The organism is Martinezella lusitana (genome assembly GCF_014207095.1).
In the GTDB taxonomy this organism is placed as follows: Bacteria; Pseudomonadota; Alphaproteobacteria; order Rhizobiales; family Rhizobiaceae; genus Rhizobium; species Rhizobium lusitanum_B.
In genome coordinates this window covers 57,672-150,805 of sequence record NZ_JACHBG010000014.1, presented here as the reverse complement: position 1 = coordinate 150,805, position 93,134 = coordinate 57,672, and the positions used below count along the sequence as shown (strand labels likewise).

At 58.3% G+C, this 93,134-nt stretch carries 92 protein-coding genes, 2 tRNA genes and 1 pseudogene (1 of these 95 only partly in view); 67 read left to right on the top strand and 28 right to left on the bottom strand.

Features of this window, described 5'->3' with window-relative positions:
* Window positions 1-827 precede the first annotated feature (827 nt).
* Complete coding sequence (locus tag GGD46_RS23700) at window positions 828-1,133, top strand: ETC complex I subunit (protein ID WP_184708573.1); 306 nt, start codon at window positions 828-830, stop codon at window positions 1,131-1,133.
* A gap of 90 nt (window positions 1,134-1,223) precedes the next feature.
* Window positions 1,224-1,300, top strand: a tRNA-Arg gene (locus tag GGD46_RS23695).
* 61 nt (window positions 1,301-1,361) lie between these two features.
* On the opposite strand, the gene GGD46_RS23690 is transcribed toward GGD46_RS23695, so the two are convergent.
* Complete coding sequence (locus GGD46_RS23690; protein ID WP_184708571.1) at window positions 1,362-1,568, bottom strand: hypothetical protein; 207 nt, start codon at window positions 1,566-1,568, stop codon at window positions 1,362-1,364.
* A gap of 394 nt (window positions 1,569-1,962) precedes the next feature.
* On the opposite strand from GGD46_RS23690, the gene GGD46_RS23685 reads away from it, so the two are divergent.
* From GGD46_RS23685 to GGD46_RS23655, 7 genes and pseudogenes are all read left to right on the top strand, one after another.
* Complete coding sequence (locus GGD46_RS23685; protein WP_184708569.1) at window positions 1,963-2,916, top strand: lysylphosphatidylglycerol synthase transmembrane domain-containing protein; 954 nt, start codon at window positions 1,963-1,965, stop codon at window positions 2,914-2,916.
* Window positions 2,856-4,196 carry a UDP-4-amino-4,6-dideoxy-N-acetyl-beta-L-altrosamine transaminase gene (gene pseC, locus GGD46_RS23680; protein ID WP_210325690.1) on the top strand — a complete coding sequence of 447 codons (1,341 nt, stop codon included), beginning with the start codon at window positions 2,856-2,858 and terminating at the stop codon, window positions 4,194-4,196. Before GGD46_RS23685 ends, pseC begins: the two co-directional genes overlap by 61 nt.
* Window positions 4,168-4,647 (top strand): GNAT family N-acetyltransferase, encoded by a 480-nt coding sequence (locus tag GGD46_RS23675; RefSeq protein WP_184708567.1) that lies wholly within the window; start codon window positions 4,168-4,170, stop codon window positions 4,645-4,647. Before pseC ends, GGD46_RS23675 begins: the two co-directional genes overlap by 29 nt.
* A 353-nt stretch (window positions 4,648-5,000) precedes the next feature.
* Window positions 5,001-5,204, top strand: a pseudogene (locus GGD46_RS34540) (acyltransferase); the annotation flags it as partial.
* Window positions 5,205-5,206: 2 nt separating this feature from the next.
* Window positions 5,207-5,929 carry a glycosyltransferase family 2 protein gene (locus GGD46_RS23665; RefSeq protein WP_184708564.1) on the top strand — a complete coding sequence of 241 codons (723 nt, stop codon included), beginning with the start codon at window positions 5,207-5,209 and terminating at the stop codon, window positions 5,927-5,929.
* The gene (locus GGD46_RS23660; protein ID WP_184708562.1) at window positions 5,926-6,303 is read left to right on the top strand and encodes a DUF2304 domain-containing protein; all 378 of its coding nucleotides are present in this window, start codon (window positions 5,926-5,928) and stop codon (window positions 6,301-6,303) included. Before GGD46_RS23665 ends, GGD46_RS23660 begins: the two co-directional genes overlap by 4 nt.
* A 144-nt stretch (window positions 6,304-6,447) precedes the next feature.
* Window positions 6,448-8,268, top strand: coding sequence for a hypothetical protein (locus GGD46_RS23655; protein ID WP_184708560.1), 1,821 nt, complete (start codon window positions 6,448-6,450; stop codon window positions 8,266-8,268).
* Between the two features lie 413 nt (window positions 8,269-8,681).
* On the opposite strand, the gene GGD46_RS23650 is transcribed toward GGD46_RS23655, so the two are convergent.
* Entirely contained in the window at window positions 8,682-8,843 is a 162-nt protein-coding gene (locus tag GGD46_RS23650; protein WP_184708558.1) for a hypothetical protein, read from the bottom strand.
* A gap of 92 nt (window positions 8,844-8,935) precedes the next feature.
* Window positions 8,936-9,547, bottom strand: a complete 612-nt coding sequence (locus GGD46_RS23645) for a LysE family translocator (protein ID WP_184708556.1) — start codon at window positions 9,545-9,547, stop codon at window positions 8,936-8,938.
* A 104-nt stretch (window positions 9,548-9,651) separates the two neighbouring features.
* Between GGD46_RS23645 and GGD46_RS23640 the strand changes: the two genes are divergently transcribed.
* Window positions 9,652-10,119, top strand: a complete 468-nt coding sequence (locus tag GGD46_RS23640; protein ID WP_210325689.1) for an Lrp/AsnC family transcriptional regulator — start codon at window positions 9,652-9,654, stop codon at window positions 10,117-10,119.
* An 84-nt stretch (window positions 10,120-10,203) separates the two neighbouring features.
* Here the strand turns inward: GGD46_RS23640 and GGD46_RS23635 are convergent, their stop codons facing one another.
* The 4 genes from GGD46_RS23635 to GGD46_RS23620 form a co-directional block, all read right to left on the bottom strand.
* Entirely contained in the window at window positions 10,204-10,977 is a 774-nt protein-coding gene (locus tag GGD46_RS23635) for an amino acid ABC transporter ATP-binding protein (RefSeq protein WP_184708553.1), read from the bottom strand.
* Window positions 10,978-10,997: 20 nt separating this feature from the next.
* Window positions 10,998-12,152, bottom strand: coding sequence for an amino acid ABC transporter permease (locus tag GGD46_RS23630; RefSeq protein WP_184708551.1), 1,155 nt, complete (start codon window positions 12,150-12,152; stop codon window positions 10,998-11,000).
* Window position 12,153: 1 nt separating this feature from the next.
* Complete coding sequence (locus tag GGD46_RS23625; RefSeq protein WP_184708549.1) at window positions 12,154-13,344, bottom strand: amino acid ABC transporter permease; 1,191 nt, start codon at window positions 13,342-13,344, stop codon at window positions 12,154-12,156.
* Between the two features lie 97 nt (window positions 13,345-13,441).
* Window positions 13,442-14,467 carry an amino acid ABC transporter substrate-binding protein gene (locus tag GGD46_RS23620; RefSeq protein ID WP_184708547.1) on the bottom strand — a complete coding sequence of 342 codons (1,026 nt, stop codon included), beginning with the start codon at window positions 14,465-14,467 and terminating at the stop codon, window positions 13,442-13,444.
* A 373-nt stretch (window positions 14,468-14,840) separates the two neighbouring features.
* On the opposite strand from GGD46_RS23620, the gene GGD46_RS23615 reads away from it, so the two are divergent.
* The gene (locus GGD46_RS23615) at window positions 14,841-16,031 is read left to right on the top strand and encodes a cystathionine beta-lyase (RefSeq protein ID WP_184708545.1); all 1,191 of its coding nucleotides are present in this window, start codon (window positions 14,841-14,843) and stop codon (window positions 16,029-16,031) included.
* An 84-nt stretch (window positions 16,032-16,115) separates the two neighbouring features.
* Here the strand turns inward: GGD46_RS23615 and GGD46_RS23610 are convergent, their stop codons facing one another.
* Window positions 16,116-17,288, bottom strand: a complete 1,173-nt coding sequence (locus GGD46_RS23610; protein ID WP_184708543.1) for an FAD-dependent monooxygenase — start codon at window positions 17,286-17,288, stop codon at window positions 16,116-16,118.
* Window positions 17,289-17,317: 29 nt separating this feature from the next.
* Window positions 17,318-17,563 carry a zinc-finger domain-containing protein gene (locus GGD46_RS23605; RefSeq protein WP_184708541.1) on the bottom strand — a complete coding sequence of 82 codons (246 nt, stop codon included), beginning with the start codon at window positions 17,561-17,563 and terminating at the stop codon, window positions 17,318-17,320.
* Window positions 17,564-17,765: 202 nt separating this feature from the next.
* Between GGD46_RS23605 and GGD46_RS23600 the strand changes: the two genes are divergently transcribed.
* Window positions 17,766-18,551 (top strand): alpha/beta fold hydrolase, encoded by a 786-nt coding sequence (locus GGD46_RS23600; RefSeq protein ID WP_184708539.1) that lies wholly within the window; start codon window positions 17,766-17,768, stop codon window positions 18,549-18,551.
* 21 nt (window positions 18,552-18,572) lie between these two features.
* On the opposite strand, the gene GGD46_RS23595 is transcribed toward GGD46_RS23600, so the two are convergent.
* The gene (locus GGD46_RS23595) at window positions 18,573-19,373 is read right to left on the bottom strand and encodes an enoyl-CoA hydratase-related protein (protein WP_184708537.1); all 801 of its coding nucleotides are present in this window, start codon (window positions 19,371-19,373) and stop codon (window positions 18,573-18,575) included.
* Window positions 19,374-19,449: 76 nt separating this feature from the next.
* On the opposite strand from GGD46_RS23595, the gene cysE reads away from it, so the two are divergent.
* The 5 genes from cysE to clpA all read left to right on the top strand — a co-directional run bounded on the left by cysE (window position 19,450) and on the right by clpA (window position 24,566).
* Window positions 19,450-20,313 (top strand): serine O-acetyltransferase, encoded by an 864-nt coding sequence (gene cysE / locus GGD46_RS23590; RefSeq protein ID WP_184708535.1) that lies wholly within the window; start codon window positions 19,450-19,452, stop codon window positions 20,311-20,313.
* Window positions 20,314-20,440: 127 nt separating this feature from the next.
* Window positions 20,441-20,644, top strand: a complete 204-nt coding sequence (locus GGD46_RS23585; RefSeq protein WP_168806070.1) for a DUF3126 family protein — start codon at window positions 20,441-20,443, stop codon at window positions 20,642-20,644.
* Between the two features lie 376 nt (window positions 20,645-21,020).
* Complete coding sequence (locus GGD46_RS23580; protein WP_184708533.1) at window positions 21,021-21,386, top strand: phasin family protein; 366 nt, start codon at window positions 21,021-21,023, stop codon at window positions 21,384-21,386.
* A 287-nt stretch (window positions 21,387-21,673) separates the two neighbouring features.
* Entirely contained in the window at window positions 21,674-22,027 is a 354-nt protein-coding gene (gene clpS, locus GGD46_RS23575) for an ATP-dependent Clp protease adapter ClpS (protein ID WP_184708531.1), read from the top strand.
* Between the two features lie 10 nt (window positions 22,028-22,037).
* On the top strand, window positions 22,038-24,566 hold the full coding sequence (gene clpA / locus GGD46_RS23570; protein WP_184708529.1) for an ATP-dependent Clp protease ATP-binding subunit ClpA: 2,529 nt from the start codon (window positions 22,038-22,040) through the stop codon (window positions 24,564-24,566).
* 108 nt (window positions 24,567-24,674) lie between these two features.
* Here clpA and GGD46_RS23565 read toward each other — a convergent pair whose 3' ends face one another.
* From GGD46_RS23565 to GGD46_RS23550, 4 genes are all read right to left on the bottom strand, one after another.
* Window positions 24,675-25,106: an HIT family protein gene (locus GGD46_RS23565; RefSeq protein WP_184708527.1), complete on the bottom strand. Its 432-nt coding sequence runs from the start codon at window positions 25,104-25,106 to the stop codon at window positions 24,675-24,677.
* A 42-nt stretch (window positions 25,107-25,148) separates the two neighbouring features.
* Window positions 25,149-26,336: a GNAT family N-acetyltransferase gene (locus GGD46_RS23560; RefSeq protein WP_184708525.1), complete on the bottom strand. Its 1,188-nt coding sequence runs from the start codon at window positions 26,334-26,336 to the stop codon at window positions 25,149-25,151.
* Between the two features lie 219 nt (window positions 26,337-26,555).
* Complete coding sequence (locus GGD46_RS23555; RefSeq protein WP_184708523.1) at window positions 26,556-27,275, bottom strand: glycerophosphodiester phosphodiesterase; 720 nt, start codon at window positions 27,273-27,275, stop codon at window positions 26,556-26,558.
* Complete coding sequence (locus GGD46_RS23550) at window positions 27,275-27,742, bottom strand: RidA family protein (RefSeq protein ID WP_184708522.1); 468 nt, start codon at window positions 27,740-27,742, stop codon at window positions 27,275-27,277. Before GGD46_RS23550 ends, GGD46_RS23555 begins: the two co-directional genes overlap by 1 nt.
* A gap of 135 nt (window positions 27,743-27,877) precedes the next feature.
* Between GGD46_RS23550 and GGD46_RS23545 the strand changes: the two genes are divergently transcribed.
* The 18 genes from GGD46_RS23545 to lpxB all read left to right on the top strand — a co-directional run bounded on the left by GGD46_RS23545 (window position 27,878) and on the right by lpxB (window position 47,511).
* A complete protein-coding gene (locus tag GGD46_RS23545) occupies window positions 27,878-28,705 on the top strand; it encodes a cell envelope integrity EipB family protein (RefSeq protein ID WP_184708520.1) in 828 nt (275 codons plus the stop codon).
* Between the two features lie 206 nt (window positions 28,706-28,911).
* Window positions 28,912-29,991, top strand: coding sequence for a toxic anion resistance protein (locus tag GGD46_RS23540; protein ID WP_184708518.1), 1,080 nt, complete (start codon window positions 28,912-28,914; stop codon window positions 29,989-29,991).
* Window positions 29,992-29,996: 5 nt separating this feature from the next.
* Entirely contained in the window at window positions 29,997-31,571 is a 1,575-nt protein-coding gene (locus GGD46_RS23535) for a VWA domain-containing protein (RefSeq protein ID WP_184708516.1), read from the top strand.
* A gap of 7 nt (window positions 31,572-31,578) precedes the next feature.
* Window positions 31,579-32,196: a 5-bromo-4-chloroindolyl phosphate hydrolysis family protein gene (locus GGD46_RS23530; protein ID WP_184708514.1), complete on the top strand. Its 618-nt coding sequence runs from the start codon at window positions 31,579-31,581 to the stop codon at window positions 32,194-32,196.
* Entirely contained in the window at window positions 32,196-33,302 is a 1,107-nt protein-coding gene (locus GGD46_RS23525) for a substrate-binding domain-containing protein (RefSeq protein ID WP_184708512.1), read from the top strand. Before GGD46_RS23530 ends, GGD46_RS23525 begins: the two co-directional genes overlap by 1 nt.
* A gap of 188 nt (window positions 33,303-33,490) precedes the next feature.
* Window positions 33,491-34,258, top strand: coding sequence for a 30S ribosomal protein S2 (gene rpsB, locus GGD46_RS23520; RefSeq protein ID WP_184708509.1), 768 nt, complete (start codon window positions 33,491-33,493; stop codon window positions 34,256-34,258).
* Between the two features lie 376 nt (window positions 34,259-34,634).
* The gene (gene tsf, locus GGD46_RS23515) at window positions 34,635-35,561 is read left to right on the top strand and encodes a translation elongation factor Ts (RefSeq protein ID WP_184708507.1); all 927 of its coding nucleotides are present in this window, start codon (window positions 34,635-34,637) and stop codon (window positions 35,559-35,561) included.
* A gap of 136 nt (window positions 35,562-35,697) precedes the next feature.
* The gene (gene pyrH / locus GGD46_RS23510; RefSeq protein ID WP_184708505.1) at window positions 35,698-36,417 is read left to right on the top strand and encodes a UMP kinase; all 720 of its coding nucleotides are present in this window, start codon (window positions 35,698-35,700) and stop codon (window positions 36,415-36,417) included.
* A 55-nt stretch (window positions 36,418-36,472) separates the two neighbouring features.
* Entirely contained in the window at window positions 36,473-37,033 is a 561-nt protein-coding gene (gene frr / locus GGD46_RS23505) for a ribosome recycling factor (RefSeq protein WP_184708503.1), read from the top strand.
* A gap of 106 nt (window positions 37,034-37,139) precedes the next feature.
* Complete coding sequence (locus tag GGD46_RS23500; protein WP_184708501.1) at window positions 37,140-37,886, top strand: isoprenyl transferase; 747 nt, start codon at window positions 37,140-37,142, stop codon at window positions 37,884-37,886.
* A complete protein-coding gene (locus GGD46_RS23495; protein ID WP_184708498.1) occupies window positions 37,886-38,719 on the top strand; it encodes a phosphatidate cytidylyltransferase in 834 nt (277 codons plus the stop codon). Before GGD46_RS23500 ends, GGD46_RS23495 begins: the two co-directional genes overlap by 1 nt.
* A 121-nt stretch (window positions 38,720-38,840) precedes the next feature.
* Window positions 38,841-40,514 (top strand): RIP metalloprotease RseP, encoded by a 1,674-nt coding sequence (gene rseP, locus GGD46_RS34535; protein WP_184708496.1) that lies wholly within the window; start codon window positions 38,841-38,843, stop codon window positions 40,512-40,514.
* Between the two features lie 202 nt (window positions 40,515-40,716).
* The gene (gene bamA / locus GGD46_RS23485) at window positions 40,717-43,050 is read left to right on the top strand and encodes an outer membrane protein assembly factor BamA (RefSeq protein WP_184708494.1); all 2,334 of its coding nucleotides are present in this window, start codon (window positions 40,717-40,719) and stop codon (window positions 43,048-43,050) included.
* A 51-nt stretch (window positions 43,051-43,101) separates the two neighbouring features.
* Window positions 43,102-44,169, top strand: a complete 1,068-nt coding sequence (lpxD, locus tag GGD46_RS23480) for a UDP-3-O-(3-hydroxymyristoyl)glucosamine N-acyltransferase (RefSeq protein WP_184708492.1) — start codon at window positions 43,102-43,104, stop codon at window positions 44,167-44,169.
* Entirely contained in the window at window positions 44,162-44,635 is a 474-nt protein-coding gene (gene fabZ, locus GGD46_RS23475; protein WP_184708490.1) for a 3-hydroxyacyl-ACP dehydratase FabZ, read from the top strand. The genes lpxD and fabZ overlap by 8 nt, the downstream gene beginning before the upstream one ends.
* A complete protein-coding gene (lpxA, locus tag GGD46_RS23470; protein ID WP_184708488.1) occupies window positions 44,632-45,450 on the top strand; it encodes an acyl-ACP--UDP-N-acetylglucosamine O-acyltransferase in 819 nt (272 codons plus the stop codon). Before fabZ ends, lpxA begins: the two co-directional genes overlap by 4 nt.
* 1 nt (window position 45,451) lies before the next feature.
* Window positions 45,452-46,333: an LpxI family protein gene (locus GGD46_RS23465; protein WP_184708485.1), complete on the top strand. Its 882-nt coding sequence runs from the start codon at window positions 45,452-45,454 to the stop codon at window positions 46,331-46,333.
* On the top strand, window positions 46,330-47,511 hold the full coding sequence (lpxB, locus tag GGD46_RS23460) for a lipid-A-disaccharide synthase (protein WP_184708483.1): 1,182 nt from the start codon (window positions 46,330-46,332) through the stop codon (window positions 47,509-47,511). The genes GGD46_RS23465 and lpxB overlap by 4 nt, the downstream gene beginning before the upstream one ends.
* 28 nt (window positions 47,512-47,539) lie before the next feature.
* Here lpxB and gltA read toward each other — a convergent pair whose 3' ends face one another.
* Window positions 47,540-48,829 carry a citrate synthase gene (gene gltA / locus GGD46_RS23455; protein WP_092845187.1) on the bottom strand — a complete coding sequence of 430 codons (1,290 nt, stop codon included), beginning with the start codon at window positions 48,827-48,829 and terminating at the stop codon, window positions 47,540-47,542.
* Window positions 48,830-49,110: 281 nt separating this feature from the next.
* Between gltA and GGD46_RS23450 the strand changes: the two genes are divergently transcribed.
* Window positions 49,111-51,570 (top strand): ComEC/Rec2 family competence protein, encoded by a 2,460-nt coding sequence (locus GGD46_RS23450; protein ID WP_184708481.1) that lies wholly within the window; start codon window positions 49,111-49,113, stop codon window positions 51,568-51,570.
* Here GGD46_RS23450 and lexA read toward each other — a convergent pair.
* A complete protein-coding gene (gene lexA, locus GGD46_RS23445) occupies window positions 51,551-52,273 on the bottom strand; it encodes a transcriptional repressor LexA (RefSeq protein WP_184708479.1) in 723 nt (240 codons plus the stop codon). The two genes, GGD46_RS23450 and lexA, sit on opposite strands and share 20 nt — an antisense overlap.
* A gap of 418 nt (window positions 52,274-52,691) precedes the next feature.
* Here lexA and GGD46_RS23440 point away from each other — a divergent pair, with 418 nt between their 5' ends.
* The 14 genes from GGD46_RS23440 to GGD46_RS23375 all read left to right on the top strand — a co-directional run bounded on the left by GGD46_RS23440 (window position 52,692) and on the right by GGD46_RS23375 (window position 65,383).
* A complete protein-coding gene (locus tag GGD46_RS23440) occupies window positions 52,692-53,579 on the top strand; it encodes a VOC family protein (RefSeq protein ID WP_184708477.1) in 888 nt (295 codons plus the stop codon).
* Complete coding sequence (kdsA, locus tag GGD46_RS23435; RefSeq protein WP_184708475.1) at window positions 53,576-54,415, top strand: 3-deoxy-8-phosphooctulonate synthase; 840 nt, start codon at window positions 53,576-53,578, stop codon at window positions 54,413-54,415. Before GGD46_RS23440 ends, kdsA begins: the two co-directional genes overlap by 4 nt.
* 148 nt (window positions 54,416-54,563) lie before the next feature.
* Entirely contained in the window at window positions 54,564-55,838 is a 1,275-nt protein-coding gene (gene eno, locus GGD46_RS23430; protein WP_184708473.1) for a phosphopyruvate hydratase, read from the top strand.
* Window positions 55,839-56,072: 234 nt separating this feature from the next.
* The gene (locus GGD46_RS23425) at window positions 56,073-56,384 is read left to right on the top strand and encodes an FtsB family cell division protein (protein ID WP_184708471.1); all 312 of its coding nucleotides are present in this window, start codon (window positions 56,073-56,075) and stop codon (window positions 56,382-56,384) included.
* Between the two features lie 157 nt (window positions 56,385-56,541).
* Entirely contained in the window at window positions 56,542-57,585 is a 1,044-nt protein-coding gene (gene pdhA / locus GGD46_RS23420) for a pyruvate dehydrogenase (acetyl-transferring) E1 component subunit alpha (RefSeq protein ID WP_184708469.1), read from the top strand.
* A 16-nt stretch (window positions 57,586-57,601) separates the two neighbouring features.
* Window positions 57,602-58,984 (top strand): pyruvate dehydrogenase complex E1 component subunit beta, encoded by a 1,383-nt coding sequence (locus tag GGD46_RS23415; RefSeq protein ID WP_184708468.1) that lies wholly within the window; start codon window positions 57,602-57,604, stop codon window positions 58,982-58,984.
* Between the two features lie 15 nt (window positions 58,985-58,999).
* Window positions 59,000-60,358 carry a pyruvate dehydrogenase complex dihydrolipoamide acetyltransferase gene (locus GGD46_RS23410; RefSeq protein ID WP_184708466.1) on the top strand — a complete coding sequence of 453 codons (1,359 nt, stop codon included), beginning with the start codon at window positions 59,000-59,002 and terminating at the stop codon, window positions 60,356-60,358.
* 24 nt (window positions 60,359-60,382) lie between these two features.
* On the top strand, window positions 60,383-61,024 hold the full coding sequence (locus tag GGD46_RS23405; RefSeq protein ID WP_184708464.1) for an SGNH/GDSL hydrolase family protein: 642 nt from the start codon (window positions 60,383-60,385) through the stop codon (window positions 61,022-61,024).
* Between the two features lie 52 nt (window positions 61,025-61,076).
* Entirely contained in the window at window positions 61,077-62,540 is a 1,464-nt protein-coding gene (gene lpdA, locus GGD46_RS23400) for a dihydrolipoyl dehydrogenase (protein WP_184708462.1), read from the top strand.
* 55 nt (window positions 62,541-62,595) lie between these two features.
* The gene (locus GGD46_RS23395) at window positions 62,596-62,850 is read left to right on the top strand and encodes a GlsB/YeaQ/YmgE family stress response membrane protein (protein WP_184708460.1); all 255 of its coding nucleotides are present in this window, start codon (window positions 62,596-62,598) and stop codon (window positions 62,848-62,850) included.
* A 70-nt stretch (window positions 62,851-62,920) separates the two neighbouring features.
* On the top strand, window positions 62,921-63,169 hold the full coding sequence (locus GGD46_RS23390) for a GlsB/YeaQ/YmgE family stress response membrane protein (protein WP_184708458.1): 249 nt from the start codon (window positions 62,921-62,923) through the stop codon (window positions 63,167-63,169).
* A gap of 35 nt (window positions 63,170-63,204) precedes the next feature.
* Window positions 63,205-64,176, top strand: a complete 972-nt coding sequence (lipA, locus tag GGD46_RS23385) for a lipoyl synthase (RefSeq protein WP_184708456.1) — start codon at window positions 63,205-63,207, stop codon at window positions 64,174-64,176.
* Window positions 64,177-64,333: 157 nt separating this feature from the next.
* Window positions 64,334-64,927, top strand: coding sequence for an AAA family ATPase (locus GGD46_RS23380; RefSeq protein WP_184708454.1), 594 nt, complete (start codon window positions 64,334-64,336; stop codon window positions 64,925-64,927).
* A gap of 9 nt (window positions 64,928-64,936) precedes the next feature.
* Entirely contained in the window at window positions 64,937-65,383 is a 447-nt protein-coding gene (locus tag GGD46_RS23375; protein ID WP_184708452.1) for a type II toxin-antitoxin system RatA family toxin, read from the top strand.
* Window positions 65,384-65,395: 12 nt separating this feature from the next.
* On the opposite strand, the gene GGD46_RS23370 is transcribed toward GGD46_RS23375, so the two are convergent.
* Window positions 65,396-65,893 carry a CinA family protein gene (locus GGD46_RS23370; protein WP_184708450.1) on the bottom strand — a complete coding sequence of 166 codons (498 nt, stop codon included), beginning with the start codon at window positions 65,891-65,893 and terminating at the stop codon, window positions 65,396-65,398.
* A gap of 8 nt (window positions 65,894-65,901) precedes the next feature.
* On the bottom strand, window positions 65,902-67,110 hold the full coding sequence (locus tag GGD46_RS23365; protein WP_184708448.1) for a bifunctional 2-C-methyl-D-erythritol 4-phosphate cytidylyltransferase/2-C-methyl-D-erythritol 2,4-cyclodiphosphate synthase: 1,209 nt from the start codon (window positions 67,108-67,110) through the stop codon (window positions 65,902-65,904).
* Window positions 67,111-67,335: 225 nt separating this feature from the next.
* Here GGD46_RS23365 and dusB point away from each other — a divergent pair, with 225 nt between their 5' ends.
* The 8 genes from dusB (at window position 67,336) to hflX (ending at window position 77,552) form a co-directional block, all read left to right on the top strand.
* On the top strand, window positions 67,336-68,361 hold the full coding sequence (dusB, locus tag GGD46_RS23360) for a tRNA dihydrouridine synthase DusB (RefSeq protein ID WP_184708446.1): 1,026 nt from the start codon (window positions 67,336-67,338) through the stop codon (window positions 68,359-68,361).
* Window positions 68,358-69,515 (top strand): two-component system sensor histidine kinase NtrB, encoded by a 1,158-nt coding sequence (locus GGD46_RS23355; protein ID WP_184708444.1) that lies wholly within the window; start codon window positions 68,358-68,360, stop codon window positions 69,513-69,515. Before dusB ends, GGD46_RS23355 begins: the two co-directional genes overlap by 4 nt.
* Window positions 69,512-70,963 (top strand): nitrogen regulation protein NR(I), encoded by a 1,452-nt coding sequence (gene ntrC / locus GGD46_RS23350; RefSeq protein WP_184708442.1) that lies wholly within the window; start codon window positions 69,512-69,514, stop codon window positions 70,961-70,963. Before GGD46_RS23355 ends, ntrC begins: the two co-directional genes overlap by 4 nt.
* Before the next feature lie 283 nt (window positions 70,964-71,246).
* A complete protein-coding gene (locus GGD46_RS23345) occupies window positions 71,247-73,520 on the top strand; it encodes a PAS domain-containing sensor histidine kinase (RefSeq protein WP_184708440.1) in 2,274 nt (757 codons plus the stop codon).
* A complete protein-coding gene (locus tag GGD46_RS23340) occupies window positions 73,510-74,874 on the top strand; it encodes a sigma-54 dependent transcriptional regulator (protein ID WP_184708438.1) in 1,365 nt (454 codons plus the stop codon). The genes GGD46_RS23345 and GGD46_RS23340 overlap by 11 nt, the downstream gene beginning before the upstream one ends.
* A gap of 49 nt (window positions 74,875-74,923) precedes the next feature.
* On the top strand, window positions 74,924-75,787 hold the full coding sequence (locus GGD46_RS23335) for a D-amino-acid transaminase (protein ID WP_184708436.1): 864 nt from the start codon (window positions 74,924-74,926) through the stop codon (window positions 75,785-75,787).
* Window positions 75,788-75,896: 109 nt separating this feature from the next.
* On the top strand, window positions 75,897-76,139 hold the full coding sequence (gene hfq, locus GGD46_RS23330; RefSeq protein ID WP_003539403.1) for an RNA chaperone Hfq: 243 nt from the start codon (window positions 75,897-75,899) through the stop codon (window positions 76,137-76,139).
* Between the two features lie 78 nt (window positions 76,140-76,217).
* Window positions 76,218-77,552, top strand: a complete 1,335-nt coding sequence (gene hflX, locus GGD46_RS23325) for a GTPase HflX (RefSeq protein WP_184708435.1) — start codon at window positions 76,218-76,220, stop codon at window positions 77,550-77,552.
* Between the two features lie 6 nt (window positions 77,553-77,558).
* On the opposite strand, the gene mazG is transcribed toward hflX, so the two are convergent.
* Window positions 77,559-78,407 carry a nucleoside triphosphate pyrophosphohydrolase gene (gene mazG, locus GGD46_RS23320; protein ID WP_184708433.1) on the bottom strand — a complete coding sequence of 283 codons (849 nt, stop codon included), beginning with the start codon at window positions 78,405-78,407 and terminating at the stop codon, window positions 77,559-77,561.
* A gap of 22 nt (window positions 78,408-78,429) precedes the next feature.
* Window positions 78,430-79,017 carry a deaminase gene (locus GGD46_RS23315; protein ID WP_184708431.1) on the bottom strand — a complete coding sequence of 196 codons (588 nt, stop codon included), beginning with the start codon at window positions 79,015-79,017 and terminating at the stop codon, window positions 78,430-78,432.
* A 287-nt stretch (window positions 79,018-79,304) separates the two neighbouring features.
* Between GGD46_RS23315 and cysG the strand changes: the two genes are divergently transcribed.
* The 5 genes from cysG (at window position 79,305) to GGD46_RS23290 (ending at window position 84,321) form a co-directional block, all read left to right on the top strand.
* A complete protein-coding gene (cysG, locus tag GGD46_RS23310) occupies window positions 79,305-80,747 on the top strand; it encodes a siroheme synthase CysG (protein WP_409527708.1) in 1,443 nt (480 codons plus the stop codon).
* Window positions 80,748-80,750: 3 nt separating this feature from the next.
* A complete protein-coding gene (locus tag GGD46_RS23305; protein ID WP_184708427.1) occupies window positions 80,751-81,065 on the top strand; it encodes a DUF2849 domain-containing protein in 315 nt (104 codons plus the stop codon).
* Between the two features lie 17 nt (window positions 81,066-81,082).
* Window positions 81,083-82,759, top strand: coding sequence for a nitrite/sulfite reductase (locus tag GGD46_RS23300; RefSeq protein WP_184708425.1), 1,677 nt, complete (start codon window positions 81,083-81,085; stop codon window positions 82,757-82,759).
* Window positions 82,760-82,771: 12 nt separating this feature from the next.
* Entirely contained in the window at window positions 82,772-83,284 is a 513-nt protein-coding gene (locus GGD46_RS23295) for a DUF934 domain-containing protein (protein ID WP_184708423.1), read from the top strand.
* 224 nt (window positions 83,285-83,508) lie between these two features.
* A complete protein-coding gene (locus GGD46_RS23290) occupies window positions 83,509-84,321 on the top strand; it encodes a ferredoxin--NADP reductase (protein ID WP_184708421.1) in 813 nt (270 codons plus the stop codon).
* A 53-nt stretch (window positions 84,322-84,374) separates the two neighbouring features.
* On the opposite strand, the gene GGD46_RS23285 is transcribed toward GGD46_RS23290, so the two are convergent.
* The 3 genes from GGD46_RS23285 to GGD46_RS23275 form a co-directional block, all read right to left on the bottom strand.
* The gene (locus tag GGD46_RS23285) at window positions 84,375-84,989 is read right to left on the bottom strand and encodes a GntR family transcriptional regulator (RefSeq protein ID WP_184708419.1); all 615 of its coding nucleotides are present in this window, start codon (window positions 84,987-84,989) and stop codon (window positions 84,375-84,377) included.
* Between the two features lie 196 nt (window positions 84,990-85,185).
* Complete coding sequence (locus tag GGD46_RS23280) at window positions 85,186-85,377, bottom strand: hypothetical protein (protein WP_184708417.1); 192 nt, start codon at window positions 85,375-85,377, stop codon at window positions 85,186-85,188.
* Window positions 85,378-85,539: 162 nt separating this feature from the next.
* A complete protein-coding gene (locus GGD46_RS23275; RefSeq protein WP_184708414.1) occupies window positions 85,540-85,797 on the bottom strand; it encodes a GlsB/YeaQ/YmgE family stress response membrane protein in 258 nt (85 codons plus the stop codon).
* A gap of 375 nt (window positions 85,798-86,172) precedes the next feature.
* Here GGD46_RS23275 and GGD46_RS23270 point away from each other — a divergent pair.
* Window positions 86,173-86,248 (top strand) — tRNA-Lys (locus tag GGD46_RS23270).
* A 268-nt stretch (window positions 86,249-86,516) separates the two neighbouring features.
* On the opposite strand, the gene GGD46_RS23265 is transcribed toward GGD46_RS23270, so the two are convergent.
* The 3 genes from GGD46_RS23265 to GGD46_RS23255 all read right to left on the bottom strand — a co-directional run bounded on the left by GGD46_RS23265 (window position 86,517) and on the right by GGD46_RS23255 (window position 88,865).
* The gene (locus tag GGD46_RS23265; protein WP_246806453.1) at window positions 86,517-86,864 is read right to left on the bottom strand and encodes a phage tail protein; all 348 of its coding nucleotides are present in this window, start codon (window positions 86,862-86,864) and stop codon (window positions 86,517-86,519) included.
* A gap of 169 nt (window positions 86,865-87,033) precedes the next feature.
* Complete coding sequence (locus GGD46_RS23260; RefSeq protein ID WP_184708412.1) at window positions 87,034-87,771, bottom strand: class I SAM-dependent methyltransferase; 738 nt, start codon at window positions 87,769-87,771, stop codon at window positions 87,034-87,036.
* A 488-nt stretch (window positions 87,772-88,259) separates the two neighbouring features.
* Window positions 88,260-88,865, bottom strand: coding sequence for a hypothetical protein (locus GGD46_RS23255; RefSeq protein WP_184708410.1), 606 nt, complete (start codon window positions 88,863-88,865; stop codon window positions 88,260-88,262).
* 567 nt (window positions 88,866-89,432) lie between these two features.
* Between GGD46_RS23255 and GGD46_RS23250 the strand changes: the two genes are divergently transcribed.
* Together GGD46_RS23250 and GGD46_RS23245 are read left to right on the top strand one after the other, a co-directional pair.
* Entirely contained in the window at window positions 89,433-89,912 is a 480-nt protein-coding gene (locus GGD46_RS23250) for a hypothetical protein (RefSeq protein WP_246806452.1), read from the top strand.
* A gap of 462 nt (window positions 89,913-90,374) precedes the next feature.
* A complete protein-coding gene (locus GGD46_RS23245) occupies window positions 90,375-90,575 on the top strand; it encodes a hypothetical protein (protein WP_184708406.1) in 201 nt (66 codons plus the stop codon).
* 534 nt (window positions 90,576-91,109) lie between these two features.
* Here the strand turns inward: GGD46_RS23245 and GGD46_RS23240 are convergent.
* Window positions 91,110-91,406 carry a PsiF family protein gene (locus GGD46_RS23240; protein ID WP_184708404.1) on the bottom strand — a complete coding sequence of 99 codons (297 nt, stop codon included), beginning with the start codon at window positions 91,404-91,406 and terminating at the stop codon, window positions 91,110-91,112.
* Between the two features lie 271 nt (window positions 91,407-91,677).
* Here GGD46_RS23240 and GGD46_RS23235 point away from each other — a divergent pair, with 271 nt between their 5' ends.
* Complete coding sequence (locus tag GGD46_RS23235; protein ID WP_184708402.1) at window positions 91,678-92,427, top strand: cytochrome c biogenesis CcdA family protein; 750 nt, start codon at window positions 91,678-91,680, stop codon at window positions 92,425-92,427.
* A 72-nt stretch (window positions 92,428-92,499) separates the two neighbouring features.
* On the opposite strand, the gene GGD46_RS23230 is transcribed toward GGD46_RS23235, so the two are convergent.
* Window positions 92,500-93,134, bottom strand: partial view of a UbiH/UbiF family hydroxylase gene (locus tag GGD46_RS23230; RefSeq protein WP_184708400.1) — the 3' portion only. It continues 568 nt past the right edge of the window; only the last 635 of its 1,203 coding nucleotides appear in the window; its start codon lies beyond the right edge, outside the window — the gene reads right to left on this strand; it ends in the stop codon at window positions 92,500-92,502.

Genomic DNA, 93,134 nt, shown 5'->3' with positions numbered 1-93,134 from the left:
TTGATGCTGGCCTCCATTCCAGCATCAATGATCAATCACAAATCTGCTGATTTGGGAATCCCGCAACGATTCCGATAAGAAATGATCCGCTCTAGGAAGCCAGGGTTGTCTAGGTCCAGTTGAAAATGCGGCTATGATGCCGCGTCATACATCATAGGTTGCCGCCGGCCATGGACGTCCTGGGTGTATCGTGCCGAACTCAGATCACGCGGAATTATACGTATCGCCCGGCCAGTCTTATCGAAATCTGAAAGCGATAGAGGAAGGGCAACTCGTTGCGGCGATCAGTGGAAAAGCTGCAGCGCCATAAGGCCTATAGTCGTCAATGCCGACGATACGGTCAGAGCAATCAGCAACGAAGTCGACATCATATCGCTCCCAAGGGATCCCGCTGAAAACACGGGACGTTGTTTGGCGAGACGTTGTCTATCGGAACCGACGCGTTCTGTCGCGTGACACAAGGCGTGACACGGCGATACCGCACCGATATCCCCAGGCAGTGCATCAGACATCAGAATCGCTTAGCTGCGCATAGCTTGGCGAGAGATCGGGCGCGATTGCCTTGGCAAACACAGAGAAATGGTCAGGTTCCATGGACGTACAATCGCTAGTTCCCAGCGTGCTTCGGGCTTTGGCCTTGCATATCGCCCACGTTTTGAGGTGCCTCAGCAGGCGTGAATTTGCGCCGCTTTTAACGGTCTTTTTGCTTGAAACTAAAGGGATTCGCGGCTAATCAAACGACATACATGCTCGGCCCTGAGGGGGCGTTGCAAGACAAGTGAAGCACAAGGCGGGTCGCTCCCGCTTCATTCGGAGGCGCTGCAGCGATGCCTGCCAAGATCTACCGCCCAGCAAAGACCGCCATGCAATCGGGCAAGGCCAAAACCAATATATGGGTTCTGGAATTCGATCAGGAAACCCCGCGCAAGATCGATCCGATCATGGGTTACACCTCGTCGGCCGATACGCGCCAGCAGTTGAAGCTGACGTTCGATACGCAGCAGCAGGCCGAAGACTATGCCAAGCGCGAAGGCATCGACTATCGCGTCATTGCGCCGAAGGACCCGATCCGGCAGGTGGTGTCCTATACCGACAATTTCCGCTTCAACCGCATCCAGCCCTGGACTCACTGAAGGCAGGAACTTATTGAACGCTGCCCATTGAGTTGGGCGGCAGTTTCAGGCATGTGTTGGCCGCCGCGCGCAAGGCGCGGCAGGCTTCACGGCCCCTTAGCTCAGCTGGATAGAGCACTTGCCTTCTAAGCATGTGGTCGCAGGTTCGAATCCTGCAGGGGTCGCCAATCACATATTTAACCCATTGAAATTGCTATAGGTGCGACCGGGCGGGGTCAAAGATATGACCTACATTCTGTCCGACTGACGTTCCGAAGCACCCCTTGCGAGCCTCTTCTTGTCGGCTTCCTTGGGATAAACTTCCAGCTTATAGAGCAGCCGTGACCAGCCGAACATCGCCGTCAGCTCGTGCGCCGCCACGCCTTCGCCGGCTGCGATCGCCGCCGCCTTGCGCAGCCTGTGCGCCCTGCAGCGGCGTGTAACCCTGAGCGACAAGAAGTACTATCACGTCATCGCGGGGAAGTCGGGAAGCAACATCTTCATCCGAGTGGTTGGACAAGAGACCGAGAAAACGATCGCTGTCAGTGGGGCTATGACTTCTTTAGGAAGCAGCAATGTCATACTGGGACAGGGCTGGGATGCCGGCGCGTAGGCCTAAAGACTGCACGGAAGTTTGGACGAGCTCGTGTTCTAAAGTTCTGCGTTGTCGGATGCGAGAGCTGACGCGCGCTGCGCCAATGGCGCTTGGCTGGCGAACGCTAACAAGGAAGCTGAACTGCCTTGATGCTTCGTAGTGCAGTTTACGAACCGCGTTTGTAGGGTGGCCACGCCTCGTGTAAGACGTGGTCGCCGTGATCCAGATGGCAAGATGCAGTTAGGAGAAGAGAATATGATGAAAGCCACTTCACGGCAGCACATCTCTGTCGTTGCGGGAATTGCAATCTCGCTGGTTTTCGTTTGCTATTCTTTGGCCAATCTTGACTGGAAGATATTTTCGGCCTCAATCGTTGCCGTCGACCTTCAATGGCTGGTGGTCTTTATCCTAACGCTTTTGCTGACGATGGTGTTACGGGCTTGGCGCTGGCACGTTATCACCGGCCTTTCGCGCCGCGATTGGTTTGCCGTGTGGCGCGCGTCTTGTATTGGCTACGGCGGCACGGCCATCTTTCCCGCTCGTGCCGGCGAGATTATGCGCGTGATCCACCTCCAGCGAACGGCCAAGGCATCTACCGGCCTTGCTATCGGAAGTTCTATTGTCGACCGCCTCATTGATGCGGTGGCTCTATGTGTCCTTGTTGGTCTTGGACTTGCAATCTTTGTTTCGAATCTAGCCGTCGAGCGCCACTTCTTTGTGATGGCGGTGGTGCTCTTCGTCGCTATTGCGTTGACAGTCGCGTTTTTGCTCGGAGGCGCTCGATCGAGCGCGCTGATCGGACGCTTCAACAGGGGCGGGGCGATCGGCTCTCGTTTAGCGCAGTGGCTAGGCCAGGCCTTCTCTGAACTGCAGAGCCTTCGCGATTGGCGCATCCTTGGCGCAATAGTAGGGCTTCAGGTGGTAATCAGCTCGCTCGACGTCCTGGCCTGTTGGATACTGTTGTGGGCATTTGGCTGGGCTCTGCCAGTAGCAGCAGCTCTCGTAACTTTGATCTGCCTCGCCATGGTTTCAGCGCTGCCCTCTACGCCGGGCTACCTCGGGGTCTACCAGGTGGCTGCGATGGCCGCACTTCACGAGTTTGGCCTTGCTCGATCGGAAGCGTTGGCGTATGGGACGCTGTTACAAGCTTGCAATTTTGGTTTGTTTCTCGCGGCGGGGAGCTGGGCATATTTGACGACGAGGCGTTAACCCTCGATAAGCTTGAAACAATCAATCCCGTAACGGCCATCGCGATGAAGCAAATGGACACGTCTAATAAATCCCAACTTGAGAACCAGCTTGCAATTGAGGGTGGCGTTCCAGTTCGCAGAACATTGTTGCCATATGGAAAACAGCTAATAGATGACGAGGACAGGAAAGCTGTCGACTCTGTTCTCAGGGGCGACTGGCTGACCACTGGGCCGCACGTCAAGGCGTTCGAAGACGCTATCACAGACTTCACCGGTGCTAAACATGGCGTAGCGGTTTCGACGGGAACGGCTGCGCTTCACGCGGCGTTGCATTCTGTAGATATTGCACCAGGTGATGAGGTAATTGTGCCGGCGATTTCGTTTGTGGCGACCTCAAATTGCGTGCTCTACATGGGCGCGAAGCCGGTGTTCGCTGACCTTCAAAAAGAAGCTCTGAATATCAGCCCAGAGGAAATCCAAAAGAAAATCACCCCGAGAACCAGGGCTATCGTTGCCGTAGACTTCGCAGGCCATCCCTGTGACCACGACGCAATTCGCGCGATTGCGAAGCAGCATAGCTTAACGGTTGTCTCTGATGCCGCCCATTCTCTTGGCGCGACCTATAAGGGTCGAAACGTAGGGGTGCTGCAGGATCTCACAGCATTGAGCTTTCATCCCGTCAAGCACATAACCACTGGCGAAGGTGGGATGGTCTTGAGCGATGATATTGAGATAGACAAGCGGCTCCGCTCCTTCCGACATCATGGGATCGACCTTGATTTTCACAAGAGGAACCATGGTCAAACCTGGCAGTACGATGTTGTAACGCTTGGCTTCAATTACAGGATCCCGGACATAAACTGCGCGTTGGGCACCGCCCAAATGCAGAAGCTTCCAGGTTGGTTGAAGCGCAGGAGAGAAATCGCGGCCGCTTACGCAAAGGCTCTCAGCGACCTTGACACAATTGACGTCCCTACAGAGCAGAGCGGTTGTGAATCAGCCTGGCACCTTTATGTTGTCAGACTGAATCTGGATAGGCTCACCGTCGGAAGGAAAGAGTTTTTTGCCGCGCTCCGAGCCGAGAACATCGGTGTAAATGTTCACTATATTCCTATCCCATGGATGAGCTACTATCACTCTCTAGGTTATCGCCCTGGCGATTGGCCAGTTGCTGAAGCTGAATACGAAAGAATGATCAGCCTTCCAATTTTTCCCGCGATGACGGACCAAGACGTTGATGACGTCGTCGCTGCCGTGAAGAAAGTATCCAATGCCTACCGATCGCGAACAAATCCCTGATATGGATATTCGCCTTGTCGAGGCTCAGGATAGTGAAGAAATCCTCCGATGGCGCAACGACGCCGTTACCAGAGCAATGTCGTTGGATTCTGAGATTGTTGATGCGGAGCAACATGAAAAATGGTTCGCGCGGCTCCTAAACGATCAGCGAAGAATTGCCCTTGTTGGCACAGCGGGCGGAAAGGCTATAGGTTGGGTTCGATTTGACCCACTCGCCGGCCAGAACGAGTTTCTGGTAAGTATTTCTGTAGCGCCTGAATCGCGCTCGAAGGGAATGGGCTCACAGCTACTCGGCCTGGCACTCCGGCATCTACGTGGCTCGTGCCGCGAACCTATTGTTTATGCAAAGGTGAAAGATTCCAATGTGAGCAGCCTCAAGGTCTTTCAAAAGCACGGCTTCCAAAATTCTGAAGAAGTAGACTTGCTGCATACGCTGATTTTGTCGAACTAGAATCGTGGGCGGGGATCACAGGTATGACGGAGGAGATTGGCGGAGAACCGATCGCCAAGTATTTTAAGAGCGGTTCCTTCATTCTGAAGGGTCTTCTCAGTTACCTCGCGTATGTAACGATCTTTCCACCGTCGCTGGCGGCTCGCATTCATAAGTGGCGAGGGGTCAAATTTGACGATCACAAGACGGTGTACATCGCGCCAAACGTGCTGATCGACAGCACGTTCCCCGAGAATGTGCTCATACGCAATCACGTCTACATCACTCGCGGGGCGAAGATTATCGCTCACACCACCTTCACGAGGCCTACCCAGGCAATCACCGGTGTGGAATACATCTTAGGCAACGTCACACTCGATGAAGGGTGCTACATTGGCGTGAATGCGGTTGTGTTACCGTCAGTTACCGTTGGAAAATGTGCGATTGTCGGTGCCGGCGCGGTTGTAACTAAAGACGTCCCCCCTTATGCAATTGTCGGCGGGAGTCCAGCGCGTCAAATCGGCGATGTTAGGCATCTGAAAGAAAAGACCAACACATCGAACGCAGGCTCAAAGTAGCAATGAATAACGTCTTGGCGGCGCCGAAAGTCCTGATTATCGTACCGGCCTTCAACGAAGAGAAGAACTTGCCTTCGCTTCTTGAACGTTTGCTCAAGCTAGGCAGGACAATAGTTGTTGTGAACGACTGTTCGAGTGACGCGACAGTTGATTGCGCGCGGAGCATGGGGGTGGCGGTGTTGGACCTTCCCGCAAACCTCGGCATTGGAGGAGCGGTCCAGACCGGTTTCAAATACGCTGTCGCGAACGACTTCGACATTGCGGTGCAGATAGACGGGGATGGTCAGCACGATCCTGCTTGGATTGATACGGTTATAGCGCCATTGGTTGACGGTAGGGCTGACTGTGTCATTGGCTCGCGCTACATGCCCGAGGCGCCGGATCGAGACTACCGTACTCCAATGGCGCGACGAGTAGGAATGCGTTTTTCGACAGCTATTCTCGAGTTTGCAACCGGGCTAAGGGTTCATGATACGACATCAGGATTCCGGGCTCTCAATCGGTCCGCTTTTGAGTTTTTTTCGCAATCGTATCCCGTTGACCATCCTGAAGCTGAAGCTCTGTTAGTGCTGCACCGCAACGGATTTCGTATACAGGAGGTGCCGATAAAAATGCTTGGGCGGATTCATGGAAGTTCGTTGTTCAATCTTACCAGATCTGCCCTCTACCCGTTGAGGGTGGTCGTCGGATTTGTAGGCATCATCTTTGCGGGTAAAGCTAAATGAGCAGTCATACCAGCCCTGCAATCCTCGGCTTTGCGCTTCTTCTCCTTGTGTTCGCCTATACGATCCATTTGGTCCGGTCCGGACGAATCTCTGCGCATTTGGCCGTCACCTGGATTGCCACGGAACTTCTGCTGATGCTGGTGATGGGTATCGGCAGCCTTCGTTCGTTCACGAGGACGGTGTTAGGGGACGAGGGCGCGCCCTACAGCCTTATCTTGTTAGGCGCCCTTTGGGTCATATTCTTGATGCTCGAAAGCCTGACGCGCATTTCGCTTTTAACGAACAAACTCAAAAACTTGACGCAAGAACATGCGCTGCTGAAGGAGCGTGTAGAACGCATCGAACGTTCGAGCAGCCAGGAGAGCAATGCCTAGTCGTTTTTCTGGCTTTGATATTTCAACGATCTTGTTGGTCTTGTGGTTAGTCGCTTGCGCGGTTTTCTTTGTCATTGATTATGAATTCCCGACTATCCTTCAGCCACTTTTCACTCGCCAGATACTGCCGAGTGAGGACGTGATATGACAGCTGTTTTCATCACTGCCGTTTATGCGCTCGCGTGTCTGGGGGCGGGAGCGCTCTGCATTCGCTTCTTTCTAGATAAGCATGATAGTGGCAGTGTCTGCTTACGGTTCGGGGTGGGGTCTACCATCTTGTCAACCTGGTGGATCCCGTTAGCTTTAGTTGGAATGCTCACCCCCGTAATTGTTTGGGCGACAATTTTGCCGCTTGGGTTGTATGCCGTTGTCGACCAAAGACGTTCGCGGCTGTCCTTCGAGGGAAAGTTTGATCCGAGATCGATCCCCTTCTGGGGTTCCGTTGCGGTCATTTGCGGGGTGATGCTGTGGTACGGCGTCCTGGCATTCTACCGCCCGCCGTTTGGTGATGCTGATGCGTTCTACATGACGTATCCGAAGATCATTGCGGAAACCGGGCGTCTCTCAGCGATGGGTTTCACCTACCATGACTTCTCGGCAGTTGGGCTGTCAGGGGAACTGCACTTTGCAGCCCTCATGGTAATCGCAACGCCGGGTGCCGCGAAGTTGTTCGCATGGGGTGCGGGGCTTGGCATAATATTCGTTTCGACGGAAATAACGGGAAGGTTAGGTGGGCAGCGCTTCGCAAAGCTTATCGTTGCAGCGGCGCTGGTAACTTCGACAACGGTTACGGACTACCTTTCGGACGGCAAAACGGAGTTGTTCGCGACATTAAGCGCCCTGATTGTCATAGGCTTGATTCTAAGATGGCCAATTGCAACCCTTCGCGAAAGGGGAGTGCTGTTTCTCGGGATCATGGCCGGAGTTATGGCATACAGCAAGTTCTCGTTCATAATCTGCATGCTCCCGACGGTGTTCGCGCTCGCATATTTCACTCCATACGGTTTCGTTAGAGGAAGGCGTCTAGCGCAATTCGCTACTGAGTTGCTGGTTGCTGGCTTGGGATTTGGAATCGGCCTTCTGCCGCACCTGATCAAAAACTGGGTGCTGTTTGGAAATGCCGCGGCTCCCTTTCTTGGCATGAAAAAGAATTGGGCCGATCAAGCGCAGTGGTTCTCATCAATCGACACAGCTTGGATTGTTAGCACATTTCCCTTTTCTTTGGTGTTCGGACAGTATCCGCTGATGGGTGGCTCGCTCTCGTTGATTTGGCTGATGTGCTTGCCATTCATCGGGTTCGCCTGTTTGCGGCCCGGGGCACTGAAGACGCCTGCGGTCCAGGTAAGTCTTTGCGCGCTATTTGGCTTGGTGTGTTGGTTGTTGGTAAAGCCCTCGATTTTTGCACCAAGATATTTCCTTCCGAATCTTGTGCTGCTTATGCCGCTCCCCTGCATCGGGGTAGAGCGCTATATGAGATGGTCGGGGCGAAGTCGGGCTGTCCTCGGGCTGTTCGGGGTCTTGGCTGGAGCGGTCGTCCTGACATCGGTGTCAAAGCCCCCGGCGGGAGTTTGGAGCGCGAAGCCGTCGAACCTGTATTATTACGTGACGAACGGTCAGCCAAAGTGTGGACTATCCATCTCTGACTACTGCTCAATATTTGACAAACTGAACGCTGAAATACCCCCGCAGAAACGATTGTTCGTGTTGGGCTTCTACACCTATTGGCTCAGCGCGGATCTGCTGGGTCGCCTCAACACGGATGATGAATATCAAAATATGAAGCTGCTGCCACCAAACGTATGGCAAAGTTTGGCGGACCGAGGCTTCGCGGCTGTCGCCGTTCAAACAGCTAGCCACGGTCGGTATCTAGCTTTCCTTCGCCAATCTCCGGTTCCAGAAGGTCTTGAAGTGGTCGAAGAGTTCCCCGAATCCAATATGCCCGTGTTTTTCATCCGACCAAAATGATGACCGGCTATCCGAAACTCAGGATTTTTGAAAAATATCCAGGCTCGCTGAACCGTGAGGCATTCGCTGAGTAGCGGCACATTTCCGTCGACAAGAAAACGCTGCCATTGCTCGCGACCAGCCTCCTCCGCCAGTTCGCTGACCTTCTCAAAAGGAATTTCTGCCAACACATGGTTCCTATAAACCATGGATAGAGTTTTGTATTCCGGGCAGCTATGAAGCTGAAGTTGAATATTCCACGGCGTTGCGAAGCGCATTCCGTTCGCCAAAAACTGGAAGTCATTTTTGTAGCGAAATCAATGGAAATGGCTCCGCTCCGTTGTGAAGCGATATATTTCTATATCTCATATTGTGCAGCTGCGTGATTGCGGCACCGGGGATATCCGCCGGGGATGCGCAAACCGGCTGCGGCCTCAATGGGCCGCTGCTGGCCAGCCGCCCACGGCTGCTGGTCTCGTCGCGTCCAGCGCCATCTGGAAAAGATCGTAGCCGAACATCGACCCGCTTAGTTTGATGACGATGATGGCGGCGCTCAGAAGAGCAAGTCCGCCGATAATCCTGTCGCTTCTCTTCACAGCCCGCTTCCCCTAACGCTTTGTGAATGCCCCATATTTCGCGATTATCGGGGCAGTATATCGCGTTTTGCGTGAAGTGCTACATCGCTCGTTCAAGCCGCCAGTCGCCCCGCAGCGATTAGCAGGAGACCGCCGGCGATGCCTTCGATCCAGCGACGGCGGCGGTCGCTCACGACTGTTCGGGAGCTGAATGATGTGAGAACGAGGCTGAGACAGGCATAGAACACACCGCAGAGCCCGATGAAAACGGCAGAGAGCAGGGCTGCCTGCAACGCTATGTTTCCAGCGTGGCTGATAAACTGCGGCAGGATGGCGAAATAGATCATCATCCCCTTCGGATTGAGAACGGCTGTGAGAAAACCGCGCCGGAGCGCATCCGCGGCGGCCACCGCTCGTGCCGGAGCTGATGTACCGGCCTTCATCGAGGAAATGAGCAGGCGAGCGGCGAGATAGGCAAGATAGGCGATACCGAGCCAGCGCAGGAGCATGAACAGGCCCGGCGAGGCGGCAATAATTGCGGCGACCCCGAGCGCGGCAAGCGTGGAATGGACGAGGTAGCCGGTACAGATTCCAGCCGTCGAGCGCAGCCCGGCGCCAGCGCCGCCGGACATTGCCTGAGATGCTACGAACAACATATCGGGCCCCGGCGTACAAATGAGTGGCAGGACGGTGCTCGCGAAAAGAAGGATATTGGTGTTTTCCATAAATGAAAGCTTAGAGCCAAGCAGGCGCAATCGGCTTGCGTAGATGCCAATTTCATGAGGATAATTGGCATTGCAATTCAATCCTTGAGCTATTTTGGTAGAGGATGCCAATGAGACTGGACGAGATCGACAAGCGCATCCTGCGCGCGCTGCAGCGGGACGGGCGGATGCAAAATGTGGAACTCGCCAAGGAGGTAGGGCTTTCGCCATCGCCTTGTCTGCGGCGCGTGAAGCTTCTTGAAGATGCCGGCGTCATCGATCGCTATGTGGCCGTAGTAAATCCCGTCAAAGCCGGTTTGCCGCTTTCATTGTTTGCTCGCGTCTGGCTGACGGCCCAGGATGCCGAGACCATCGATCATTTCATCGCCGCGATGAGGAAGCTGCCTGAAGTTATGGAGTGCTACATCATGCTGGGAGAAAGCGATGCGCTGTTGCGCGTCGCCGTTTCCGATCTTGATGACTACAGGCAGTTCCAGTCCACGCATCTGACGAAGGTGAACGGCATCCAGAACGTCAAGACGGACGTGCCGAGCCAGGTTGTCAAGCAGACCTACACTCTGCCCTTGCGTTGAACTTCTTCGGCTGTCGTGCCATACGAAAACCCGCCGGTTGCAGTGCCGCCGGCGGGTTTTCACTACGATATTGTTGCTGTCAGCCTAGTGCAGGATCTGGCTGAGGAAGAGCTTGGTGCGCTCATGCTGCGGATTGTCGAAGAATTCTTTCGGAGAGTTCTGTTCGACGATCTGGCCCTGGTCCATGAAGATGACGCGGTTGGCGACTTGACGGGCAAAGCCCATTTCGTGGGTCACGCACAGCATGGTCATGCCTTCCTCGGCAAGACCGACCATCGTATCGAGCACTTCCTTGATCATTTCCGGGTCGAGCGCCGAGGTCGGCTCATCGAACAGCATGATCTTCGGGTTCATGCAGAGCGAGCGGGCGATCGCCACACGCTGCTGCTGACCGCCGGAAAGTTGGCCTGGATATTTCTTCGCCTGCTCCGGAATCTTGACGCGGGTTAGGAAGTGCATGGCGATCTCTTCCGCCTGCTTCTTCGGCATCTTGCGCACCCAGATCGGCGCCAGCGTGCAGTTTTCCAGGATGGTCAGGTGCGGAAACAGATTGAAGTGCTGGAACACCATGCCGACTTCGCGGCGCACTTCATCGATCTTCTTCAGATCATTCGTCAGTTCCGTGCCATCGACGATGATCTGACCCTTCTGATGCTCTTCCAGACGGTTGATGCAGCGGATCATCGTCGACTTGCCGGAACCGGAAGGGCCAGCAATGACGATGCGCTCTCCGCGCATGACCTTCAGGTTGATGTCGCGCAACACATGAAAGTCGCCGTACCACTTGTTCATGTTGACGATGTCGACCGCGACTTCCGTCTCGGAGATGGTCAGTTTTTTGGGTTGGGCTTCAGCCATATTTGTAGTTCCCTCAGTTTTTATCGCTTGTGGCCGGTATCGAGATGGCGCTCCACGAAACCTGAATAGCGCGACATTGCGAAACAGAACAGCCAAAATGTGAAACCGGCGAAAATTAGGCCGGTGACTGGCGTCACCGCGCTTGCCCAATTCGCATCCGAGAAGTTTTGCCGGACGATGCCGAGCAGGTCGAACATGCCGATGATCGCAACCAGCGACGTGTCCTTGAACATGCCGATATAGGTGTTGACGATGCCGGGAATGACCAGCTTGATGGCCTGCGGCAACACGATCAGCCGCATCTTCTGCCAGTAGCCGAGGCCGAGTGAATCGGCTCCTTCGAACTGGCCCTTCGGCACGGCCTGCAGGCCGCCGCGGATGACTTCGGCCATATAGGCCGAGGTGAAGATCGAGACGCCCACCACGGCGCGCAGCAGCTTATCCACAGTCCAGCCCTGCGGCATGAAGAGCGGCAGCATGTAGCTGGCCATGAACAGCACGGTGATCAACGGCACGCCGCGGATGATCTCGATGAAGATCACGCACAACATACGCACGACGGGCATCTTAGAGCGACGCCCGAGTGCGAGCAGGATGCCGAACGGGAAGGAGACCGCGATCGCCACGAAGGCAATGACCAGAGTCACCAGCAGGCCACCCCATCTTTCCGTTTCAACTGTCTCAAGGCCAAAGCCGCCATGAAGCAGGAAGAATGAAATAACCGGCAGCACGAAGAATGCGATGATCGCGTTCAATCCCTTTCGGGGAGCCGACGGTATGAGCAACGGCGCGAAGCCGATGATCATCAGGATCGCGACGAGTATCGGCCGCCAGCGTTCGTCCGGCGGGTAGAGGCCGAACATGAAGACGAGGAATTTCGCGCGGACGAAGGCCCAGCAGGCGGCATTCCAGCCGTCCGGCTGCGTGCCGCCCTGGACGGTCGTGGCGCAGAAGGTGCGGTCGGTTCCGTTCCAGACTGCGTGCACGAACAGCCAGTCGACCAAATGCGGGATTGCCCAGGCGAGCAGGGCTACGGCGAGGACCGTCAAAACGACGTCCTTCGGCGTGGCGAAGAGATTCTTCTTGGCCCAGTGCCAAGGCCCTTTTTCGCTGGCGGGTGCCGGCTGTGCCGACAAGAGCGATTTGCTGACGAAGCTCTGATTTGCACCGGACATCTTATCTCTCCACCAGAGCCATTTTGGCGTTGAACCAGTTCATGAACAGCGATGTTATGATGCTCAGGACGAGATAGATGACCATCCAGATGATGACGACTTCGACGGCACGGCCGGACTGATTGAGGATCACGCCTCCGACCGCGACGATATCGGCGTAACCGATGGCGATGGCGAGCGAAGAGTTCTTGATCAGGTTGAGATACTGGCTCGTCAGCGGCGGAATGATGATGCGCATAGCCTGCGGGATGACGATCAGCCTCGTGATGGCCGATGCCCGAAGACCCAGCGCGCCAGCAGCTTCCGACTGGCCCTTGGGCACGCCGCGAATGCCGGCGCGCACGATCTCGGCAATGTAAGTCGCTGTATAGAGGGAAAGCGCCAGCAGGAGAGCTATAAATTCCGGCCCGACGACCGCCCCGCCCGTCAGATTGAACTTGCCGGCGATCGGATAGTCGAAGGAAAGGGGCATGCCGGTTGCGAAGAAAGTCAGCAATGGCAGGCCGATCAATATGCCGACCGCCGCCCAGATCGTGTGGAATTGCTGTCCCGTCACCGCCTGACGCTTGTGCGCCCAGCGCGCCACGAAGAACGCCGCGCCAATGGCGATCAGCAGGGCAATGCCAACGGCCCACATGCCTTGGCCGAAGATTGGTTTCGGGAAAGCCAGGCCGCGATTGCTGAGAAAGCTGGAGAATGGCAGATGCACGGCATCGCGCGCCTGCGGCAGCAGCACCAGAACGCCGCTATACCAGAAGAAGATGACCAGCAGCGGCGGAATGTTGCGAAAGATCTCGACATAGGTCTGGGAAAGCTTGGCGATCAGCCAGTTGCTGGAAAGCCTGCCGATGCCGATGAGGAAGCCGACGATGGTCGCAGCAAAGATACCGACGACCGATATCAGGAGCGTGTTGAGCAAGCCGACGATCAGTGCATCGATATTGGTGGAATCGCTGGAGTAGGGGATCAGGGCCTGTCCCAGGTTGAAACCGGCGCGTCCTTCGAGAAAGCCAAATCCGAAGCTGCGGTTCAACGCATGCAGGTTGTCGACCGTGTTCGTCACGACGAACCAGCAAAGGCCGGCGAGGACGACGATCGTCAGAGCCTGATAGAATGCCCCTCTGACTCTGGGATCGTAGAATACAGATGCGGATGATCGCTCGCCGCTAGGCGAATTTGCTGTAATTGCCATGCAAAATTTTTCCCCAATGTGCCTGTTTCAGGCTTGTTTTCTTTAGGGGAGAAAGGCGGCGTTCCGCCTCTCTCTAGAAGTTGGCCTTGTCTAAGGCTTAGCGCACCGGAGGTGCGTACTGGATGCCACCCTTGTTCCACAAAGCGTTGAGGCCGCGGGCGATCTTCAGCGGGCTGCCTGCGCCGATGTTGCGGTCGAAGACTTCGCCGTAGTTACCGACGCCCTTGATGATATTGTAGGCCCAGTCGTTGGTCAGGCCGAGATCGGTGCCGATCGTGGAGCCCTGCTCGGCGCCGAGGAAGCGCTTGATGTCCGGGTTTGCAGAGTTCTTCATCTCGTCGACGTTCTTCTGCGTGATGCCGAATTCCTCGGCATTGACGAGCGCATAGGCCGTCCAGCTGACGATGTTGAACCACTGATCGTCGCCCTGACGAACGGCCGGGCCAAGCGGCTCCTTGGAGATGATTTCGGGCAGAACGACGTTATCGTCCGGGTTCTTCAAGGTCAGGCGGAGCGCATAGAGACCCGACTGGTCCGTCGTGTAGACGTCGCAACGGCCGGAATCATAGGCCGTGTTGACTTCCTCAAGCTTGTCGAAAACAACCGGATTGTACTGCAGGTTGTTGGTCTTGAAGTAGTCGGCGAGGTTGAGTTCGGTCGTCGTGCCAGACTGGACGCAGATGGCAGCACCGGAAAGCTCGAGCGCTGACTTCACGTTCAGTTCCTTGCGAACCATGAAGCCCTGGCCGTCATAATAGGTGACCGGACGGAACTTGAGACCGAGCGCGGTATCGCGGTTGATGGTCCAGGTGGTGTTGCGAGAAAGCACGTCGATTTCGCCCGACTGCAGCGCGGTAAAGCGGTCCTTGGCGCTGAGAGGAGTGAACTTCACCTTGGTCGGATCGCCGAAGACGGCCGAAGCGACTGCGCGGCAGAAGTCGATGTCGAAGCCGGCCCAATTGCCGGATGCATCGGGCTGCGCAAAGCCGAGAAGGCCCGTATTCGCGCCGCATTGAATGAAGCCCTTGGCCTTGACGTCGCTCAGCGTCGAAGCCGAGGCACCAGAAACGGAGTAAGCCAATGCTGCGGCTCCGAGAAATGCGGAGAGAGCAAACTTGTTCATCTTTCCCAACCTTTGTTCTATTGTTTTATAGTTAAAGCGTATCGCTCCCGAAGCGGGTTCTTGCCGAACCTCATTTCCTCACTCTCCAGGGGCGAGTGGTCCTATCACAGTCGCAAATGGATTGGCGGTCAAGAGAGCGCTCGGATTATTGGCCGTTTATTCGGAGATTTCGCCTTTTGGGGCTGAGAAACGGGCATTTGGCGTCAAAATGAGCACTGTTTTGCCAAAAATCTGCACGAAACCGAGGATTCGCGCACTGCTTTCGTTATTTTAGCCTTGTAATAATATGCTATGTCGACAGGATCGGGGTTGACCCAACTGGACTTGCTCGCCACAAATCCAGCTTCCTACAGCGCCAAAGGCATATCCGGACATGAAAGACAAAGACACACTCCTGCAGACCGCCGGCATCAACACGCGTTTGTCCCATATCGGCAATTCGCCATTCGACTTCCACGGCTTCGTCAACCCGCCCGTGGTGCATGCCTCGACGGTGCTGTTTCCCAATGCCCGCGTGATGGAGACGCACGACCAGAAATATACCTACGGCACCCGCGGCACGCCGACGACCGACGCGTTGTGCGAGGCGATGGATGCGCTGGAAGGTTCGGCCGGAACGATCATCGTGCCCTCAGGCCTTGCCGCGGTCACCGTACCGTTTCTTGCCTATCTGTCTGCTGGCGATCACGCCCTGATCGTCGATTCGGTCTATGGTCCCACGCGTTTCTTCTGCGATACCATGCTGAAGCGCCTCGGCATCGAGGTCGACTACTATGATCCGTTGGTCGGCGCCGGTATCGAACAATTGTTCAAGCCGAACACCAGGCTGGTTCATACCGAGGCACCGGGTTCCAACACCTTCGAAATGCAGGATATTCCGGCGATTTCGGCCGCCGCTCATCAGCATGGTTGCGTGGTGACGATGGATAATACCTGGGCAACGCCACTCTATTTCAAGCCGCTTGATCACGGTGTCGACGTTTCCATTCATGCGGTGACGAAGTATCCGGCAGGCCATTCGGATATCGTCATGGGAACCGTATCCGCCAATGCGGCCCACTGGGAGCGCTTGCTCGACGCGCACGGCCAGCTTGGTATTTGTGGTGCCCCGGACGATGCCTATCAAGTGCTGCGCGGGCTGCGTACCATGGGCGTGCGTCTCGACCGCCATCAGGAGAGCGCGCTTGAGATCGCGCGCTGGCTTGAGGGCAGGGAAGAAGTCGCACGGGTTCTGCACCCGGCGCTGCCGAGTTTTCCGAGCCACGAGATCTGGAAGCGTGACTTCAAGGGCTCCAGCGGCATCTTCTCCTTCGTGCTGGCGGTCGACAACCCCGAGAAGTTCAAGCTCAAGGCACATGCCTTCCTCGATGCGTTGCGGATCTTCGGTCTCGGCTATTCGTGGGGTGGCTTTGAAAGCCTTGCACTGCAGGTGAACCTCAACGACCGGCGTGTCACCAAGGTGCCGACCGAAGGACCGGTCATCCGCCTGCAGATCGGCCTTGAGGATGTGGCAGATATCAAGGCTGACATCGAAAAGGGCTTTGCGGCGGTCAGGGAGGCTTGATCAGCCGATAGGGCAATTCCAGCGAAAGTGTATCGCGCTTTCGCGCCCGGAATTGCCTGAAAGCAAACAGCCGGAGCATTTCTGTCAAACCGGAGATGCTCCAGCGCGATATGAGTAAATCCAGTCCATATCCGCCGCAAGACTTTGCGGCGGCCGCAGGGAGAGGACGAGGTCGCGCGCCAGGCGGATAGGCCCGCGGGCATGGTAGGCGAATTGATTGAAGGCGGCGCGCTGGCGCAGTCGGGCAATGCGCGGCGTACGATGCTTCTCGAAGAGATTGAGTGCCTCCGCCGGTGAGCGCGTCGCCAGCATGCCGGCGAGCTCGAAGGCGTCCTCGATCGCCATGGCCGCACCCTGGGCCGCAAACGGCATCATCGCGTGCGCGGCGTCGCCGATGAGCACCGTGTCGCTGCCATTATGCCAACGGCCAGCCTTCATCTCGTAAAGCGGCCAGAAGGTAGCCTGTTCCCTCGCTTCCAGCATTCGCAGGATTTCACTGTTCCAACCGGAAAAGCCGCGAAGCATCTGCTCACGCTGCGCCTTATTGCCGGAGGTGCTCCAATCGCGGCTCGAACCGCTGCCGGAAACGATGGCGACGATGTTGAAGGCGGCATTTTCCCGGATCGGATAACAGACGAGATGGCTGGACGAACCCAGAAATGCCGTCACGCTCGACTTGTTTAGCAGGGAGGGAGCTGTCGCTTCGGCAACCGAGAAGCGCCAGGCAATATTGCCGGAGAAGAGCGGCGCGGGTGCGCCGGGCACCATCGCATGCGTCTTGGACCACACGCCGTCTGCACCGATGATGAGATCGAGCTCGCTGCCTGCGATCTCCTCCAATGCTCGCTTGTCCTTGATGTCGATGCGCCGACCGAGATGCAACGTGCAGAGCGCGTTGGCGGTAACCGCATCCAGCAGCGCCTTCTGCAAGGTCGCGCGATGTGCGGTGCCATAAGGCGCACCCCAGCGCTCCAAGGCAAATTTCCCACAAGGGACGGATGCGACGGGGCGCAGCGACGAACCGGAGACGAGCCGAACTTCGTCCGGCTCGAGCCAAACCGATCTTAGCGCATCGAGTACGCCGAGTGTGTCGAGGATACGGGAAGCATTCGGGGAAATCTGCAGGCCGGCGCCGACTTCGGTCAGCGCCTCTGCCTGTTCGAAAATTTCGGAACGGATGCCGTGCCTTGCCAGCGCCAGCGCCGCCGTCAATCCGGCTATTCCGGCGCCGATGATTGCGGCTGTCTTGATCGGCATTTCGCTATGTCCGATCGAAGGCTACGGGTTTACGCCGCCTTGAAATGAAAGACGCAGCCGGGCGGATTGGTCTGGTCTGCCTTCAGCGACGGATTGTAGCGATAGAGCGTCGAGCAGTAGGAGCAAACCTTCTCGGTTTCGTCGCCGAGATCGATGAAGATATGCGGGTGGTCGTAGGGGACCGAGGCACCGGTGCACATGAATTCCTTCACGCCGATCTCGATGACACGGTGTCCGCCGTCGTTCTGGAAGTGGGGAATATTGTGACCGGCCATGATGATCTCCAAATGCGTCTTGCCTTGAGCGGCATGAATGTTGCGCCAGACTTGGTAGCCCCTCTTTATAATCCTTCTTCTCGATTGTGTAGTGCGAAAGTCCGGCTCGGCGCAGAGTTTTTCGCTGATGCGGGGTTCACCTGATATCGTCGATAAAATATGGTCCCGCATCAGGAAAACCCCTGTTTGCAAAGATAATGCCATGAATTTGAATGCTCCTTCGATGTCCCATTTCGTCAGGGGCAGATTGAAGCTCGCCTTTTTCGACGAAGGTGATCCGAACGGTCCGCCCGTGTTGCTGATTCACGGCTTTGCTTCCACGGCCATTGCAAACTGGGTGCATCCGGGTTGGCTGAAGGCGCTCGGCGATGCCGGATATCGCGTGATCGCGATCGATAATCGTGGCCATGGTGTAAGCGACAAGCTCTATGACGCCGACGTCTACCATCCTTGGATCATGGCCGAAGACGCGGTTGCGCTGCTCGACCATTTGGGTATCTCAGAGGCTCATGTCATGGGTTATTCCATGGGCGCTCGTGTCGCGACCTTCATGGCGATAGCACATCCCGATCGCGTCCGTTCACTTGTGCTCGGCGGTCTTGGAATAGGTATGGTCGAAGGTGTTGGCGATTGGGATCCGATCGCGGAGGCGCTCGTCGCTGCGTCGCTCGATGACGTCACCCATCAGCGCGGGCGCATGTTCCGCGCCTTTGCGGAACAGACCAGGAGCGACCGTCAGGCGCTTGCCGCCTGCATACAGGGGTCGCGCGATCTGGCGACAAAGGAGGATGTGGCGAAGATCGAAGCGCCGACCCTGATCGCCGTCGGCACCAAGGATGACATCGCCGGTTCGGCGCAGGCGCTAGCCGATCTGATGCAACATGCCGAGGTCGTCGATATACCGAACCGCGATCACATGCTTGCCGTCGGCGACAAGGTCTTCAAAACAGCGGTTCTCGAATTCTACAAGCGGATCGAACACCGGTAAGGCCGGACTCGATCGGTCAAGTCACTTGCCGGTGAAGTGTGGCTTCCGGCGCGCGGCAAAGGCGGCGCGTCCCTCGGCATAATCCTCACTGTCGAAGGTTTCCGCGCCGATTATCTCCGCCTCGCGCAGCAGGTCTCCATTCTGTTCGAGGGCGGCGCGGACCGCGAGTTTCGAAGCATGCAGCGAAATCGGCGCATTGGCGGCGATCGCATGGGCGAGGGCAGAGATTTCGCTCTCGAAGGAAGCGGACTCAATCTCCTCCAGCAGAAATCCGGCCATCGCCATTTTCTCGCTGGACATCGGCGCGCCCGTAAACAGCGCGACCTTGGCCATCTGGGTGCCGAGCGCGTTGACAATGTCCTGTACGGCATCGGCCGGATAGGCGATGCCGAGGCGAGCTGCCGGAATGGAGAAACGCGCTCCTTGCTCGGCGATCCGCAGGTCGCAGGCCGCGGCGAGTCCGAAGCCGCCGCCGTAGCAGATGCCGCGAATTGCTGCGATGGTCGGAACCCGGCAATGGCGGATGGCCTCGAAAGCCTGGCTGTTCAGCGCTTCGTAGGCGACGGCAGTCTTTGAGTTCTTGCGTACGCTATCGAATTCGCTGATGTCGGCGCCGGCGGAAAAATCGGCGCCGATGCCGCACAGAACGATCACATGGGCCTCTGCCTTGTCGGTCAACATGCGCACGGCCTGAGGAATGGCGCGCCACATGGCGGCGGTTAAGGCATTCTTCCTGGCGGGATTGTTGATCGTGATCGTGCCTATGGCATCGCCACTGGTGACACGCAGGAGACCGCCGGCAAAATCATGTTCCAAATTCATGCGCACTCGATCCATTTGTCTTGTGTGGCATTTAATCTATATAATGCATTCCTGACAGCAAATCGGGAGACCGCCAATGGTCGCAGTAACGGATATTCGCCCCTTGGAGGGCATGAGCGCGGTTAAGATTGTGGATCCCATATGGGATAGCATGCGCGAGGAAGCTCGCACCGCCGCCGAGCGCGATCCGCTTCTGGCGGCCTTCCTCTATTCGACGATCATCAATCACCGTTCGCTGGAAGAATGCGTCATCTACCGCATTTGCGAGCGCCTCGATCATCCGGACATGCAGGCGATCCTTCTGCGGCAGACGTTCGAGGAAATGCTGGCCGATTGGCCAGAATGGGGATCGATCCTGCGGGTCGACATCCAGGCGGTCTATGATCGCGACCCGGCCTGCCTGCGTTTCCTTGAAGCGGTGCTCTATTTCAAGGGTTTCCACGCGCTGCAGACGCACCGTCTCGCGCACTGGCTTTATAATCGCGGTCGCCGCGATTTCGCTCTTTATCTGCAGAGCCGCTCCTCCAGCGTCTTCCAGACGGACATCAACCCGGCGGCGCGTATCGGCAAGGGCATCTTCCTCGATCACGCGACCGGCCTCGTCGTTGGCGAAACGGCCGTGATCGGCGACAACGTATCCATCCTGCACGGCGTCACCCTTGGCGGCACCGGCAAAGAAGGTAGCGACCGTCACCCGAAGATCGCCCATGGCGTCCTGATCGGCGCGGGCGCCAAGATTCTCGGCAATATCCAGATCGGCCATTGCTCGCGCATTGCCGCCGGCTCCGTCGTGCTGAAGGAAGTTCCGCCGAAGACCACGGTTGCCGGCGTGCCGGCCAAGGTCGTCGGAGAAGCTGGGTGTTCGGAACCCTCGCGCTCCATGGACCAGCTTCTGACCGAACAGTTGGTCGTTGATCAGATCATGGGTGCTGGAATCTAGCGGAAATTTAGCCTGATTTACGGAAACGTGCGGCGCTTCAAAAGGTGTATGGCGCGGTTCCGGTCTTTACACTGCCGCTTTTCCTATGCAAGAAGCGGCCAACCAGAGATCCTCACGGAGAAGCATTGTGAAGCCCGAAGAAATCAAGAAACTCGACGCCTATTTCAAGCGCACGTTCAACCCGCAGATGGTCGTGAAGGCCCGCCCGCGCAAGAACGACTCGGCCGAAGTTTACCTTGATGAAGAGTTCCTGGGTGTCGTGTATATCGACGACGAAGATGGCGATCGTTCCTACAATTTCTCGATGGCCATCCTGGACGTCGATCTGTAAATCGCCTGAGCGATTCTCTATTTCAGTCGAATTTATGAGCCGTATTTCATCGAAATACGGCTCTTTTCTTTGATCTCTGCAGGGAATGCAGCGATTGACGGCCCCAAATGCCGGCAAGGCTGGCGTTTGGCCTATTCATGATTTTCCGAGGGTCTGGCGATATTTCTGCCAAAGCCTCTGGTTGCAGGGGCAATGATATATATTAGGAAAATCAAAATGGTGCAGTGCAAACGTCGGCGTTGACACGGCTCTGTTACCGAATATGCAATCACTGATAGATTTTGCGACGCACAAGACTACTTGACTAATTGTGCGTCGCATTTAAGTTTCCTGCCTGTAAACCGGCCGTCGGCCGACCAACAAGGGACGGAGACAGATGTTCAATTTCGACGAAGCAAATAAGAAGGGCAAGGAAGCCATCGACACGGCGCTGAAGAGCTACTCCGATGTCAGCAAGGGTTTCCAGGCGATTGCCGCTGAAACTGCTGAATATTCGAAGAAGTCGTTCCAGGATGGTGTCACGCATTTCGAAACGCTCGCCGGCGTCAAAAGCTTTGAGGCTGCTTTCGAACTCCAGAGCACCTATGTGAAGTCCGCCTATGAAAATTTCGTAGCCGAAGCCACCAAGCTTGGCGAAATGTATGCCGATCTGGCCAAGAATGCCTTCAAGCCCTACGAGGCGCCGGTCGCTGCAGCGACGAAGGCCGCCAGCAAGGCTACAGCAACGGCAACCGCTGCTTGATCCCCAGCTGAAAGCTGAAGTTTCCGGAAAGACCGGCTGCGCAACGCGTAGCCGGTCTTTTTGTTTTCGCATATCGAACCGGCGCCGAATTTATGCCGCGACTTTTTCGGCCCGAGTCCGCTTTGTCAGCGAATTGTGATTGCAGTGTCCGGTAAGGGGCTTAAAATTACGCCAATATGAACTACCTTAGTGGTTCGGATATCTGGCCCGACCAAGTGAATGAACCAACCCCCCAGTGCCAAGTCGGAATGCGATAGCTTCTGCCGGATGATTTGAGGAAGAATGAAATGATCGCTCAGCCGATCCGGATGCAAAACAACAGCGAAAGGAACGGGGACAACGGAAATCGCGGGACCTCGGTGATTACGCGCACCAAGCCCAAAACCAAGAAACCCAACCTATACCGTGTGCTGCTTCTGAACGACGACTATACGCCCATGGACTTCGTGATCCATATCCTGGAGCGTTTCTTTCAAAAGGATCTCGAAAGTGCCACCCGCATCATGCTGCATGTCCACAACCATGGCGTCGGAGAATGCGGGATATATACATATGAAGTAGCAGAAACGAAGGTGAGCCAGGTGATGGATTTTGCCCGGGAACACCAGCATCCGCTGCAATGTGTTATGGAAAAGAAGTGAGGATCTGAACGTGCCAACATTTTCGCCTAGTCTTGAGAAGGCGCTGCACCAGGCACTGACTTACGCGAACGAGCGGCATCACGAGTATGCCACGCTGGAACATCTGCTTTTGGCGCTGGTAGACGATGCCGACGCCGCGGCTGTCATGGGCGCGTGCAATGTTGATCTCGACGCGCTCCGTAAGACTCTGACTGAATACGTCGATAATGAACTGTCCAACCTGATCACGGGCTATGACGAGGACTCCAAGCCGACCTCCGGCTTCCAGCGCGTCATTCAGCGCGCCGTGATCCATGTGCAGTCGTCCGGTCGCGAGGAAGTGACGGGCGCCAACGTTCTCGTCGCGATTTTCGCCGAACGGGAAAGCCATGCTGCATTCTTCCTGCAGGAACAGGAAATGACCCGCTACGACGCGGTCAACTACATCTCGCACGGCATCGGCAAGCGCCCGGGTTCCTCCCAGACCCGCACGCCGCGCGGTGCCGAGGAAAGCGAATCCGAAAGCAAGCCCACCGCCCGCGGTGAGCAGGAGGAAGGCAACGGCAAGAAGCAGCAGGATGCGCTGAAGGCCTATTGCGTCAACCTCAACGAGAAGGCCAAGAACGGCAAGATCGACCCGCTGATCGGCCGTCATTCGGAAGTCAATCGTACCATCCAGGTGCTTTGCCGCCGCTCGAAGAACAACCCGCTCTACGTCGGTGATCCCGGCGTGGGCAAGACGGCGATTGCCGAAGGCCTTGCCAAGCGCATCGTCGAGGGCAAGGTTCCGGAAGCTCTGGCCGACGCCACGATCTTTTCGCTCGATATGGGCACGCTGCTTGCCGGCACCCGCTATCGCGGCGATTTCGAAGAACGCCTGAAGCAGGTCGTCAAGGAACTCGAAGAGTATCCGGGAGCCGTGCTGTTCATCGACGAGATCCACACCGTCATCGGTGCGGGCGCGACTTCCGGTGGGGCGATGGATGCATCGAACCTGCTGAAGCCGGCCCTTTCCTCGGGTGCGATCCGTTGCATCGGCTCGACCACCTATAAGGAATATCGTCAGTTCTTCGAGAAGGACCGGGCGCTCGTTCGTCGTTTCCAGAAGATCGACGTCAACGAGCCGAGCATCGAGGATGCCATCGAAATCATGAAGGGCCTGAAGCCCTATTTCGAAGAGTATCACCACCTGCGCTACTCGAACGACGCCATCAAGTCGGCTGTAGAGTTGTCGGCCCGCTATATCTCCGACCGCAAGCTGCCGGATAAGGCGATCGACGTCATCGATGAAACCGGTGCTGCGCAAATGCTGCTGCCGCCGTCGAAGCGTCGCAAGCTGATAACCGAGCGCGAAATCGAAGTGACGATCGCTACCATGGCCCGTATTCCGCCGAAGACGGTTTCCAAGGATGACGAGATGGTTCTTGCCAACCTCGAACAGGAACTGCGTTCCGTCGTCTATGGGCAGGATACGGCGATCGAAGCTCTATCGACCTCGATCAAGCTGGCCCGTGCCGGTCTGCGCGAACCGAACAAGCCGATTGGCTGCTACGTCTTTTCCGGCCCCACGGGCGTCGGCAAGACTGAGGTCGCCAAGCAGTTGGCATCGTCGCTCGGCGTCGAACTGCTGCGCTTCGACATGTCGGAATATATGGAACGTCACACGGTTTCCCGTTTGCTCGGAGCTCCTCCCGGCTATGTCGGTTTCGACCAGGGCGGCCTCCTGACCGATGGCGTCGACCAGCATCCGCATAGCGTGGTCCTGCTCGACGAAATCGAGAAGGCGCATCCGGATATCTTCAATATCCTGCTGCAGGTCATGGACCACGGCGCGCTGACCGACCATAACGGCAAGAAGATCGACTTCCGCAACGTCATCCTGATCATGACGACCAATGCGGGTGCCTCGGAAATGGCCAAGGCCGCCATCGGCTTCGGCTCGTCCAAGCGTACGGGTGAGGACGAAGAGGCTCTGAACCGGATGTTCACCCCGGAATTCCGCAACCGTCTGGATGCGGTCATTCCGTTCGCCGCGCTGCCGACGACCGTTATCCACAAGGTCGTGCAGAAGTTCATCATGCAGCTGGAGGCTCAGCTTTCCGAACGGAACGTTACCTTCGACCTGCACGAGGACGCCATCGCCTGGCTGTCCGAGAAGGGTTACGACGACAAGATGGGCGCCCGACCACTGGCGCGCGTCATCCAGGAAAACATCAAGAAGCCGCTGGCCAACGAAATCCTCTTCGGCAAGCTGAAGAAAGGCGGCGTGGTCAACGTCACGGTCGGCAAGAAGGAAGACGGTTCGACCGGCATCGTGCTCGACGCGACCGCCGACACCGCGCCTATCCGGCCGAAGCCGGAAGCGGAAGTCGGCGAACCGCATGTCGAGGTGGAAGAGGTTGATGGCGATACCGCCGTCAAGACCAGAAGCCGCGTCAGCAAAGCCGGTGCAGCTGCCGATGCCCGTCGTTCGGCCAAGGCCGCTGCGGAAAGCGCAGAACCGCCGGAAAAATCGCCTCGCAAGGGCGGCGGCGCTGTGCCGAAGGTTCCGCGCAAGTAACTGACGGATCCGGCATGAAAAACGAAAGGCTGCATTGGAAACAATGCAGCCTTTTCATTTTGTTACAGAGTATTTCTGATGTGCTGCATCAAAAAACACAGACGTATGTCAGCCGCCGAGTGCTTCGATGATCTTTTTTGCGTTTTCCGCCAATACCGCGCCGTCTTCCATCTTGCCCGAATGCGGCTTCAGCGCCACGCCTTCGAGGCGCGGGATAACATGGAAATGCAGGTGGAACACGGTCTGGCCCGCAGACGGCTCATTGAACTGGGCGATATAGACGCCGTCGGCGTCGAAGGCTTTCTGAACGGCGACAGCGATCTTCTGCACAACCGTGATTGCCTGCTGCAACGCGGCAGGATCGGCGTCGAAAATGTTGCGCGAGGGCGCCTTCGGCACGACAAGCGTGTGGCCGGGCGACTGCGGCATCACATCCATGAAGGCGACAGTGTGCTCGTCTTCGTAGACGCGGTAGGAAGGGATATCGCCCCTCAGGATCTTCGCGAAGATATTGTTGTCGTCATAGGCGGGGCTGGTCATCCAGTGTCTCCTCGTCTTGCGTTTACGGTTATCTCAAACGGCCTAGATATCCTGCCGCTCACCTTTGCGGAAGGGGCTGTGTTCCGTCAGGATTTCGCTCATTTCCTCTACCTGTTCCCGCTCGTGCTTCAGGTAGTCAGCAACAGCGCGGCGCAGGCCCTGATGTCCAATATAATGCGCGGAATGCGTGACTACCGGCAGGTAGCCGCGTGCAAGCTTGTGCTCGCCCTGAGCGCCGGCTTCCACGCGCTTCAATTTCTTGGCGAGCGCAAAATCGATAGCCTGATGATAGCAGACCTCGAAATGCAGGAAGGGATGGTCCTCGATGCAGCCCCAGTGCCGGCCATAAAGTGTCTCATCGCCGATGAAATTGATGGCGCCAGCGATATAGCGACCCTCGCGTTTCGCCATGACGAGCAGCACATCGTCGGGCATGCGCTCGCCGATCAGTGAGTAGAATTTTCGGGTCAGGTAAGGCCGGCCCCATTTGCGGCTGCCCGTATCCATATAGAAGGCGAAAAACTGATCCCAAATGTTTTCGGTGAGGTCGCTGCCGGTCAGCCAGTCGATGCTGATACCGCCTTCGAGTGCTGCGCGGCGCTCCTTTTTCAGCGCCTTGCGCTTGCGCGAGGCAAGCGTTTCCAGGAAGGAGTTATGGTCCGCATAGCCTTCATTGATGAAATGGAACTGCTGGTCGGTGCGATGCAGATAGCCATCGTCCTCGAATACCGCAGCTTCGTCTTCGGGCAGGAAGGTGATGTGGGCGGAGGAAACACCAAGCTGCCGTGTGACTTCCTTGAGGCTCTCGGCAAGCGCCGGCTGGATTGCCTCGCGGTCCTGCCCCTCGGCAACGAGCAGCCGCGGCCCCGTGGCGGGCGTGAAAGGTATCGAACATTGCAGTTTCGGATAGTAGCGGCCGCCGGCACGCTCGAAGGCATCGGCCCAACCATGGTCAAAGACATATTCGCCCTGACTGTGGCTCTTCAGATATCCAACGACGGCACCGATCAGTTCGCCGCCATCCGTTTCCAGCAGCAGATGGTTGCCGAGCCAGCCCGCCTTGTCGGTCGCAGAGCCGGACTCCTCGAGTGACGAGAGGAAGGCGTGCGAGATGAACGGATTGTATGGCAGAACGCTGCCGGTTCTGGATGCTCCGGCGAGCTTGGACCAGCTTTCCGGGGCGATGTTCTTGAAGGATCGTTCGACTCGAATGGATAATTCGTCTGTCATCAAATTCTTGCGCTAACGAGGAGGGCGGGCTCTTGCCGCTGCGCCATGCGTCCGATGGGATGAGTGGCGCAGCGGCAATCTAGAGCAATTCCAGCAAAAGTGCGTAGTGGTTTTGCGTCCGGAATTGCGCTCAAACAAGAGAACAGCGCATTTCCAGAATTCCGTTTGAAACGGAAATGCGCTGGTTTGCGCGAAACCTCTCCTTCGATCGAACTCGATTTATGAGGTAGCGCGCGGATCAAAACCTTCGAAGGTCATCTGGTCTGCATTGGCGAATGTGTGCTTGCGGGCCGCTTCGTCGCGCACGGTCCAGGTTATGACCGGAATGCCGCGCTGGCGCTGCGCCGTGATGAAGGGGTTCGGCAGGTGGCCAAAGAAGTATGATATGAAGTCTAGCCCAAGATGCATGGCTTCGTCATGCTGAAAAAACGTCTCTGGCTTGTTTCCTTCAGCCGTGAGGCCGACAGGGTAAGGCGATTCCAGAGCCTTGAGGTCCTTGAGCAGCCATTGGTCGAAACTCATCAGCGCCACATGTCCCTTATAACCTTCGAGGACTTCGAGCACGGATTCGGCAAAGCCTTCATCATCGCCTTCGCGGCCCTTGAGTTCCAGCACGAGCGGCACCTTGCCGTCACAGAGCTGCAAAAGCTGCTTCAAGGTCGGGATCTTGTCCTTGGTGCCGCCGATCGAGAGCAGCCCGAGCTCGGCCGAGGTGCGCTCGCGTACCTCGCCGGGCAGGTTGCAGACGCGCTGCAGATCATCGTCATGGAAAACGACCGGAACGCCGTCCGAGGCATAGTGCAGGTCGCACTCGATGGCAAAGCCCGCCTCGATGGCTCGGCTGAAGGCCGAAAGCGTGTTCTCCCAGACTTCCTTGTTCATGTCATGATAGCCGCGATGGGCGACGGGGCGCTCGGTCAGCCAGGCAAGCTTGCTCATTATGCGATTTCCAGAATGGCATCGATTTCAACGGCGGCATTGAGCGGCAGGGCTGCCATGCCGACGGCGGCGCGGGCATGCTTTCCGGCTTCGCCGAGTACATTTGCCAGAAGATTCGAGGCGCCGTTGATCACAAGATGTTGTTCGACGAAATCGGGCGTCGACGCGACGAAGCCGTTGAGCTTGATCAGGCGCTTGATGCGGCCGAGGTCACCGCCAAGCGCTGCTTTTGCCTGGGCGAGAATGTTGATGGCGCAGAGTTCGGCTGCGCGCTGGCCGCCTGCAACATCGACATCCTTGCCGAGATGGCCCGTCACGCCGATCTTGCCGTTTTCCATCGGCAATTGGCCGGACAGATAGAGAAGATTGCCGCTGATGACATAGGGAACATAGTTGGCGGCCGGTGCTGCGGCCTGCGGCAAAGTGATACCAAGTTCCGTCAGACGAGCCTCTATGGCAGCGGACATTTTCATCTCCCGTTTTGTTGTAAAAACTTCAAAAATCCGGCATCAAGACTAAATTCCGTCAATCGGAACAGGCAGCCTCGTTTCAGCCGAAAGCGTTCTTATAACATCGCGTGCGAGTCCAACAGGAGATAATGAATGTTCCGCTCGAGTATTGCTGCCACCGTTGTTTCGGGGCTGGGCATTCTGTCACTGGGAACCACCGCGGCGCATGCGGCCGGCCCAAGCGGCTTGATCGCTCACCGGGCCGTCTATGATCTGGAGCTGAAGGATGCCTCCGATCGCTCCGGCATCGCCGGCATGTTTGGCCGTATGGTTTATGAGTTCGACGGTTCCGATTGCACCGGCTTTACCACCAATTTCCGTTTCGTGACGAAGATCGATACCGGCGACTCCACGCGCGTCAGCGATCAACAGACCACGACCTTCGAAGATCTCGGCAAGCGAATCTTTCGCTTCGAAACCAAATCCTACACGGATAGCCAACTCGACAAGGATGTGCGGGGCGCCGCCGTCGAGGACCAGAAGGGTATAAAGGTCGATCTCACCCAGCCGCATAGCAAGCAGGTCGAAGTGATCGAGAGCCGCTTTCCGACGGAGCACATGCTCGACATCATTCACAATGCCAAGCTCGGCAAGAACTTCTTCGAGGCACAGGTCTTCGATGGCTCCGATGACGGCGACAAGCCGTTGCTCGCCACCACCGTCGTCGGCAAGGAGCAGACGCCTGCAAAGGATGATCCCGACGCCGAAAAGGCCGGCGCTTTCGCCAGCAAGACCTTCTGGCCCGTAACTGTCGCTTATTTCAACGAGAAGTCCACCGGCGACGCCATGCCGGTCTATCGCATGTCGTTCAAGTTGTACGAGAACGGCATAACCCGCGATCTTACCATGGACTACGGCGATTTCGTCCTGACCGGCAAGCTCACCAAGCTTGAGGTTCTCGACACCAAGGCGTGCCAATAGCCCACGATAACGCTCCTGACGCGAAATCGTCGTCATAAAACTGTGATCCAAGTTTCACTATTGTGTGGAACGGTCGGCAAGCGGAGGTGAGTCTATTTCACCTCGCGTCGACTTGGAATTGTAGTGGGGCGCGCGGGGGAATGATCGTCTGGGGCGATCGAAAGTTTTGCGGTCGGCTCCGTTTTATGGACGAGAAAGCGTGACCCATGAGCAATGCCGATATCCCAGCCACGTCTCACGAGACGCTGCCCGTTGTTGCCGCCGACCCGGCGGAAATCGCTCGCATCGGCGATAGCATCGACCTGACCGATCGGGCCGGCATCTCCGTCTACGGCGATCGCGCGCAGCAGTCCGTTTCAGATTATTCCGACCGCATCTTGCGCGAGGTCCGTAACCGCGATCTCGGCGAAGTCGGCAAGCTGCTGACCGATATCATCGTCAAATCCAAGAATCTCGATCCGGCCTCGTTGAAGGACGAGGGCTTCCTGTCGCGGATGTTTTCCTCGTTCAGAGCACGGCTGGAGCGTTTCAAGGAGCAGTTCGAGGATGTCGCCGGCCAGATCGATCGCATCGGGCTGGAGCTTGATCGACATAAGGACGTTTTGCGCCGTGATATCGCGCTTCTCGATGACCTGCACGAAGAAACCAAGCAGTCCATCCTGCAGCTCGACGCCTATGTGCAGGCGGGCAAGGCGTTCGCCGAGCGTTTCCGCGCGACCGAACTCCCGCGCCTGAAGAGTGCCGCCGAAGCGGCCACCGCCAATCCAGGCGGCGGCATGCTGGAGGCGCAGATCTATCAGGACAGCCTGCAGGCGCTCGATCGGCTGGAAAAGCGCGTTTTCTACCTGCAGCAGGCGCGTCAGCTCGGCATCCAGCAATTGCCGCAGATCCGTATCGTGCAGGCCGGTGACGAAACCCTGATCGAAAACCTGCAGGCGACTGCGGCGCTGACGGTGCCGGCCTGGAAGCAGAAGATGGTGATCCTGCTCGGCCTGACCCAGCAGAAATCGGCGCTCGAATTGCAGAAGACCATTACCGACGCCACCAACGACATGATCCGCGAGGCCTCAAGGATGCTGAAGGATCAGGCGATTGCCATAGAACAGCAATCGCAGCGCGGTATCGTCGACATCGATACGCTCGCTGCGGCCAATCGCGATCTGATCGACACGATCGGCGGCGTTCTGAAGGTGCAGGAGGATGGCCGCGCCAAGCGCGCCGAGGCCGAGCAGCGGATGCAGAAAATGACCATCGAGCTGAAGAAAGCAATGATCGAGGCCCGGTAATCGGCATGGCAATCCGTACACTTGTTACCGGCCTGACACTTGTGGCAGCTCTCGCGCTGAGCGGCTGCGACGTCGGCGGCCAAGGCCCGAAATTCTCGATCGTCTCCGGCTCGGAGAACACGGTCCTTCAGCCGATCGTCGAGGAATTTTGCAAGCAGAAGAACGCGTCTTGCACTTTCTCCTACGAAGGTACACTGGATATCGGCCTCGCTCTCCAGAGTGAGAAAGGTGTCGAGCAGGATGCCGTCTGGCCCGCATCGAGCGTCTGGGTCGACATGTTCGACGCCAAGCGCCGGGTGAAATCACTCACCTCGGTCGCGCAGATGCCGGTCATTCTCGGTGTGCGCAAATCCAAGGCCGATGCGCTCGGTTGGACCGGCAAACCGGTTTACATGAAGGACATTCTGGCGGCGGTGAAGAACGGCTCGCTGAAGTTTCTCATGACCTCGGCCACCCAATCCAATTCCGGTGCGAGCGCCTATCTCGGCATGTTGTCGAGCGCGCTTGGCAATAAGCCTGTGATCGAGCCGGGCGATCTCGACAAGTCCGACGTTCAGAGCACCGTGCGTTCGCTCCTCGGCGGCGTGGAGCGTTCTTCTGGCTCGTCGGGCTGGCTGGCCGACCTCTATACGGATTCGGCGAAAAAAGGCGTCCTCTATGACGCCATGTGGAACTATGAGGCGGTGCTGAAGGAAACCAACGACAAGCTCGTGGGCGTGGGTAAGGAACCGCTCTATGCGATCTATCCGGCCGACGGTGTCGTGGTGGCGGACTCGCCCATCGGCTTCGTCGATCACGGGCGAGGGCCGAAGGTCGAGACCTTCTTCAACCAGCTCACCGAATATCTCCGCTCCGCGCCGACGCAGAAGCGCATCGCCGATACGGGCCGCCGAATCCCGCTTGCCGACGTCTCCGCCAAGCCGGATCCTTCCTGGAATTTCGATCCGACCCGGTTGGTCACCGCCGTTCGTATGCCGGAGCCAACCGTTATCCGCCAGGCGCTCGATCTCTATCAGGTGGCATTGCGCAAACCGTCGCTGACGGCCCTTTGCCTGGATTTTTCCGGATCGATGGAGGGGCAGGGCGAGGGGCAGTTGCAGGCGGCAATGCGGTTCCTGTTCAATCCGGATGAAACCGGCAAGGTGCTGGCGCAATGGACGCCCGCCGATCGCATCATGGTTATTCCCTTCGATGCCAATGTGCGCGCGACCTACGAAGGTTCGGGAAACCCAGCCCAGCAGAAGATGCTTGTCGACCGGGTTTCCCGCCAGCGAGCAGGCGGCGGCACGGACATGTATGCCTGTGCTAGCCGGGCGCTCGACTGGATTAAAAGCGCGCAGAACTTGCCGTCCTATCTGCCCGCCATCGTCATCATGACTGACGGCAAGTCAGATGATGCCAATCGCGATTTCATGAGCCGTTGGGCATCGGTAAATCCGCACGTGCCGGTGTTCGGCATCACCTTCGGCGATGCTGACAAGCGGCAGCTGGACGCCCTCGCGCAAGAGACCTCGGGACGCGTATTCGATGGACGTGGCGATCTGGTCAGCGCATTCCGGGCGGTGCGCGGTTACAACTAGGACAATAATGCGGAACTGGTTTGGCAATGACGGGAATTGGATCGTGGCGGGGCTTGCCGCCGCGGCTGTGGTTCCTGCGCTGAGCTTCCTGGCCGGTATGCCGGTCTGGATCGCCGCCATCATCGGCTTCCTGGTTTTCGTCGGCCTCATCTTCGTTCTGGCGCCAAAGCGCATGTTCGAAGGTCTGGATGCGAAGGCGATCGGCAGGGGACGTCTGGATTTCGCCCGTGATCTGCTGAGCGCGGCGGCACCGGCCGCGCAAAGACTGGAGGCTTCGGCCAGCCAGATCTCCAGCAAGGAGACGGCAAAACGGGTGCGTCATCTGGCGGAGATTGCCACCGATGTGTTTGCCAAGGTGGAGGTCAATCCTGAAAGCGCCGGCACGGTCCGGCGTTTCCTCAGCTATTACCTGCCGCGTGCCGCCGAGGTAGCGGAAGGGTTTGCTGCGATCGAGGCGAAGCGCCAGCCGGACACCGCTCGCCTCCGGGAGGTCGAGCTGGTTCTGACCAAACTTGAAGATGCATTTGTGCACTATTCCGACAGCCTGGTCGACGACAGGCTCGATACGCTTGATACCGAGTTGCGCCTTATACAGGCATCGCTCAAAGAGGATATAGGACGCTGATGGCCATTTCCCGCCGCGCCTTCGGAGTAGGGCTTCTTGCTGCCGGCGTTGCCGGAACCGGCGGCTATTTCGCCGTCAAGGATCGACCGGAACTGCAGGGACTGCTTGGCAACCGCACCAAGCTGTTCGGCTTCATCGGCGGCGAGAAGGAAGCATTCCTCGCCGATAAGGATGTGATTTCGGCGCTGCACAGCCACGGGCTTGAGATCAACAGCCGTGTCGCCGGTTCTGTCGAAATGGTGCGCGAGCAGGCGCTTCTCTCGCAGACGCCGTCGTTTCTGTGGCCTTCATCCTCGATCATGGTCGATATCGCCCGGCAGAACGGCATCAAGATCCGCAACGACCGCGTTATTCTGAACACACCCGTTGTCGTCTATTCTTGGCAGCCCGTCGTCGATGGGTTGACCAAGGCCGGGCTTGTCACGACGACATCGCAGGGGCAGCACCAGCTCGATCTGAAGGCGCTGCTGGATGCGGTGCTGTCCGGTGCGAGCTGGTCGAAGCTCGGCGTCGGAGCACTATATGGGCAATCGAGGATCGTTTCCACCGATCCCAATCGTTCCAATTCAGGCTTCATGTTTGCCGGTCTGGTGCTAAGCCTTCTGAGCGGCAATGTCGCGAGTGCCGCCAGTCTTTTCCAGTTCGGCGACAAGGCGCAGGCCATTTTCCGCAACATGGGCTTCAAGGCGTCGTCATCGGGCAAGCTCTTCGAGCAATATCTCGCGGGCGGTATCGGTGGCGAGCCGATGATTGTCGGCTATGAGAATCAGTTGGTGGAATGGATTCTCGCCGATCCGCAGCGATGGAAGAGAATCCAGGCTAGTAATGGAGCGAAGCCCGTCGTGCTTTATCCGCATCCGACGGTCTATTCCTCCCATCCGCTCATTGCCATCGATGAACAGGTCGACCGGATGATCGACGCGCTGATCAGCCCGCGATTGCAGGAGCTCGCCTGGACCAAGCACGGCTTTCGCGGACCGCTGGGAGCCGTAACCGGCGACGCGGACAGCGCGATTGCCGGCTTGCTGCCGGCGGAAATCGATGCTGTCTTGCCTATGCCCGATGCCAATGTCATGCTGGCGCTACTCGATAAACTGGCTACCTGAGGGCAGGGTACGGTTATTTTTCGCTGCCAAAGCCTTGCATTCCACGCGAATCGAATGTAAGGGCACCCGCATTCCACACGTAAGGCATGGGATTGTCCGGGAGAAATCCGGATCGTTCCGCCCGGTGGCATCCTCGAAGAGGGTGCTGTTCGCCTTGCGGAGGTTCAACCGGTAAAGGAGACAAAGGCATGGCATTGCCTGATTTTTCTATGCGCCAGCTTCTGGAAGCTGGTGTTCACTTCGGTCACCAGACGCACCGCTGGAACCCGAAGATGAAGCCTTACATTTTCGGCGATCGTAACAACATCCACATCATCGACCTCGCTCAGACGGTTCCGATGCTGAACCGTGCACTGCAGGTTGTCAGCGACACCGTTGCTCGTGGCGGTCGCGTTCTGTTCGTCGGTACCAAGCGTCAGGCGTCTGAACTGATCGCCGACAGCGCCAAGCGCTCGGCTCAGTACTACGTCAACGCCCGCTGGCTCGGCGGCATGATGACCAACTGGAAGACGATCTCCAACTCGATCCAGCGTCTGCGCAAGCTCGACGAAATCCTCTCCGGCGAAGCCCAGGGCTTCACCAAGAAGGAGCGTCTGAACCTCGAGCGCGAACGCGAAAAGCTCGATAAGGCCCTCGGCGGTATCAAGGACATGGGCGGCACGCCGGACCTGATGTTCATCATCGACACCAACAAGGAAAAGATCGCGATCGACGAAGCCAAGCGCCTCGGCATCCCGGTCGTCGCCATCATCGACTCGAACTGCGATCCGGACCTGATCGACTATCCGATCCCGGGCAACGACGACGCCTCGCGCGCCATCGCTCTTTACTGCGACCTGATCTCGCGCGCTGCCATCGACGGCATCGCTCGCCAGCAGGGTGCATCCGGCCGTGATCTCGGCGCTTCCGAGGAAGCCCCGATCGAGCCGACCCTGGCGGACGGCACCGAAGCCTGATCGCGCCTGGAGGCGGGCAATAGACTGCCCGCCCAAGCGCAATGACATCCGGGATAAGGCCGTTTGCGACTTAAATAAGTTCGAGCGGCCTTATCGCGTTTTGGATAACGCCTTGCCTCTTGCATAATTCCTTAAATCGGAAACGATTTGAGGGAGAAATTATGCAGTAGATTTAAAGTGTTGCAGCGACCTTTGCGCGTCACTTGTGACACGCGGCGCTGTAGGCGGTAAATCCAGGCTTGTTCCAATCGAGAATTCCACAGTATGACGCTGCTTCATAACGCTGTCATACTTAAGGGTACATTTCGTCCCTCAAATCGGTGCGCTTCGGTCGCAAACCGCATGCCGCACCATATGAACCCACAAGAGGAAGCTTATGACCGAGATTACGGCTGCACTGGTGAAGGAACTGCGCGAAAAGTCTGGCGCAGGCATGATGGACTGCAAGAAGGCGCTGACCGAAACCAACGGCGATATCGAAGCAGCGATCGACTGGCTGCGCGCCAAGGGCATCTCCAAGGCCGACAAGAAGTCCGGCCGCACTGCCGCTGAAGGCCTGGTCGCCATTGCTGGCGCCGGTCACAAGGCCGTTGTCGTCGAGCTCAATTCCGAAACCGACTTCGTTGCCCGTAACGATGCCTTCCAGGACCTCGCTCGCGGCGTCGCCGAAGTAGCTCTGTCCACTGACGGCACGGTCGAGGCCATCTCGGCTGCGACCTACCCGGCATCCGGCAAGCCGGTCGCCGACACCATCAAGGACGCGATCGCAACCATCGGCGAAAACATGACGCTTCGTCGTGCGGCCAAGCTCGAAGTCGAGCACGGCGTTGTCGCGACCTACATCCACAATGCTGCCGGCGACGGCATCGGCAAGCTCGGCGTTCTGGTCGCCCTGAAGTCGGTCGGCGACAAGGCCGTTCTGACCTCGATCGGCCGCCAGGTTGCCATGCACATTGCTGCTACCAACCCGCTGGCGATCCGCGCCGAAGAAGTCGATGCTGCAGTCGCCGAGCGCGAGCGCAACGTCTTCATCGAGCAGTCCCGCGAATCCGGCAAGCCGGAAGCCATCATCGAAAAGATGGTTGAAGGCCGCATGCGCAAGTTCTTCGAAGAAGTCGCTCTTCTTTCGCAGGCTTTCGTCATCAATCCGGACCTGACGGTTGCTGCTGCCATCAAGGAAGCTGAAAAGACTGCTGGCGCCCCGATCGAAGTCGTCGGCATGGCCCGTCTGCTCCTCGGCGAAGGCGTCGAAAAGGAAGAAACCGACTTCGCCGCCGAAGTTGCTGCTGTCGCCAAGGGCTGATTAGCAAAAAGAAGACATATCCCGGTTTGGTGAAACCATATCAGGGAAAACATCAGGGCATCGCGTGACAACGCGGTGCCCTTCGTGTATCCGGCATTCACAATCATTCCCCCGGTGATCACTTCAAGGAGCTACCATGTCCCAGCCGATCTACAAGCGCGTGTTGCTCAAGGCCTCCGGTGAAGCTCTGATGGGCAGTCAGGGTTTTGGTATCGACGTCACCGTTGCGGACCGGATTGCGTCCGATATCGCCGAAGCACGCGCCATGGGGGTCGAGGTCGGTGTCGTGGTTGGCGGCGGCAATATTTTCCGCGGCGTTGCGGTGGCCTCGAAGGGCGGCGACCGTGTGACAGGCGACCATATGGGAATGCTCGGCACCGTCATCAATGCGCTGGCGCTGGCAACCTCGCTGCGCAAGCTCGACATCGAGACGGTGGTGCTTTCGGCCATTTCCATGCCTGAGATCTGCGAGAGCTTTTCGCAGCGCGCCACGCTCTATCACCTTTCGCTCGGCCGCGTAGTGATCTTCGCCGGCGGCACCGGCAACCCATTCTTCACCACCGATTCGGCCGCTGCATTGCGCGCTGCCGAAATGGGCGCGCAGGCCATCTTCAAGGGTACGCAGGTTGACGGCATCTACTCGGCCGATCCGAAGAAATTCCCCGCTGCGGAGCGTTTCGACCATCTGACCCATAGTCAGGTGCTTGAGAAGGGGCTGGCAGTCATGGACGTCGCCGCCGTTGCGCTTGCGCGGGAAAACTCAATTCCGATCATCGTCTTCTCCATCCACGAGAAGGGCGAGTTCGCCGAAATCTTGACCGGCGGCGGCCGCAAGACCATCGTATCAGACAACTGACATTCCTGTGGCGCCGGGTAAACCCGGTGCCGCCTTGTTACAGGGGAGCATAGACATGAGTGAAGCCACCGATCTCAAGGAACTGAAGCGTCGCATGGACGGCGCCATTGCGGCATTCAAGAGCGACATCGCCTCGTTGCGCACCGGGCGCGCATCCGCCAATATTCTGGATCCGGTCACGATCGAAGCCTATGGCTCGCGCATGCCGCTGAACCAGGTTGCCAACATCACCGTGCCGGAACCCCGCATGCTGACCGTATCGGTCTGGGACAAGTCGATGGTCGGCGCCGTCGAGCGCTCCATCCGCGAGTCCAATCTCGGTCTCAACCCCATCGTCGACGGCCAGAACCTGCGTATTCCGTTGCCGGAACTCAACGAAGAGCGCCGCCGTTCGCTGGTGAAAGTTGCCCATGAATATGCCGAGAAGGCAAAGGTCGCGATTCGTCACGTGCGCCGCGACGGCATGGATGGCCTCAAGAAGGCTGAAAAGGATGGCGTAATCGGCCAGGACGAGAGCCGCTCACTATCCGAGCGTGTGCAGAAGATGACGGATGAGACGATTTCCGAGATCGACCGCTTGCTAGCCGATAAAGAAAAGGAAATCATGCACGTCTGATCGTAGTCTGGGACGCGTCGCTTTCTGTCTGAAAACATTTGAAAGCGGCGAGAGCGCCCTAGATTACGAGGCCAGAGCATCTTCTGCCGAACGAAACCGGATCCAAATGTCAGCTCCTACGTTCTCTGTCGTACCCGAACACGTTGCCATCATCATGGACGGCAACGGGCGTTGGGCCAACGCGCGCGGCCTGCCGCGCACCATGGGCCACCGCAAGGGCGTGGAGGCGGTTCGGGAAACGGTGCGGGCAGCCGGTGATATCGGCATCAAATATCTGACGCTTTTTGCCTTTTCTTCTGAGAATTGGCGTCGCCCGGAGACCGAGGTGAGCGATCTCCTCGGCCTGCTGAAGGCATTCATCCGGCGGGACCTCGCCGAGCTTCATCGCCAGAATGTGCGGATCCGCGTCATCGGCGATCGCAGCAATCTGCGCGGCGATATCCTGCCACTGCTGCTCGAAGCCGAGGAGACCACCAGGAACAATACGGCTCTGACGCTGGTCATCGCTTTCAATTACGGCTCGCGCGACGAAATTGTGCGTGCCTTTGCGAGCCTGGCGAGGGATGTGGAGGCGGGACGGCTTCGCCCGCAGGACATCAGTCCGGAACTGGTCGACGCACGCCTGGATACGGCCGGAATTCCCGATCCGGACCTGATTATCCGCACGAGCGGCGAGGAGCGCCTGTCGAACTTCCTGCTTTGGCAGGCCGCCTATTCGGAATTCATGTTCATGCCGGAATTCTGGCCTGATTTCAGCCGTGACCTCTTCTTTGCAGCGCTGGAGAAATATGCCGCGCGCGACCGGCGCTTTGGCGGTCTTTCCGCCAAGCCGGCGGCGGCCGTGGGGTCCTGATGAGCCGCGAACTGAGGCTGCGCATCATCTCCGGCATCATCCTTGCCGCGATCGTTCTTGCCGCCACATGGCATGGCGGCCTCAGTTTCCGGCTTCTGGCTGCGGCAATCAGCCTGCTTGTCTACTATGAATGGTCGACCATATCGGATCTGCACGGAAGCGATCCGAAGGGAAATGCGCTTGGCTGGGTCGGTTTGGTCCTGATCGCCGGTGCGACGGTGACGGGCGAATCGGTCTACTCCATGGAGGTTCTGGTCGCCTTTGTCGTCGTCTCGGCGATCATGGTCGCCCTTCGGCAAAAGAGCTGGTGGCTGCCCAGTGGCATACTCTATTCCGGCCTGACCGCGATCGCCCTTGCCGAGATACGTGACGAGGATCTTCGCGGTTTCATATTGATGCTGTTCATCTTCGCGACCGTTTGGGCAACCGATATCTTCGCCTATTTCGTCGGTCGCGCGATCGGCGGCCCGAAGCTTGCGCCACGCATATCGCCGGGCAAGACCTGGTCGGGCGCGATCGGCGGCGCCGTTGCGGCCGTCATCGCCGGAACCGCGATCGTCTGGAGCTATTTTTCTGCCGATGACCTGCGGATTCCCATGCTTGCGCTGGTGCTGTCCGTTTGCAGTCAGGTCGGCGACCTGTTCGAGTCCTTCATGAAGCGTCGCTTCAATGTAAAAGATTCGAGTCACCTTATTCCCGGGCATGGCGGCGTCATGGATCGGGTCGATGGACTAATTTTTGCTTGTTTTGCAGCGTTTTTGTTGGCTATCGTTATATCGCTGACAATGAGCGGCGAGACCTTGTCATTGGGCGGCGTTCTGCTCGGGGTCTGATACCAAAGCAATTCCAGGGAAAGTGCGCAGCGGTTTTCCGTACGGAATTGCGAAAACAAAAAGATGGAGCAGTTCAGGTTTCAGTGAAACCGAACGGCTCTCACACGAACAGGATCGTTGCATGGGTAGCGCGGCAGGCTTCATCGGTTTTTTGACAAACAACGTCATCACGTTTGTTTTTGTCCTGTCGCTGCTCGTTTTCGTGCACGAAATGGGCCACTATCTCGTTGGCCGCTGGTCCGGCATTCGCATCATGGCCTTCTCGATCGGCTTCGGCCCGGAGATTGCCGGCTTCACTGACAAGCACGGTACACGCTGGAAGCTTTCGCTCATTCCGCTCGGCGGCTATGTGCGCTTCTTCGGCGACGAAGATGCCTCCAGCAAGGTCGACGTCGATCAGCTCTCGGCCATGACCGAAGAGGAGCGCGCGCAATCCTTTGCCGGTGCCAAGCTCTGGAAAAGAGCGGCGACCGTTGCCGCGGGGCCGATTGCGAATTTCATTCTCGCCATTGCGATCTTCGCCGTCCTCTTCAGTGTTTATGGCCGCACGGCAGCCGATCCCGTCGTTGCCATGGTGACGCGCGACGGCGCGGCCGCGGAAGCCGGCATAAAGCCCGGCGATCGGCTTGTGGCTATCGACGGCGTCAACGTGACCACTTTCGACGAGGTGCAGCGCTACGTCAGTCTGCGCCCGGGGCGCACGATCGCTCTGACGGTCGAGCGCGATGGCCAGAAGCGCGATTTCCAGATCGTGCCGAAACTGGTCGAAGACGCAGATCAATTCGGCAACAAGATGGAGATGGGCCGCATCGGCATCGCGCTCATCGATCCTGTGGTGACGGTAGTCGAGCCCGCCGGGCCGGCAGCAAAGGCAGGCATACTGGCTGGGGATCGGCTGATTGCCATCGATGGCAACAATGTTGCCACCTATTACGACATTGGCCGCTACGTCAGCGATCGTCCTGGCAAGAACGTTGTGCTGACGATGCAGCGCAATGGCCAGATGCGCGATTTCCCGGTTGTTCCCAAGACCGTGACGGACACCGATGCCTCCGGCAACAAGAGGGATGTTGGCAGCATCGGCATCGGGCCGATCGATCCGCTGATCGGGTCGATAGTATCCGATAGCCCCGCCGCATCCGTCGGACTGGAACTCGGCGATCGCATTCTTTCCGTGGATGGACGCGCGGTCGGATCCGTCGGCGAAGTGCAGCGCTACGCGGCGGCTCATGCCGACAAGCCCGTTTCGCTGTCCGTCGAACGCAATGGCCAGACACGCGACGTCTCGGTGACGCCGAAGGTGTCCGAAGAGCTCGATGCGTTCGGTGCGCCGGCGAAGATCGCCAGCATCGGCATCACGGACGGCCAGAAGCCGCCCAAGCTGCGTTATCAGTCCTATGGGCCGCTCCAGGCGATCGGCGAGGGCGTCAGGCAGACCGTCAACATCGTCTCGGGTACTTTTGAATATCTCGGCAACGTCATCGGCGGCTATATGAAGGCCGATCAGCTGGGTGGCCCCATCAGGGTTGCGCAAATGTCCGGTCAAATGGCAACCCTGGGCTTCTCCGCGGTGTTGCAATTTGCCGCCATACTTTCTGTTTCAATAGGGTTATTAAATTTGATGCCCGTGCCGGTACTTGATGGCGGGCACTTGATGTTCTATGCGATTGAAGCCGTAAGGGGAAAACCTTTGGGTGCACGGGCTCAGGATATCGCCTTCCGGATTGGATTTGCGATGGTGCTCTCACTCATGGTGTTTGCGACATGGAACGATATTAGTTCCCGGCTAGGCTAGAGGGGCAAAGCGAGAGGGAAAATTACGATTTATTTACGATGTTTCAAAGCTGTAGTGGCGAATGGGTCACGCTTTGAAATGAAGTAAACGGAAATTAACTTGCTCCCTTGCTTGTATGTCAAAAGCGGGTAAAACGACACACGTGGCCGGAATCGGGTTCGCTCGGGGCTGGGGACGACTGAAAAAAAGGTAAGAAGTGAAAATGAAGGCTGGTTCAAGATTATTGAACGCAGTGTCGGCGGTAGCGCTGTCTGCTGGTGTTGTTGCGTCGGGCGCTGGTGTTGTCACCCTTGCCTCTGCCTCAGTCGCGGAAGCCGCTGTGATTCAGCGGGTCGATGTTCGTGGTGCGGAACGCATCGGAGCGACGGCTGTCCGTGATAATATCACGATCAAGCCTGGCAAGAGCTTCTCTCCGGGCGACATTGATGCATCGGTGAAGCAGCTGTATGCCACCGGATATTTCTCTGATGTTCACGTCAGCGTTTCGGGCAGCACCCTGATCGTTTCGGTCAAGGAAAACCAGCTCATCAACGCTGTGGTCTTCAACGGCAACCGCAAGATCAAGGACGACAAGCTGCAAGGCATCGTCCAGACACATGCTGCCGGTCCCTATAACGAAGCAACCGTTCAGGCCGACATCAAGACCATCAAGGACGCTTACGCCTCCATCGGTCGTAACGATGTCCAGGTGACGACGCAGACCGCGCAGGTCGCGCAGGGCCGCCTCAACGTGGCCTTCGTCATCAATGAAGGTGATCGCACCAAGATCGACAAGATCAACTTCTCTGGCAACCAGGCTTACAGCAGCGGCCGTCTTGCATCGGTCATCAGCACGAAGAAGAGCAACTTCCTCTCCTTCCTGACCCGTAAGGACGTCTACAGCCCTGAGCGTCAGCAGGCCGACCAGGATACGCTGCGTCAGTTCTACTACAATCATGGTTATGCCGACTTCCGCGTCGTCAGCGCCGATGCGACGCTGAACGAGCAGAACAACGAATACACGCTGAACTTCAACGTCGACGAAGGTCCGCGCTATACCTACGGCGATATCAACGTCGTTTCGACGGTTGAGGGTATCAATGCCGACGAACTGAAGGGTCTTGTCGTAACCCAGAAGGGGTCCGTCTATAGCGCCAAGGACATTCAGACCTCGATCGAGAACATTTCCAAGCGCGTGGCCTCCGCCGGCTATCCGTTTGCCCGCATTACGCCGCGCGGTAATCGCGATCTGACGGGTCACACGATCGGTATCGAATATCTCGTCGACCAGGGCGAGCGCGCCTATGTCGAACGCATCGAAATCCGCGGCAACACCCGTACGCGCGATTACGTCATCCGTCGCGAGTTCGACCTCAACGAAGGCGATGCGTTCAATCAGGAAATGATCTCGCGCGCCAAGCGTCGCCTGGATGCTCTCGGCTACTTCACGAAGGTCGATATTTCGACCGCACAGGGCAGTGCTCCGGATCGCGTTGTCGTGATCGTCAATGTCGAAGACCAGCCGACCGGCTCGTTCGGTATCGGCGCCGGTTACGCTGTTGGTAATAACGGCGGTCTGCTGCTAGAGGCTTCGGTCGAAGAAAAGAACTTCCTTGGTCGCGGTCAGTACATCCGTCTCGCCGCAGGCGCCGGTACAGAAGGCAATCGTACCTACAACATCTCGTTCACCGAGCCTTACTTCCTCGGTTATCGTCTGGCTGCAGGTTTTGACGTCTTCAAGAACCAGACTTCGAGCGACGATTTCTACGACTACTCGGAAGAGGGCTTCTCGCTGCGCGTCACCGCGCCGATCACCGAGAACTTGGCGACGACCCTGCGTTACAACTACAAGCGCCTGACATACGATGGCACGAACGATTGGCAGAACAATCTTTCGGCTCCGTATCTGAACCTTGTCAACGACGGTCCGTGGACCCAGTCGACTGTGTCGCAGACCTTTACCTACAACACGTTGGACGATCAGAATCTGCCGCGTGAAGGTATTATCGCCAAGTTCACGCATGAATTTGCAGGCCTCGGCGGCGATTCGAACTTCTACAAGCTGAGCGGCAAGGCTCGTTACTATCAGATGATCAGCGACGAAGCCGATATCATCGGTTCGTTCACGGTTGGTGCCGGTTACGTCATGCCGACCGATGGCAAGCTGAACGTCTTCGACCAGTTCACCCTCGGTGGTCGCGAAATCCGCGGTTTCGAGAATGCTGGTATCGGTCCGCGCTCGTCGCACGGCGATCCGCTCGGTGGTACGACCTACTTCACCGCTTCGGCTGAAGCGAGCATGCCGATGCCGGGCGTCCCGCAGGATATCGGTCTGCGCATCGCGGCTTTCGCCGATGCTGGTACGCTCTACGGCAATAAGACGAACCTCTTTGGCGATACGCTGAACAACGACAGTTCGCTTCGTGCATCGCTCGGTGCTGGTCTTATCTGGTCTTCGCCGTTTGGTGTCATCCGTGTCGACTACGCGGTGCCTGTCGCCAAGGAAAGCTACGACAAGGTTCAGAATTTCCGGTTTGGCATCGCCAACCAGTTCTGATATCGGCAGTCCAGAACTGCGGGCTTGAACACCGTTCTGGAGCTGGTGCTTATGGAACATACTGGTTTTTTCCCGCCCCATGGTGGTGTCAACTTGAAACAGTTGGCTGAGCATCTTGGGGCGGAACTTGATGATACGGCCTCTGCGGAGGTCGTCATCAGGTCCATCGCTCCTGTCTACCGGGCAGGTGAAGGCGATATATGCTATATTCTTTCCCGGAAGAATCGTGTCGAACTTGAGACGTGCAAGGCTTCGGCGATTATTTGCCTGCCTGCACTGAGGTCTTTCGTTCCGGACCATATCCCGGTTATTTTGTCCCGGAAGCCGCACACGGATTTCGCGCTTGTCGGTGCTTTGTTGCATCCGCAGGCTATGCGACCGATCACGTTTACATCGAGCTCTGGAACGATTTCACCGGCTGCGGTCATTGATCCTACGGTAAAGCTCGAGGCGAATGTAGGCGTTGAGCCTGGCGCGGTCATCGGTGCTGGAGCTGAAATCGGCGAGGGGACCTATATCGGCGCCAATGCGCTTATCGGACCTGGCGTGAAGATTGGTCGCAATTGCAGCATCGGCGGCGGCGCGAGCGTGCTCTGCGCCTATCTCGGCAACGGCGTCATCATCCACAACGGCACGCGCATCGGCCAGGACGGCTTCGGCTATGCGCCGGGGCCGCGCGGCATGATCAAGATCGTGCAGATCGGCCGTGTCATCATTCAGGACAATGTCGAGATCGGCGCCAATACGACGATCGACCGCGGCACGATGGATGACACCGTGATCGGCGAGGGCACCAAGATCGACAACCAGGTGCAGATCGGACATAACGTCCGCATAGGCCGCCATTGTGCTATCGTGAGCCAAGTCGGTATCGCCGGCAGCACGGTGATCGGCGATGGCGTGCAGATCGGTGGACAGGCGGGTCTGAATGGCCACATCCACATCGGCGACGGCGTGCAGATCGGCGCCAAGAGCGGCGTTATGAATAGTATTCCGGCCGGCGAGCGCTATGCTGGTCTTCCAGCGCGGCCGCTTTGGGATTTTCTAAGAGAATCGGCGGAGATCGCGAAGCGGTCAGGAGCCAGGGACAAGAAGGACGGGAGTTCGGAGCATGACTGAGGAAGCCAAGACGTCGCTATCGTCGGCCGATGTTCTGGAAATAATGAAGTTGTTGCCGCATCGCTATCCTTTCCTGATGGTCGACAAGATCATCGAGATCGATAGCGACAATTCCGCAATCGGCATCAAGAACGTAACGGCAAACGAGCCGCAGTTTACCGGACACTTCCCGGAGACGCCGATCATGCCGGGCGTGCTGCTGATTGAAGGCATGGCTCAGACGGCCGGTGCGATCTGCGCAAAGAAGGACGGAATCGGCGGAAACCTCGTCTACTTCATGACGATCGATAATGCCCGTTTCCGCAAGCCGGTTGTTCCCGGTGATCGTGTCGAGTTTCATGTGGTCAAGCTGAAGCAACGCGGAACGATCTGGAAATTCCACTGCGATGCCAAGGTCGATGGTAACCTGGTAGCCGAAGCGGATATCGGGGCCATGATCGTGCGGAAGGATCAGAAAGAGGCATGAGCAGCAGCATCGCAAAAAGCGCGCGCATCCATAAGCTCGCGGTCGTTGAGGATGGTGCGGTCATCGGCGAGAATGTCATCGTCGGGCCTTTCTGCCACGTCGGCCCCAAGGTCGTGCTGCATGACAATGTTCACCTGCTGACGAATGCCGTTGTGAGCGGCCGCACGACGATCGGCAAGGGAACGAAAATATTTCCGATGGCCGTTGTCGGCGGTGATCCGCAGAGCGTTCACCATGGCGGCGAAGAGACGACGCTGGATGTCGGTGAAAACTGCACCATCCGCGAAGGCGTGACGATGAATACGGGCACGGCCGATTTCGGCGGCAAGACGATCGTCGGCAACAACAATCTGTTCCTGGCGAATTCGCATGTGGCGCATGATTGCCGCGTCGGCAACAATGTCATCATGTCGAACAACGTCATGCTCGCGGGACATGTGGTCGTTGAGGACCGCGCTATTCTGGGCGGCGGCTGCGCGGTGCATCAGTTTACCCGCATCGGCCGGCAGGCATTCGTCGGCGGGCTTTCTGCTGCCAGCTACGATGTCATTCCATACGGTATGCTCAACGGAAATCCGGGCGTGCTTTCAGGTCTCAATATCGTCGGCATGACGCGCGCCGGCATCGATCGTGCGGTCATCCATCGTGTTCGGCGCGCCTATAAGAGCATCTTCGAAGGCGAAGGCTCTATCCGGGACAATGCCGCGGCTATCCGTGAGGAATATGCCGACTGCAAGGAAGTGGTCGAGATCCTCGATTTCATCGCAGCCGATAGCGATCGGGCATTGTCGTCCCCCAATCGCGGTAAGAGCTGACGTGGTTTCGGCCGGCCAAGACGGCAAGGGCAGGCTGGCGATTATCGCGGGCAGTGGTTTTTTGCCTGTTTATGTCGCCGACGCTGCCCGGCAGGCTGGCGAAGATCCCGTTGTTATCGCACTGACCAATGAGGCGGACCGCGACTGGTCCAGCTTCGATCACGCCAATCTCGGTGTTGGAAATTTTGCCGGCCTTGAAGCGATGTTCCGCCGCTATGGCGTCGATCGCGTCGTCATGTCCGGCGGCGTGGCGCGGCGACCTGCCTGGCGGGAAGTGCATCCGACTTGGCGCGTCATCAGGGAATTACCCTCGACGATACGAACCCTCCTGTCCGGCGGCGATAATGCCGTCCTGCAGATGGTCATTCGCCTCATCGAAGCTGGCGGCGTTCGCGTCGTCGGGGCGCATGAAATTGCGCCAGATCTCCTGGCTTCCACCGGGCCTCTCGGTCGGCTTTCGCCCTCGGATGAGGATCTTCGCGATATCGCACAGGGCGCCAAGGCTGCCGATGCGCTCGGCCTTCTCGATGTCGGGCAGGGTGCGGTCAGCGTTGGCGGTCGCGTCGTTGCGCTAGAGGGCGCCGAAGGCACCGACAAGATGATCGAGCGTGTCGCCGAGCTACGCGCCGAAGGTCGCATATCGACGCGTCGCCGCGGCGTGCTGGTCAAACTGTGCAAGCCGCAGCAGGATGTTCGCGCGGACTTGCCGTCGATCGGCGTTTCAACTGTGCACAATGCGAAGAAGGCCGGGCTGGCCGGCGTTGCAGTAGAGGCAGGCAGAGCTTTGGTTCTCGACCGTGAAGCAGTGATCGCGGCGGCCGACGAGGCCGGCATTTTCGTCTGCGGTATCGATCGAGGCTTGAGCGCGGAGGGCTTCTTTTGAGTGCTGCGCCTTTGAAACTTGCGGTCGTGGCTGGCGAGGTTTCCGGCGACCTGCTCGGCGGCGATCTCGTCGCGGCGTTGAAGCGCCGATATGATGGGCCGGTAGAGCTAATCGGTGTCGGCGGCGAGGCGCTGGAGGCCCAAGGCCTTCGGTCGCTGTTTGATTATTCCGAGCTTTCGATCATGGGCTTTATCCAGGTGATCAAGCGGCTGCCGAAGCTGCTGGCGCGCATCCGCCAGACGGCCGACGCCATTATTACCGCCAGACCCGATGCGCTTCTGATCATCGACAGCCCCGATTTTACCCATCGCGTCGCCAAGCGCGTGCGCAAGGCACTGCCCGATCTGCCTGTTATCAATTACGTCTGCCCCAGCGTCTGGGCGTGGAAGGAATACCGCGCGCAAAAGATGCTCGCCTATGTCGATCACGTACTCGCCGTGCTGCCGTTCGAGCCCGAGGCGATGCAGCGGCTGGGTGGCCCAGCGACGACCTATGTCGGCCATCGTCTGACTGTCGACGCGGATCTGCTCGAGACGCGCCGACTGCGCGCGCTGCGCGATCCTGGTGCCGGCGACAATACGAAGACCGTGCTTCTATTGCCCGGTTCGCGTGGCTCGGAAATCCGTCAGCTTGTGCCGGTTTTTGAGCAGGCTACCGAAGAACTTAGTCGGCGAAACGATAATGTCCGCTTTTTGTTGCCGACCGTGCCGAAGCAGGAAGCTCTGGTGCGCTCACTGCTTGAAAACTGGCGTATCAAGCCGGACATCGTCGTCGGCCAGAAAGCAAAATGGGAGGCTTTCGCGCAGGCAGATGCCGCCATGGCCGCGTCAGGCACAGTAATTCTGGAGCTGGGTCTCGCCGGCGTTCCGGTCGTTTCGACTTACAAGACGGAGTGGCTCGCCAAATTCGTGATGTCGCGCATCAAGATATGGACAGCAGCTCTTCCGAATATTATTGCCGACTATGCCGTGTTGCCCGAACTCATCAATGACGTTCTGCGGCCGGGCATGCTTGCGCGCTACATGGAGCGCCTGTCGAAAGATACTCCGGAGCGTGCGGCTATGCTTGCCGGCTATGACCTTGTCTGGCAGCGAATGCAGACGGAAGAACCACCCGGTGACAAGGCGGCGGCGATCGTTCTCGAAGTTCTGTCCAACAAAAAAGCCGGTCATTTCTGACCGGCTTTTTTGGTGTCATTTCCGAAGCTTAGCGCTTGGAAACCGGTACGTACTCGCGCAGCGGAGCGCCGGTGTAGAGCTGGCGCGGACGGCCGATGCGCTGATGCGGATCTTCGATCATTTCGTTCCACTGAGCGATCCAGCCGACGGTGCGGGCGAGAGCGAACAGAACGGTGAACATGGTCGTGGGGAAGCCGAGAGCCTTCAGCGTGATGCCGGAGTAGAAGTCGACGTTCGGATAGAGCTTCTTCTCGATGAAATATTCGTCCGTCAGGGCGATGCGCTCGAGCTCGATCGCGATATCGAGCAACGGATCGTCCTTGATGCCGAGTTCGCCGAGAACTTCGTGCGCCGTCTTCTGCATGATCTTGGCGCGCGGATCGTAGTTCTTGTAGACGCGGTGACCGAAGCCCATCAGACGGAACGGATCGTTCTTATCCTTGGCGCGCGCGATGTATTCCGGAATGCGGTCAACCGAGCCGATTTCGCTCAGCATGTTCAGCGCGGCTTCGTTGGCGCCGCCGTGAGCCGGGCCCCAGAGGCAGGCAATGCCTGCTGCGATACAGGCGAACGGATTGGCGCCCGAAGAGCCGGCGAGGCGAACCGTCGAGGTCGATGCATTCTGCTCGTGGTCGGCATGCAGGATGAAGATGCGGTCCATGGCGCGGGCAAGCACCGGATTGACCACATATTCTTCGCAAGGAACGGCAAAGCACATGCGCAGGAAGTTCGATGCGTAGTCGAGATCGTTCTTCGGATAAACGAAGGGCTGGCCGATATGGTACTTATAAGCCATGGCGGCGAGCGTTGGCATCTTGGCGATCATGCGCAGACTTGCGACCATACGCTGATGCGGATCGGTGATGTCGGTCGAGTCGTGATAGAAGGCCGACAGAGCGCCGACGCAGCCGCACATGACGGCCATCGGATGCGCGTCGCGGCGGAAACCGGTGAAGAAGCGCGACATCTGCTCATGCACCATCGTATGGTGCACGACACGATAGTCGAAGTCCTTCTTCTGGGCTGCCGTCGGCAGTTCGCCGTAGAGGAGCAGGTAGCAGACTTCCAGGAAATCGCCGTGTTCGGCCAGCTGGTCGATCGGATAGCCGCGGTGCAGCAGGACGCCTTCGTCGCCATCAATATAGGTGATGCTGGACTCGCACGACGCGGTCGAGGTGAAGCCAGGATCGTAGGTGAACGTGGAGGTGTTCTTATAAAGGGCACCAATATCAATGACACTTGGGCCGATGGTTCCGGTCTTGACCGGCAAGTCCACCGTCTTTTCGCCCCAAGTTAGTTTCGCGCTTTGTTCCGTCATGCTGATCCTCCAAGATTTGGCGGGATTGACGCCATAAAAAGCGCCAAAAGGTTAAGCGACTACCGACTAGCTATATGATCCAGAGCCTAATGCCAAGTTATCCGAGTGCCGATTTGTGCATCGCAGTATCAACTTTTGGGCACTGCACTAAATGCGTTGGTCATAGCGTGTGACGCGCGAGGCTCTTTTTCGTCGCAATCATGCGGATTTTGGTTGAAATCATCTGGTGGTGACGGCAAAAATCGCGCGGAAGCTGTGGTTTTGCGTGGGGCAGGCGGCGAATGCCTAATTTGGAGGCACCGGAGCAGCAGGAGGATGGCCGGGACCTTGCTCTGCCTTCGCTGGATCGTCATGCCGTCGCCTCAATCACCTTGCGTATCAAAACCGGGCAACGGGAGCGTACGCAAGATCAGGTATCGCTGATCGCGCGATTTTATCTCGCCCTTGGTCGCATGCGAGTCGCGATCGGCCGACTGATTGAAGAGGAGGCGGTCCACGGTCGCGCTATCCTGCTTGCGCCGATCTATATGGGCGTCGGCGCGATCTTTTGGTTCACCTTTGACAGCGATCCTCCGTTGCAAACTGTTCTGGCAGCGCTTCTTCTGCTGACGTGCGGATTTGTGTTCAAAAGGGAGGCGGGCCGGCTGCTTCGGCACCTGCTGTTCGCCGGCATGCTCACAAGCCTCGGCATGGCCCTTGCGCACTGGGAAAGCTGGCGGGCTTCGACCATCATGCTCGACTCGGCCGTGACGACGACCGTGACCGGTCGGATCGAGAGGCGCGAGACCTATGACAATGGACGTTGGCGGTACGTCGTTAAAGTAGAAACAACCGAGAAGCCTTCCATTCACAGGCCGCCGGAGCGAGTGACCATCTTCGTGCGCAAACAGGCCGAACCCTTCAATCTGGGCGACCGCATTCAGGTGAGGGCGAGACTGACGCCGCCCGCCGGCCCCGCATTGCTGCGTCTCAACGATTTCGCCTTCAGTGCCTATTTCAACGGTATTGGCGCGAATGGCTTTGCCTATGGCCCGCCGATACTTTTATCTCTGAGTGGTGACAATTCGGAGGCGTCGTGGCTGGCCAAGGCGGACATCTGGCTCGCCGGTCTTCGCAACAGCATTGGGGACAGGATCCGAAGGACTTTGCCCGGCGATACCGGAGCCTTTGCGGCGGCACTTGTCACCGATGAGAGACGAGCGATTTCGGACGACACTACCGAAGCACTCCGAGTAGCCGGGCTCACCCATATCATCGCCATTTCCGGCCTGAACATGGCTTTGTCGGCGGGTATCTTCTATGTCGGGCTGCGCTATTTATTCAGCCTTTTTTCGGGTCTTGCCCAGGCTTACCCAACCAAGAAGATCGCTGCCTTCGGCGCGCTTCTGACAGTGACCGCCTATTACCTCATTTCCGGCTTCGGCGTATCGGCGGAGCGGGCCTTCATCATGATGGCGATCATGCTGGTCGCGGTTCTGTTCGATCGACCGTCGCTCAGTCTGCGAAACGTGGCGCTCTCGGCAATCGTCATCCTCATCCTTTCGCCGTCGCAGGTGCTTGGGCCTAGCTTTCAGATGTCCTATGCAGCAACGCTCGCGCTGGTATCGGGCTATACGCTTTGGAAACGGCGGCCGCATCGCGAAAATATGCTTTCGCGCTTTAGGTTCCTCGGTCCATTGCTATTCGTTGCACGCTTCTTCAGTGGGATATTATCGACTTCATTCATCGGCGGCGCATCGACGGCAATCTTCTCGATAGAGCATTTTCACCGTTTGGCGACATATGGCCTTCCCGCCAATCTCGCCGCCATGCCGATCGTTTCTTTCATCGTGATGCCATTCGGCATGGCTGCGATGTTGATGATGCCTTTTGGTCTCGACGGGCCATTCTGGAAAGTCACCGGAGAGGGACTAGAGCTCGTCATTCTGGTCGCCAAGACGGTCGCCGGCTGGGGCGGCGATATTACGTTTGGACGTCAGCCGCCGTGGCTGATGCCGACCTTCATTGCCGGCTTTCTGATGATGAGCGTTTTGCGCACCAAGCTGCGCCATCTCGGACTGTTGCTCGCGCTTGCAACGATTGGGGCAGCGGCTTTGGGTTCGGGCGTATCCAAGCCCGATCTCATGATTTCCGAGGATGGTGTCCTGGTCGCACTAAGGCAGGACAATATATTGGCGACCAACCGGGAAAGGCCGCAGGCTTTCATTTTCGAGCAATGGCAAAAGGCACTCGTCGCATTCGAACATCAGCCTCCCACCATGCTTGTTGCCGACAGCAGCCTGCCTAAGATCAGCAAGGCCGAGCGTCGCCGTCGATTGAACGACGACGAACAGAAGGCGGTCCGCGGGGCAATGGAGGATGCTCTTGATCGAACCATGCAGGGGAGTTTCGCCTGCCAGAAAGGTGCGTGGTGCGTGGCGATGCTTGAAAATGGCGCCGTGTTGGTAACGATCGAAAATGCCGCCTATCTTCCGCCCGCCTGCGATACGGCGAATATCGTCGTCACATCAATACGTCTGCGCCTCGATCATTGTCGCTCCGGCGCAACGCTTTATACAGGCGCGACATTAAGGCGGACCGGCTCGATCGAAATGGATCTGAGCGGCGACAAGCCCACTGTCCTTACAGCATTCGAAGATCCGCAACGGCCATGGACGCGGCATCGAACCTATGATTGGCGCACGGGGACATTTGGCGCGCCAATCGCGCCGGTGTCACCTGTCAGTGATAACGCCGAATGAGCCCGACAAGCTTGCCCTGAACCTTGACGCGATCCGGTCCGAAAATACGGGTCTCATAGGCAGGGTTGGCAGCCTCGAGAGCGATCGATGCGCCCTTGCGGCGGAAGCGCTTCAGCGTTGCTTCTTCGTCGTCGACAAGCGCAACGACGATATCGCCCGGGTTTGCTGTCGTCGAATTGCGAATGATGACTGTATCGCCGTCGAAAATGCCGGCGTCGATCATCGAGTCGCCTCGCACCTCCAAGGCATAATGATCACCAGCGCCGAGCATATCTGCGGGGACGGTTATGTCATGCGTATTGTTCTGAATGGCCGAGATCGGAACGCCGGCAGCGATGCGGCCCATCACGGGTACGGACACAGAGCTGCTGTGATCTTCATGGGCCACTTTCGGCGGAGGCGGGGGCGCGACCGGCTGGGGCTTGCCGAGGCTGCCCTCGATAACGCTTGGCGAAAAGCCGCGACGCGGCTGCAGGCTCGGATTATAGGCATCCGGTAGCTTGATGACCTCAAGCGCCCTGGCGCGGTTCGGCAGGCGACGGATAAAGCCGCGCTCCTCCAATGCCGTGATGAGGCGGTGAATGCCGGACTTGGAGGCCAGATCCAGCGCATCCTTCATCTCGTCAAAGGATGGCGGAACGCCGGACTCCTTCATCCGCTCGTGAATGAAGAGAAGCAGTTCCTGTTGCTTGCGCGTCAACATCGTCTTGGAACCCCAGAATCAAGAAAAGGTCGTGAAACAAATCCAGAACGGACACTATATGTTCCATATGTGTTCCGCAAGCACTTAAATTTCGTTAAAAGCTTGCTCGGACAATTAAATAATTATCATCCGCGAATGGACGGGCTGTAAAAGTCAGCGTGCTGAAATAGATATAACATTATGAAAAATATTGGGAATTCCTCCTTTCCAGACCTAGGATGACACCGAATTTTTCCGTCTGCGTTCTGGTTCAGCGATCTCGAAATCGAGCCAGTTGAGCCGGCTACAGGGGAGAATCAGCAATCACGTTTGCGCGATCATATTGCGTGCCAGGAGCTGTCGTCGCGCGCTTCGCTTTCATCTTGAAATACGCGATGGATGGGCGCAAATCTACCGCCGCTGGGAAAGAGGAGGAGCCATGACTTCGTTGCCGCATCCATTGGATCATCTCGTGCTGCCGACGATCAACATCGCCCTGGCGCGCGAGCGGCTCGGCAAGCTCGGCTTTACGGTTGCTCCCGATGCGCGCCATCCTTTCGGCACCGAAAATGCCTGCGTCTTCTTCTCCGACAAGACCTATCTTGAACCTTTGGGTGTAGCCTCGCAAGAACAGTGCGAGGCGAGCCTTATAGAAGGCAATGTCTTCGTGGCGCGCGACCAGGCCTATCGCTTTCGCGTCGGAGAAGACGGATTCTCTGCCGTGGTTTTCGGAACGAATGATGCCGTAGCGGATGATGAGCGCTTCAAAGCCGCCGCGATCTCGGCCGGCCCGATGCTGGATTTCTCACGGCCGATGAAAATGCCTGACGGAACGGAAACCGTGGCCGGGTTTCGTCTGGCCTTTGCGGCCGATCTGCGTTCGCCCGATTTGTTCGCATTCAGCTGCCAGCGCATCAATCCGCTGCCCGCCGATCGCGGTGTGCTTGAGCGCCATGCAAACGGTGTCAGCGGCATTGCGCGGGTAGCGATCTCGGCAACGCGGCCGGCCGCCTTCCGCAGCTTTTTCGAAGAGGTCGTCGCCGGACCAAAGGTATCGGAGCATTCCTTCGGACTGACGATAAGATCTGCCAATGCCGATATCGAGCTTCTGACCCCGGAGGGCATGGAAGCCTTTTACGATTTGCGGGTCGGCAACGAAGATCCGGGTCTGCGAGCGCGGGCAATCCTTTTCAAAACACGCGATCTTTCCGTGACATCGTCGCATTTCGCTGCTAACGGCGTCACATATACGCGTAAGAACAATCGTATTTTGGCGCGGCTGGCGCCTGAACATGGCGCAGTGTTCGCCTTCGAGGAGATAGCATGAGCACGAATTCCGAAGTGGTTGTCGGCGAGGGAGCCTCCAAGGTTCTGTTTTCCAACACTGCCAAGCTCTCCCTGATTGCCGGTCCTTGCCAGATGGAAAGTCGCGAACATGCCTTCATGGTCGCCGGCGTTTTGAAGGAGCTCTGCGACAAGCTCGGCATCGGCCTCGTATACAAATCCTCTTACGACAAGGCGAACCGTACTTCGCTGTCGGGCAAGCGCGGTATCGGTCTTGAGAAGTCGATGGAAGTCTTTGCTGATCTGAAGAAGGAATATGGCTTTCCTGTTCTGACCGATATCCACACGGAAGAGCAATGCGCTGTAGTTGCCAAGACGGTCGATATCCTGCAGATCCCGGCCTTCCTGTCGCGCCAGACCGATCTTCTGGTCGCCGCCGCCCAGACCGGCCGCGTCGTCAACGTCAAGAAGGGCCAGTTCCTGGCGCCATGGGACATGAAGAACGTGCTTGCCAAGCTCAATGACAGCGGCAATCAGAACATTCTGCTTTGCGAGCGCGGCGCCTCCTTCGGCTACAACACGCTCGTCTCCGACATGCGCTCGCTGCCGATCATGGCGGCGATGGGTGCGCCCGTCATCTTTGATGCCACCCATTCGGTGCAGCAGCCCGGCGGGCAGGGTGGCTCGAGCGGGGGCGATCGCCGATTCGTTGAGACGCTGGCGCGTGCGGCTGTGGCTGTTGGCGTCGCCGGCGTTTTCGTCGAGACGCATGAGGATCCGGACAACGCGCCGTCAGACGGCCCAAACATGGTCTATCTGAAGGATATGCCGCGGCTTCTCGAGAAGCTGCTGGCGTTTGACGCTATCGCTAAGGCTTGAAAAACACAGGCATTCAACAGGCTGACATGAATTTGCGCTAGGCGGCCTGTAGGAGTGTCAAATCAAGGCGTGGTTCCGCATTGAAATTTCCGCGCCTTCGATTATGACGATTTAAATCGATTTATAAACCAGCGAGCAGGAAGCTATCATGACCGCAATCACCGACATTATCGCCCGCGAGATTCTCGACAGCCGTGGCAATCCGACTGTCGAAGTCGATGTCTACCTCGAAGATGGCAGCATGGGCCGCGCGGCTGTTCCGTCGGGCGCGTCGACCGGCGCACATGAAGCCGTCGAGCTTCGCGATGGCGGCAAGCGCTACCATGGCAAGGGTGTTGAAAAGGCCGTCGAAGCCGTCAACTCGGAAATCTTCGATGCGATCGGCGGCATGGATGCCGAAAACCAGATCCAGCTCGACAACATCATGATCGAGCTCGACGGCACGCCGAACAAGTCGCGCCTCGGCGCCAACGCCATCCTCGGTGTTTCGCTTGCTGTCGCCAAGGCTGCTGCCCAGAGCGCCAACCTGCCGCTCTATCGTTATGTTGGCGGCGCTCACGCCCGCCTGCTGCCGGTTCCGATGATGAACATCATCAACGGCGGCGCCCATGCTGACAACCCGATCGACTTCCAGGAGTTCATGATCCTGCCGGTTGGCGCAGAATCCATCCGCGACGCCGTTCGCATCGGTTCGGAAATCTTCCATGTCCTCAAGAAGGAATTGGCAGCGCAGGGCCACAACACGAACGTCGGCGATGAAGGCGGTTTCGCGCCGGGCCTTTCCAGCGCTCCGGCCGCGCTCGATTTCATCATGAAGTCGATCGAAAAGGCTGGCTACAAGCCTGGTGAAGAAGTTGCTCTCGGCCTCGACTGCGCTTCGACCGAATTCTTCAAGGACGGCAAGTACGTGCTCGAAGGCGAAGGCCGCACGCTGGAATCCGGTGCTATGGCAGAGTACCTCGCTCAACTCGCAGCTCAGTATCCGATCATTTCCATCGAAGACGGCATGGCTGAAGACGATTGGGAGGGCTGGAAGACGCTCACCGACCTGATCGGCAAGAAGACACAGCTCGTCGGCGACGATCTGTTCGTCACCAACTCTGCTCGCCTGCGCGACGGTATCCGCATGGGCGTTGCCAACTCGATCCTGGTCAAGGTCAACCAGATCGGCTCGCTCACGGAGACCCTCGACGCCGTCGAAACCGCACACAAGGCCAACTACACGGCCGTCATGTCGCACCGTTCGGGCGAAACGGAAGATTCCACCATCGCCGATCTCGCCGTTGCCACCAACTGCGGCCAGATCAAGACCGGCTCGCTGTCGCGCTCCGACCGTCTCGCCAAGTACAACCAGCTTATCCGCATCGAGGAAGCGCTTGGCCCGCAGGCAAAATACGCCGGTCGCTCCATCCTGCGCGGCTGATGCCTGATCCGCGGTATCCTCACGGATCCGCAACTCGCACGATGTGCTGAAATCGAACCGCGCCCCAGGGCGCGGTTTTTTGTTGGCCGGCGTAGTTAGAGTCAACGGACGGTTAATCTCTGCCGGTTAATTTAGCGCTAGGTGTTTGATTTGATGTGATCTTGTCTACGGCCGCAATGTTCGCGGCGTTGACCCTGATGAGATCGCCTAACGGTAAGAGCGTTTCGAGCGAGTATGTGGACAAAGTATCATAAGAAGAGAAAGTTCGGCCGTTTCATTCTGCCCGCCATTACGATCGCTTTTGTGAGTTACTTCGGTTATCATTGCGTTCACGGCGATTATGGCCTGAAGGCAACCGAGGTTTTCGAACAGCGTCGCATCGACCGTAGCAAGGAATTGGCGGATCTCGTCGCCAAGCGCGAGCACCTCGAAAAGGAGGTCGCTCTGCTGAGCGATGGCTCCCTGGATAAGGATATGCTCGACCAGTATGCACGCTATCAGTTGACGTATTCCAAGGCGAACGAGATCGTCATTTTCAATAAATAGCCACAATTAACCGGATTTCGGTTAATTGGATTTTTGTGAGCTATATCAATAACTTGCAAAGAATATGAGCCATGCAATTATGGCATTGCTGTAGCGGATAATCTTGCCTATGTTACGCCTCGACAAGAAACGAGGCTACTCACACAGGGAGGGTTGAATGGCGCCGCGAAAAAACGCGTCCGTTTCCAGCCGTAAAACAGCATCAAGATCCGCCAAGGAAACCAATGGCGGTCCGATCGCAGATTTCGATCGTGATGCGGAGCTCAACGCTTATCGTGAGATGCTCTTGATCCGCCGCTTCGAGGAGAAGGCCGGCCAGCTTTACGGCATGGGCTTCATCGGCGGCTTCTGTCATCTTTACATCGGTCAGGAAGCTGTCGTCGTCGGCATGCAGATGGCTTTGAAGGATGGCGACCAGGTCATCACCGGCTATCGTGATCACGGCCATATGCTGGCAACCGGCATGAGCGCACGTGGCGTCATGGCCGAGTTGACTGGGCGCCAGGGCGGCTATTCCCGAGGGAAGGGCGGCTCCATGCACATGTTCTCCAAGGAAAAGAATTTCTACGGCGGCCACGGCATCGTCGGTGCCCAGGTCTCGCTCGGCACCGGTCTCGGCTTTGCCAACTGGTATCGCGGCAATGACAATGTCAGCGTCGCCTATTTTGGTGATGGCGCTGCCAACCAGGGCCAGGTCTACGAAAGCTTCAACATGGCGCAGCTCTGGAAGCTGCCGGTGATTTTCGTCATCGAAAACAACCGCTACGCCATGGGCACCTCGACCGCCCGCGCAACGGCACAGGCCGATTTCTCCAAGCGCGGTGCTTCCTTCGGCATTCCCGGCATCCAGGTCGACGGCATGGACGTTCGCGCGGTCAAGGCTGCGGCTGACGAAGCCGTTGCGCATTGCCGCTCCGGTAAGGGCCCGATCATCCTAGAAATGCTGACCTACCGTTATCGCGGTCACTCGATGTCCGATCCGGCGAAGTATCGCTCCAAGGACGAAGTGCAGAAGATGCGCTCCGAGCATGACCCGATCGAGCAGGTTCGCGCTCGCCTTCTCGAAAAGGGCTGGGCGACCGAGGACGATCTGAAGGATATCGACAAGGACGTCCGTGACATCGTCGCAGACAGCGCCGATTTCGCCCAGAACGATCCGGAGCCGGATGCATCCGAGCTCTACACCGACATTCTGCTCTAAATCGGGGAGGGACACTATGCCCATCGACATTCTCATGCCCGCCCTTTCTCCGACGATGGAAGAGGGTACACTTTCGAAATGGCTCAAGAAGGAAGGCGACAAGGTCGTTTCCGGTGACGTCATTGCCGAAATCGAAACCGACAAGGCTACCATGGAAGTGGAAGCCGTCGACGAAGGCATCATCGGCAAGCTGCTGGTCGACGCCGGCACCGAAGGCGTCAAAGTCAACGCCAAGATCGCCATCCTGCTGCAGGACGGTGAATCGGCTGATGCGATTTCGTCGACGAAGGCAGCTCCTGCCGCTGAGCCGGTAAAGACCGAAGCTCCCGCCGCCGCTCCGGCTCCGGCAGCTGCGCCGGTTCCGGCCCAGCCGAAGGTCGCCGCTGCCGCCGATCCGGAAATTCCGGCCGGCACCGAAATGGTGTCGATGACGGTGCGTGAAGCGCTGCGCGACGCGATGGCCGAAGAAATGCGCGCCAACCCGGACGTTTTCGTCATGGGTGAAGAAGTGGCCGAGTACCAGGGCGCCTACAAGGTTACCCAGGGCCTGCTGCAGGAATTCGGCGCTCGCCGCGTCATCGACACCCCGATCACCGAGCATGGTTTTGCCGGTATCGGCGTCGGCGCTGCGATGGCCGGCCTTCGCCCGATCGTCGAGTTCATGACCTTCAACTTCGCCATGCAGGCGATCGACCAGATCATCAACTCCGCCGCCAAGACGCTCTACATGTCCGGTGGCCAGATGGGCGCTCCGATCGTCTTCCGCGGTCCGAACGGTGCGGCAGCGCGCGTCGGCGCCCAGCACAGCCAGGACTACGCATCCTGGTACAGCCATATTCCGGGCCTCAAGGTCGTCATGCCCTACACGGCAGCCGACGCCAAGGGTCTGCTCAAGGCTGCGATCCGCGATCCGAACCCGGTCATCTTCCTTGAGAATGAAATTCTCTATGGTCAGCACTTCGACGTGCCGAAGCTGGATAACTTCGTTCTGCCGATCGGCAAGGCCCGCATCCACCGTCCGGGCAAGGACGTCACGGTCGTCTCCTTCGGCATCGGCATGACCTATGCCACGAAGGCCGTCGCCGAGCTGGAAGCCCAGGGCATCGATGTCGAACTCATCGACCTGCGCACCATCCGTCCGATGGATCTTCCGACGATCATCGAATCGGTCAAGAAGACCGGTCGCCTGGTCACCGTCGAGGAAGGCTATCCGCAGTCCTCCGTCGGCACGGAAATTGCCACACGCGTCATGCAGCAGGCCTTCGACTATCTCGATGCGCCGATCCTGACGATCGCTGGCAAGGACGTACCCATGCCATACGCCGCCAACCTCGAAAAGCTGGCGCTCCCGAGCGTCGCTGAAGTGGTCGATGCGGTGAAGGCCGTTTGCTACAAGTAAGGGGAGGGCTCATCGATGCCTATCAACATCACTATGCCTGCCCTCTCGCCGACCATGGAAGAGGGTAACCTCGCCAAGTGGCTCGTCAAGGAAGGCGACAAGATCAAGTCCGGCGACGTGATCGCCGAGATCGAGACTGACAAGGCAACGATGGAAGTCGAGGCTGTCGATGAAGGCACCGTCGCCAAGATCGTCGTTCCAGCCGGCACCGAAGGTGTGAAGGTCAATGCCCTGATCGCCGTGATCGCCGCCGACGGTGAAGATGTCGCTGCTGCAGCCTCCGGCGCTGGTGCCGCTGCTGCTCCGGCTGCCAAGGAAGCACCGAAGGCAGAAGCGGCCCCTGCGGCCGCTCCCGCTGCGGCGCCTGCTCCGGCAAGCGTTTCGGCTCCTGCCGCACCCGCCTCGGCTCCTGCTGCAAGCGACGGTCATCGCACTTTCGCGTCGCCGCTCGCACGCCGTCTGGCCAAGGAAGCCGGCATCGATGTGACGGCTGTTTCCGGCACGGGCCCGCATGGCCGCGTCATCAAGAAGGACGTTGAAGCTGCTGTTTCCGGCGGCGGCGCCAAGGCTGCTCCGGCAGCAGCACCGGCTGCTCAGCCCGCCGCCGCTGCTGCTCCGGCCGCACCGAAGGGCATGTCCGACGATGCCGTCCTCAAGCTGTTCGAGCAGGGTTCTTACGAGCTCGTGCCGCATGACGGCATGCGCAAGACGATCGCCAAGCGCCTGCAGGAATCCAAGCAGACGATCCCGCACTTCTACGTCTCGGTCGATTGCGAACTCGATGCACTGCTGGCGCTCCGCACGCAGCTCAACGATTCCGCGCCGAAGTCGAAGGACGGCGTTCCGGCCTACAAGCTCTCTGTCAACGACATGGTCATCAAGGCCCTGGCGCTGGCACTGCGCGATGTTCCGGATGCCAACGTCTCCTGGACCGACAGCAACATGGTCAAGCACAAGCATGCCGATGTCGGCGTTGCCGTCTCCATTCCGGGCGGCCTGATCACGCCGATCATCCGCAGCGCCGAGCAGAAGACGCTCTCCACCATCTCCAACGAGATGAAGGACTACGGCAAGCGCGCCAAGGAGCGCAAGCTGAAGCCCGAGGAGTATCAGGGCGGTACGACTGCCGTGTCGAACATGGGCATGATGGGCGTCAAGAACTTCGCCGCCGTCGTCAATCCGCCGCATGCGACCATTCTGGCCGTCGGCGCCGGCGAACAGCGTGTCATCGTCAAGAAGGGCGAAATGGTGATTGCCAACGTGATGACCGTCACTCTGTCGACCGACCATCGCGCTGTCGACGGTGCGCTCGGCGCCGAGCTTCTGGCAGCCTTCAAGGGCTACATCGAAAATCCGATGGGGATGCTCGTCTGAGCCTTGGCAATACGGAGGGCATGAATGACCAAGACTGTTCTGTGTTACGGCGACTCGCTGACATGGGGCTACAGCGCCGAGACGGTCGGCCGTCATGTCTATGAAGATCGGTGGCCGAGCGTGCTGCAAAAGGCGCTCGGCCACCAGGTACGCGTGATCCCGGAAGGATTGAACGGCCGCACGACCGCTTTCGACGATCATCTCGCCGACTGCGATCGCAACGGCGCGAGGATTTTGCCGACGATCCTGCAGAGCCACAATCCCCTCGATCTCGTGATCATCCTGCTCGGCACGAATGACATGAAGCCGGTTGTTGCCGGCTCGGCATTCGCTGCTCTGCAGGGCATCAGCCGGCTGGTTCAGCTTGTGCGCAACCACGCCTGGGGGTTCGACTACGAGGGGCCGGATATCCTCATCGTCGCCCCGCCGGCGATCTCCGAGACCGCCAATGCCGCTTTCGCGGCGAGCTATCTCGGCGCAGTCAAGGAATCGAGCAAGCTGCCGACGCTCTATAGCGATCTGGCCGACGAATTGGGCTGCGGCTTCTTCGATGCCAACACGGTCGCCGTTACCACGCCGCTCGACGGCGTCCATCTCGATGCGGAAAACACCCGGGCGCTCGGTCGCGGCCTCGAGCCGATCGTGCGGATGATGCTCGGTCTCTGATACAGTTAAGGCGCCGGCTTCGATCCGCCGCCACCAATAAGGCAGGAAACATATGGCTGAGAATTACGACGTCATTATCATCGGCTCCGGTCCCGGCGGTTATGTCGCCGCCGTGCGCGCCGGCCAGCTTGGCCTGAAGACCGCGATCGTCGAGCGCGAGCACCTGGGCGGCATCTGCCTCAACTGGGGGTGCATCCCCACAAAGGCGCTGCTCCGTTCTGCTGAGATCCTCGATCATTCCAACCATCTCAAGGATTACGGCCTTGTTCTCGAAGGCAAGGTAAGTGCTGATGTGAAGGCGGTCGTCGCCCGCTCGCGCGGCGTTTCCGCCCGCCTCAACACCGGCGTCGGCTTCCTGATGAAGAAGAACAAGGTCGACGTCATCTGGGGCGAAGCCAAGATTACCAAGGCTTCGACCGGCGCTCAGCCCGGCGAGATCGTCGTCAGCAAGTCGACCAAGCCGGTCGTCGAGCCGCAGCATCCGGTGCCGAAGAACGTCAAGGGCGAGGGCACCTATACTGCCAAGCACATCATCGTCGCGACTGGCGCACGTCCGCGCGCTCTGCCCGGCATCGAGCCGGACGGCAAGCTGATCTGGACCTATTTCGAGGCGCTGAAGCCGGACTTTCTGCCGAAGTCGCTGCTGGTCATGGGCTCGGGCGCCATCGGCATCGAATTTGCAAGCTTCTACCGCTCGATGGGCGTCGACGTCACCGTCGTCGAAGTCATGCCGACGATCATGCCGGTCGAGGATGCCGAAATCTCCGGCATCGCCCGCAAGCAGCTTGAGAAGCGCGGCCTGAAGATCTTCACCAAGGCGAAGGTCATCAAGGTCGACAAGGCTGCCAACAGCGTTACCGCCCATGTCGAAACCGAAGACGGCAAGGTTCAGCAGATCGTTGCCGACCGCATGATCTCGGCCGTCGGCGTTCAGGGCAACATCGAAAACCTCGGCCTCGAGGCGCTCGGCGTGAAGACCGACCGTGGCTGCGTCGTCATCGACGGTTACGGCAAGACCAACGTGCCGGGCATCTACGCGATCGGCGACGTTGCCGGTCCGCCGATGCTGGCGCACAAGGCCGAGCATGAGGGCGTCGTCTGCATCGAGAAGATCGCCGGCCTGCCGAACGTTCACCCGACGGACAAGAGCAAGGTCCCGGGCTGCACTTATTGCCACCCGCAGGTCGCCTCCGTCGGCCTGACCGAAGCCAAGGCCAAGGAGCTCGGTCGGGATATCCGCGTGGGCCGTTTCTCCTTCGTTGCCAACGGCAAGGCGATTGCGCTGGGCGAGGATCAAGGCCTCTGCAAGGTGATCTTCGACAAGAAGACGGGCGAGCTCCTGGGCGCGCACATGGTCGGCGCCGAGGTTACCGAACTCATCCAGGGCTTCGTCGTCGCGATGAACCTGGAGACGACGGAAGAAGAGCTGATGCACACGATCTTCCCGCATCCGACCGTTTCGGAGACGATGAAGGAAGCGGTGCTCGACGCCTATGGCCGTGTGCTGAACGCTTGATAATTTCCTGCCATGCCCTTTATCCGAAGGGTGGAAAACAGGAAGGGAAATCAACATGTCTATAGCTGCGCAAGGTTGGGTCGTCTTTCTTCTCATCGGTCTGGTCGCGGGGTTTCTCGCGAGCCTGATCGTCGGTGGGGGCGGCCTCATTAGTTGTCTGGTGAGTGGCGTGATCGGCGCTTTTGTGGGCGGTTTCCTGTTCAACTATTTCGGGATCTCGCTCGGCATTGAAAATGTGCTGGTGGTGGAAATCATCCATGCCACCGTCGGCGCGATCGTCGTGGTGCTGCTGGCGAGATTGATCGTCTAGCGCATTATCGGTAAGAGGCAGCGCGGCGTTCGGCAGAATTGTCCTGAGTTGCGCTTGAAACGAGGGTTTGATGGAAAGCGTTGGTTGGCTGGGTCTGATCATCATCGGCGGTCTTGCGGGATGGCTTGCTGGCAAGCTGATGGATGCGCGCTATGGGATCATTCTCAATATCATCCTCGGTATTGCCGGTTCGGTTGTCGCAGCCGGGCTCTTGGTGGCCCTGCATGTCGGCGTACCTGGCGGCCGGCTCGGCTTTTTCGTCACCGGTTTCATCGGTGCATGCATTCTGATATTCCTCGCCAAAGTCGCACGGCGATGAAGGGCCGCATTTGAGCGGCGGAAAGTAGACGTTTCATGGTCACCATTCTCGACACGATCAACCCGGAAGCCAAGCGCGTACGACACCCGGAGAAGGCGCATCGGCCGGATACCGAAGTTCTGCGCAAGCCGGACTGGATCCGCGTCAAGGCGCCGACCTCGAAGGGCTATGCCGAAACGCGTTCGATCGTGAAGGAGCACAAGCTCGTCACGGTCTGTGAAGAGGCCGGCTGCCCGAATATCGGTGAGTGCTGGGACAAGAAGCACGCCACCTTCATGATCATGGGCGAGATCTGTACGCGCGCCTGCGCCTTCTGCAACGTCGCGACCGGCAAGCCGAACGCGCTCGACATGGCCGAGCCGGAAAATGTGGCGAAAGCCGTCAAGGAGATGGGCCTCAGCCACGTCGTCATCACCTCGGTCGATCGTGACGACCTGGAAGATGGCGGTGCCGAGCATTTCGAGAAGGTGATTTGGGCGATCCGCGCCGCTTCGCCGGGGACCACGATCGAGATCCTGACGCCGGACTTCCTGAAGAAGCCGGGCGCTCTGGAGCGCGTCGTCGCCGCCAAGCCCGACGTCTTCAACCACAATATGGAAACCGTGCCCGGCAATTACCTCACGGTACGCCCCGGTGCACGCTACTTCCATTCGGTTCGCCTGCTGCAGCGGGTGAAGGAACTGGACCCCACCATGTTCACCAAGTCGGGCATCATGGTCGGCCTCGGTGAAGAGCGTAACGAAGTCCTGCAGCTGATGGATGACCTGCGCACCGCCGACGTCGACTTCCTGACCATCGGCCAGTATCTGCAGCCGACGCGCAAGCATCATCAGGTCATGAGTTTCGTCACGCCAGAAGAGTTCAAGTCCTATGAGACTGTGGCTTACACCAAGGGTTTCCTCATGGTGTCATCGAGCCCGCTGACGCGCTCCTCGCATCATGCAGGCGACGATTTCGAGCGCCTGCGCGCCGCTCGCGCCAAGAAGCTGATGCTGGCAGCAGAGTAAGCCGAAAACCATCCAGCTTTATCTTTTGAAGGAACCGCGGCGACTGTGCCGCGGTTTTTGTTCGTGCCGTCATGTCTTCGTCATGTGAGCGGCTTAGGGAACGCGCCGCCGTTTGTGATCGGTGTCGGCGCTTTAGATGAGACTATGGAGCTGGACCGTGGAGCAGACCGTCGCGCCGCAGGCGCTTTCCCATGCCGTTGATCTTGAAGAGGCTGCTACCCTTATTAGACGGGCGAATCGCATTCTCGTCATGGGTTGCTCCGGTGGCGGCAAATCGACTCTATCGCAGAAGATCGCCACTCGTTTCGGCCTCGCCTATGTCTCCATAGATCGCGACGTCCTGTGGCTGCCCGGCTGGGTGCAGCGCGATAAGGAAGAGCAACGCGCTATCATCGTCGCCAGGGTTCAGGAAGAGCGATGGATCCTGGACGGCACCAACCCGTCGACATTTGATGTGCGCCTGCCGCGCACCGATTTCGTCATCTGGGTGCGGATGCCGCGTCTGCTATGTGTCTGGGGTGCAATCTCCCGCTGGATCAAGTGGATGGGTCGCACGCGCCCTGAAATGGCGCCGGGCTGTATCGAGAAAGTTGACTGGGAATTTCTGCATTTCATCTGGACATTTGAAGAGAAATTCTCGCCCAAAGTTATTGCCGGCCTCGCGCAGCATGGCCCGAACGTGCCCGTTTTACAGCTGAAATCCCGCGGCGAAATGCGTCAGCTTCTTGATCTTCTTGGCCGTCCTGCTTAATTGCGGCTCATGCCTCAGTTCGAAACTCATCGCCCCGTTCCGCATTCCCCCGACCAGATGTTCGATCTCGTAGCCGACGTCGAGCGCTATCCGGAATTCCTGCCGCTTTGCGAGGCGCTCATGATCCGCAATCGCAAGGAGCGTGACGGCAAGATCCTGCTGGTTGCCGATATGACCGTCGGTTACAAGGCGATCCGCGAGACCTTCACGACGCAGGTGCTGCTGAACAAGGCTGAACGCGCCATCGATGTGAAATATATCGATGGCCCGTTCAAATATCTCGACAATCGCTGGCGTTTCCAACCGTCGGAAAATGGCGGTAGCGTCATCGATTTCTTCATCGATTACGAGTTCAAGAGCCGTATTCTCGGCGCCTTGATGGGGTCGATGTTCGACCGGGCCTTCCGCATGTTCACGGATGCCTTCGAGACGCGTGCCAACAAGATCTATGCCTGATGCCGCGTCCGGTCACTGACCGAGCGTAACGAGCATCTCCAGCGCCGTTTTCAAGGTGGCCAGCCGAACCTGATCGCGGCCGATATCGCCATAGCGCATTTCATGATGAATGAGCTTGCCATTGCGTGCCTTGGCGGCGAGGTGGACGAGCCCAACAGGCTTTTCCGCAGAGCCGCCGCCAGGCCCGGCGACGCCGGTCACCGCTACGGCGAAATCGGCCCGGGAGCGGAAGAGGGCACCATGCACCATCTGTAGCGCCGTTTCCTTCGAAACCGCGCCGAATTGCGCAAGCGTCTGCTCTTGAACGCCGAGCATCTCCATCTTCGCGATGTTGGTATAGGTGACGAAGCCGCGATCGACGACGGCGGACGAGCCGGGAATTTCCGTCAGTGCGCCTGCGATCAAGCCGCCGGTGCAGGATTCGGCTGTGGCGATCATCCAAGTCCTGGCGGTGAAGTCGGTGACGATCTTCTGAGCGAGCGCTATAATCTCATCGGGAAAATGCATCATGCCTTGCCTCAGCGATAGACGACGGTTGCCGTCGCGATGGCTGCAATGCCCTCGCGGCGACCGATGAAGCCGATTTTTTCGTTGGTCGTTGCCTTGACCGAGCAGCGATCGATGCTGATGCCCAGAAATTCGGAAAGCTTGGCCCGCATGACGTCGCGATGCGGCCCGACCTTCGGCGCCTCGGCAATCAGCGAGACGTCCGCATTCATGATCGTACCGCCGCGTTCGCGCACGATCTTCGCAGCGTGCTCGATGAAGATCCGGGACGGTGCACCCTTCCATTGCGGATCGGACGGTGGAAAATGATCGCCGATATCGCCGGCGCCACATGTGGCAAGCAGGGCATCCGTGAGGGCGTGCAGGGCCACATCGGCATCCGAATGCCCCTTTAGCCGTTGGTCGTGCGGGATGAAGACGCCGCAAAGGGTGACGCCGTCGCCTGGCTCCAGCTGATGGACGTCATAGCCGTTGCCGGTGCGCACGTCAGGCAAAAGACCGGCGGTCAGCTTTTCATCGGCCATGGCAATATCTCTCTTGATCGTCAGTTTCACATTATCCGCGCTGCCGGTCACCAACGTCACCGGCAGGTTACACCATTCGGCGATTGCTGCATCGTCGGTGAAATCGCTTTTGCCGTCGGCCGCCGCTTTTTCATGTGCAGCAAGAATATCGGCGAAGCAGAAAGATTGCGGCGTTTGCGCAGCGTGAAGTCCGTCGCGAGGCACTGTCTCGGCCACCAAGCCACTCGCGTTGCCACGCTTCAGCGTGTCGCTGACCGGCATGGCGGGCAGCACGGCCGGCGCGCCAGCTGCAAGGGCCGCTGTGACGCGATCCAGCAGATCATGATCGAAGAAGGGGCGCACGGCGTCGTGGATCATCACATGCGTCACGCCGCTGTCCTTCAAATGCCTTAGCCCGGCAAGCACGGACTGCTGGCGCGTCGCGCCGCCAAAGGCGATCTCGATCTCAGGCATTTCGGCGACTTGGCCCAGCGCGGAGCGGAGTAGTTTTTCGTCATCTCGGTGAATGACGACGACGATCTTCGATGCCTGCGGCCATGTCACGAATCTTTCAAGCGTATGCGCAATAACCGCTTTGCCGCCGATCGGGCGATATTGTTTCGGGCCTTCTTCGGGCGAGCCCGCCCGTTCGCCGCGCCCGGCGGCAACGATCACAATTCCCACCGACAACGGTTGCGTTGAATGCATTTGCGTCATAAACCCCCGAAATATGAAAGGCTCGGTCTTCGGCATGGCTTTGAAAAGCGTAAAGCTTTCCTTTGAACAAGCACATGCTAAATAGATCGCCAAAACGGGATCCTGCTTCAGCAGGGTCTATCGCCTCAACCGAGAACTTTCCAGCATTTGCCCAAAAAATATCGAGGCTCCTCGAAACCTCTTGGCAAACTTTTAAAGCGTGTCTAAAAATAGTGCAGATGTATAGTGTGCCCGAAAGATAATCATTTGCTTTCCTCCAAGCTCGCAGCCCCATTTTTCATCGGTCCGGTATCCATCCGTAATCGCGTCATTCTTGCGCCGATGTCGGGTGTGACCGACCTGCCTTTCCGGCAGCTCGCTTTGCGTTACGGCGCGGGCCTTGTCGTCACGGAAATGGTGGCGAGTCGCGAGCTGGTACAGGATACGGCGGAATCGTGGGCGCGCCTGAGGAGCGCCGGATTAAAGCCGCATATGGTGCAGCTGGCCGGCCGGGAGGCCTATTGGATGGCCGAGGCGGCCAAGATCGCTGCAGATAACGGCGCCGATATCATCGATATCAATATGGGCTGCCCCGCCAAGAAGGTCATTGGCGGCTATTCCGGTTCGGCATTGATGCGCGATCCCGATCATGCGCTGACTTTGATCGAAGCGACAGTCGGCGCGGTGAACATTCCCGTGACCTTGAAGATGCGCCTTGGCTGGGATGAGAATTCCATCAATGCGCCTCATATCGCGCGTCGTGCCGAGGAGGCCGGCATTCAGCTCGTCACCATCCACGGTCGCACGCGCATGCAATTCTATGAGGGCAGGGCCGATTGGGATGCGATCCACGCGGTACGCGATGTCGTGTCCATCCCGCTCGTTGCCAATGGCGATGTCGAAACGATCGAAGACGCCGAGGAAATCCTGCGGCGATCCGGCGCCGACGTTGTCATGATCGGCCGTGGTTGCCAAGGCCGCCCATGGCATGCCGGCGTTCTTGCCGGTCATCGCGAACCGGGCCGACAGGAGATCATCGAGGTCGCGCTCGAACATTACCGCATGATGCTGGAGTTCTATGGCGAAGCCGTTGGCATCCGCCATGCCCGCAAGCATCTCGCCTGGTATCTCGATCGCTACGCGCCGGCAACGTCAGGTGCCGACAAGGCGAAAATCATGACGTCGAAGGAGAGCGGCGAGGTGGCCGCATCGTTCCATGCCGCGCTGCAGACCAGTGCCGATCTCGCCCAATGCGTCCAGGAGGCTGCATGACTTCGAAATCAAGTTCCGGAGCCGAGGGCGACGCGGCCAATTCGGTAGCCATGGCGGTTCTCAATGCGATCCAGAACCCGGTCATCATGGTTGACGAGGCGGGCCTCGTTGCCTTTGCCAACTGGGAGGCTGAAGCCTTTTTCGGCGCCAGTGCTTCGCATCTCTCGCGCTACAAGATTTCGACCTTCATTCCCTTCGGTAGCCCGCTGCTGGCGCTAATTGACCAGGTGCGCGAACGCCGTGCGCCGGTCAACGAATACCGTGTCGACCTCAGCTCGCCACGCTTGGGACAGGACAAGCTTGTGGACCTCTATGTCGCCCCGGTGTCGAGCGATATCGGCTCTGTCGTCGTGGTGTTCCAGGAGCGCTCCATGGCCGACAAGATCGACCGGCAATTGACGCATCGGGCAGCCGCCCGTTCGGTGACCGGCCTTGCCTCCATGCTGGCGCATGAGATCAAGAACCCGCTGTCTGGCATTCGCGGCGCCGCGCAGCTGCTCGAACAATCGGTCGAGGATGATGATCGGGCACTGACGCGCCTGATCTGTGACGAAACCGACCGCATCGTGTCGCTGGTCGACCGCATGGAAGTTTTCTCCGATGAGCGGCCGGTCGATCGCGTGCCCGTCAACATTCACTCGGTGCTCGATCATGTGAAGGCCGTTGCCAAGGCCGGCTTTGCCCGCAACATCAAGATCTCCGAGAATTACGATCCATCACTGCCGGCGGTTTTTGCGAACCGCGACCAACTTGTGCAGGTCTTCCTCAATCTTGTGAAGAACGCTTCCGAGGCGGTCGGCGACCGTCAGGACGGCGAGATCATGCTGACGACGGCCTATCGCCCCGGCATCAGGTTGTCGGTTGCCGGCACCCGCGAAAAGATTTCATTGCCGCTGGAATTCTGCGTCATCGACAATGGCCCCGGCGTGCCGCCCGATCTCGTCCCGCATCTCTTCGATCCGTTCATCACAACGAAAACGAACGGAACCGGCCTCGGCCTCGCACTGGTCGCCAAGATCATCGGCGACCACGGCGGTATCGTCGAATGCGATAGCCAGAACCATCGCACTACTTTCCGTGTTTTGATGCCAGCCTCCAAGGGCATCACTTCAGAAGATGCCCCACTTCCGAACTCTACAGGGACTACTCGATGACAGCCACGATCCTTGTCGCCGATGACGATGCAGCCATCCGTACCGTGCTCAATCAGGCCTTGAGCCGCGCGGGTTACGATGTCCGCATCACCTCCAACGCCGCTACACTCTGGCGTTGGGTTTCCTCCGGCGAAGGCGACCTCGTTGTAACCGACGTCGTCATGCCCGACGAAAATGCATTCGACCTGCTGCCGCGCATCAAGAAGGCGAGACCGGATCTGCCGGTTCTGGTCATGAGTGCGCAGAACACCTTCATGACCGCGATCAAGGCATCCGAAAAAGGTGCGTATGATTATCTGCCGAAGCCGTTCGATCTAACAGAGCTGATCGCGATCGTCGGCCGCGCTCTCGCCGAGCCCAAGCGGAAGCCGACGAAGATCGATGACGACGTGCAGGACGGCATGCCGCTCGTCGGCCGCTCGGCGGCGATGCAGGAAATCTATCGCGTGCTCGCGCGCCTGATGCAGACCGATCTAACGCTGATGATCACGGGCGAGTCCGGCACGGGCAAGGAGTTGGTGGCGCGTGCCCTGCACGACTACGGCAAGCGCCGCAACGGCCCCTTTGTTGCCATCAATATGGCTGCCATCCCGCGCGATTTGATCGAGTCCGAACTGTTCGGCCACGAGAAAGGCGCCTTCACCGGCGCGCAGGCCCGCTCCACGGGGCGTTTCGAGCAGGCCGAGGGCGGCACGCTGTTCCTCGATGAAATCGGCGATATGCCGATGGATGCGCAGACGCGCCTACTGCGCGTGTTGCAGCAGGGCGAATACACGACCGTCGGCGGCCGCACGCCGATCCGCACCGACGTGCGCATCGTCGCCGCCACCAACAAGGATCTGAAGCAGGCGATCAACCAGGGCCTCTTCCGCGAAGATCTCTATTATCGCCTCAACGTCGTGCCGCTGCGGCTACCGCCGTTGCGTGATCGCGCCGAGGATATCCCGGATCTCGTCCGCCATTTCATACAGCAGGCCGAAAAGGAAGGCCTTGGTTCCAAGCGTTTCGATCAGGAGGCGCTGGAGCTCATGAAGGCCTACCCCTGGCCGGGCAACGTCCGCGAGCTGGAGAACCTGATCCGCCGGCTGATGGCGCTCTATCCGCAGGATGTGATCACCAAGGAGATCATCGATGCGGAACTGCGCGCAGACGTGCCCGACAGCCCTATCGAAAAGGGGCCGGTCCGCACTGGCACCATGACGATCGCACAGGCCGTCGAAGAAAACATGCGGACCTATTTCTCGAGCTTCGGCGACAATCTTCCACCGCCCGGCCTCTACGACCGCGTTCTGACGGAAATGGAATATCCGTTGATCCTCGCCGCCCTTACGGCCACGCGCGGCAATCAGATCAAGGCTGCCGATCTGCTGGGACTGAACCGCAATACGTTGCGCAAAAAGATCAGAGAACTGGGAGTTTCGGTTTACAGGAGCTCCCGCACGGCTTGACAACGCAAGCATATGCGTTGCATTTTCGCCACAATGCGTTGCTTAAAGGTCACGCAGCAGATTCGTCGTTCTTGCGATGATGATTCATCTGGCGTTTTTCCATTGAGATGGGACTTCGTGCGATTTTTCAATGTGTTGCAGAGATGATTTGAGTTAATGGTTTCGCTTTCTGGCGAAACCGGATGACGGTTTCGGCCTAGCCTGTCGCTTGTGCTTTAGCCGAATTGGTGGGGCGCGGATCGGCAAGGCTGCCAATCGTCGTTCGGGCGTGGAGATGATGGGAATGATCAAGGACGCGGTGTCGCCGGCGGCGAGCGACGAGGCGGCTGTCAAGGTGACAGACCGTCGTGCTTCCTTTGCCCTACCTGGCCTTGTTCTGGCCGGCGGCGCGCTTCTGTGCGCGATCGCCACGCTGCTGATGCTTCTCGGCCTGACGCCGGTTGCCCCGACGTCTTCGGTCGTCTTTACCTCCGTCGTCATCAACGGCCTGTTCGTATTCGGATTGATCGCACTCATCGTGCGCGAAGTCGCACGGCTGATGAAGGCACGTAGCCGAGGCCGCGCGGCGGCGCGTCTGCATATCCGCATCGTTGCACTTTTCTCCGTCGTGGCGATCACGCCGGCCATTCTGGTCGCCATCGTCGCAAGCCTCACCCTGAATATCGGTCTCGATCGCTGGTTCGGCGTGCGCACGCAGCAGATCATCAGCTCCTCGCAGAATGTCGCTCAAGCCTATCTGATGGAGAACGCCAGCTACCTGCAGGGGCAGACGGTGTCGATGGCGAACGATCTGGAGCGCAATCGTTCGCTTTACAGCCTCGATCGCACCGGCTTTGCCGATCTGATGACGCGCCAGGCCCGCGGACGCGGCTTGCTCGGCGCTTTCCTCGTGCGCCGTGACGGCACTGCCATCGTCCAGGCCGAAATCAAGACAGAACGGCCGCTGCCGGCGATCCCGAAGGATGCGCTGGATTCATCGGCCAATGGTCAGCCGACGCTCATTCCGCCCGGCGTGACCAATCTCGTCGGTGCGGTCATCAAGCTCGACGAAATCCCTGGCTCCTTCCTCTATACGGTGCGTGCCGTCGATCCGCGCGTGATGAACGCCATGCGGATGGTGGAGGACAACACCGCTGAATACAAGGCGATGGAAGAGGGGCGCATGTCCCTGCAGATCGCCTTTGCAGTTCTCTATATCGGCTTTGCGCTGATCGTGCTTTTGGCCGCGATCTGGACTGCAATCGCTATCGCCGACCGTATCGTACGGCCGATCCGCCTTCTCATCAGTGCCGCGGACAATGTTGCCTCCGGCAACATGAACGTGTTGGTCCCGGTGCGCTCGGCAGATGGCGACGTTGGCAGCCTGTCGCGCACCTTCAACAAGATGATCTCGGAAATTCGCACGCAGCGCGATGAAATCCTCGAAGCCAAGGACGAGGTCGATGACCGTCGCCGCTTTATCGAGGCGGTGCTGTCGGGCGTAACGGCGGCTGTGATCGGTGTCGAGCACGATCGCCGCATCGCGATCGTCAATATTTCCGCAGAAGATCTGCTGGGACTGACGAGCGACGAACTCGTCGGCCACAACCTGGCGGAAATCGCACCCGAGGTCGAGCAGGTCGTCACCGAGGCGACGACGCGCCATCGAAACGATTTCCGCAAGCAGATCAGCCTGGTGCGCGGTGGTACGGTGCGGACGCTGAGTGTTCAGGTGACGCGGGAGGAATCGCGCGATGCCAATGAATCCTATGTCATTACCCTTGATGACATCACCGATCTGGTCATTGCGCAGCGCTCGACCGCCTGGGCAGACGTCGCGCGTCGCATCGCTCATGAAATCAAGAACCCATTGACGCCGATCCAGCTTTCCGCCGAGCGTATCCGCCGGCGTTTCGGTAAGAATATCGCCGAAGTCGATCGGCCGGTCTTCGATCAGTGCACAGATACGATTATCCGGCAGGTGGGTGATATCGGCCGCATGGTCGACGAGTTCTCTTCTTTCGCCCGCATGCCCAAGCCGACGATGGAGCCTAGCGATCTGCGCGATATCCTGCGTGACTCGGTGTTCCTGCGCGAAATGGGCAACAACCACGTCAAGTTCGAACGGGAGCTGGGCGACGAGCGGCTCGAGGGCATGTTCGATGCCCGCATGCTCGGCCAGGCCTTCGGCAATCTCATCAAGAATGCCGTCGAGGCAATCGAAGGTGTGCCAAGCGACGAGGCGCGCGATCAGCCGAAAGTTCTGGTGCGCACATCTCTGGATCAGGATCGCGATCGCTTTACCGTCGACATCATCGACAATGGCCGCGGCCTGCCGGTGGAGAACCGTCACAGCATTCTCGAACCCTATATGACGATGCGGGACAAGGGCACGGGCCTCGGTCTCGCCATCGTCAAGAAGATCATTGAAGACCATGGCGGGCAGCTGGAGCTCCACGATGCCCCCGCCGATTTCGACCAGGGCAGGGGAGCCATGATCCGCGTGCATTTGCCACGCCGTGAGCAGGCTACCGTCGCCCAGACAGCAAGCGATAAGGAAAGCGTCTATGGCATCTGATATTCTCGTAGTCGACGACGAGGAAGACATTCGCGAAATCGTTTCGGGAATTCTTTCGGATGAGGGGCACGAAACCCGCACGGCGCATGATAGCGACAGCGCGCTTGCCGCTATTTCGGATCGAGCGCCGCGGCTGATCTTCCTCGATATCTGGATGCAGGGCAGCAAGCTCGACGGCCTCGCGCTGCTGGACGAGATCAGGGCGCGCCATCCGGAATTGCCCGTCGTCATGATCTCCGGTCACGGCAATATCGAGACGGCCGTCTCCGCCATTAAGCGCGGCGCCTTCGATTTCATCGAAAAGCCCTTCAAGGCTGACCGGTTGATTCTGATTGCCGAGCGCGCGCTGGAAAACTCAAAGCTGAAGCGAGAGGTTTCGGAGCTGAAGCGCCGCACCGGCGATGCGGTGGAATTGATCGGCACGTCGGTTGCCGTCTCGCAACTGCGCCAGACGATCGACAAGGTGGCGCCGACCAACAGCCGCGTCATGATCTTCGGCCCCTCCGGCTCTGGCAAGGAGCTGGTGGCCCGGATGATCCACAAGAAGTCGACCCGTGCCAACGGTCCTTTCGTTGCGCTGAATGCAGCAGCGATTACCCCGGAGCGCATGGAAATCGCGCTCTTCGGCACGGAAGGTTCTCCGGGACAGGCGCGCAAGATCGGTGCCCTGGAAGAGGCTCATCGCGGCATCCTCTATCTTGATGAAGTCGGTGAAATGCCGCGCGAGACGCAGAACAAGATCCTGCGCGTGCTGGTCGATCAGCAGTTCGAGCGCGTCGGCGGCTCGAAGCGAGTGAAGGTCGACGTGCGCATCATCTCGTCCACGGCCTACAATCTTGAAAGCCACATTGCCGAGGGCCTGTTCCGCGAAGATCTCTATCATCGCCTGGCCGTTGTCCCGGTTCGCGTTCCGGCACTTGCCGAACGACGCGAGGACATTCCGTTCCTCGTCGACCAGCTCATGCGCCAGATTTCCGAACAGGCCGGCATTCGCCCGCGCCGGATCGGCGACGACGCAATGGCGGTGCTGCAGGCGCATGACTGGCCGGGCAATATCCGCCAGTTGCGCAACAATATCGAGCGGCTGATGATCCTGGCGCGCTCGGATGGAGCCGATACGCCGATCACCGCCGAAATGCTGCCGACCGACCTTGGCGATATGCTGCCGAAGGTTTCCGCCAAGAACGACTATCACATCATGACCTTGCCGCTGCGTGAAGCGCGCGAAATGTTCGAGCGCGATTATCTCATCGCCCAGATCAACCGCTTCGGCGGCAACATCTCGCGCACGGCGGAATTTGTCGGCATGGAACGTTCGGCGCTGCATCGCAAGCTGAAGTCACTAGGGGTCTGAACGGCTACCGGGCGCTTCGGAATATACGGAATTTTGATCAGGGGCTTCCATGCCGAGAATAGCTTATGTGAACGGCCGCTACGTCAATCATAGCGATGCAACGGTGCATATCGAGGATCGCGGCTATCAGTTTGCCGATGGCGTCTACGAGGTTTGCGAGGTGCGTCATGGCGTGATCGTCGATCTGACGCGCCATCTCGATCGGCTCAACCGCTCGCTGAGCGAACTGCGCATCGCCTGGCCGATGGCGCGCGCGGCGCTCGTTCTCGTGATTCGCGAGACGCTGCGCCGCAATCACGTCCGCGACGGCCTGTTTTACCTGCAGGTCACGCGCGGCGTTGCCCGGCGCGATCACATTTTCCCGCCGGCCGGCACGCCATCTTCGATCGTCGTCACCGCCAAGAGCACGGACCAGTCCGTCATCGCGAAGAAAAACGCAAACGGTATCAAGGCGATCACCGTCCGTGACAACCGCTGGGATCGCGTCGATATCAAGTCGGTCGGCCTGTTGCCGAACGCGATGGCCCGCCAGCAAGCGAAGGAAGCCGGCGCGCAGGAAGCGATCTATATCGACCACAACGGTATGGTGAAGGAAGGGGCCGCCACCAACGTCTGGATTGTGGATCATGACGGAAATCTCGTAACGCGTCCGGCCGAGCACGGCATTCTGCGCGGCATCACCCGCACGACCCTGATGGATGTCGCGGCCAAGCTCGACGTGACGATTGTGGAGCGATTTTTCTCCGTCGAGGAGATGATGAAGGCGCGCGAAGTTTTCATCACGGCGGCGACAAGCATATGTTTTCCGGTCGTTTCCATCGACGGCGAAACCATTGCCAACGGCCATCCGGGCAGCATGTCACAGAAAATTCGCGAAGCCTTTTTCGACGTTGCGGAAAAGACTGCGATTTGATACCAACATGCGCTGGGTAGGAGAGAATGAGGGCATCTCCGGTCCCGGGGTCTCTGTATATCATGATATTTCACCGACTTAGGTCGGCAAAAAAGAAAGAAGCGGCGCGATGGCGGAACGTTCTCAGAACTTGCAGGACTTGTTTCTCAATACTGTTCGCAAGCAAAAGATTTCACTGACAATTTTTTTGATTAACGGTGTGAAGCTCACAGGTGTCGTGACCTCGTTCGACAATTTCTGTGTTCTGCTCCGCCGCGATGGCCATTCGCAGCTCGTTTACAAGCATGCGATCTCGACGATCATGCCGGGTCAGCCCATGCAGATGTTCGAGAGCGAAGAAGCCGCATCCTAACCAGGACTTTCTACTATCACGACACGCGATACCAAAAATGATTCCCTCATCCCGGAGACCGTAAAGCACCGGGATGACATGCGCGCTGTTGTCGTCGTGCCTGTGCTCAAACAGGCGCGTGCGGCGCGCTCCGCTCAGGCCGATAGCGCCATTTCCGTCTCGCGCCCGCCCGAAAGCCGGCTGGAAGAGGCCAAGGGTCTTGCGCTCGCCATCGACCTTGAGGTCGTCAACGGCTCGATTGTCCCGATCAACGATCCGCGCCCGGCGACATTGCTCGGCACCGGCAAGATCGAGGAAATCCTCGCACTGCTCGACGAGTTCAATGCCGGGCTTGTCATCGTCGATCATCCCTTGACGCCGGTGCAGCAGCGCAATCTCGAGAAGGCATGGAACGCCAAGGTCATCGACCGTACCGGCCTCATTCTTGAAATTTTCGGACGCCGCGCCTCCACCAAGGAAGGCACGCTGCAGGTCGAGCTTGCGCATCTCAACTATCAGAAGGGCCGTCTGGTTCGAAGCTGGACCCACCTTGAGCGCCAGCGTGGCGGCGCGGGTTTCATGGGTGGTCCCGGGGAAACGCAGATCGAGGCTGACAGACGCATGCTGCAGGAGCGGATCATCCGGCTGGAGCGAGAGCTCGAGCAGGTCGTCCGAACTCGTCAGCTGCATCGCGCCAAGCGCCGGAAGGTGCCGCATCCGATCGTTGCGCTGGTCGGCTATACCAATGCCGGCAAGTCGACGCTGTTCAACCGCATTACGGGCGCCGGCGTTCTGGCTGAGGACATGCTGTTCGCGACGCTCGATCCGACGCTGCGTCGCATGAAGCTGCCGCACGGCCGCACCGTCATCCTTTCCGATACCGTCGGTTTCATTTCCGATCTGCCGACTCACCTTGTGGCGGCGTTTCGTGCGACGCTGGAAGAGGTGCTGGAAGCCGACCTCATCCTCCATGTGCGCGATCTCTCGGATGACGACAACCAGGCCCAGAGCGCCGATGTCATGCGCATCCTTGGCGATCTCGGCATCGGCGAGGCCGAAGGCGCCGAGCGCATTCTCGAGGTCTGGAACAAAATCGATCGCCTGGAGCCGGAAGCACACGATGCCATCGTTCAGAAGGCATCGACGACGGAAAACGTCCTTGCCGTTTCTGCGAAGAGCGGCGAGGGTGTCGATCGCCTGATGGATGAAATCAGCCGTCGTCTCTCCGGCGTTTTGACGGAAACGACCATCACGTTGCCTGTCGAAAAGCTGGCGCTGCTACCCTGGCTCTACAATCACGCCATCGTCGATAACCGCGAGGATAACGAGGACGGCACGGTGACGCTTGAAGTGCGCCTGACGGAAACCGAGGCGGTCGAACTGGAGCGGCGCATGGGCAACGGCCCGAAGCCGCAGCGCGAGGACTGGGAGTAGGCGGCTTTACGCCGTCTTGACGCTCGTCAGCTGCCGTTCGATAGCCTTGGCCGACTGCCAGATTTCCTCCATGCGCTCCAGCGAGGCACCCTCAAGTGTCTCGCCTTCGGCCTCAAGTGTCGTCTCGATGTGATGGAAGCGGCGGCGGAACTTGGTGTTCGTGCCGCGTAGGGCCTGCTCCGGATCGGCATTCACATGGCGGCCGATATTGACGACGGCGAAGATCAGGTCGCCGAGTTCATCGCTGACTTTCGCTTTGTCGCCACTCGCGAGCGCTACCCGTAGCTCGCCGATCTCCTCCTCGATCTTGTCGAGGATCGGTTCCGGCGCCGACCAGTCGAAGCCGACTTTGGCTGCGCGCTCCTGCAGCTTCAAAGCTTCTGTCAGGGCAGGGAAGGTCCGTTGCACCGAGCCCAGGTAGCCAGCCTTGAAATCCTCCGTAATGCCGCTCTTGGCGCGGCGTTCGGCCCGCTCGCGCTTTTCCTCCGCCTTGATCCGATCCCATTGCAGCGTCACCGCATCTTCGGTCTTGGCATCGGAGATGGCAAAGACATGTGGATGGCGGCGGATCATCTTGCGGGTGATGGCATGCACGACGTCGCCGAAGGAAAAGGCTCCGGCTTCTTCGGCGATCCGGGCATGGAATACGACCTGAAGCAGGAGATCGCCGAGCTCGTCGCAAAGATCGTCATTATCCTTGCGCTCGATCGCATCCGCAACCTCATAGGCCTCCTCGATCGTATAGGGCTTGATGGTCTCGAAAGTCTGGACGATATCCCAAGGGCAGCCGCTCTCGGGATTTCGCAGCGCCGCCATGATGTCGATCAGACGGGAAATGTCTCGCGATGCTTCCATCGGTGCCTCGGGTCTTGCTCTATCAGTTCAGGGGGATGTCGTTGTCGCTCTTCGACGCTTGGTAGCTGTCGGACAGTTCGGCATAGGCCGCCTTGATACGCGCCGTCTGCCCCTTCAGTTCACCTTTGCGTGGATCCGCTTCCGTCTCGACAAGATCGGAAATCGCAAAGCTGTTCCAGAACGCATTGCTTCGGCGATAGCCGCCCGGCTCCAGACCGAAGACTTCCTTCAGGATCTTGAGATCATGCGGGATTGCAAAGGCATCCCGGGAATCCTCGTGGCTGAAGAAATAATAGAAATTGTCGAAACCAGCCCAGGTGATGGCCGACATGCACATGGTGCAGGGCTCGTGGGTCGACAGGAAGATCAGATCCTTGGTCGCCGGCTTCTCGCCCAATTCGTAGAAGCGTTTCAGTGCATGCACTTCTCCGTGCCAGAGCGGGTTTTCCAACTCGTTGTTGGTTTCGGCAATCACAAGAGAGAGGTCGGATTTGCGCAGGATGGCCGCTCCGAAAACCTTGTTTCCTGCCGCCACCCCTTCTCGGGTCAGCGGCAGTATGTCATGTTCGACGACGTCGAGAAGGCGGGCTGCGATCGTGTTGTCCGACAAGGAAATGCTCCGGAAAATTTCGTTCAATCTAGCGGGATTACCCGTCGGGCGGAATGCGCAAAAGACAATAGGGCACCGTTTGCCACAGGCAATGAAATCGCCGAGGGTTATAGTGAGTTCTAAAAGTCTATAGATTTCCTGTATTTAAATCAATCTGCTCGCCTGGTGAGTTTTGCTCAAATCCTTGCCATGTCGAGCAAAAGAATACGCTCATGCAGGGGCATTAGAATTTCTGTTTCTTCAATCTCTTGGCCGCTGAGGCGATATTCAGCGAACTTCGAATTGGAATGACGATGCCTCCCAGGACTGAACAGCTTTCGGTGTTTCCCGCCTTCTTCCGTATCGACGGAAGGGTTGCGGCCGTTTTTGGCGATGGTGATGAGGCCTTTGCCAAGGCACGATTGCTGATGAACACCCGGGCAAAGATCGTTGCCTATGTTCAGGCGCCGGAGGCTGATTACCACGCATTCCTCATCGCCAATAGCATCGAGACGGTACGTGGTGCGTTCTCCTCGCATCAAGTCAAAGGCGCGACGCTTGTTTTCGCTGCCACCGGTGAGGCAGAGGCGGATCGCCGGATCGTCGACGCGGCTCGTGCCGAGCGAATTCCCGCAAATGCCGTCGATCAGCCTGACTATTGCGATTTCTATACGCCGGCACTCGTCAACCGCGCGCCCGTGGCTGTTGCCATCGGCACGGAAGGCGCCGGTCCGGTGCTGGCGCAGATGATCCGGGCGCAGATCGATCAGATGCTGTCGCCTTCGCTCGGCAAGCTTGCGGAACTGGCGACGCGCTTCCGCAAGCCGGTCGAGCATCTCGTGCCGCGCGGCGTAGCGCGCCGTGTCTTCTGGCGTCGCTTCTTCTCCGGACCGGTTGCTGACGCCGTCAACGCCGGCCATCTCTCGCAGGCGGAGCAGGCAGCCGGTCGGCTGTTGCGGTCATCCGGTGATGTCCAGGGTCGCGTCTGGCTGGTCGGCGCAGGTCCTGGCGCCGAAGACCTGCTGACGCTGCGGGCTCAGCGCGTGATGATGGAAGCCGATGTCATCGTCTATGATGCGCTCGTGCCGCAGGCGATCGTCGATATGGGCCGCCGTGATGCCGAGCGCCTGTCGGTCGGCAAGCGCAAGGGATGCCATAGCAAGTCGCAGGAAGAGATTAACGATCTGCTGGTGCAGCTCGGCCGTGAAGGTAAGCGCGTGGTGCGGCTGAAGTCGGGTGATCCGCTGGTCTATGGCCGCGCGGGCGAGGAAATGGCAGCTCTGCGTGCCGCCGGCATCGGCTATGAGATTGTTCCCGGCATCACATCCGCTTTCGCTGCCGCTGCCGATTTCGAATTGCCGTTGACGCTGCGCGGCGTCGCCTCGTCGTTGGTCTTCACCACGGGTCACGATCTCACAGGCGATGTTCTGCCCGATTGGGCAAGCCTGGCCGTGTCGGGTGCGACGATCGCCGTCTATATGGGGCGCACCGTGGCCGCTTCTGTTGCCGGCCGCCTGATGCAAGCCGGGCTGCCGCCGGAAACGACCGTCGCCGTTATCGAGAACGCCAGCCGTCGTGACCGCCGGCTGATGCATGGTATATTGCGGGATCTTCCAGACCTCGAGCACCGCGAGGAATTGAGCGGGCCGGTCATGGTTATTATCGGCGATGCCGTCGCCGGTGCGAATTTTGAACAATCCGAGCCGCTGGTCCGTCGTGAGACCGTCGCTCATGACTATGCAAGGAGCTGATTGATGGTCGACAAGGTTCTGACCGCAAACCGGCTCACCGATGGCGTCGCCGTTTGGCTGAACGCGAATGGTGAGTGGGCGACATCGCTGCAGGAGGCGCTGGTTGCACGCCACGCCGAAGCCGAAGCCTCACTGGAAGCGATCGGCAAGCAGGCCTATGCCGACAACAAGGTCGTCGACGTCAATCTCGTCGACGTTCGCGAAACCGATGGCAAGCTCTGGCCTCTGCGCCTGCGCGAGCGCATTCGTGCCGAAGGCCCCACGATGGAATATGCGCCGGGTTACGCCGCCGCCGATCCCGAATTCATTGCAGTCTGAGAAGTCCCGAGGAAATCATGTATCGTTACGACGAATTCGACCATGCCTTTGTCGCGGAACGTGTCGCACAGTTCCGCGATCAGGTGGAGCGACGCCTCTCGGGTGAGCTTTCCGAAGATGCCTTCAAGCCACTGCGCTTGATGAACGGGGTCTATCTGCAGCTGCATGCCTATATGCTGCGCATCGCCATTCCCTACGGCACGCTGAGCTCGCGCCAGATGCGCATGCTCGCCCATGTCGCGCGCACGTACGACCGCGGCTATGGCCACTTCACGACACGGCAGAACCTGCAATTCAACTGGCCGAAACTCTCCGAGATGCCAGACGCTCTGGCCGACCTCGCTTCCGTCGAAATGCACGCGATCCAGACCTCGGGCAACTGCATTCGCAACGTGACGGCAGACCATTTTGCCGGCGCTGCGGCCGATGAAGTCGCCGATCCCCGGCCCTATGCCGAAATCCTGCGGCAGTGGTCTTCCGTTCACCCGGAATTCTCCTTCCTGCCACGCAAGTTCAAGATCGCCGTCACCGGCGCCGAGCGCGACCGCGCCGCGATCCAGGTGCATGACATCGGCCTGCACCTGAAGAAGAACGCCGAGGGCAAGATCGGCTTTGCCGTTTATGTCGGAGGCGGGCAGGGACGCACGCCGCTGGTCGCCAAGCTGATCCGCGATTTCCTGCCGGAGGAGGATCTCCTGTCCTACACGACCGCAATCATGCGCGTTTACAATCTGCATGGCCGCCGCGACAACAAGTACAAGGCGCGCATCAAGATTCTCGTCCATGAAATCGGCGCCGAAGAACTGGCGCGCCAGGTCGAGCTCGAGTTTGACAAGCTCAAGGACACAGAACTGAAGCTGCCTGAAACCGACGTTCAGGCGATTGCGGCCTATTTCGAGCCGCCGGCGCTGCCTGAGCGCGCCGAAGGCTGGGAAAGCCTTGCTCGCTGGAAGAAGGCGGATGCCGCCTTCGCCCGTTGGGTACAACAGAACGTCCAGCCACACAGGAACCCCGACTACGGCATGGTGACGATTTCGCTGAAGCCGATCGGCGGCATTCCGGGCGATGCTACGGATGTGCAGATGGATGCTGTGGCCGACATCGCCGAAGAATATGCCTTCGATGAAATCCGCGTCAGTCACGAGCAGAACCTCATCTTGCCACATGTGGCGCTCGCCGATCTCGAAGCGGTTTATCGCGGGCTGGTCGCCATTGGCCTCGAAACGGCGAATGCTGGCCTCATTACCGATATCATCGCCTGTCCCGGCCTCGACTATTGCGCTCTCGCCAATGCCCGTTCGATCCCGGTTGCGCAGGAAATTTCCACGCGCTTCGGCTCGCCGGAACGTCAGGCTGAAATCGGCGAGCTGAAGATCAAGATTTCCGGCTGCATCAATGCCTGCGGCCACCATCACGTCGGCCATATCGGCTTGTTGGGCGTCGAGAAGAAGGGGGCCGAGCTTTATCAGATCACGCTCGGCGGTTCCGGCGACGAAAATACGTCGATTGGCGAAATCATCGGCCGCGGCTTCGAGCCCGACAAGGTGACCGATGCCATCGAGACGATCGTCGATACCTATCTCGGTTTGCGCCTGGATCCCTCAGAGATTTTCCTCGACGCCTATCGCCGTGTCGGACCGCAGCCGTTCAAGGAGGCGCTCTATGGCTCGTCTTCGGCAGCGGAAGCAGCGTAAGGAGAGATGATTATGACGAAGATCTGGCGGGAAACCGGTTTTGTCGAAAGCGATCCGTGGGTGATCGAAACGGATGAGGTGAAGGCAACGGAGACGCAAAAGCCGCTGCTTGGCCTCGATGCCCTCATCGCAAAGGCGGAAGACAGCAACGAGCCTGGCCTTGGTGTGGTCATAAAGCCGGCAGACGATGTGACGAGGCTTCAGCCATATCTTGATCGCCTCGCGATCGTGGCCGTTGCGTTTCCGGCCTTCAACGATGGCCGTGCCTTCAGCCACGCTTCGCTGCTGCGCCAGCGCCTTGGCTATGCGAGCGAATTGCGGGCAGTCGGCGATGTGCTGATCGATCAGATTCCATTGATGCTGCGCGTCGGCATTGATAGTTTCGCAGTCACCAACGAAACGGCTTTGAAGCGGCTGTCGGAAAACCGTCTTCCCGGTATTCCGCACTATTATCAGCCAACGGCACGCCGCGCTGAGGGCGGGCAGGCCTATAGCTGGCGGCGACTGCCGGCAAAATCGGCCTGATGTCGATGGCTTGCGGCAATTTGACAGCATCGGATTGCCGTATTCAGGCCTTTCGATATATGTAATGTCGGCGATCTGGAATCTTGACTGGAATATACATATTTCAGTCCCATGCCGCCGGATGGAATGGAATGCCTTCCAAAACCGGCTATATTATAATATCAGCATCGCGTAATGAGCCTGCCAGGAAAGACGTGTAAGATTAATACGGGATCCGAGACAGAATGAACGCCCCCGCCAAATCAGATGAATTTGCTTCAGCAGTCCCCGCCGGCGTTTTCGCCGAGAAGGTGCTGAGCGTCACACACTATACCGACCGGCTCTTTCGCTTTACCATGACGAGGCCGCAAGGCTTCCGCTTCCGTTCGGGCGAGTTTGCCATGATCGGCCTGATGGTTGACGGTAAACCACTTTATCGCGCCTATTCGATCGCAAGCCCCGCCTGGGCCGACGAGCTCGAGTTCTTTTCCATTAAGGTGCCGGACGGTCCGCTGACCTCGCATCTGCAGAACATCAAGCCCGGCGACGAGGTTTTGATGCGCAAGAAGCCGACGGGCACGCTGGTGCTCGACGCGCTGACGCCGGGCAAGCGGCTCTATATGTTTTCGACGGGCACCGGCATTGCACCTTTCGCAAGCCTGATCCGCGATCCCGAGACCTATGAAAAGTTCGAGGAAGTCATCCTCACCCATACGACGCGAGATGTCGCCGAGCTGAAATATGGCTTCGACCTCGTTGAGGAAATCCGCAACGACGAGCTGCTCAGCGAAGTTGTCGGCGACAAGCTGCGCCACTACGCAACCGTCACCCGCGAGGATTTCCCCTTCACGGGTCGTATCACCGACCTCATCGAGAACGGCAAGCTCTTCAGCGATCTCGGCGTTCCCGCCCTCGACATCGCAACTGACCGCGGCATGATCTGCGGCTCTTCTGCGATGCTGAAGGACACGAAGGATCTGCTCGAAAAGGCAGGCCTCACCGAAGGTGCGAACAGCAAGCCGGCCGAGTTTGTGATCGAACGGGCCTTCGTCGGTTAGGCTGGCATAGACAATCGGAAAGAGAGGGCGGCTTCGAAAACGAGGCCGCTTTTTCATAGGCCGCTCAGATGATCGAGCAGCGCCGCCATCGCCGAGCGGGCGTTTTCCGCGTCACCCGCTCGAATGGCTTCGATAGCCTGAACATGCATTGCGATGGAATGGTCCATGCGATCGGACGTGCCGGTTGAATACCAGAGCCGACGTGCATGCGTCTGTACAGGTCCAAGGGCTGCCGTAATGAAGTTGTTGGGGCAGGCGTCCTCAAGAATCTCGTCGAATGTCTTGTCGGCCGCAAAGAAGCCGGGCAGGTCGCCAGTCACAGAACATTCTGCCATCCGATGGGCGCATATCTGCAGTGCCTCGCGTTGCTCCTCTCTGGCATGCACGGCGGCCAGCGCCGCCGCAATCGGTTCCAGTTCTCGCCGGACTTGCATGACGTGGCGATGATCGTCGGGACGGATCTCCGAGATCTGCAGGCCGACGCGCGGCCGCACATGGATCAATCCCTGCCAGGCAAGTTTCTGGATCGCCTCGCGCACCGGCGTGCGTCCTTGACCTGCCATCTCGATCAGCTGCTTTTCGGTAACAAATGCACCAGGCTCAAGGGCAAGCGTCACGATCTGATGCTCGAGCGCCAGATAGGCGAGGTGGCTAAGCGAATTCTGCATGCGTTGAGTCCAAGCGGGTCGATATAGCACACAGTGTCATCTCGCGCCGCCGAAGGCAATCTATCGTGATATATCAGAATAGGCGCCCGGAGCACAGATTCCGTCATTGCAACAATCTGCCGAACTGGCAGATGGGGTATCCTCCATCTGCCACTTGCTTTACCTACGGGCAATCCTGGAATTGGCGCTCAGCGCGCTAGGAGAGGTAAGGTACCTTCCGCTTGGCGGCCATCAACAGGTCCAGTTCGGTAGCAGAAGGGCCGAACTTATAAAACAGGCGTTCGGCTTCATCGTCGTCGAGGCGGTATTTTCGAGCAAATTCGGCGATGCTGTAGGGGCGACCGCGAACGACTTTGCGCGCCGGTATCCGATTGGTGTTTTCCGTCATCTTCCAACCTCCTTTTCGGCTCCATCTCCATAAATAGGGCTGGGGACGGAGTTGAAAAGGCCTTTGGCGTGCGGACTTCAAACGAATGCAACAAAAAAGGGAAGACGGTGTCCGTCTTCCCTTCTCCTCATCCCTAAGGTGGGGTCTTGCCCCGATGCGCCGTTATCTCCTGATCAAGCGCCCGATGAAGATCAGGATGCAGGCGCCGATAAAGCCGGTAATCAGGTAGTTCAACCAGGCGTGGAACGGCAGCCCGATATGGAGAACGCCAAACAGCCAGCTGGCGACGAGAGCGCCAACGATGCCGAGGATGATGTTCATGACAATGCCTGTGTTGCTCTTCATGATCATCTCGGCGAACCAGCCTGCCAGGCCGCCAATGATAATTGCTGCAATCCAACCGACGTGTGCGTCTTCCATAAAAGAACCTCCTGAGGACCCGACGGGTTGTTAACAATAACCGATATACACCAAAAACGATTCGCACCCCAAATCATTGCAGAACGAACGAACCTATCCTTCGATTGCAACCGTCATTATTGAGGGAAATTGTTACGATTGTTCCGGCTGGACTAAGCTGCATTGTCGTTGCGCGTTGTTTTCCCCATAGATTCGAATCTCAGGCTCATGCCCCGTTTCCCGCTGAATTTGCGGGAAACGGCCGCATTCGACTGTCTGGAGATGAGGAAAAGCATCTCGGAGCCACCAAAACCGCAATTTTATGGGTTGACCGCAATGGGGCGTCTGCATATGTTCCGCGCACTTCCAGCCGGGGCGGAAATGCCCGCGGAGAGGGAGAGCGTAGCTCAGTCGGTAGAGCAACTGACTTTTAATCAGTAGGTCATGGGTTCGAATCCCATCGCTCTCACCAAAAATTGCCAAGCTTTTCAATAAGTTGGGTTGGCAAAATTGGTGAACATCATGCGCCATCGGCATTTGCAGGCGCTACATCAAGTTCCTTGTTTTACAGGCGTTTCCAAGGGTTAACGGCAGTTCCGTGGAACATGAACGGCGCATAGAACATGCTACCTGTTACCTTTCGCGCAGAATTACCGCCGCTCATCTCCACTCCTGCCAAAATGTGGATAGTCTCGCACCATGATGTTGGCAGGAGTTTCGTGCGTGCAATTCCCGCTGCCTCATCTGCCCGGCCTCGGTTTAGCGAAATGACATAGGCGTTCCGCCGCGCCGCGCGCGTCGTGATAGGATTGATCCTTCTCGACGGATTGCACCGTGAACATGCTGCGAATTGCGCCTTCCATTGCATCACGGCTGACAAGCATCATTTCCGTGCCCGCCATGGATGCGGCAACAATGCCGTCAAGCTGCGATTGCTCGCCGAACTCTTCGGGAAACAAGACACCTTGAATCGTCACTTCGTCGGACGTTGGTCCGGTCCATTGTTGCGGATCGAAGGTTTGCCCCACGGGTATCTCAACCCAAGGCGTATTTACATTGCGTTTAACGCCCTGATAGCCAAAACCCAACGCCCCGAAGGCGTAGTCTCAAACCATCATCGATGTTACACCCGCCATGATCTACCTGTAATTGAGCGCTTTGGGGGAAGCTGAATTGTCCGAGAATATACAGAGCGAAAAACCAGCTTCGAAAAGCTGGGAAAGCAGATTACCGGAGCGCTGCTCGGCCGTGCAACGATTAGTTCGCGCCCAAACGCCGCAAAATGCTGGACAACAGTGATTTGCGCTGCAGCACCGGCTGCGGTTCAATTACCATGTTCGTCAACTTCGAAGGTAGTTGTACCAGCGCCCCTTCGTAACCCGGCACATCCCACCAATGGCCGTCCTCAGCGGGACGCTCGCGAGTCGGATACGGTCCGGTGCCATCCATCAGCGCGCCGATGTGCTGAATAGGCCAATCGCCAAAGCAATTCTTGACTGCCTGATCGACCTTTTCTCCCGATGAAGGATGACGCAGGCTGTAGTCGTGAAAGGCGGCGGCCAGCGGCAGCTTGTTGAGAGAATAGACCATTTGGATATCGTCCACGACAGCTTCATATCGATGGTCACCGTCAAGGATGATCAACACCGGTCGCTGTTTCAGGACCGCCGTCCGGGCGAAAGACGCTAGCGTGCCGTGGTGTATCGTGGCGTTCTCAAGGAGCATCAGCGAAGAGAGAAGCCGACGAGTGGACAAGATGGAATTCTCATCGATGTCGACCGCAAAGAATGGCCATTTGAACTGTTGACATATGAAGCCCAGCATTGCAGAAAGCCCACCCTTGTAGCAGCCGATCTCAATCACCCCTTCGAAGCCGCGATCACGGTTTTCCATCAGGTAGTTTAGTATGTGATTTTGGTAGTCTAGGGATGTCCATGATTCGCAGCCCGTCTCCTTCGAGACTTTGCGAACGCGATCGAGTTCTTCTCCAAACATCGTCACCTCACTGGTGGGTTAGCGTCTACAAGCACGAAGCAACCGTGAAGGCCTGTCCGTGAAAGCCGAAATCGATAAACGCATTAAACCTTAGGCTTGGATTCCGTTCAAGGCATTCTCGGCATGCACGCAGGGCAAGGAATGCTATCGGGCTCGATGATCGGCTGGACCCGCGGCAGGCCCTGCGGCAGCGCGCGCCTACCTAAAGCCCTTTAATCAGTAGGTCATGGGTTCGAATCCCATTGCTTTCACCATCGGAAGATGTTGATCTTACAATAAAAATCTCATCAATATCTCTCCCGAGCCTAATCTGCGGTTTGCGAAAAACTGATCCTGGTTTGCGAGTTCATTTCGCCTTCCAAGGCTTCGTGATTTACGGGCTGTAGTCGGCTGATCCTATGTTGACCGAGAGGTTCGCATCGAACACCTCCATCAAGGAGAGCCTCTAGCGGAAGATTTCTGGCGAAAGCGCCATCACGCTGTCTTCTTTACGCGCGGCATCCTTCGTGTCCTCGATACCAGTTTTCGAATTCGGCAATGGTGTCGATGCCGTAGTCCATGACGGCTTCGTAGACGAGTGCGCTGGGAATTGACGCGCCGTTTTGCGGAGATTCAGCTAGTGCGGTCTTTATCCGCAAGATCGTTTCCCGATCGTCATCGGTCAGTCGCAGCATCAGGGATTTTAGGTGAGCGATATCGGGCTGCCGCTCCGGTTGGTCGACCAGCCAGATGTCGATGGTCCACATTGTGCGATCTGGGCCCTGAACGGACAGCCAGAGATAGAGCCCGTCCGGATACTTTTCCGGTTCTCTGTTCCACTGGCCGCAATCGTTGCGGAAGCGCACGGCAACCACCTGTTCGGTCATCCTCATGAAGCCGGCACCGAGTGCGCTGAATGCTTCAAGTGCGTCGGCGTCGAGTTTGGCGCAGATAACGGTAATGTCGATATCCCGCCGAACCATCAGACCCATCGCGGAACTTCCAACACGAATCGGCTGTCCAAGAACGGAGAGACACTCATTGAGCTGCAACGCCCGGACGACTTGATCGGCTTGCGCCTGTAGTTGCCCTTGGGTTTCAAGCAGGTCCGACATTCCGTTTCTCCGCTGATACGTTGCAAGATTATTCGATTCCCGTATCGGGGGTACCGAAGCTGGGTTTCGCTTTCAATAGCAGAGAGATACGACCGGCAACATGTGACGGCTCATCGCAAAGGGCCAAGTTCGAATATGCTGGAGCCCAAAGCACTTCTAGGAAGGTGCGCGGCGGCACTCTTATCGCAATGCTTGAAAAGCAATAGGATGAACACGTCCGCAGTTCAAAAACGCGCGGAAGTACGCCGGTTCAGGCGGATATCGCAAGCAAGATCCTGCTTCCCGGAATGATGTATCGCGTTTTTTGATCTCAATCAAAGCGAGAATAAGTATACTAACGATCAGCAAGCTGTATGATCATTTGATTGCCCGACGATGTGCCGAAGGGTTATAGACTGGCCTGATGGCGGTCTGGTTCGCTGTGCGGATTCGTGCCGCCGCACCGGACGTTTGCCATGGCTCAATGGGTATGTTTGGTGCCAAGATTAAGTGGCATGCGCTGCGACGTGGTAGGTCGGTCACAAGCCGGTTGCTGCCGAGATGGCGATTGGCAAAGACGATGGATGCATGATGGAATTCTTGGCTGAGCTGTCTTCGTGGGAAATCTATGCGATCGTTTGCGGGCTGCTCGGGACGGCGGGTGTCCTGCTCGGTGCTATCGCCCGCAGGAAATTCGCGATGGCTGCGAGCCTGCTACCCTTGATCGCGATCGCCATGACGACGCCCGTGACTGAACGCATCGTGATCCCGTATCTCACTCAGCGCTATCCGGTTGTTTTTGCCAACAAGGAGCTGCCTAAGAAGATCGATCAGCAAATCACGCTGAAGAAGATTGATCTAACGGATCGAATCTACAGCTACTTCTATGATCTGGACCTCGATGACGACTGGTTCGATGCGCCTCTCGTCAAATCGGCCCAGATCTCTGATCTATGCGACTTCTTGCTGCCGAAATTCGATTCCGGCGAAGCGTCCCTGGCCAACTACATCTATCAGTTCAAGGGGAAGGACTATTCTTTCTCCGTCGATAGCTCTGACTGCTCGTAGCGGCACTTGTGACCAACCTCGAATGACAATCTGACGCATCGGCCCAACGGCTCGTGAATGCGCGTTTAGCCCGCGGCCAAGTGCCTTCGCCGAACTGCATTTGACTAACACCGGGAAATCACAATCGCCGCTCAAGGGGCTGACGGAGTGCGTCCGGCGAAGGGTGTCAGATCCCTTTCGCCGGACGCTGCGGTAACGGCGCGGAGGCTACCGTCACCGCGTCTCGGCCGCAGTGCGGACGCCGGAGATAGGTTGAGCGTTCCGGGCAGTCCATCCCGGTTCATTCCCTGCCGGCTTATACGAAGGCGGCTGCCGGATAGTTTCATCGGTTCTCATATAGTCTTGAGGGACTCTCATTTTGTGGCTTTCTGCGATCGAAAGCGGCAGCGGAGTGCCCGGCTCATTGCGGAACCTAATGGAATGGTCGTGGTTTCTCTTGCGAACAGAAGGAGAAACAAATTGATGCCTGATCAAACTCGCGATCCAGATTCCCGAAAAGAAAGCAAGCAGCCGCTTGCCAAGATACAACATAGCAAGGCCGATGGCCCGAAAAAGTCGAAAGCCACAGACAAGAAAAGTGCAATTGTCGCCGATCCGCGCAATAGACTTGCAGATGGCAAAGTCGATCCATCAACGAAAGAACGGAAGCCGAACCGCAAGTGATCCCGTGTGGGGACAACACATTTGGCGGCCCTGACTGCGCTTGTCTTGTCCACGAATAGCATGTCAGAAGCTTCGCGTGTCTTGGCAACAGAGCCGGATGCGGCCTATTATCCGATGGTCGCAAGGGATTTGTGATGGCGACGCGGCAGGCCAATGGCACCGAAGCCGATTTCGTCTTTGGTCGCGCAGCCGCCGAGTTTTAACCCTGATCAAAGTCGAAAATAAAACCATGCTGCTTTGCTATGGTTAAGGCAAATTGCGTCTTGGGATACTCGCTGTCGCCGCAGCGCATGAATGCCGCGCCGCAAATTTATCGCCAATGGATGGCTGAGGCTTACCCGCATTATCGACGCATAGTGCGACCAGATGCATCGCCTGCCAAGTGGGAATCTGGATGTACGTTTGCTTTATCGAAAAGATTTCAATGGCAAACGCAGAGTTCTTTATGTGAAAGATGATATAAAATTCAGGTTGGCCAGCTTTGCCGCCATGGCATGGCAAAGCTGGCCCTTAATTAAGGCGAATCCTAAGAGATTACGCCTTGCCGCCGTTCTTCTTGCACTCGCTGCGGAACTTGGCGCGAGCCTTCCCATGCAGCCCCTTGGCATCAGCCTGTGCCGAGCAAGCCTTTGAGACGTCTGTCTGGGCCGGCTTCATTGCCTTTGGCGCCATCGTGGTTGCTGCCTTAGGCGCTGTGGTCATTGCCTTGGGGGTGGTGGTGGCCGCAGGAGCCGTGGTCGTTGCGCTGGGTGTCGTCGCCGTTTGCGCCATGGCGCTGACGCTGAAAAGGGCGGCAAAGGCTGCAGTCGTGAACATAGTAACGAATCGCATAGGGGGACTTCCTCCGCTAACTATTTGGGTGAATGCACATTGTTGGACGAACAACGTCAGCTTGAACCAATATTTTAGCAAAAGCAATTCGTTCGTTGTGCTGCTCCGCAGCTGCGGCAAGCGCCTGCAAATGCCGGGTTTGCACGGATGCGGACCTCTCCCAATTCCGTCAACTTTAAGGCAGTGCGGCGGGGCTTACTCGAAAAGGTGATTGGCTTTCCGCGACTCGCAACGCTAGGAAGAGGGCGAAATGACATAGCCGGAGTTTATCGTGTCGCTTGCCGATATTTCGATCCTCAGTGCCCTGATTGCGGGAGCGCTTTCGTTTCTCTCGCCGTGCGTGTTGCCGCTCGTGCCGCCGTATCTGTGTTACATGGCAGGGATCTCGGTCGAGCAGTTTCGCGACGGTGGAGCAACTGTCGCTGGGCCTAGTGTTCGCGGCAATGTTTTGATGTCGGCGCTGTTCTTTACGCTCGGCTTTGCCACCGTATTTGTCGCACTTGGGGCCGGCGCATCTTCCATCGGCATTCTGTTGCGCCAGCATCTCGATATTCTTTCGAAGATCGGTGGCCTCATCATCGTCGTTATGGGATTGAATTTCCTCGGTGTTTTTCGCATCGGCCTGTTTGCGCGCGAGGCGCGGTTTCAGGGCAATGGAAAGCCGGCGACCCTGACGGGTGCCTATATCATGGGTCTTGCCTTCGCTTTTGGCTGGACGCCGTGCATCGGCCCGGTGCTCGGCGCGATCCTCGGTATTGCAGCGTCACGCGAAACGGTCGGCGCCGGTGCTGGCCTGCTCGCCGTCTATTCGCTCGGGCTTGCTGTTCCGTTCTGGATCGCGGCCGGCTTTTCCGGCGCTTTCATGCGTTTTCTGTCCCGCTTCCGCCGTCATCTTGGCACGGTCGAGAAGATTATGGGAGGTCTGCTCATTTTGACCGGTCTTGCCTTCATCTTCGGTTATGTCAGCGATATGGCCATCTGGTTCCAGCAGACCTTTCCGATCTTGATGAGAATCGGCTGAAACATATCTCCGCCGGACAACCATCGGCAATTCCCGGTGGTTGTCTGGTTCGACGGGATGAGTTCGGACACCTTATCGGTGCAGCTTTTCCCGCAGCTTCGCGGTGAAGCTGCCCATGCTGCCACCGGGCTCGATGCCCTCGCGCATGACCATGTTGCGAAGGGGAGCGATGGCGGAAAGCACATGCAGCCCGGCAGCCCGCAGTACCTGTACCGGTAGGAAACCGGAAAGAAGCGAACGGTTGAGGAGATCGACGCTCGTCGTGCGGCTTATGACGTCGGCGCGGCGCCTGCGGTCGAAGATGTCGCCGGCCGAGGCCTGGATCGGTTGATCGGGGCGACTGCAAAGGATGTCCGACAGCGCCAGTATATCACGCAAGCTCAGATTGAGCCCCTGCGCCCCGATCGGCGGAAAGACGTGAGCCGCTTCGCCGATCAGCACGGCGCGGCCCTTGCCGAAGCGATACGCTGTCATTCCGGAGAGCGGCCACACCTGGACGTTGTCCTCGATCGTCACCCGGCCGAGCATCGATTGCATGCGCTCCTCGACCAGTCGGCTGAGCTCCTCGAGCGATTTTTCGGCATTGGCAGCGGCTTCCGCCGGCTTTTGCACCCAGACGAGGCTGGAGCGATTGCCCGGCAACGGCACTTGCGTGAACGGGCCGCTTTCCGTGTGGAATTCGGTCGAGATATTCTGATGCGGCAGGG

Excerpts from the sequence above, each read along its gene's own strand:
- GGD46_RS23700 (WP_184708573.1), top strand. The coding sequence starts at position 828 with ATGCCTGCCAAGATCTACCGCCCAGCAAAGACCGCCATGCAATCGGGC.
- GGD46_RS23685 (WP_184708569.1), top strand. The coding sequence starts at position 1,963 with ATGATGAAAGCCACTTCACGGCAGCACATCTCTGTCGTTGCGGGAATT.
- GGD46_RS23675 (WP_184708567.1), top strand. The coding sequence starts at position 4,168 with ATGCCTACCGATCGCGAACAAATCCCTGATATGGATATTCGCCTTGTC.
- GGD46_RS23665 (WP_184708564.1), top strand. The coding sequence starts at position 5,207 with ATGAATAACGTCTTGGCGGCGCCGAAAGTCCTGATTATCGTACCGGCC.
- GGD46_RS23660 (WP_184708562.1), top strand. The coding sequence starts at position 5,926 with ATGAGCAGTCATACCAGCCCTGCAATCCTCGGCTTTGCGCTTCTTCTC.
- GGD46_RS23655 (WP_184708560.1), top strand. The coding sequence starts at position 6,448 with ATGACAGCTGTTTTCATCACTGCCGTTTATGCGCTCGCGTGTCTGGGG.
- GGD46_RS23645 (WP_184708556.1), bottom strand. The coding sequence starts at position 9,547 with ATGGAAAACACCAATATCCTTCTTTTCGCGAGCACCGTCCTGCCACTC.
- GGD46_RS23640 (WP_210325689.1), top strand. The coding sequence starts at position 9,652 with ATGCCAATGAGACTGGACGAGATCGACAAGCGCATCCTGCGCGCGCTG.
- GGD46_RS23635 (WP_184708553.1), bottom strand. The coding sequence starts at position 10,977 with ATGGCTGAAGCCCAACCCAAAAAACTGACCATCTCCGAGACGGAAGTC.
- GGD46_RS23630 (WP_184708551.1), bottom strand. The coding sequence starts at position 12,152 with ATGTCCGGTGCAAATCAGAGCTTCGTCAGCAAATCGCTCTTGTCGGCA.
- GGD46_RS23625 (WP_184708549.1), bottom strand. The coding sequence starts at position 13,344 with ATGGCAATTACAGCAAATTCGCCTAGCGGCGAGCGATCATCCGCATCT.
- GGD46_RS23620 (WP_184708547.1), bottom strand. The coding sequence starts at position 14,467 with ATGAACAAGTTTGCTCTCTCCGCATTTCTCGGAGCCGCAGCATTGGCT.
- GGD46_RS23615 (WP_184708545.1), top strand. The coding sequence starts at position 14,841 with ATGAAAGACAAAGACACACTCCTGCAGACCGCCGGCATCAACACGCGT.
- GGD46_RS23610 (WP_184708543.1), bottom strand. The coding sequence starts at position 17,288 with ATGCCGATCAAGACAGCCGCAATCATCGGCGCCGGAATAGCCGGATTG.
- GGD46_RS23605 (WP_184708541.1), bottom strand. The coding sequence starts at position 17,563 with ATGGCCGGTCACAATATTCCCCACTTCCAGAACGACGGCGGACACCGT.
- GGD46_RS23600 (WP_184708539.1), top strand. The coding sequence starts at position 17,766 with ATGAATTTGAATGCTCCTTCGATGTCCCATTTCGTCAGGGGCAGATTG.
- GGD46_RS23595 (WP_184708537.1), bottom strand. The coding sequence starts at position 19,373 with ATGAATTTGGAACATGATTTTGCCGGCGGTCTCCTGCGTGTCACCAGT.
- cysE (WP_184708535.1), top strand. The coding sequence starts at position 19,450 with ATGGTCGCAGTAACGGATATTCGCCCCTTGGAGGGCATGAGCGCGGTT.
- GGD46_RS23580 (WP_184708533.1), top strand. The coding sequence starts at position 21,021 with ATGTTCAATTTCGACGAAGCAAATAAGAAGGGCAAGGAAGCCATCGAC.
- clpS (WP_184708531.1), top strand. The coding sequence starts at position 21,674 with ATGATCGCTCAGCCGATCCGGATGCAAAACAACAGCGAAAGGAACGGG.
- GGD46_RS23565 (WP_184708527.1), bottom strand. The coding sequence starts at position 25,106 with ATGACCAGCCCCGCCTATGACGACAACAATATCTTCGCGAAGATCCTG.
- GGD46_RS23560 (WP_184708525.1), bottom strand. The coding sequence starts at position 26,336 with ATGACAGACGAATTATCCATTCGAGTCGAACGATCCTTCAAGAACATC.
- GGD46_RS23555 (WP_184708523.1), bottom strand. The coding sequence starts at position 27,275 with ATGAGCAAGCTTGCCTGGCTGACCGAGCGCCCCGTCGCCCATCGCGGC.
- GGD46_RS23550 (WP_184708522.1), bottom strand. The coding sequence starts at position 27,742 with ATGTCCGCTGCCATAGAGGCTCGTCTGACGGAACTTGGTATCACTTTG.
- GGD46_RS23545 (WP_184708520.1), top strand. The coding sequence starts at position 27,878 with ATGTTCCGCTCGAGTATTGCTGCCACCGTTGTTTCGGGGCTGGGCATT.
- GGD46_RS23540 (WP_184708518.1), top strand. The coding sequence starts at position 28,912 with ATGAGCAATGCCGATATCCCAGCCACGTCTCACGAGACGCTGCCCGTT.
- GGD46_RS23535 (WP_184708516.1), top strand. The coding sequence starts at position 29,997 with ATGGCAATCCGTACACTTGTTACCGGCCTGACACTTGTGGCAGCTCTC.
- GGD46_RS23530 (WP_184708514.1), top strand. The coding sequence starts at position 31,579 with ATGCGGAACTGGTTTGGCAATGACGGGAATTGGATCGTGGCGGGGCTT.
- GGD46_RS23525 (WP_184708512.1), top strand. The coding sequence starts at position 32,196 with ATGGCCATTTCCCGCCGCGCCTTCGGAGTAGGGCTTCTTGCTGCCGGC.
- rpsB (WP_184708509.1), top strand. The coding sequence starts at position 33,491 with ATGGCATTGCCTGATTTTTCTATGCGCCAGCTTCTGGAAGCTGGTGTT.
- tsf (WP_184708507.1), top strand. The coding sequence starts at position 34,635 with ATGACCGAGATTACGGCTGCACTGGTGAAGGAACTGCGCGAAAAGTCT.
- pyrH (WP_184708505.1), top strand. The coding sequence starts at position 35,698 with ATGTCCCAGCCGATCTACAAGCGCGTGTTGCTCAAGGCCTCCGGTGAA.
- frr (WP_184708503.1), top strand. The coding sequence starts at position 36,473 with ATGAGTGAAGCCACCGATCTCAAGGAACTGAAGCGTCGCATGGACGGC.
- GGD46_RS23500 (WP_184708501.1), top strand. The coding sequence starts at position 37,140 with ATGTCAGCTCCTACGTTCTCTGTCGTACCCGAACACGTTGCCATCATC.
- GGD46_RS23495 (WP_184708498.1), top strand. The coding sequence starts at position 37,886 with ATGAGCCGCGAACTGAGGCTGCGCATCATCTCCGGCATCATCCTTGCC.
- rseP (WP_184708496.1), top strand. The coding sequence starts at position 38,841 with ATGGGTAGCGCGGCAGGCTTCATCGGTTTTTTGACAAACAACGTCATC.
- bamA (WP_184708494.1), top strand. The coding sequence starts at position 40,717 with ATGAAGGCTGGTTCAAGATTATTGAACGCAGTGTCGGCGGTAGCGCTG.
- lpxD (WP_184708492.1), top strand. The coding sequence starts at position 43,102 with ATGGAACATACTGGTTTTTTCCCGCCCCATGGTGGTGTCAACTTGAAA.
- fabZ (WP_184708490.1), top strand. The coding sequence starts at position 44,162 with ATGACTGAGGAAGCCAAGACGTCGCTATCGTCGGCCGATGTTCTGGAA.
- lpxA (WP_184708488.1), top strand. The coding sequence starts at position 44,632 with ATGAGCAGCAGCATCGCAAAAAGCGCGCGCATCCATAAGCTCGCGGTC.
- gltA (WP_092845187.1), bottom strand. The coding sequence starts at position 48,829 with ATGACGGAACAAAGCGCGAAACTAACTTGGGGCGAAAAGACGGTGGAC.
- GGD46_RS23450 (WP_184708481.1), top strand. The coding sequence starts at position 49,111 with ATGCCTAATTTGGAGGCACCGGAGCAGCAGGAGGATGGCCGGGACCTT.
- lexA (WP_184708479.1), bottom strand. The coding sequence starts at position 52,273 with ATGTTGACGCGCAAGCAACAGGAACTGCTTCTCTTCATTCACGAGCGG.
- GGD46_RS23440 (WP_184708477.1), top strand. The coding sequence starts at position 52,692 with ATGACTTCGTTGCCGCATCCATTGGATCATCTCGTGCTGCCGACGATC.
- kdsA (WP_184708475.1), top strand. The coding sequence starts at position 53,576 with ATGAGCACGAATTCCGAAGTGGTTGTCGGCGAGGGAGCCTCCAAGGTT.
- eno (WP_184708473.1), top strand. The coding sequence starts at position 54,564 with ATGACCGCAATCACCGACATTATCGCCCGCGAGATTCTCGACAGCCGT.
- GGD46_RS23425 (WP_184708471.1), top strand. The coding sequence starts at position 56,073 with ATGTGGACAAAGTATCATAAGAAGAGAAAGTTCGGCCGTTTCATTCTG.
- pdhA (WP_184708469.1), top strand. The coding sequence starts at position 56,542 with ATGGCGCCGCGAAAAAACGCGTCCGTTTCCAGCCGTAAAACAGCATCA.
- GGD46_RS23415 (WP_184708468.1), top strand. The coding sequence starts at position 57,602 with ATGCCCATCGACATTCTCATGCCCGCCCTTTCTCCGACGATGGAAGAG.
- GGD46_RS23410 (WP_184708466.1), top strand. The coding sequence starts at position 59,000 with ATGCCTATCAACATCACTATGCCTGCCCTCTCGCCGACCATGGAAGAG.
- GGD46_RS23405 (WP_184708464.1), top strand. The coding sequence starts at position 60,383 with ATGACCAAGACTGTTCTGTGTTACGGCGACTCGCTGACATGGGGCTAC.
- lpdA (WP_184708462.1), top strand. The coding sequence starts at position 61,077 with ATGGCTGAGAATTACGACGTCATTATCATCGGCTCCGGTCCCGGCGGT.
- GGD46_RS23395 (WP_184708460.1), top strand. The coding sequence starts at position 62,596 with ATGTCTATAGCTGCGCAAGGTTGGGTCGTCTTTCTTCTCATCGGTCTG.
- GGD46_RS23390 (WP_184708458.1), top strand. The coding sequence starts at position 62,921 with ATGGAAAGCGTTGGTTGGCTGGGTCTGATCATCATCGGCGGTCTTGCG.
- lipA (WP_184708456.1), top strand. The coding sequence starts at position 63,205 with ATGGTCACCATTCTCGACACGATCAACCCGGAAGCCAAGCGCGTACGA.
- GGD46_RS23375 (WP_184708452.1), top strand. The coding sequence starts at position 64,937 with ATGCCTCAGTTCGAAACTCATCGCCCCGTTCCGCATTCCCCCGACCAG.
- GGD46_RS23370 (WP_184708450.1), bottom strand. The coding sequence starts at position 65,893 with ATGATGCATTTTCCCGATGAGATTATAGCGCTCGCTCAGAAGATCGTC.
- GGD46_RS23365 (WP_184708448.1), bottom strand. The coding sequence starts at position 67,110 with ATGACGCAAATGCATTCAACGCAACCGTTGTCGGTGGGAATTGTGATC.
- GGD46_RS23355 (WP_184708444.1), top strand. The coding sequence starts at position 68,358 with ATGACTTCGAAATCAAGTTCCGGAGCCGAGGGCGACGCGGCCAATTCG.
- ntrC (WP_184708442.1), top strand. The coding sequence starts at position 69,512 with ATGACAGCCACGATCCTTGTCGCCGATGACGATGCAGCCATCCGTACC.
- GGD46_RS23345 (WP_184708440.1), top strand. The coding sequence starts at position 71,247 with ATGATCAAGGACGCGGTGTCGCCGGCGGCGAGCGACGAGGCGGCTGTC.
- GGD46_RS23340 (WP_184708438.1), top strand. The coding sequence starts at position 73,510 with ATGGCATCTGATATTCTCGTAGTCGACGACGAGGAAGACATTCGCGAA.
- GGD46_RS23335 (WP_184708436.1), top strand. The coding sequence starts at position 74,924 with ATGCCGAGAATAGCTTATGTGAACGGCCGCTACGTCAATCATAGCGAT.
- hfq (WP_003539403.1), top strand. The coding sequence starts at position 75,897 with ATGGCGGAACGTTCTCAGAACTTGCAGGACTTGTTTCTCAATACTGTT.
- hflX (WP_184708435.1), top strand. The coding sequence starts at position 76,218 with ATGCGCGCTGTTGTCGTCGTGCCTGTGCTCAAACAGGCGCGTGCGGCG.
- mazG (WP_184708433.1), bottom strand. The coding sequence starts at position 78,407 with ATGGAAGCATCGCGAGACATTTCCCGTCTGATCGACATCATGGCGGCG.
- cysG (WP_409527708.1), top strand. The coding sequence starts at position 79,305 with ATGACGATGCCTCCCAGGACTGAACAGCTTTCGGTGTTTCCCGCCTTC.
- GGD46_RS23305 (WP_184708427.1), top strand. The coding sequence starts at position 80,751 with ATGGTCGACAAGGTTCTGACCGCAAACCGGCTCACCGATGGCGTCGCC.
- GGD46_RS23300 (WP_184708425.1), top strand. The coding sequence starts at position 81,083 with ATGTATCGTTACGACGAATTCGACCATGCCTTTGTCGCGGAACGTGTC.
- GGD46_RS23295 (WP_184708423.1), top strand. The coding sequence starts at position 82,772 with ATGACGAAGATCTGGCGGGAAACCGGTTTTGTCGAAAGCGATCCGTGG.
- GGD46_RS23290 (WP_184708421.1), top strand. The coding sequence starts at position 83,509 with ATGAACGCCCCCGCCAAATCAGATGAATTTGCTTCAGCAGTCCCCGCC.
- GGD46_RS23285 (WP_184708419.1), bottom strand. The coding sequence starts at position 84,989 with ATGCAGAATTCGCTTAGCCACCTCGCCTATCTGGCGCTCGAGCATCAG.
- GGD46_RS23280 (WP_184708417.1), bottom strand. The coding sequence starts at position 85,377 with ATGACGGAAAACACCAATCGGATACCGGCGCGCAAAGTCGTTCGCGGT.
- GGD46_RS23275 (WP_184708414.1), bottom strand. The coding sequence starts at position 85,797 with ATGGAAGACGCACACGTCGGTTGGATTGCAGCAATTATCATTGGCGGC.
- GGD46_RS23260 (WP_184708412.1), bottom strand. The coding sequence starts at position 87,771 with ATGTTTGGAGAAGAACTCGATCGCGTTCGCAAAGTCTCGAAGGAGACG.
- GGD46_RS23255 (WP_184708410.1), bottom strand. The coding sequence starts at position 88,865 with ATGTCGGACCTGCTTGAAACCCAAGGGCAACTACAGGCGCAAGCCGAT.
- GGD46_RS23250 (WP_246806452.1), top strand. The coding sequence starts at position 89,433 with ATGATGGAATTCTTGGCTGAGCTGTCTTCGTGGGAAATCTATGCGATC.
- GGD46_RS23245 (WP_184708406.1), top strand. The coding sequence starts at position 90,375 with ATGCCTGATCAAACTCGCGATCCAGATTCCCGAAAAGAAAGCAAGCAG.
- GGD46_RS23240 (WP_184708404.1), bottom strand. The coding sequence starts at position 91,406 with ATGCGATTCGTTACTATGTTCACGACTGCAGCCTTTGCCGCCCTTTTC.